The 112386-nt window shown below is 71.6% G+C and carries 106 protein-coding genes, 2 tRNA genes and 2 pseudogenes (2 of these 110 running past the window's edge); 45 read left to right on the top strand and 65 right to left on the bottom strand.

From position 1 onward, the window contains the following. Together BJ999_RS01955 and BJ999_RS43385 are read left to right on the top strand one after the other, a co-directional pair. On the top strand, positions 1–982 hold the 3' portion of the coding sequence (locus BJ999_RS01955) for a DUF4062 domain-containing protein (RefSeq protein ID WP_229810180.1). It extends 200 nt beyond the left edge of the window; the window shows 982 of its 1182 coding nt (coding positions 201–1182); the start codon falls outside the window, past its left edge; the stop codon is at positions 980–982. A 96-nt stretch (positions 983–1078) separates the two neighbouring features. Then, positions 1079–1384 (top strand): DUF397 domain-containing protein, encoded by a 306-nt coding sequence (locus BJ999_RS43385; protein WP_338070758.1) that lies wholly within the window; start codon positions 1079–1081, stop codon positions 1382–1384. Here the strand turns inward: BJ999_RS43385 and BJ999_RS01945 are convergent. Together BJ999_RS01945 and BJ999_RS43380 are read right to left on the bottom strand one after the other, a co-directional pair. Next, positions 1371–2051, bottom strand: coding sequence for a RibD family protein (locus tag BJ999_RS01945; RefSeq protein ID WP_179831652.1), 681 nt, complete (start codon positions 2049–2051; stop codon positions 1371–1373). The genes BJ999_RS43385 and BJ999_RS01945 overlap by 14 nt on opposite strands. Then, positions 2044–2931 (bottom strand): SLOG cluster 4 domain-containing protein, encoded by an 888-nt coding sequence (locus BJ999_RS43380; protein ID WP_179831651.1) that lies wholly within the window; start codon positions 2929–2931, stop codon positions 2044–2046. The genes BJ999_RS01945 and BJ999_RS43380 overlap by 8 nt, the downstream gene beginning before the upstream one ends. Positions 2932–3139: 208 nt before the next feature. Here BJ999_RS43380 and BJ999_RS42785 point away from each other — a divergent pair, with 208 nt between their 5' ends. The 5 genes and pseudogenes from BJ999_RS42785 to BJ999_RS43950 form a co-directional block, all read left to right on the top strand. Then, a complete protein-coding gene (locus BJ999_RS42785; RefSeq protein WP_268247788.1) occupies positions 3140–3262 on the top strand; it encodes a hypothetical protein in 123 nt (40 codons plus the stop codon). A 9-nt stretch (positions 3263–3271) separates the two neighbouring features. Beyond that, a complete protein-coding gene (locus tag BJ999_RS01935) occupies positions 3272–4459 on the top strand; it encodes a cupin domain-containing protein (protein WP_218934899.1) in 1188 nt (395 codons plus the stop codon). Beyond that, the gene (locus tag BJ999_RS01930; protein WP_179831650.1) at positions 4459–5364 is read left to right on the top strand and encodes an aldo/keto reductase; all 906 of its coding nucleotides are present in this window, start codon (positions 4459–4461) and stop codon (positions 5362–5364) included. The genes BJ999_RS01935 and BJ999_RS01930 overlap by 1 nt, the downstream gene beginning before the upstream one ends. Then, entirely contained in the window at positions 5348–6214 is an 867-nt protein-coding gene (locus BJ999_RS01925) for a hypothetical protein (RefSeq protein WP_179831649.1), read from the top strand. The genes BJ999_RS01930 and BJ999_RS01925 overlap by 17 nt, the downstream gene beginning before the upstream one ends. An 84-nt stretch (positions 6215–6298) precedes the next feature. Then, positions 6299–6481: pseudogene (locus tag BJ999_RS43950) on the top strand (hypothetical protein); the annotation flags it as partial. Positions 6482–6722: 241 nt separating this feature from the next. On the opposite strand, the gene BJ999_RS01915 reads toward BJ999_RS43950, so the two are convergent. Beyond that, positions 6723–6998 carry an NIPSNAP family protein gene (locus tag BJ999_RS01915; protein WP_218935489.1) on the bottom strand — a complete coding sequence of 92 codons (276 nt, stop codon included), beginning with the start codon at positions 6996–6998 and terminating at the stop codon, positions 6723–6725. Positions 6999–7269: 271 nt separating this feature from the next. On the opposite strand from BJ999_RS01915, the gene BJ999_RS01910 reads away from it, so the two are divergent. After that, positions 7270–7509 (top strand): hypothetical protein, encoded by a 240-nt coding sequence (locus tag BJ999_RS01910; protein WP_179831647.1) that lies wholly within the window; start codon positions 7270–7272, stop codon positions 7507–7509. A 455-nt stretch (positions 7510–7964) separates the two neighbouring features. Here the strand turns inward: BJ999_RS01910 and BJ999_RS01905 are convergent, their stop codons facing one another. Beyond that, positions 7965–9164, bottom strand: coding sequence for a hypothetical protein (locus BJ999_RS01905; RefSeq protein WP_218934898.1), 1200 nt, complete (start codon positions 9162–9164; stop codon positions 7965–7967). Between the two features lie 16 nt (positions 9165–9180). Continuing rightward, positions 9181–9597, bottom strand: a complete 417-nt coding sequence (locus tag BJ999_RS01900) for a hypothetical protein (RefSeq protein WP_179831646.1) — start codon at positions 9595–9597, stop codon at positions 9181–9183. On the opposite strand from BJ999_RS01900, the gene BJ999_RS01895 reads away from it, so the two are divergent. The 3 genes from BJ999_RS01895 to BJ999_RS43945 all read left to right on the top strand — a co-directional run bounded on the left by BJ999_RS01895 (position 9578) and on the right by BJ999_RS43945 (position 11021). Further along, positions 9578–10111: a hypothetical protein gene (locus BJ999_RS01895; RefSeq protein WP_179831645.1), complete on the top strand. Its 534-nt coding sequence runs from the start codon at positions 9578–9580 to the stop codon at positions 10109–10111. The two genes, BJ999_RS01900 and BJ999_RS01895, sit on opposite strands and share 20 nt — an antisense overlap. Positions 10112–10350: 239 nt before the next feature. Then, positions 10351–10463 (top strand) — tRNA-OTHER (locus BJ999_RS01890). Between the two features lie 159 nt (positions 10464–10622). Continuing rightward, positions 10623–11021, top strand: coding sequence for a Tn3 family transposase (locus BJ999_RS43945; RefSeq protein WP_179831644.1), 399 nt, complete (start codon positions 10623–10625; stop codon positions 11019–11021). Here the strand turns inward: BJ999_RS43945 and BJ999_RS01880 are convergent. Continuing rightward, a complete protein-coding gene (locus BJ999_RS01880; RefSeq protein ID WP_179831643.1) occupies positions 10946–11305 on the bottom strand; it encodes a nuclear transport factor 2 family protein in 360 nt (119 codons plus the stop codon). The genes BJ999_RS43945 and BJ999_RS01880 overlap by 76 nt on opposite strands. 144 nt (positions 11306–11449) lie before the next feature. Here BJ999_RS01880 and BJ999_RS43375 point away from each other — a divergent pair, with 144 nt between their 5' ends. From BJ999_RS43375 to BJ999_RS01865, 3 genes are all read left to right on the top strand, one after another. Then, positions 11450–11926: a DUF397 domain-containing protein gene (locus BJ999_RS43375; RefSeq protein ID WP_308427237.1), complete on the top strand. Its 477-nt coding sequence runs from the start codon at positions 11450–11452 to the stop codon at positions 11924–11926. Beyond that, positions 11856–12503, top strand: coding sequence for a class I SAM-dependent DNA methyltransferase (locus BJ999_RS01870; protein WP_179831642.1), 648 nt, complete (start codon positions 11856–11858; stop codon positions 12501–12503). Before BJ999_RS43375 ends, BJ999_RS01870 begins: the two co-directional genes overlap by 71 nt. 88 nt (positions 12504–12591) lie before the next feature. Beyond that, complete coding sequence (locus BJ999_RS01865) at positions 12592–13185, top strand: ASCH domain-containing protein (RefSeq protein WP_179831641.1); 594 nt, start codon at positions 12592–12594, stop codon at positions 13183–13185. Positions 13186–13371: 186 nt separating this feature from the next. Here the strand turns inward: BJ999_RS01865 and BJ999_RS01860 are convergent, their stop codons facing one another. The 3 genes from BJ999_RS01860 to BJ999_RS01850 form a co-directional block, all read right to left on the bottom strand. Beyond that, on the bottom strand, positions 13372–14136 hold the full coding sequence (locus tag BJ999_RS01860; protein WP_179831640.1) for an alpha/beta fold hydrolase: 765 nt from the start codon (positions 14134–14136) through the stop codon (positions 13372–13374). A 3-nt stretch (positions 14137–14139) separates the two neighbouring features. Continuing rightward, positions 14140–15078 (bottom strand): sigma-70 family RNA polymerase sigma factor, encoded by a 939-nt coding sequence (locus BJ999_RS01855; RefSeq protein ID WP_229810179.1) that lies wholly within the window; start codon positions 15076–15078, stop codon positions 14140–14142. 82 nt (positions 15079–15160) lie between these two features. Continuing rightward, entirely contained in the window at positions 15161–16138 is a 978-nt protein-coding gene (locus BJ999_RS01850; RefSeq protein ID WP_179831638.1) for a helix-turn-helix transcriptional regulator, read from the bottom strand. Between the two features lie 241 nt (positions 16139–16379). Here BJ999_RS01850 and BJ999_RS01845 point away from each other — a divergent pair, with 241 nt between their 5' ends. Next, positions 16380–17594: a cytochrome P450 family protein gene (locus BJ999_RS01845; protein WP_179831637.1), complete on the top strand. Its 1215-nt coding sequence runs from the start codon at positions 16380–16382 to the stop codon at positions 17592–17594. 118 nt (positions 17595–17712) lie between these two features. Continuing rightward, the gene (locus BJ999_RS01840; RefSeq protein ID WP_179831636.1) at positions 17713–18738 is read left to right on the top strand and encodes a uroporphyrinogen decarboxylase/cobalamine-independent methonine synthase family protein; all 1026 of its coding nucleotides are present in this window, start codon (positions 17713–17715) and stop codon (positions 18736–18738) included. Between the two features lie 47 nt (positions 18739–18785). Here the strand turns inward: BJ999_RS01840 and BJ999_RS01835 are convergent, their stop codons facing one another. Beyond that, the gene (locus tag BJ999_RS01835) at positions 18786–20516 is read right to left on the bottom strand and encodes an ABC transporter ATP-binding protein (protein WP_229810178.1); all 1731 of its coding nucleotides are present in this window, start codon (positions 20514–20516) and stop codon (positions 18786–18788) included. A gap of 490 nt (positions 20517–21006) precedes the next feature. Here BJ999_RS01835 and BJ999_RS01830 point away from each other — a divergent pair, with 490 nt between their 5' ends. Then, positions 21007–21186, top strand: a complete 180-nt coding sequence (locus BJ999_RS01830) for a hypothetical protein (protein ID WP_179831634.1) — start codon at positions 21007–21009, stop codon at positions 21184–21186. Positions 21187–21300: 114 nt separating this feature from the next. Here BJ999_RS01830 and BJ999_RS01825 read toward each other — a convergent pair whose 3' ends face one another. Beyond that, complete coding sequence (locus BJ999_RS01825) at positions 21301–22131, bottom strand: maleylpyruvate isomerase family mycothiol-dependent enzyme (RefSeq protein ID WP_179831633.1); 831 nt, start codon at positions 22129–22131, stop codon at positions 21301–21303. A gap of 158 nt (positions 22132–22289) precedes the next feature. On the opposite strand from BJ999_RS01825, the gene BJ999_RS01820 reads away from it, so the two are divergent. Further along, entirely contained in the window at positions 22290–22982 is a 693-nt protein-coding gene (locus BJ999_RS01820; protein WP_179831632.1) for a M15 family metallopeptidase, read from the top strand. A 99-nt stretch (positions 22983–23081) separates the two neighbouring features. Continuing rightward, positions 23082–23417, top strand: a complete 336-nt coding sequence (locus tag BJ999_RS01815) for an MmcQ/YjbR family DNA-binding protein (RefSeq protein ID WP_179831631.1) — start codon at positions 23082–23084, stop codon at positions 23415–23417. A gap of 407 nt (positions 23418–23824) precedes the next feature. Here the strand turns inward: BJ999_RS01815 and hydA are convergent, their stop codons facing one another. From hydA to BJ999_RS01745, 14 genes are all read right to left on the bottom strand, one after another. Continuing rightward, positions 23825–25195, bottom strand: coding sequence for a dihydropyrimidinase (gene hydA / locus BJ999_RS01810; RefSeq protein ID WP_179831630.1), 1371 nt, complete (start codon positions 25193–25195; stop codon positions 23825–23827). Continuing rightward, positions 25192–25575, bottom strand: coding sequence for an allophanate hydrolase-related protein (locus BJ999_RS01805; protein ID WP_179831629.1), 384 nt, complete (start codon positions 25573–25575; stop codon positions 25192–25194). Before BJ999_RS01805 ends, hydA begins: the two co-directional genes overlap by 4 nt. Before the next feature lie 11 nt (positions 25576–25586). Beyond that, on the bottom strand, positions 25587–26372 hold the full coding sequence (locus BJ999_RS41685) for an ATP-binding cassette domain-containing protein (RefSeq protein WP_179831628.1): 786 nt from the start codon (positions 26370–26372) through the stop codon (positions 25587–25589). Further along, positions 26369–27220 (bottom strand): ABC transporter ATP-binding protein, encoded by an 852-nt coding sequence (locus tag BJ999_RS41680; protein WP_179831627.1) that lies wholly within the window; start codon positions 27218–27220, stop codon positions 26369–26371. Before BJ999_RS41680 ends, BJ999_RS41685 begins: the two co-directional genes overlap by 4 nt. Further along, entirely contained in the window at positions 27217–28029 is an 813-nt protein-coding gene (locus tag BJ999_RS01790; protein WP_179831626.1) for an ABC transporter permease, read from the bottom strand. Before BJ999_RS01790 ends, BJ999_RS41680 begins: the two co-directional genes overlap by 4 nt. Positions 28030–28121: 92 nt before the next feature. Further along, positions 28122–29198: an ABC transporter permease gene (locus tag BJ999_RS01785; protein ID WP_179831625.1), complete on the bottom strand. Its 1077-nt coding sequence runs from the start codon at positions 29196–29198 to the stop codon at positions 28122–28124. Between the two features lie 91 nt (positions 29199–29289). Next, positions 29290–30915, bottom strand: a complete 1626-nt coding sequence (locus BJ999_RS01780) for an ABC transporter substrate-binding protein (RefSeq protein ID WP_179831624.1) — start codon at positions 30913–30915, stop codon at positions 29290–29292. Positions 30916–30954: 39 nt separating this feature from the next. Continuing rightward, positions 30955–32727, bottom strand: a complete 1773-nt coding sequence (locus BJ999_RS01775) for a hydantoinase B/oxoprolinase family protein (protein ID WP_179831623.1) — start codon at positions 32725–32727, stop codon at positions 30955–30957. Positions 32728–32747: 20 nt separating this feature from the next. After that, a complete protein-coding gene (locus BJ999_RS41670) occupies positions 32748–34802 on the bottom strand; it encodes a hydantoinase/oxoprolinase family protein (RefSeq protein WP_179831622.1) in 2055 nt (684 codons plus the stop codon). Further along, the gene (locus BJ999_RS01765; RefSeq protein WP_179831621.1) at positions 34799–36127 is read right to left on the bottom strand and encodes a metal-dependent hydrolase family protein; all 1329 of its coding nucleotides are present in this window, start codon (positions 36125–36127) and stop codon (positions 34799–34801) included. Before BJ999_RS01765 ends, BJ999_RS41670 begins: the two co-directional genes overlap by 4 nt. Beyond that, positions 36124–37302 (bottom strand): NAD(P)/FAD-dependent oxidoreductase, encoded by a 1179-nt coding sequence (locus BJ999_RS01760; protein ID WP_179831620.1) that lies wholly within the window; start codon positions 37300–37302, stop codon positions 36124–36126. Before BJ999_RS01760 ends, BJ999_RS01765 begins: the two co-directional genes overlap by 4 nt. Then, a complete protein-coding gene (locus BJ999_RS01755; protein WP_179831619.1) occupies positions 37299–38726 on the bottom strand; it encodes an FAD-dependent oxidoreductase in 1428 nt (475 codons plus the stop codon). Before BJ999_RS01755 ends, BJ999_RS01760 begins: the two co-directional genes overlap by 4 nt. After that, a complete protein-coding gene (locus BJ999_RS01750; RefSeq protein ID WP_179831618.1) occupies positions 38723–38980 on the bottom strand; it encodes a (2Fe-2S)-binding protein in 258 nt (85 codons plus the stop codon). Before BJ999_RS01750 ends, BJ999_RS01755 begins: the two co-directional genes overlap by 4 nt. Beyond that, positions 38977–39942 (bottom strand): dihydrodipicolinate synthase family protein, encoded by a 966-nt coding sequence (locus BJ999_RS01745; RefSeq protein ID WP_179831617.1) that lies wholly within the window; start codon positions 39940–39942, stop codon positions 38977–38979. Before BJ999_RS01745 ends, BJ999_RS01750 begins: the two co-directional genes overlap by 4 nt. Positions 39943–40115: 173 nt before the next feature. Here BJ999_RS01745 and BJ999_RS01740 point away from each other — a divergent pair, with 173 nt between their 5' ends. The 7 genes from BJ999_RS01740 (at position 40116) to BJ999_RS01710 (ending at position 49826) form a co-directional block, all read left to right on the top strand. Then, positions 40116–41144, top strand: coding sequence for a LacI family DNA-binding transcriptional regulator (locus tag BJ999_RS01740; RefSeq protein ID WP_179831616.1), 1029 nt, complete (start codon positions 40116–40118; stop codon positions 41142–41144). A gap of 242 nt (positions 41145–41386) precedes the next feature. After that, entirely contained in the window at positions 41387–42241 is an 855-nt protein-coding gene (locus BJ999_RS01735) for an SGNH/GDSL hydrolase family protein (protein ID WP_179831615.1), read from the top strand. A gap of 88 nt (positions 42242–42329) precedes the next feature. Next, positions 42330–43058 (top strand): TetR/AcrR family transcriptional regulator, encoded by a 729-nt coding sequence (locus tag BJ999_RS01730; protein WP_179831614.1) that lies wholly within the window; start codon positions 42330–42332, stop codon positions 43056–43058. A gap of 161 nt (positions 43059–43219) precedes the next feature. Further along, positions 43220–45109 carry an AfsR/SARP family transcriptional regulator gene (locus BJ999_RS01725; RefSeq protein WP_218934897.1) on the top strand — a complete coding sequence of 630 codons (1890 nt, stop codon included), beginning with the start codon at positions 43220–43222 and terminating at the stop codon, positions 45107–45109. 194 nt (positions 45110–45303) lie between these two features. Then, positions 45304–46473 carry a serine hydrolase domain-containing protein gene (locus BJ999_RS01720; protein ID WP_179831613.1) on the top strand — a complete coding sequence of 390 codons (1170 nt, stop codon included), beginning with the start codon at positions 45304–45306 and terminating at the stop codon, positions 46471–46473. Then, on the top strand, positions 46473–48359 hold the full coding sequence (locus tag BJ999_RS01715) for a cutinase family protein (RefSeq protein ID WP_179831612.1): 1887 nt from the start codon (positions 46473–46475) through the stop codon (positions 48357–48359). Before BJ999_RS01720 ends, BJ999_RS01715 begins: the two co-directional genes overlap by 1 nt. Positions 48360–48659: 300 nt before the next feature. Beyond that, positions 48660–49826: a DUF4185 domain-containing protein gene (locus BJ999_RS01710; protein WP_179831611.1), complete on the top strand. Its 1167-nt coding sequence runs from the start codon at positions 48660–48662 to the stop codon at positions 49824–49826. A gap of 181 nt (positions 49827–50007) precedes the next feature. On the opposite strand, the gene BJ999_RS01705 is transcribed toward BJ999_RS01710, so the two are convergent. Beyond that, entirely contained in the window at positions 50008–50961 is a 954-nt protein-coding gene (locus tag BJ999_RS01705; RefSeq protein WP_218934896.1) for a hypothetical protein, read from the bottom strand. 183 nt (positions 50962–51144) lie between these two features. Here BJ999_RS01705 and BJ999_RS01700 point away from each other — a divergent pair, with 183 nt between their 5' ends. Continuing rightward, the gene (locus BJ999_RS01700; RefSeq protein WP_179831609.1) at positions 51145–51735 is read left to right on the top strand and encodes a TetR/AcrR family transcriptional regulator; all 591 of its coding nucleotides are present in this window, start codon (positions 51145–51147) and stop codon (positions 51733–51735) included. A gap of 36 nt (positions 51736–51771) precedes the next feature. Here BJ999_RS01700 and BJ999_RS01695 read toward each other — a convergent pair whose 3' ends face one another. Then, positions 51772–52773 carry an ATP-dependent DNA ligase gene (locus tag BJ999_RS01695; RefSeq protein WP_179831608.1) on the bottom strand — a complete coding sequence of 334 codons (1002 nt, stop codon included), beginning with the start codon at positions 52771–52773 and terminating at the stop codon, positions 51772–51774. A gap of 201 nt (positions 52774–52974) precedes the next feature. Between BJ999_RS01695 and BJ999_RS01690 the strand changes: the two genes are divergently transcribed. The 6 genes from BJ999_RS01690 to BJ999_RS01665 all read left to right on the top strand — a co-directional run bounded on the left by BJ999_RS01690 (position 52975) and on the right by BJ999_RS01665 (position 58958). Further along, positions 52975–55065, top strand: a complete 2091-nt coding sequence (locus tag BJ999_RS01690) for a peptidoglycan recognition protein family protein (RefSeq protein WP_179831607.1) — start codon at positions 52975–52977, stop codon at positions 55063–55065. A gap of 40 nt (positions 55066–55105) precedes the next feature. Then, positions 55106–55465 carry an MmcQ/YjbR family DNA-binding protein gene (locus BJ999_RS01685; RefSeq protein WP_229810177.1) on the top strand — a complete coding sequence of 120 codons (360 nt, stop codon included), beginning with the start codon at positions 55106–55108 and terminating at the stop codon, positions 55463–55465. Between the two features lie 194 nt (positions 55466–55659). After that, positions 55660–56901, top strand: a complete 1242-nt coding sequence (locus BJ999_RS01680; protein WP_179831606.1) for an amidohydrolase — start codon at positions 55660–55662, stop codon at positions 56899–56901. A 168-nt stretch (positions 56902–57069) separates the two neighbouring features. After that, the gene (locus BJ999_RS01675) at positions 57070–57453 is read left to right on the top strand and encodes an SgcJ/EcaC family oxidoreductase (RefSeq protein ID WP_179831605.1); all 384 of its coding nucleotides are present in this window, start codon (positions 57070–57072) and stop codon (positions 57451–57453) included. 13 nt (positions 57454–57466) lie between these two features. Next, positions 57467–58402 (top strand): sigma-70 family RNA polymerase sigma factor, encoded by a 936-nt coding sequence (locus tag BJ999_RS01670; protein WP_179831604.1) that lies wholly within the window; start codon positions 57467–57469, stop codon positions 58400–58402. A 58-nt stretch (positions 58403–58460) separates the two neighbouring features. Beyond that, entirely contained in the window at positions 58461–58958 is a 498-nt protein-coding gene (locus BJ999_RS01665; RefSeq protein ID WP_179831603.1) for a DUF6069 family protein, read from the top strand. Positions 58959–59254: 296 nt separating this feature from the next. On the opposite strand, the gene BJ999_RS01660 is transcribed toward BJ999_RS01665, so the two are convergent. The 7 genes from BJ999_RS01660 to BJ999_RS01630 all read right to left on the bottom strand — a co-directional run bounded on the left by BJ999_RS01660 (position 59255) and on the right by BJ999_RS01630 (position 66231). Continuing rightward, positions 59255–59638 (bottom strand): RidA family protein, encoded by a 384-nt coding sequence (locus BJ999_RS01660; RefSeq protein ID WP_179831602.1) that lies wholly within the window; start codon positions 59636–59638, stop codon positions 59255–59257. A gap of 27 nt (positions 59639–59665) precedes the next feature. Then, a complete protein-coding gene (locus BJ999_RS01655) occupies positions 59666–60616 on the bottom strand; it encodes a sugar kinase (RefSeq protein ID WP_179831601.1) in 951 nt (316 codons plus the stop codon). Beyond that, positions 60613–61278, bottom strand: a complete 666-nt coding sequence (locus BJ999_RS01650) for a bifunctional 4-hydroxy-2-oxoglutarate aldolase/2-dehydro-3-deoxy-phosphogluconate aldolase (protein ID WP_179831600.1) — start codon at positions 61276–61278, stop codon at positions 60613–60615. Before BJ999_RS01650 ends, BJ999_RS01655 begins: the two co-directional genes overlap by 4 nt. Before the next feature lie 27 nt (positions 61279–61305). Next, positions 61306–62520: an alanine racemase gene (locus BJ999_RS01645; RefSeq protein WP_179831599.1), complete on the bottom strand. Its 1215-nt coding sequence runs from the start codon at positions 62518–62520 to the stop codon at positions 61306–61308. After that, positions 62517–63374: an IclR family transcriptional regulator gene (locus BJ999_RS01640; RefSeq protein ID WP_179831598.1), complete on the bottom strand. Its 858-nt coding sequence runs from the start codon at positions 63372–63374 to the stop codon at positions 62517–62519. Before BJ999_RS01640 ends, BJ999_RS01645 begins: the two co-directional genes overlap by 4 nt. 127 nt (positions 63375–63501) lie before the next feature. Beyond that, positions 63502–65064, bottom strand: a complete 1563-nt coding sequence (locus BJ999_RS01635; RefSeq protein WP_179831597.1) for an N-acyl-D-amino-acid deacylase family protein — start codon at positions 65062–65064, stop codon at positions 63502–63504. A 186-nt stretch (positions 65065–65250) separates the two neighbouring features. After that, positions 65251–66231 carry an adenylate/guanylate cyclase domain-containing protein gene (locus tag BJ999_RS01630; protein ID WP_179831596.1) on the bottom strand — a complete coding sequence of 327 codons (981 nt, stop codon included), beginning with the start codon at positions 66229–66231 and terminating at the stop codon, positions 65251–65253. Positions 66232–66319: 88 nt separating this feature from the next. Here BJ999_RS01630 and BJ999_RS01625 point away from each other — a divergent pair, with 88 nt between their 5' ends. Beyond that, the gene (locus tag BJ999_RS01625; RefSeq protein ID WP_179831595.1) at positions 66320–67090 is read left to right on the top strand and encodes a MerR family transcriptional regulator; all 771 of its coding nucleotides are present in this window, start codon (positions 66320–66322) and stop codon (positions 67088–67090) included. 4 nt (positions 67091–67094) lie between these two features. On the opposite strand, the gene BJ999_RS01620 is transcribed toward BJ999_RS01625, so the two are convergent. From BJ999_RS01620 to BJ999_RS01610, 3 genes are all read right to left on the bottom strand, one after another. Then, a complete protein-coding gene (locus BJ999_RS01620) occupies positions 67095–68696 on the bottom strand; it encodes an RNA polymerase sigma factor (RefSeq protein ID WP_179831594.1) in 1602 nt (533 codons plus the stop codon). Between the two features lie 407 nt (positions 68697–69103). Then, entirely contained in the window at positions 69104–70714 is a 1611-nt protein-coding gene (locus BJ999_RS01615; RefSeq protein ID WP_218934895.1) for a long-chain fatty acid--CoA ligase, read from the bottom strand. A 408-nt stretch (positions 70715–71122) separates the two neighbouring features. Further along, on the bottom strand, positions 71123–71611 hold the full coding sequence (locus BJ999_RS01610) for a SigE family RNA polymerase sigma factor (protein WP_373292709.1): 489 nt from the start codon (positions 71609–71611) through the stop codon (positions 71123–71125). A 254-nt stretch (positions 71612–71865) separates the two neighbouring features. Between BJ999_RS01610 and BJ999_RS01605 the strand changes: the two genes are divergently transcribed. After that, positions 71866–72822: a hypothetical protein gene (locus BJ999_RS01605; protein WP_229810175.1), complete on the top strand. Its 957-nt coding sequence runs from the start codon at positions 71866–71868 to the stop codon at positions 72820–72822. Then, positions 72816–73721, top strand: coding sequence for a MauE/DoxX family redox-associated membrane protein (locus tag BJ999_RS01600; protein WP_179831591.1), 906 nt, complete (start codon positions 72816–72818; stop codon positions 73719–73721). The genes BJ999_RS01605 and BJ999_RS01600 overlap by 7 nt, the downstream gene beginning before the upstream one ends. Before the next feature lie 23 nt (positions 73722–73744). Here BJ999_RS01600 and BJ999_RS01595 read toward each other — a convergent pair whose 3' ends face one another. The 4 genes from BJ999_RS01595 to BJ999_RS01580 all read right to left on the bottom strand — a co-directional run bounded on the left by BJ999_RS01595 (position 73745) and on the right by BJ999_RS01580 (position 77116). Then, positions 73745–73984, bottom strand: coding sequence for a hypothetical protein (locus BJ999_RS01595; RefSeq protein ID WP_179831590.1), 240 nt, complete (start codon positions 73982–73984; stop codon positions 73745–73747). A gap of 110 nt (positions 73985–74094) precedes the next feature. Next, positions 74095–74337 (bottom strand): hypothetical protein, encoded by a 243-nt coding sequence (locus BJ999_RS01590; protein ID WP_179831589.1) that lies wholly within the window; start codon positions 74335–74337, stop codon positions 74095–74097. A gap of 278 nt (positions 74338–74615) precedes the next feature. Beyond that, positions 74616–75800: an ATP-binding protein gene (locus BJ999_RS01585; RefSeq protein WP_444541849.1), complete on the bottom strand. Its 1185-nt coding sequence runs from the start codon at positions 75798–75800 to the stop codon at positions 74616–74618. A 305-nt stretch (positions 75801–76105) separates the two neighbouring features. Next, positions 76106–77116 (bottom strand): pirin family protein, encoded by a 1011-nt coding sequence (locus BJ999_RS01580; protein WP_179831587.1) that lies wholly within the window; start codon positions 77114–77116, stop codon positions 76106–76108. A 163-nt stretch (positions 77117–77279) separates the two neighbouring features. Here BJ999_RS01580 and BJ999_RS01575 point away from each other — a divergent pair, with 163 nt between their 5' ends. Next, a complete protein-coding gene (locus tag BJ999_RS01575) occupies positions 77280–77741 on the top strand; it encodes a MarR family winged helix-turn-helix transcriptional regulator (RefSeq protein ID WP_179831586.1) in 462 nt (153 codons plus the stop codon). On the opposite strand, the gene BJ999_RS01570 is transcribed toward BJ999_RS01575, so the two are convergent. Next, positions 77738–78160, bottom strand: coding sequence for a hypothetical protein (locus BJ999_RS01570; protein ID WP_179831585.1), 423 nt, complete (start codon positions 78158–78160; stop codon positions 77738–77740). The genes BJ999_RS01575 and BJ999_RS01570 overlap by 4 nt on opposite strands. 163 nt (positions 78161–78323) lie before the next feature. On the opposite strand from BJ999_RS01570, the gene BJ999_RS01565 reads away from it, so the two are divergent. Then, positions 78324–79070, top strand: coding sequence for a M15 family metallopeptidase (locus tag BJ999_RS01565; RefSeq protein WP_179831584.1), 747 nt, complete (start codon positions 78324–78326; stop codon positions 79068–79070). A 3-nt stretch (positions 79071–79073) separates the two neighbouring features. Here the strand turns inward: BJ999_RS01565 and BJ999_RS01560 are convergent, their stop codons facing one another. The 5 genes from BJ999_RS01560 to BJ999_RS41665 all read right to left on the bottom strand — a co-directional run bounded on the left by BJ999_RS01560 (position 79074) and on the right by BJ999_RS41665 (position 84705). Next, entirely contained in the window at positions 79074–79238 is a 165-nt protein-coding gene (locus BJ999_RS01560) for a hypothetical protein (RefSeq protein WP_179831583.1), read from the bottom strand. A gap of 42 nt (positions 79239–79280) precedes the next feature. Continuing rightward, positions 79281–81506, bottom strand: coding sequence for a hypothetical protein (locus BJ999_RS01555; protein ID WP_179831582.1), 2226 nt, complete (start codon positions 81504–81506; stop codon positions 79281–79283). Between the two features lie 229 nt (positions 81507–81735). Beyond that, positions 81736–81824: transfer RNA gene (locus tag BJ999_RS01550), tRNA-Ser, on the bottom strand. Between the two features lie 79 nt (positions 81825–81903). Further along, the gene (locus BJ999_RS01545; RefSeq protein WP_179831581.1) at positions 81904–82272 is read right to left on the bottom strand and encodes a cupin domain-containing protein; all 369 of its coding nucleotides are present in this window, start codon (positions 82270–82272) and stop codon (positions 81904–81906) included. Positions 82273–82293: 21 nt separating this feature from the next. Then, positions 82294–84705: a MinD/ParA family ATP-binding protein gene (locus BJ999_RS41665; RefSeq protein WP_229810174.1), complete on the bottom strand. Its 2412-nt coding sequence runs from the start codon at positions 84703–84705 to the stop codon at positions 82294–82296. Positions 84706–84877: 172 nt separating this feature from the next. Here BJ999_RS41665 and BJ999_RS01535 point away from each other — a divergent pair, with 172 nt between their 5' ends. Together BJ999_RS01535 and BJ999_RS01530 are read left to right on the top strand one after the other, a co-directional pair. Further along, a complete protein-coding gene (locus BJ999_RS01535) occupies positions 84878–85834 on the top strand; it encodes an NAD(P)H-quinone oxidoreductase (protein ID WP_179831580.1) in 957 nt (318 codons plus the stop codon). Positions 85835–85847: 13 nt separating this feature from the next. Continuing rightward, on the top strand, positions 85848–86387 hold the full coding sequence (locus BJ999_RS01530) for a bacterial proteasome activator family protein (RefSeq protein WP_179831579.1): 540 nt from the start codon (positions 85848–85850) through the stop codon (positions 86385–86387). A gap of 42 nt (positions 86388–86429) precedes the next feature. On the opposite strand, the gene BJ999_RS01525 is transcribed toward BJ999_RS01530, so the two are convergent. The 9 genes from BJ999_RS01525 to BJ999_RS01485 all read right to left on the bottom strand — a co-directional run bounded on the left by BJ999_RS01525 (position 86430) and on the right by BJ999_RS01485 (position 96616). After that, a complete protein-coding gene (locus tag BJ999_RS01525; protein WP_179831578.1) occupies positions 86430–87233 on the bottom strand; it encodes a Cof-type HAD-IIB family hydrolase in 804 nt (267 codons plus the stop codon). Between the two features lie 133 nt (positions 87234–87366). Continuing rightward, positions 87367–88626 (bottom strand): serine--tRNA ligase, encoded by a 1260-nt coding sequence (gene serS / locus BJ999_RS01520; protein WP_179831577.1) that lies wholly within the window; start codon positions 88624–88626, stop codon positions 87367–87369. Between the two features lie 86 nt (positions 88627–88712). Beyond that, positions 88713–89519, bottom strand: a complete 807-nt coding sequence (locus BJ999_RS01515; RefSeq protein WP_179831576.1) for a class I SAM-dependent methyltransferase — start codon at positions 89517–89519, stop codon at positions 88713–88715. Positions 89520–89534: 15 nt separating this feature from the next. Continuing rightward, complete coding sequence (locus tag BJ999_RS01510; RefSeq protein ID WP_179831575.1) at positions 89535–91151, bottom strand: hypothetical protein; 1617 nt, start codon at positions 91149–91151, stop codon at positions 89535–89537. Between the two features lie 143 nt (positions 91152–91294). Further along, positions 91295–92935, bottom strand: coding sequence for a hypothetical protein (locus BJ999_RS01505; protein WP_179831574.1), 1641 nt, complete (start codon positions 92933–92935; stop codon positions 91295–91297). 116 nt (positions 92936–93051) lie between these two features. Then, positions 93052–93693, bottom strand: coding sequence for a DsbA family oxidoreductase (locus BJ999_RS01500; RefSeq protein ID WP_179831573.1), 642 nt, complete (start codon positions 93691–93693; stop codon positions 93052–93054). A gap of 70 nt (positions 93694–93763) precedes the next feature. After that, entirely contained in the window at positions 93764–94702 is a 939-nt protein-coding gene (gene pheA, locus BJ999_RS01495; RefSeq protein WP_179831572.1) for a prephenate dehydratase, read from the bottom strand. 124 nt (positions 94703–94826) lie between these two features. Beyond that, positions 94827–95285, bottom strand: a complete 459-nt coding sequence (locus BJ999_RS01490) for a DUF4446 family protein (protein ID WP_179838269.1) — start codon at positions 95283–95285, stop codon at positions 94827–94829. Then, on the bottom strand, positions 95285–96616 hold the full coding sequence (locus BJ999_RS01485) for a glycosyltransferase 87 family protein (protein WP_229810173.1): 1332 nt from the start codon (positions 96614–96616) through the stop codon (positions 95285–95287). The genes BJ999_RS01490 and BJ999_RS01485 overlap by 1 nt, the downstream gene beginning before the upstream one ends. A gap of 54 nt (positions 96617–96670) precedes the next feature. On the opposite strand from BJ999_RS01485, the gene BJ999_RS41660 reads away from it, so the two are divergent. Continuing rightward, on the top strand, positions 96671–98911 hold the full coding sequence (locus tag BJ999_RS41660; protein ID WP_229810172.1) for a hypothetical protein: 2241 nt from the start codon (positions 96671–96673) through the stop codon (positions 98909–98911). A 538-nt stretch (positions 98912–99449) separates the two neighbouring features. On the opposite strand, the pseudogene mptB reads toward BJ999_RS41660, so the two are convergent. The 3 genes and pseudogenes from mptB to BJ999_RS01470 all read right to left on the bottom strand — a co-directional run. After that, positions 99450–100193 (bottom strand): annotated as a pseudogene (gene mptB / locus BJ999_RS44160) (polyprenol phosphomannose-dependent alpha 1,6 mannosyltransferase MptB); the annotation flags it as partial. An 80-nt stretch (positions 100194–100273) separates the two neighbouring features. Then, a complete protein-coding gene (locus tag BJ999_RS01475; protein ID WP_179831570.1) occupies positions 100274–101005 on the bottom strand; it encodes a glycosyltransferase family 2 protein in 732 nt (243 codons plus the stop codon). Positions 101006–101143: 138 nt separating this feature from the next. Then, entirely contained in the window at positions 101144–101479 is a 336-nt protein-coding gene (locus BJ999_RS01470) for an STAS domain-containing protein (protein WP_179831569.1), read from the bottom strand. A 220-nt stretch (positions 101480–101699) separates the two neighbouring features. On the opposite strand from BJ999_RS01470, the gene BJ999_RS01465 reads away from it, so the two are divergent. After that, positions 101700–102056 (top strand): hypothetical protein, encoded by a 357-nt coding sequence (locus BJ999_RS01465; RefSeq protein WP_179831568.1) that lies wholly within the window; start codon positions 101700–101702, stop codon positions 102054–102056. Between the two features lie 214 nt (positions 102057–102270). Here the strand turns inward: BJ999_RS01465 and BJ999_RS01460 are convergent, their stop codons facing one another. Continuing rightward, positions 102271–103380, bottom strand: coding sequence for a sensor histidine kinase (locus tag BJ999_RS01460; protein WP_179831567.1), 1110 nt, complete (start codon positions 103378–103380; stop codon positions 102271–102273). Continuing rightward, a complete protein-coding gene (locus BJ999_RS01455) occupies positions 103377–104093 on the bottom strand; it encodes a response regulator transcription factor (protein ID WP_179831566.1) in 717 nt (238 codons plus the stop codon). The genes BJ999_RS01460 and BJ999_RS01455 overlap by 4 nt, the downstream gene beginning before the upstream one ends. A gap of 209 nt (positions 104094–104302) precedes the next feature. Here BJ999_RS01455 and BJ999_RS01450 point away from each other — a divergent pair, with 209 nt between their 5' ends. Further along, positions 104303–104473, top strand: coding sequence for a hypothetical protein (locus tag BJ999_RS01450; RefSeq protein WP_179278736.1), 171 nt, complete (start codon positions 104303–104305; stop codon positions 104471–104473). 87 nt (positions 104474–104560) lie between these two features. Continuing rightward, positions 104561–106132 carry a long-chain-fatty-acid--CoA ligase gene (locus tag BJ999_RS01445; protein ID WP_179831565.1) on the top strand — a complete coding sequence of 524 codons (1572 nt, stop codon included), beginning with the start codon at positions 104561–104563 and terminating at the stop codon, positions 106130–106132. A gap of 177 nt (positions 106133–106309) precedes the next feature. Here BJ999_RS01445 and BJ999_RS01440 read toward each other — a convergent pair whose 3' ends face one another. The 3 genes from BJ999_RS01440 to BJ999_RS42780 all read right to left on the bottom strand — a co-directional run bounded on the left by BJ999_RS01440 (position 106310) and on the right by BJ999_RS42780 (position 110458). Continuing rightward, positions 106310–107182 carry an endonuclease/exonuclease/phosphatase family protein gene (locus BJ999_RS01440; protein ID WP_179831564.1) on the bottom strand — a complete coding sequence of 291 codons (873 nt, stop codon included), beginning with the start codon at positions 107180–107182 and terminating at the stop codon, positions 106310–106312. Between the two features lie 157 nt (positions 107183–107339). After that, positions 107340–108521 (bottom strand): elongation factor Tu, encoded by a 1182-nt coding sequence (gene tuf, locus BJ999_RS01435; protein ID WP_179831563.1) that lies wholly within the window; start codon positions 108519–108521, stop codon positions 107340–107342. Positions 108522–109144: 623 nt separating this feature from the next. Next, a complete protein-coding gene (locus BJ999_RS42780; protein ID WP_179831562.1) occupies positions 109145–110458 on the bottom strand; it encodes an MFS transporter in 1314 nt (437 codons plus the stop codon). A gap of 42 nt (positions 110459–110500) precedes the next feature. Here BJ999_RS42780 and BJ999_RS01425 point away from each other — a divergent pair, with 42 nt between their 5' ends. Then, positions 110501–111709, top strand: coding sequence for an arginine deiminase (locus BJ999_RS01425; RefSeq protein WP_179831561.1), 1209 nt, complete (start codon positions 110501–110503; stop codon positions 111707–111709). Between the two features lie 182 nt (positions 111710–111891). Here BJ999_RS01425 and BJ999_RS01420 read toward each other — a convergent pair whose 3' ends face one another. Continuing rightward, on the bottom strand, positions 111892–112386 hold the 3' portion of the coding sequence (locus tag BJ999_RS01420) for an ATP-binding protein (protein ID WP_229810171.1). It continues 51 nt past the right edge of the window; the window shows 495 of its 546 coding nt (coding positions 52–546); the start codon falls outside the window, past its right edge; its stop codon occupies positions 111892–111894.

Below are 112386 nucleotides of genomic sequence, written 5' to 3'. Positions count from 1 at the left end.
TCTGGCCGCTCTAGAGTCCGCAGATGTCTATCTACTTCTTCTGGGACCCATCTACGGTCATGTGTTCCCGGAAACTGGACAGTCGGCTACACATGACGAATGGGTGCGTGCACAACAGTTGGGGAAGCCGCGCCTGGTCTATCGCAAAGTCGGGGTGAGATTCGCCCCCGAGCAGCAGGACTTCAGCCGTATCGTGGAGGCGTATGCGACGGGTGTATTTCGGGACTCCTTCTCCGACAGCGCGGAACTCCAGACAAAAGTTGCCCAGGCCTTGCGTGAGCTGGAATCAAAACCATCTCCCCTGGATTACAAGAGGTTGACTCAGCAGCCAGCCCTCACCTGGATCGCGGAAGATAATCGAATACATCCATTCAATAACAGCCAAGAATTCCTACTCGAACTGCACGTCCTACCAATGGACAGCCCCGGATATTCGGCTCGCGAAATGAGTCAATTTTCTGATTCGCTGGTGAAGCGGGTCCGCAGCACCGAGTACTTCGAGAGTGGACGATCCCTCGATCTTTCCAAATCCCAAGATTGTGCGGTAGTCAGAATCGGGAGCGGTCGGCGTAGCGCATGGGACAAACCCCAGAGCTGGGAGATCAGGGAAGTTCTGCTTCATAAGACGGGCCAGATCTCAACTCGGGCAACGCTCCCGGTGGACGGGCTGGGCTCGATTCTGGACGCCGAGGCGCTGCCAAGGCAGATCGCGGAGATGCTGCGCCTGACGGGGGCGTTGGGCATCTTCCAGCAGGGGCGTGTGGTCGTCGCAGTCGGTGTGCCGTCGAAGATGTCCCTCAGCGTCGACACCTTTGATCCGCATCGCTCGCGTACCCGTGCTCAACCGTTGGGCTTTGGCAGCTCGGTTGGAGTTTATCGTACTGAACCGGACGAGTCCGTCAGCCTGGCGGCTTTGGAGGCTGGAGCTGACGAAGTGGGCAGGGACCTTTCCCGAGCTCTGTTCGCTCAGCTTCCGGTGTAATCCACTCTGATCTCCTCGCTCAAGAGGCTGCAATGCCACCTGGCACAAGGCAAGTCGAAGTGGCGAAACGGCCGCAACTGCGTCGAGCTGGCGGACGTGGCCGATGCGGTGGCGGTGCGGGACAGCAAGAACCCGGACGGTCTCGTCCTCCTGCTGACTGACCCGTGCGGCCCTGCGCACCGCCGTCCAGTCCGCCGCCGGCACGCACTGACCGTCCGGCACCGACCACCCCGGCAACCCCCGCCGTGCCGAGTAGTGACGAGCATCTCTGCCCCCGACCCGGCCAGCCCGCCCCACCAACTCCCTCGGCTACAGCCTGCGCCCGGCACCTACTACATAGGCGACCCCGGCCAAGCGGATGCGCCCGCTGACAAGCTCAACCACGCGGTCAGGAGCGTGTGAGGCGGTAGCGGGCGAGGATGACGTCGCCGATGGGACGGGTCTCTTCGAGCGTCATCCGGTTGCCGGGGTGGTGCGGGAACTGCCCCGTTCCGACGAAGCGCGGGGCGGCGGAGTCACCGACGAAGAAGGGGGCGATCACGAGTTGTAGCTCGTCGGCCAGCCCGGCGGTGAGGAACTGGGTGTGGACGGTGCCGCCGCCTTCGACCATCAATCGCTGAACTCCTCGGTCGGCAAGGTCGGCAAGCATGGTGTTGAGGTCGACCGGGTCGCCGGCGTCCACGACGGTGGCGACGTCGCCGAGGCGCTCACGGCAGCTGTCGGCCGCGCTACTGGAGCAGTACACGATCTTCTCGACGCCGCCGGTGGTGAAGAACTTGGCCCCAGGGTCAAGGTCGCCGCGGGCTGTGAAGGTGACCTTGATCGGGCTCTCGGGTAGGCCGCGGGCGACGCGGGCTTTGCGTCGCCCCTCTGTACGGACGAGCAGGCGCGGGTTGTCTCGGCGGATGGTGTTGGCACCGACGAGAATGGCGTCGCAGCCAGCCCGGACTTCGTCGACTCGATCGAAGTCCTCATCGTTGGACAGCAGAAGCCGCTCGGCAGTGGTGTCGTCGATGTAGCCGTCGATCGAGGCCGCGCAGGACAAGAGCACGTAGGGGCGTTCAGTCATTAGCTGCTCCAGAGTCGTTGCTGATCAGTTGCTCGACGATACGTACGAAGTCTTCACCGGGGTCGGCGCAAGCGTTGAGGGCGGCGAACCGCTCCTCGTCCAGCGAGGCGCGGAGGCGATGGTCGCGGGCCGCTTGGTGGTAGAAGCGGCGGGCGGTGCCTCCGCTGGCCGGGAGCGCGATAACCGGTTTGCCCATCGACAGAGCTAGATCGATTTCTGTCTGGGTCCCGGTCCCGCCGCCGAGGACGATGACGAACTGCGCGTCCTGAATGACGTTGCGGTGACCGAAGAGCCCGAGGGCCCGGGAGATATCGGGAGGACGGTACTGGTCGGCGATGTAGGTCATGACCTCGATGCCCACGCCGACGGGGCCGTGACTGACCTTGTAGCCACGACTCATGACGAGACGGGCCAGGCACCGGACAGCGGCGTCGATCACGCCAGCGTCGGTGTCGGGGGCTCTGCTGCCGCAGATGGCCACGTGCACGGGTGCTGTGGTGGCCGTCGGCTTTTCGGCGTCACGTAACTGCGCACGTTGCCGGGGAACAGTTGGATTCGGGCTGAAGGTGAAGGAACCGGCTGGGGCGAGGCCGAGCAGGAGCCGAGCTTGATCGGGGAGTTGCAGGCCGTCTGCGATACGGGTGAGCACCTCGATGTCGGAGACGCGGCCCTGGCGAGTACCCCGCACCCAGTTGGAGATGTCAGAGCGATCATGCTGGGTGAGCAAGGCCAATTGAGTCTGTGTGCACTCGGCGAACTGATCGAGGAAGAGCCGGAAAAACCGACCGACATCACGGCGGGTGAGGGCGTGCGCGACGTCTTCTCGACACCAGAACCCCACGGGGACCGATCCGGGGTCGAAGTACCTACGCCTGGTCACGTCGCTATTCGTCCTTGACTCGCCGAAGACCCCCTGTCAGAGGGTAGCGGCGCGCAAGCCGCAAGCCATGGCGATCAGCGAGACGCGTCCGTGGGTCGGTTCCACGGGTGCAATCCACGGCTTCGTTCACTGTTCCAAGCTCGCCTGGGGACGCAAGGTGAAGCCCGACAGCTCCGCCGATCGGAGCGGAGCGGGAAGGGAGATTCCAGTGGACAGCAACAAGGCAGGCGGCCTGGTGGTGGCCGTGGAGAAGATCGTCGCGGCGCGTGGCCGCGCCACCCAGCCGTCCGATGGCGGGTCCACCGGCAAGTCCGACCTCAACGACGGCTGATCGACGATCATGATCGACTTGATCGTCGAGGTTCTGGGCGGGGACCGGTTCCTCGCCCAGGACCTGGGCCGCACCCACCGGGTCTATCCCGCATCGTCCGCCGGCCGAGAGCGGTTCGCCGGTCTGCTGGCTTGGGCGGCACTGAACCAACTCCTTGACACTCATCGGCTGGAGCCGCCGCGTCTTCGGCTGTCCGCCGATGGTGCCACCATCCCGGCGGCGGAGTACTGCCAGCGCCGGACGTACCGGCGTATGCCGCCGTGGGAAGCTCCGCAGCCGCATCTCGTCGCTGAGCAGCTCCGCAACGGCGCGACGCTGGTCCTGGATGCGATCGAGGAAATGCATCCGCCGATCGGTGCCATGGTGAGCACGCTCGAGCGCCATCTCCGTACGGGCGTGCAGGTCAACGCCTATGCTTCCTGGACGGCGAGAGAAGGCTTCGGCGTCCACTGGGACGACCACGACGTCATCGTCCTCCAGGTATCGGGGGCCAAACGCTGGCGGATCTACGGCCCCACCCGTCCCGCTCCGCTGTATCGAGACATCGAGTTCGACGACGCATCACCCGAGCACCCGATCGACGAGTTCGTCCTCCAGGCCGGGGACGCCTTGCATGTCCCGCGCGGCTGGTGGCACGCCGCTGCTGCGTCTACCGGACAGCACTCGCTTCACCTGACCTGCGGGCTGGCCACGCACACCGGGGTCGACCTGCTGTCGTGGGTGGTGGACGAGCTACGTGCACAGCCATCCGTCCGCGCCGACCTCCCGCGCCGGGCGGGCCCGGACGCCCAGGCGGTCTGGTGCCATGAGATGAGCAAACTGCTGGTCGAACGCCTCAACGACCCTTCGGTGATCGATGCATACTTGGCCGCGCGTGATGCCGCCTCCGGGGCTCGCGGCGGTTTCTCGTTGCCAGACACGGTGCACGAGCGGCTCAAGGACGACCCCGATCTACTCGTCCGGCTCGTGACGCCCCGGGCCGTCCTGCACCGCACCGAGCAGTCCCTGATCTTGGAGGCCGCCGGCCAACGCTGGACACTCGCCTCCCAAGCGACCCCGCTCCTGGAGGCGCTCGTCTCCGGTCAGCCGGCCAGGCTCAGCACTCTGGCCCAGGTCGCGAACGTCACCACCGACCAAGCCGTCGACCTACTCGACCACTTGTTGCGCAGCGGGATCATCGCCGTAGGCGAAGCATGATGGCGGTTCTCGGCCTGGGCACCTATCGATGCCGCGACGTGACCGCCGCCGCCCGTGCCGCCATCGCGGCGGGGGTCACCGTCATCGACACCGCGCCTGTCTACGCGCGAGGCAGCGCACATGCTCAATTGGCCGGTCTGCTACCCGACCGACCCGGGCTGCGCATCTCCACCAAGGCGGGCCACATGACCCGACACCAAGCCCGGGCCGCTCGACAGGCGGGCCTCATCACCTCCGAAGAGGCTGCCGCCTGCCACTCCATAGCGCCCGCCTACCTTCGACATCGCATCACCGCCAACATCACCGAGTTGGGCCGCGGCCGACTCGACCTGCTGTACCTGCACAACCCCGAACACGGCGCCCATGGAGACCGAAGCCGACTACTCAAGCGGATCACCCAAGCCTTCACGATCTTCGAGGAAGCCGCCCACCAAGGCGACATCGCGGGCTACGGCATCGCCACCTGGAGCGGCTTCACCAGCGGCGCCTTCACCGTTCAGGACCTCGTCACCGCAGCGCGACGAGCAGCGGGAAGCACCCGAACCCATCTGCGGGCGATCCAACTACCCGTCAACCTCATCGAACTCACACCCGTTGCCCAAGCCCTCCACGGCGCCGGTCCCGTGGTGGAGGCCGCCGGGGCCGGTCTGGAGGTGTGGGCCTCCGCGCCATTGAACGGCGGCGAGCTCATCGACCTGGTCACTTCCGACCTGGCCGAGTTCATCAGGCCCGGATCCTCACAGGTCGCCGCGACGCTCGCGGTAGTGGCCTCCACGCCTGGACTCACCGGAGCCCTGCTTTCGGCGTCGACTGCGGCACACTGGCGAGAAGCACTCAACGCCTTCCAGCGTCCAGCCATTCAACTCCCGCATCTCCAGGACATCTGCCGTGTTCTTCGAGCCTGACGATCTCGACGTCCGCGAACGGATGCACGCCGCCTTCGCCGGCGCGACGATTCAGCTCGGCTGCGCGCCCGCCAGCGACGCAACCGAAACCTGGGGCCATAGCGGAAGAACCATCGGCGCCCCCGTCACGACGTCCTCCGGAAACGCCTGGCTCCGAGTGCTGGAAGCACCAGTCGGCAAGGAGGGTGGAAAGCTGTGGACCGGCACTCAAGAAGCCGCTGCCACTCTTCCGATGGAGATCCCACGTCCCCGGCTGCTGGCTTCAGCCGACTGGGTTGACGAGGGATATGCCTACCGAGCCGAGCTCAGCACCTACGTGACGGCGCCCGTCTGCTCCCCGACTCCGGACCTCACCGAACACATCACCCTGCCCGACGCATGGTGGTCCCGATTGCACCGAGCTGCGAGCACAGTCGCGGCCACGCCGGTTCCGGACGACCGCCCACGCGTCATCAGCCAGGACTACGTACACCGCACCATCCCTCGCTACCTCGGCGAAGCGGGCATCGACACCACCGTCCACCACTGGACCCTCGCCCACGGCGACCTGCACTGGGCCAACCTCACCAGTCCGGAACTGACCATCCTCGACTGGGAAGGATTCGGCCCCGCCCCCCACGGATTCGACGCCGCCCATATCTACGCCTACACCCTTCCCGTCCCAGAACTGGCAGCCCGCATCCGCGACACCTTCGCCGACGTCCTGGCAACCCGCGATGGGCGGCTCGCCGAACTCACGGTCGCGGCCATCCTCCTTCAGGCCGCCGACCGCGACCCCGTCCACGCCCGGCTCGCCCCGCATGTCCGAGCACATACGCAGCGGCTGCTGGAGCACCATCGCGATTCCTGAGTTCCCTGAACCCAGCAGCGCGAGCGAGAACGAGCGACGCGTCCTCACCGCGTTCGTGAAGGCCCGGCTGCGGGTCACCGACGTATGGGGGAACACCCATCACGCAGGTCGCGCATGAGGCGCTGTTTCGCCAGTGGGCGGCGCTGCGTCTGGGACACCGCCACCGGCGAGCAACTGACAGTCCTCGACGCCCACGAGGCCCGCGTCGCCGGCGCGGCCTGGTCGCCCGACGGCTTCATGATCGCCGCTGCGTCCTACGACCGCACCGTCCGTCTCTGGGCGGGCAGAACCTACGCCGAGATCGGCGTCATCGGTGTCCATCGGTCCCGGTCGTCTCCGTCACCTGGACTCCGGACAGCCAGGCCGTCATCTCCGCCTCCTCCGCCGACGCCGCCAGGCTCTGGCCCTCCGACGTCGACCTCGACGCCCCTGAAATCCAAGGCCGGGTTCCGCGTGTTCCGCCCCTGGCACAAGAAGTACGCCTCGCCCGCCTGCTCCCCGAGCCCGATCAGTAGACCTGCTCGACCACCCGCACGTCCCGATCGACCAGGTACTCGGACGGGTCCAGCCCCATCGCCTCCCGCTCCGGCGACGCCCAGTACCGCTGGTTCGCCTCCTCGAACGTCTCCTCCCCCTCGTACCAGATCACCCACACGAACCGGCTGCGCTCGTGATCAAGCCAGGCACCTCCGATCCCGAATCCCAGCTTCAACCGCAGCGGCACCACCGACTCTCGCCATCTGGCCGCCCACTCCTCAAGTAGGCCTTGTCTGATCGTGTACATCCTCAACTGGACGGTCTTCGGCACGATGCCCCCTCTTCCACCTGAACTCCGCAGCGTCGGCTAACACCCATCGGAAAACTCACACAACCATGGGCCCAACCCGTCTGGCACCTCAACCTGCGGCCCTTGCGGGCGTCCTCCCGCGCCGGCCCCGGACGCCGCCCGGACGGTGGTGGCTGAGGGCCGCAGGCAAGGTGGGAGTCGCGGCCGTGACCGCACCGGCGGCGAGACCCTCACCATTCGGATCTCACCGAAAGTGCCGATTGGCCGGTTGCTCTTCTTGCTCGGCTACGCGCTCGACGCCGAGGGCTGGCGGGAGGAGAATGTGTCCCTCGACGCGGAACCCGAACTCCTGCCCGCGCTGGCGAGTCTTTTCGAGTGGCAGGCCGACCGGCCCCTCCGCCAGCACACCCTCGACCTGGACCAGCCACCAGCCACCTTGCTCGCCGCCGTGCGACGCCTCACCGAGCGCCTCGAACCACAAACATTCGGGGCGACGCAAAGTGGATGATCAGCAATGTGTCATCGGATGCGTACTGCGAGCGAGGCCACGTCCCGCAGCACCCGATCGACCAGCTCCTTCAGCAGCCGGCTCTCGTCAGGGTCAAACGCCCGCTCCTGCCAATGACCGGACGTTGCGCCCCGTGCGTTGGTGCTTCGCGGCAGACCGAGAGTCGGCTCCATCATGAGCACACCGATCCGGTCGTCGTGACGGGGAGCGGCGCGATCGATGTCTCGACTGCGCGGGCAGGTGGCCGCGCCACTCAGTGACGGCGCCTCTCACCTCATGTGGATCTCACCGAAGCGGCTTACCTGGACTCCAGCGGGCTCGCTGTGTACCGCGTTGCCGGCCTCATTCCCTACGGCCATCCCGTCCTCAACCGCCCCCCCAACCTCCGGTTACTTTCGACCCCGGCCGACTCCGGCTCTACTTGGCTTGTTACTTCCGGGCTTCGTGGTGCGTGGCTACAGGATGCGGGTCAGTCTGTCGGGGGCCGTGGCCTCGTGGATTACGCGGCTGATGTCTGCATAGAGTTCGCCGGAATCCGAGGTCACCAGGTAATGGGGCATGTCCCCTCGCTCGATGTGGCCCTTGCCGGGGCGCGTATTGAAGAAGTACGGGGAGTAGAGGATGAAACCATCATCGTCCAGGTCAGTGCAGAGTGCGGCCATGCCAGGGAAATAATCTACCTGGTAGACGTGTAGGCCATCGGTGTACGCGCTGTGCTTCTCCTTGAACAGGCGGAAGCTTGCGACCGAAGTCTTGATCTTCGTGTCTAGATCCTCCTGGCGGAGCGCTGAGAAGAGGGCCGTCGCATCACTCTCCGGATTAAGGAGAACGCACCGGTAGACTCCGCCTCTGCGCAAGAAGTCCAAGACCGCGTCGCGGTAAACCGCCGGCCGTTCTGTGGTCACCAGGTAGCCAGCGCACGTGTTCAATGCCGAACCAAAATCGACCACCTCGCTGACGGCCACGTCCACCAGTCGTGCCTTCTCGCGCTGGCTTGGACGCTGTGCATAGGCATGAATCGGAAGCCTGTCGTTCAGCCCCGCCGTCCTCAACCAGGCGCGCTTGCCGTCGCCCGCGCGGCCGTCGGACATCATGACGTACACCTTCTTACCCTCATGAGTGCCGACCGGCTCGAAGAGTTGGGACAAATGGCCGGACACTTGATAGACGTCCTCGGAGATCGATAGGCAATCGCGGGGAGTGACCTCCTCAAGATGCGCGACGAAGTTGATGTCAGGCGAATGGATGGCACCCGTATCCTCCACTGCTGAGACATGAATGGGACCTTTGTGGACGGCCATCCGCAGATGCAGCACGCCCCGCAGCCCGGTTCCGGCGAGTTCCTCGCGCAGCTGCGGCAGGTCTTCGGTCAGCACCGCGCGGGCCGCCTCCAGCGCCACGGTGAGAGCCGTGCTCTCCCGCTCGTCGTGGATCGCGAAGATCCCGCCGTCGCCCCGCCAGCTCCAAAGAGCCGCCCTGGCGCAGCCGTGCTCGTCAGCGAGCAGGCTCACCCGGGCCGCAACTGTCTTTTGCAGCCGGTCGAACGCGTGTGCCGCCAGATTCCGCGGATTGCCGCTGACGATGCTGGAGTAACCGGACGCGTCGGCCAAGAACAGGTAGACGTTGTCGTACGTGCCTGCGCTCTCGAAAGTCACATGCAGTCCTTTCCGATCAGTGCTGGAGATCGGCGTACAGGACGATCTGCACACCGAGGGCCAGCAGAGCTGCGAGTTCGGCGACCGAGATCAGCACAGGCAGCGGCTCGTCGCCGACCGAGAACCAGAAGGCGCATAGAGCACTCGCCGGGATCAGGCAGAAAGTGAGAAGGTCGATCATCAACTGCCCGTACTTGCGGGTGACGCGGCGTCGGTCGGAGCGGTGGGCGGTCTCCCAGCCGAACGCCTGGGGGTCCTCGCCGGTCAGGGCGGACAGGCGAGGCCCGAGATCCGCGCGGACGTAGCGGCCGATGGCCGAGATCTTCTCGTCGTTCACCAGGTAGGTCCAGCCGAGGATGAGCGACACGGGAGGCAGGAGGAGAAGGAAGGCGCAGTCGTCCGCACTGGCCGTGGTGGCGATGACGGCGGCCATAGACACGAGGGTCGCGTACAGGAGATTGTCCCGGAAACCGATCCTCGACCTTTGTTCCTGGGCGGCAGACCTCGACGCTTTCACGCGCTGCCTCGCCGAAGCGGCAAGGCTTCCTGACAGGCTCTCCGACCACGGCACTCTCAGGGAACTGGTACTCGAGGTCGCCCGCCGCAACCATCGCCTGCAACCGGTCGGAACGCGCTGGCGGCGTGATGCCGCGCAAGCCTGGCACCGAGCCATCGTCGACTCCGTGGCCGAGTCCACGGAGGGGGAATTGGAGTCGCTGATCGAGGAACTGCTGGCGAACGACCGGCAGATGGCCCGGCTCGCGGTCGCCGCCTGCGTCGACTGCGTGCGGCCGCTGCCCCGCTGGCTTCCGGAGTTGGCCCAAACAACGCCTCCCGAAGTACACAAACGCATGCACGCCGCGATGACCCGCATCGCCCGTGAAGGCGGCTCGTCCGCGCTGCCGGCACTGTACGAAGCTGCGATCAGGGTCGCCACACCGACCTAACCTCGGGCTTTCATCGGGCGGCGGAGCAACACACGCACATGCCGCCGAGCCGACACTCTCCCGGACCTCCCGCGGTGGATCAGATCTCGATCGGTGACAGGAACTGCACTGGCGATTACAGTGAGTGCCCATATGTTGGGGGCCACCCTGGACACCGTTGACGGTTGGTGAGCACACGGTGCGCACGAACTGTAATGAATCACGGTGGATGAGAGTGCGCCTGATGGACGCTGACCTGTGGAGATGCGGATTTGCCTGGACCGCGAATCATTCCATAGCACGCCTTAAAAGGAACTGCTAATGCGGTTTGGGTGCAAGCCCATCCGGGGTTCAAATCCCCGATCCTCCGCCACTCTGACCAGGGACTTCGTCCAAGATTACGATCTTGAACGAAGTCCCTGTCGCGTTCCAGATGTCCGTTTCTCCTGGCCTGGTGTGCACGGGAGGTCGGCGGAGTGCTTTCGTCCCCGGACGATGCGGGCGCTGACCGGACCGGCTGTGGTTACCCTGCGTGTTGACCGCGCCGGTTGCGGTGACCACATGCTCCCGGCACACCGTCCACCTCGACCGCATTCGCGCGTACTGGGACGACATGCTCCGCGTCGCCGGGTCCCTCACCTCCGGGAAGGTGGGCGCCTACGACCTGATCCGGATGCTGTCCCGCGACGGCCGCCCCACCGGCCTGGGGGACGCGTTCGCCCACTACGGGCGAATCTTCAAGACCCTGCACCTTTTGCAGTTCATCTCCGACGGCTACCGCCGCGTGGTTCGAAAGCAGCTTCTTAGCGCCGTCTACCGTTGTGCGGTGGTTCGCCCTACAACGTGTCGGCTATGTCAATCGGTCGTGCTGGCGTGCACGGCGATGATTCGCCAGCCGTGCGTCTCGTCGTGTAGCCAAGTACGGGTGTAGCGCATCCTGGCCGCGAACGGCGCCCCGGAGACGGTCCCTTCGATGGTGCCGAGAAACCACGTCACCCCGGTGCGCCCATCGGCGAGCACGGTCAACTCCTCCTCAGCCACCCTCGTCACCACCTGCGCCCGAGTGCGGTGCACCTCCAGGTCGTCCGCCTTGGTCTGAACGTTCGCACCGAAGGTGAAGATCAGCCGATCGTCCAGCAGCCGATCCAGCGCCTCGACGTCTCCAGCGAGCTGCGCGGTCTGAAGTCGGCGCTCGGCGTCCCGCAAGTCTTCCATGAGGCCCACCCTCTCAGCCGGCGCCGTATCCGAGCCAGGACGTTCACGCTCGGCTGATCTTCGCAGGCCCGATCCCGGGACTCCGATCGCCGGTGGTTTCCCGACACCCCGCCGACCTGCGCCCGCGCCACCCGGAAACCGGTTATTGGGGAGAGAAACGCCCCTCCAGAAGAGCGATTCCGGGCCCGGATCGACACGCCGAAGGCGTCCTGCTGTTCGAGGACCCGGCGACCACCTCCAGACGCCCGCGCTGGAGCGGCCCGCGTTCGCCCATATCGCCGCGGCCGCGCACCTGGGCGACGTACAGACGGTCTCGGAGTTGTTCCGGCTCTGCCGCGACCTCATCGACATCCGCGTAGCCACAGTGGTGGGGACGTCGTCGAACTGGCGGGCGCGACCGGGGTGGTGGCGGTGCGGGACGGCAAGGACCCGGACGGGCCCGTCCTCCTGCTGAGCCGCGCGGCCCTGCGCGCCGCCGAAACGAGGCGGTTCGGCGGTCGAGGAGGCGCGCGCCCTGCGAACGGTCGGTTGGAGGGGCTACGGTCCTTTGATGACCTGGTTGACCGATACCCGGAACTCCTACGACGCCCTCGCGGCCAGCTACGCCGACGAGACCCGTGACCTGCTCGACAGGCTGCTGCACGTCCGCGCGGGGGTTGTGCTGTTCGCCGACCTGGTCCGCGCGATCGGCGGTGGGCCCGTCGCCGACGTGGGCTGCGGGCCGGGGCACACCACCGCCCTGCTGCGGGAGCTGGGCGCGGACGCGTTCGGCATCGACCTGTCACCCGCGATGATCGAGAACGCCCGCCGCGAGCACCCCGACGCGCGGTTCGAGGTCGGTTCGATGACCGACCTGGAACTCGCCGACGACTCTCTCGCCGGTGTGCTCGCGTGGTGGTCGCTGATCTACATCCCGGACGAGGCGGTGCCGGGCGTGCTCGGACAGTTCCACCGGGTGCTACGGCCGGGTGGGGTGCTGGCCGTGGGATTCCACGTCGGTGACGAGACGAAGATCGAGACGACCGGTGACGGCGACCGGGCAGTGCAGGCGCATGTGCACCACCGCCAACCGTCCCGCGTGGCCGACTGGCTCCGCGAGGCGGGCTTTACCGTGGAGGCGCAGCATCTACTGAATCCGGACGAGCCGAAGCCGGGTGCGATCCTGTTCGCCCGCCGGCCCGCGGCACCGCCTCGGTAACCTCCGGCCGCGGGGCCGGGCAGGTGGCCTTCTGAGGTGCTTCCGACGAAGATTGCAGGAGGAGAGGCGTATCACCCCGGGGGGAACGATGCTGTTCAGGCGGGAGGTTCTTGAGGGGATCGCGGGTGGGCGGATCGACCGGGTGTTCCGGGTGTGGGCCGAGCCCCGGGTCCGCGCGGGGAGCACCCAGCGCACCTGGGCGGGGATCATCGTCATCGACTCGGTCACGGCCGTCACCCCCGAGGAGATCACCGAGGAGGACGCGCTGCGTTCGGGCTTCGACGACCGCGCGGCGCTGCTCACCGCGCTGTCCAAGAGCACCAAGGAGGGCGGATACCACCGCGTCATGCTCCATCTGGGCGGCCCCGACCCCCGATCGGAACTGGCCGGGAACGCCGACCTGACCGATCAGGAACTGGCCGACCTCAAAGCCTCCCTGGACGCCATCGACACCCGCAGCCGCCGCGGCCCCTGGACTCGCGAGGTCCTTCGCGTCATCGAGGAACACCCCGGCCTGCGCGCCCTGGACCTGGCCGAACACCTGGACCGCGACAAACTCCCCTTCAAGGCCGACGTCCGCCGTCTCAAAGCCCTCGGCCTCACCGAAAGCCTGGAGACCGGATACCGCCTCTCCCCGCGCGGCAAGGCCGTCATGGCGTACCTACGGTCCCTGACCGAATGATCCATCCCGGGTGGTTCTGCTGGGGCGGGGCTCGGGGCTCGGAGGTGTCACGGCTTCGGACCGGGCGAGGCTCCATGTGGAGGGCTTGCGGCTGACCGGTCTGGTTGGTGGCGAGACATGTGTCCTACGACGCCATGGGAAGGCGCATCACCCGATCCTGACCAGTAGGTTTCCTTGATCTCGTAGCTACCCCGCTTCGGGGGTGCCTCGGTGGGCGCGTGCGATGGGCATGTACGTCGGGGCCGCGTCGGTGGTGAGGAACGCCAGGACCATGGCGCGCACCGCTTCGGCGTGCTCCATCAGCAGCAGGTGGCTGGCGTTGGGCAGCACGGCCAGTTCGGCGGTGGGCAGCGCCCGGTAGAGCGCCACCGTGTGGTCGAGCGTGACCAGATCGTCGTCGCCGGCCAGGACGAGGGTCCGGGGTGTCACCGCGCGCAGCTCGGTGGGGTCCAGGCTCGGCTCGGTTGCCGCCGCGTGCGCGATCTTGCCGATGACGACCGCGAAGTGGTCACGGCCGTCGGGCGACACCTCGGCGTAGGCGTCAGCGAGCGCGGCGGGCATCTCGCCGTCCGCGGACGGCTTGAAGATCAGTCCGTCCAGGTCGTAGGCCGCACTGATGAGGACCAGGCGCTCGACCAGGTCAGGGCGACGCATCGCCACCCAGAGCGCTACCGTCCCGCCGGCGCTGTAGCCCACGAGCCGGGCCGGACCGCCGACCACCTGCTCCAAGAACGCGATCGTGTCCTGCGCCATGAGCTCCATGGTGATCGGGCCGGGGGCGTCGGGCGTGCGGCCGTGGCCGCGGCGGTCGGGCAGGTAGATCGTGAACGTGTCGGCGAGGCCGTCGAGGTTGCCGGTGAAGCAGCGGCCGTCGGTCAGCCCGCCGTGCAGGAGCACCACCGGGTCGCCCTCGCCGCGCTGGTCATGCCACATGTGAACGATGTCGGTCATGCACTACATACGGGACGGCGGCTCCGGAGTCATCGGCAGTCCGAACAACGCGAACAGGGAGGGGTCGAGGTAGGTCGTCGTGTTCGCGATCAGTCCGTCGCGGAAGTCGATGATGGTCAGGCCGAACGCCTTCCCGTCGCGGTACTGCGCGAATGCGGGCGATCCGTTGGCCGCCGTGCGGACCAGCCGGTCATCGGCACACGCGCCGGCCGCACCCAGCAGGGCGGCCCGGATCGCCTCCCGGCCGCCGAGCCACCAGGCGAACGGCGGCATCGACATGGTGGCGTCCTGGTGGAGCAGCGACACCAGGCCGTCGACGTCGTAGGCGGTGAACGCCTCGACGTACCGCCCGAGCAGGTCCTCGTCGACCTCGCCGCTCCCGCCCGGTGTGCGACGTGCGGAGATGGTGGCACGTGCTCGTTGCAGGGCACTGTTGATCGCGGCCGGGCTGCTGTCGAGCAGCCCGGCCACCTCCTCCGCCGACCAGCAGAGCACCTCGCGCAGGATGAGGACGGCCCGCTGGCGCGGCGGCAGGGCTTGCAGGGCGGCGACGAACGCCAACCGGATCGTTTCGCGCCCGGCGGCCAGCTCGGCCGGATCGCCGTCGGCGGGCAGCACATGCCGGTCGGGGACCGGTTGCACGAAGGCGGCGGCTCCCAACGGCGCGCCGAGGGAGGCGCCGGCGGGGGAGGACGGGCCGAGGTCCATCGCGAGCGCGCGCCGCTGGACGCTGCGGGTCATGTCGAGGCAGACGTTGGTGGCGATCCTGTGCAGCCATGTGCGCAGACCGGCTTTGCGCTCGTCGAAGCGATCGGCGTTCTTCCAGGCGCGCAACAGGGTCTCCTGAACGGCGTCCTCAGCCTCGGCGGCGCAGGCGAGCATGCGGTAGCAATGGCCGGTCAGGTCGACCCGATGCGCTTCCAACCGTTCCTCGAAGGCCACGCGTCCACAATATGCAGGGTCGCCGGCCGAGAGGCTGGTGACCGGGCGCTGAAGCTCACGGCTGTGATGGGTGCGCTCTTGGTCAGTGGTCGTTGCCCTCGGCGCCCTGGGCATCGCCGAGCTTTTCCCCGGTGGGGATTTCGGCGAGTCTGCGGCGGCGGAATTCTCTGGGGGTTTCGCCGTAGCGGCTTTTGAAGGCTGAGGAGAACCAGGTGGAGGTGAGGCCGGCGCGGGAGGCGATGTCACTGATGCTGAGGTCGCTGCGGGCCGGGTCCTGGAGGACGTCCCGGGCGTCTCGCAGCGTTTCCTCATGGCGCAGGTCGCGGTAGGTGGTGCCGGTTTGGTGAAGGGCGTTGCGAAGGTGGCGTGGCGACCAGCCGAGCGCGTCGGCCACGGCTGCGAGCGGGACCTTGCCGGTGCCGAGATGCCGCCGTACGTACTCGCGGACGAGTCGGGCGACGTCGGTGAGGTGGGCGTCCGGCGGTCGCGTGTCCCTGAGAGCGATCATGCAGAACAGTTCGGTGATCCGATCGCATACCGCGTGGAACTCGTGGTCGGAGAGATCGTCCTGTTCGGCATGGGTGCTTCCCAGCAGGTTGCTGAGGATGCGGCCGAGACCGGTGTTCAGGTCGAGGACGAGACGCAGTGGTGTGGGCGAGCCGATGTGGTTGTCGAGTTCGGGGCGCGGGACCTGGAAGGCGTATGCCGCGGACTGCGGGACGGTGAGCCAGCAGGATTCGTCCATGCCCATCACTGAGGCGTGCCCCGGCGGGGTCCGTGTTTCGTCTTGGCCGTGCCTGACGGTGTAGACGCCGTGTTGCGGAACGACGATCCAGTAGTGCTCGTCGCCTGGGACTCTGCGGACGTGCGACGGTGTCCTGGCGGCGATCCGGTCCCCGCGCTGGTCCCAGTGCATCAGCCTGTAGCTGCCGCTTTCCTGGGCGGTGAGGTCCGCACGCCAGCTCCCCGGATTCCGGAAGCGGTGGTCCATCGGCAGGATGCTGTTGCTGAGATCGCGCCAGGCGTCGGTGTCGTCGGTGGTCCAGGAGTGGTACAGCATGGGGCCTACCTCCGCTGTGAGCCCGCACATCGCCCGGTAACCCAACGTCTCCGCGCGGTCGCTGTCAAGTGTTCCCCCCTCGTCGGCCCGCCGGTCCTCTGTTTTCGTGACGTCCTACTTCTGGTTCGGGGCAGGATCCGTCTGCGGACGTGGCCGGTGGGTCCGCCCCCGGCGATACTCGGGCCCAGCCCCCGGCAGAAGAGGCCCCGGCGGGTGTGAGACCGAGGGGAATCCGTTGACGATGAGCCTGCCCGCGTTTCCCGCCCTCGACGAGAGCCCGCTCGACACCTGCATCCGGCTCCGGGAGATCGCGCCCGTGGTCGAGGTGGAGTTCCCCGGCGGCGTGCCGGCCTACCTGGCACTGACCCACAGAGCCGCACGCGAGATCCTCGCCGGGGACAACAGGACCTTCGCCCGCGACCCGAAGCACTGGCCGGCCCTGCACGACGGATCGATCCCCGAGGACTGGCCGCTGCGCGCCATCGTCCAGGGCGACCACCTGTCCACCAAGGACGGTGACGATCACCGGCGGCTGCGGAGCCTGGTCGGCAGGGCGTTCACCCCGGGCCGGGTGCAGGGGCTGGAACCGCGGATCCAGGAGATCATCGACCGGCTGCTGGACGACGTGGTGGCGGCCGGCGACGGCGTCGACCTGGTGCCCTCCTTCACCGAGGCGCTGCCGATGGCGGTGATCTGCGAACTGTTCGGTGTGCCTGAGCCGGAACGGGCCCGGCTGCGGAGGTGGACGGCCGCTCTGCTGGCGCACACCACCCCTCCAGAGGAGGCGTTCGAGACCCAGAGGGCGCTCATGGCGTACCTGTACGCACTGGCGGAGCGCAAGAGGCTGGACCCCGGCGACGACCTCACCTCTGGCCTGGTCCAGTCCCGTGACCGGGACGACAGGCTCACCACCGACGAACTGGTCGCCGTTCTGTGGCTGATGCTCGTCGCGGGACACGAGACCACGGTCCACTTGCTGGGGCACGCCATCACCGCGCTGTCGGAGCATCCCGACCAGCTGGCGTTGGCCATGGCCGAGGACCGCTGGGGCGACGTGATCGAGGAGACTCTGCGGTACCGCCACTCGGTGATGATGACCAGCTTCCGCTTCACGCTCACCGACGTGACGATCTCGGACGTGCTGATCCCCAAGGGCAGAGCGGTCGGTGTGGTGTACCAGGCGAGCGGCCTCGATCCGGAGCGGTACGGGGACACCGCGGACCGGTTCGACATCACCCGCGAGCAGAGGGACGGTCTCGGCTTCGGCCATGGTCCCCGGTACTGCATCGGCGCCCCGCTGGCCCGCCTGGAAAGCAGGCTCGCGCTCACCTCCCTGTACCGGCGGCTGCCGGGCCTCTCCCTCGCGATCGACCCGGACGACATCCCCTACTCGCCGTCCTTCTTCACCGTGGGCCCGCTGTCACTCCCCATCCGCCTCGGCGCCGAGCGCCGCTGACCTCCCCGCCGCGACAGAACGTCCGGCGGCGCCGTGCCGGAACCGGCCGAGCCGGCGGACCTGCCGTCGCACCCCCCACCACGCACCACATGCAACTTGTAGATCTGGAGTGACCTCCGTGGAACCGACCGTGCACCTGTGCGGCAGCGTGCCGCTCGCCGATTCCGAGACCGTGTTCTGCACGGTCGCGAACACGCTCAACGGCCGTGTGCGGCGTATCCCGGACGGCGAGCCGGGTGAGCGGGACAACTGGGTCGTCTGGCAGTTGCCGAAGCTCGCGGCGCACCCGGACCTGGAGACGGTGCCGCCGCCCGGCCGGGAGTACGGGCCCACGATGCGGGTACGGCCGCGACCCGGCGTCGACCCGGCGTCGGTGACCTTCGGGCCGCTCGGGTATGCGGCGGCCGCACTCGACTCCTGGCAGGTGTTCAGGCGCCTGCGCGCGGACGGCGTCATCCCACCGGACGTGCGGTTCCAGGTCAGCCTGCCGACACCGGTCGCCGTGGTCGCCGCGTTCGTCGGTGCGCATCAGGCGGAGCTCGAGGCCGCGTACGAGGCCCGGCTGCTGGCCGAGCTGGAGGAGATCCTGGCCGTGATCCCGGCCGGGGACCTGGCCGTCCAGTGGGACACCGCGGTCGAGTTCGCCGTCTTCGAAGGGGTCTATCCGGCCTGGTTCGGCACCGACCACCCGTCCCGCCTGGCCGAGATCGTGACGCGACTGGTACGGCTCGGCACCGCGGTACCGGACGAGGCCGAGCTGGGATACCACCTGTGCTACGGCGACTTCGAGCACAGGCATTTCGTCGAGCCTCCCGACACGTCCAAACTCGCGGCCGTTACCAGGGGCGTGGCCGATGGGCTCGGGCGGCGCTTGGACTGGGTGCACATGCCCGTCCCGCGCGACCGTGCCGACGAGGCGTACTTCGCGCCGCTGGCGACCTTGTCGCTACCGGCGGAGACCACCCTGTTCCTTGGACTCGTGCATGCCACGGACGGGCTCGAAGGCGCCGCAGCGAGGATCGAGGCGGCACGCGGGGCGGTGAAGACGTTCGGCGTGGCCACCGAATGCGGCATGGGCAGACGTCCGCCCGAACAGATCCCCGCCCTTCTCGCCTTGCATGCGTCGGTGGCCGACCTGCTCTGACGGCTCGGGATGATCGCCGCGGCCCGGTCGAAGAGGTGGCCTGGACGTCAGCCCGTCACCGACTGGGTGTTGTGGGCGGTGGGCGAGGTGTCCGGGGCGGCCTCCTCGGTGAGGAAGCCGCCGGACTGGTGGTGCCAGAGGCGGGCATAAGGGCCCTCGGACTGGAGGAGCTCCCGGTGGGAGCCCTCCTCAAGGACGCGGCCGCGGTCGAGAACGACCAGTCGGTCCATGCGGACGACCGTGCTCAGACGGTGCGCGACGACCAGTGCGGTGCGGTCGCGCATCAGGTGCCACAGAGCCTCCTGGACGAGGAGTTCGCTCTCGGAGTCCAGCGCGCTGGTCGCCTCGTCCAGGAGGAGGATCGGGGTGTCTCGCAGGATGGCGCGGGCCAGGGCGACGCGCTGCCGCTGACCTCCGGAGAGCTTGACGCCTCGCTCGCCGACCAGCGTGTCGAACCCCTCCGGCAGGCTCTCGACGAACTCGGTGACGTGTGCCGCGCGCGCGGCTCGGAGGATCTCGGTCTCGGTGGCACCCGGACGGGCGAAGGCGATGTTGTCGCGCACCGACCGATGGAACATCGCGGGTTCCTGCGGGACGTACGCGATCAGGTTGCGCAGGTCGCTCTGGCGCAGCCGCGCGATGTCCTGTCCGCCGATGAGGATCCGGCCGCCGTCGACGTCCATGAGACGCAGCAGCAGCCGGGAGAGGGTGGTCTTGCCACCGCCGGACCGGCCCACCAAGCCGATCTTGGCCCCGCTGGGGATCTCCAGATCCAGCCCTTCGAACAGGGGTGGGCCGTCGCCGTGCGCGAAGAGCACCCGCTCGAAGCGGACCGAGGCGTCGACCGGACGCAACGGCTGCGGGTCGGGCGGGTCCACGACCGTCGGCGGCATCAGGAGCAACTCGGTGAACTGCGCGCTCTCGGTGAGCGTGCTCTCCATCCGCCGGTAGATCTGGTTGAACTCGAACATGATCCGTGTCGCGTTGGTGTAGTAGGAGAACGTCACCACGATGGCCTCCACCCCGAGTCCGCCGCGAAGCGCCACCGCGACGAGCAGACCCAGGGCGCTGGTGAGGATCGACATCGGAGCGACGATCGTGTCGACCCGCAGGTTGGCGTAGTCCCAGGAGCGCAGGGACAGGCGGTGCTGCTCGACGACCCGGCCACGGAACTCGGCGGCCTCCCGCTCCTCGGCCGCGAACGCGCGGACCGTCTCCATGTTGGTCAGCACGTCGGCGACGTGGCCCGACACTCGCACCTTGGCCGCCTCGCGCCGGTCCACCAGCACCTGCCTGCGGCGGATGAACGGGGTGACGAGGAAGCCGGTGACGACGATCAGCCCCACGAGGACGACGACCAGGAGCGGGTGGTACCGCCACAGGATCACCGATGCGAAGGACAACGGGATCACGTTGGCCACGACCGAGAAGGTGAGAGTGTCGGCGAAGTTTTCGAAGCCGCCGGAGTAGCTCAGTATCCGTTTGGTCAGTGAACCGGCGAAGTTGTCATGGAAGAACGCGGTGTCTTTGGCGAGCAACTCGTCCATGCCGGCGATGCCGAGATATTCGATGCCGCGGCCGTTCAACCGGTTGAGGAAGTGCAGTCCCACTCGCCACAGCGCCTCGCCCGCCAGCAGCATCCCGGCGAACCCGAGAACGTAGGGCAGGAGAGCGGCGAGATCGCTTTCCCCGCCTTCGGCCAGGTGCCCTACCAGGGCGGCGACCAGCAGCGGGGTCAGGTAGAACAGGCAGGTATTCCCGAGCGCCGGTAAAGCCATCGCCGGAAGCGAGATACGCCACTGGCGGCGCAGTACACCGCGGTAATGGCGCAGGGCCAGCAGAACCGCTCGCTGCCGGGCCGACTGTACGCCCCTGGAACCACCCCGTATTTTCAGCACCGCCACCCGCCCTCCGCGCCCGCCGCTCTCCCATGCTGCCTCAGACCGTCCAGGCATGGCGAACGCATTTCGCAGACGCTTAGATGATCATCAGGCGACCGAGAAACAACGGCCCTTGCAGGTGGAACACGCTCAGGCCACGCGAAGTCGGACACCTGCTTCTTCCGCCTCCGAAGGCAGTCGACCTCGACAGGCCGCCGGTGGCCGCTCGCTTCAGCGCTGGCCGGCTGCGGCGGCACCGTCTCGTGAGTCCCCTTGCGTCCGCCCGCCCGGCTCGGACGGTCGACCCCGAAGCGCGCCCGGCACATCGGCAAGGGCGCCACTGAAAACCAGATGGAGGGATGGAAGGCATATGCCGAAACGAATCGACGTGCCCACTGACTCGCAAGTGCACCTCGACGATGTCGCGTACGACGCGATCGAAGAGGCCAACGCGTCCGACGAGCCCGTGACGGTGGTCTACGGGAGCGCGGAGACCGTCGTCGAGCCCGGAACCAAGGACGGCCCGGCGGCGATCACCGCCCGTCTGCTCGACGCGGCCGGGCACTGACACGCCGTCAACAGCGATGGTCCAGTCCGGTGGGCTGGACCATCGCGTGCACGTTTGATCTTGCAGTTCACGGTGGACCCCGCCTGATTAGGAACGGACCCCCACGGTGCCGGGCTAGGCGACGACCGCGAGGAGAGCCGTGATGGACGAGGTGAGGTCCGCGTCGCCGGTCGTCGTCGATCGTTGACGGGCCTGCTCCACGGTGATGCCTCTGGTCGCCAGCCGCCAGAAGGTGTCCTGGTCCATCGAGACGCGTGCGGTCGGCTCCCCCAGGGGCTGGGTGATCTGCCATCGTGCGTCCTGCCGGACCACGCCCCACAGCCCGCCTGCCGGGCCGCGCACCTCCAGATGAGCCGTGGCGCCTTCGGGGCGGCCGTGCATCCGCAGGGCGTGCGGCAGGCCGCGCGCGAAGACGTCCAGCACCGGAGCCATGAGATCGGGTTCGACGGCGCCCGGAACGGAGACGGCGTCGCGTACCTGCTGCTGGTGGACCCAGAACTCGGTGTAGTCGCGGCCGATGTCCAGCCAGGTCGGGCTGGCGATGTCGGTGGAGGCCCAGGAGACGTTCAGGTCGGCGGCGGCCTGGAGGTCTCGTGTCGCCCACACGGCGTCGAGTCGTGGTCCCAGGTGGTCCAGCAGTTCGATCATCAGTTGGGGGCTGAGCTGGCGGGACGCCCGGACGAACTCGTCGTTGGTGCGCGCCAGATAGGCGGGAAGCGTCTCGTCATCGGCGAATATCGCGCCGCCGTACCCGTCGCGGCTGCCGGACAAGCGCCGCATGTAGTCGTTGAGCACATGGGCGACGACGTCGTGCACGTCCCAGCCGGGGCAGACCGTGGGCATGGCCCACTCGGCGGGGCCCAGGGCGCCGAGCAGGTCGAGCATGGCCTGCCGTTCGCGTGGGAACAGGGGACGAACGTCGACGGCCGGGCCAAAGATCATCATCACGTGACCCTAACGGGACCGCCGTCCTGCCCCTCACGGATCGGGTTCGTCTCGACGATCGGCACGCGCATACGGGCGATGCTACGAACCGGACATTATCGTCGGCATATGGAAAACCCCATACGTCCCGGCAACACCCCACTGCCTTCACTGGCAGCATGCCAGAAATACCGCCAACGACGCGAAAGTCGTCCCGCAAGATCTACTGGTTCATCGGCACCGGCCTGATGGTCACCATAGCGCTGATCGTCTCAGCTCTCGGCCACCAGTCGCATTCTTCACCTCCCTCGATTTCGTCATGGCCTTCCTCTGCCGCATCACCGTCGAATGGTCCTCGTGAAGAGCAGCGCGCCGCGCCCGGCAAGCACCCTCCTCGTCGCGTGCCTCGTGGTCCGGTGGGCGAGAGCGACGGTGTCGTCCCCGACGATGTGACCGTCTTCGACGACGCGTTTCCAGCCGTGGCCAACCTCGATCCGCGTCTCCTCACGGCCCTCCGGCAAGCCGCGTCGGAAGCCGCGGACGACGGAACCAAGTTCTACGTCAACAGCGGCTGGCGCTCCCCGGCGTACCAGAATCAGCTTCTTCGCGAGGCGGTTTCCAAGTACGGCTCTGAAAAGGAAGCCGCTCGTTGGGTGGCCACTGCGGCGACCTCGCTGCACGTAAAAGGGAAGGCGGTCGACATCGGACGTCCCGATGCCGCGGAATGGCTGTCGAAGCAAGGGGCCGAGTACGGTCTGTGCCAGATCTACAGGAATGAACCCTGGCACTATGAACTGCGCACCAACGCGATCGCTCAAGGCTGTCCGCGCATGTATGCCAACCCCACCCAGGACCCGAGGACGCAACAGTGACAGGCAGCGCCCGGCGTGGCGACTGCGTCCGTCCAGTGGGAGCCGGGCACGGACCGCAGGCGCGGCGAAGTGTCCGATCCGGCTGGTAGACCTTGAGGCATGGGTCCTGAGGAGTTCCTGCAGATCGTGCTCGGCTTGCCGGAGGTCACCGAGCGCGAGTCCTACGGGAACATGATCGGCTTTCGAGTCCGCGACAAGGGATTCTGCTACCTCGACGAGGCCGAAGGCGTCGTCATGCTCAAAGCCACCCGGGAGGAGCAGGTCGCCCTCGTCGCCGAAGACCCGGACACCTTCGCCCCGTCCTGGGCCAGCGGACGCTTCGCATGGCTGAAGATCAAGCTGGCCGCCGTCGACCCCGGCGAACTGAACGAACTGGTCACCGAGGCCTGGCGGCTCTCAGCCCCCAAGCGCCTCGCCGCGACCCTTCGCGCGTGAGCGGCGGGCGTGGTTCCGGCAACCCCAGGCCGGCGCGTTAACACGTAGCCCCCGCCGAACATCGCCGTCACCGGGCCGAGCGCCGACACCATCGCCCTCACGACCGTCGTCGCCCTGGCCGTGGCGGGCCTCACCACCCTCGGTCCGACCGTGCGGGCCTTGCGTACCCAAACCGTCAGCGCACTCACCGACAGCGCCCGCCGACCCGGCCGCGCCAGCCTGCACGCCTGCACGCCTGCAACACGGCGACCACACTGACCATGGTCACGGGCCTGCTGGTGATCTTCGCCCAACCCGTGAAGGGGTGCCCGGGGTCCCTCGATGGCGAACGTTCTGCGGGACGCTCAAGAACGCCACGTGATCCTGGGAACCCCGGCCCGCGATCTGCTGACCACCGACTCTTCTGGTCAGATCGGGGTGGCCTTGAGGTGGCGGCCTTGGGGGGTGGGGTCTGTGAGGGTGCCGTCGTCGATGATGATTCGGCCTCCTACCAGGACCGTTCTTGGGCGGCCTGTGAGGGTCATGCCCTCGTAGGGGGTGTAGTCGGTGGCCATGTGGAGGGAGGCGGCGGTGACCTGCCATTTGGCGGACGGGTCCCAGATGGCGATGTCCGCGTCCGCGCCGGGGAGCAGGGTTCCCTTGCGGGGGTAGAGGCCGTTCGTGCGGGCCGGGTTCGCGGAGGTGAGTTCGACGAAGCGCGTGGCCGGCAGGCCGCGGCGGGCCACGTAGTCGGAGAAGATGACCGGGAGGCGGGTCTCGACGCCGGGGAGGCCGTTGGGCATGGCGCGGACGTCGGTGCTGCGCGACTCCTTCTGTGCGGTGTCGTAGCAGCAGTGGTCGCTGCCGATGGTGGTGACCTCGCCGGTGAACAGGTGCCGTCCGAGTGCCCTCACCTGGTCGGCGGAACGCAGGGGCGGGCAGCACACGAAGCGTTCGGGGTGGTCGCCCCGGTAGGCGGAGTCGTCCAGGACGAGGTGGTGCGCGACCGTCTCGCTGAACGCGCGGACGCCGCGGCGGCGGGCGGCGGCCACGAGTTCGACGGCCTCGGCGGTGGACTGGTGGACGAAGTAGACGGGCGCGTCCACCGACTCGGCGATCGCGAGGATCTCGGCGACCGAGGCGGTCTCGGCGAGGCCGGGACGGGTGGCGGCCATGTGGGGCGCGCCGATGCGGCCGGCGTCGGCGCCGCGTTGCTGGGCGTCGCCGATGATGTGGTCGGCCTCGCAGTGGACGACGACCATGCCGCCCAGGGCGGCGAGCGTTTTCATGGTGCGTAGGACGGTGTCCTCGTCGGCCATGGTCTCGCCGCGGTAGGTGGTGAACATCTTGACGGTGGGCATGCCGTCCGCGACGAGCGAGGCGAGCTGGTCGGGGACGGTGTCGTCCCACTGGACGACGCAGGCGTGCAGTGCGCTGTCGCACAGGCCCTCGGCGGCCTTGGCGCGCTGGGCGTAGGCGACGTCGGCGGGGTTCTCGCCGGGGCGCGGTATCGCGAAGTCCACGATCGTGGTGGTGCCGCCGTGCACGGCCGCGGTGGTGCAGCGGCGGTAGTCGTCCAGCGAGGTGAAGTCGCCGGAGGTGAAGCCGACGTGGCAGTGCGGGTCGACGCCGCCGGGCATGACGAGGTGCCCGCTCGCGTCGATCACGGTCGCGGCGGGGGGCGCCGTGCCGGGGGCGGCGAGCGCGGTGACGCGGCCGCCGGCGATGACGACGTCGGCGGGGCCCGACCAGTTCGCCTCGACCACGGTGCCGCCGCGGACCACCACGTCGGCCTTCACCGGGCGGCCAGGTGGGCGCGCCAGCCGCCGGCGTCGCTGATGTCCGCGACTCCGGGCAGGGTCAGCGACTCGGCGCGCATGCGCATGCACAGGGAGCCGGAGCCGTCGGCGAGTTCGATCGCTCCGAGTTCCAGTTCGGGCGGCTCGCCGGGCAGCAGGTGGTCCCGCAGGATCGCGTAGGTGACGGCGTACAACTCGCCGGGCACGGCGCGGCCGCCGGACGGGACGGGGTGGAGGCCGGGGAACTCGTCGCGGACGGAGTAGAAGCGGTAGCGGGGCGCCGTCTCGGCCGGTCCGAGGAAGTGGGCGCCCTCCAGCGCCGCGTTCAGCGAGCCGCCGGACATGGCCTGTCCGTTGACGAACATCCGCAGGGTTTCCATGGGGGCCTTCCTCAGGTGGTCTGGCGGGCTCGTTCGGCGGCCGGGTCCGGGACGGGCACGGCGTCCAGCAGCGAACGGGTGTAGGGGTGCCGGGGGCGGCGGTAGATCTCCTCGCGGGTGCCGGTCTCCACCAGGACGCCCTGGTCGAGCACCGCGACGCGGTCGCACAGGTAGTGCACGACGGCGAGGTCGTGGGCGATGAAGAGGATCGACAGGTCGAGCCGTTCCCTCAGGTCGCGGAAGAGGTTGAGCACCTGCGCCTGGACGGAGACGTCGAGGGAGGAGACGACCTCGTCGCAGATCAGCACCTTCGGTTCGACGGCGAGGGCGCGGGCGATCGCGATGCGCTGCCGCTGGCCGCCGGAGAAGGAGCGCGGATGGCGGCCCGCGTCGGCGGCGGAGAGCCCGACGGTCTCCAGCAGCGCGGCGGCCCGTGCGGCGCGTGCCCGGGGGTCCGGTTCCAGGCCGTGGACGAGCAGCCCTTCCCCGACCAGCGCGCCGGCGGTCATCCGCGGGTTGAGGGACGAGTAGGGGTCCTGGAAGACCATCTGGACGTCCCGGCGGAGCGCGCGCATCTCGCGGTGGGACGCGCCGAGCACGTCGCGGCCCCCGAGCAGGACCTGGCCGGAGTCCGGCCTGGTCAGCCGGGCGACGCAGCGGGCCACCGTGGACTTGCCGGAACCCGACTCCCCGACGAGGCCGAGCACTTCGCCGGGCGCGAGGTCGAACGAGACGTCCTTCACCACCGGACGTCCGCCGAAGCTCTTCACCAGGTTCCGCACGCTGAGGGCGGTCATCGGGCCCCTCCTTCCAGGGCCGCCGGGACGTCCGCGGCGTCGACGGTGCTCAGCCGGCGGGACGGGTCGTCGTCGATGCGCGGCACCGAGGCCAGCAGTCCGCGCGTGTAGGGGTGCTCGGGCTCGGCGTAGATCTCGTCGACCGGGCCCTCCTCGACGGGCGCGCCGTGCCGCATGACCACGACGCGGTCGGCGAAGCCCGCCACGATGCCGAGGTCGTGGGTGATGAGCAGTACGGCCATGGAGCGTTCGTCGGCGAGTTCCCGCAGCAGGGTCAGGACCTGCGCCTGCACCCGGACGTCGAGCGCGGTCGTCGGTTCGTCCGCGATGAGCAGCGCGGGTTCGGCGATCACCGCGATGGCGATGACGACGCGCTGGCGCATGCCGCCGGAGAACTGGTGCGGGTAGTCGTCGAAGCGGCGGGCGGCGTCGCGGACGCCGAGCCGGCCGAGCAGGTCGATGCCGCGCCGCCGGGCCTCCTTCTTGCGGACGCCCCGGATGAGGAGCGGCTGCGTGATCTGCCAGCCGATCGTCATCACCGGGTTGAGGGAGGCGAGCGGGTCCTGGAAGACCAGCCCGATCCGGGCGCCCCGGACGTCGCGCATCTCCCGTTCGGACAGGGCGAGCAGGTCGGCGCCGTCCAGGGTGGCGCGGCCCGTGAGGTCGGCGTCGTGGTCCAGGCGCAGGACGGCCCGCGCCGTGACCGACTTGCCGGAGCCCGACTCGCCGACCAGCGCGACCTTCTCGCCCGCCGCGATGTCCAGGTCCACTCCGCGCAGGACCTCGACGGGCCCGTCCGGCCCGGGGAAGGCGGCGCGCAGGTCCCGCAGTGCCAGCAGTGGCTTCATGGCCGCCTCCCGCGGAGAGTCGGGTCGTTGCGGACGCGCAGCCAGTCGCCCACGAGGTTGAAGGAGATCGCCGTCAGCATGATCGCGAGGCCGGGGAGGGCGACGGCCCACCAGCCGTTGGTCAGGTTCCCGGCGGCTCCGGCGATCGTCGCGCCCCATTCGGCCGAGGGGACCTGGGCGCCGACCCCGACGAACGACAGGCCGGAGATGACGAGCATGACCGCCGAGACGTCCAGGGTCGTCTGCACGTAGAGGGTGTCGAGGGAGTTCGGCAGGACGTGCCGGAACACCAGCCGCGGCGTGGAGACGCCCAGCGTGCGGGCCGCCTCGACGTACTCGGCGTCCCGGACGTCGCGCACCAGGGTGCGGACGAGGCGGGCGTACCCGGGCCACCAGGTGAGGCAGAGGGCGATCACGGCGGAGCGCAGGCCGGGGCCGAGCGCGGCGGCCAGCCCGAGCGCCAGGATGATCGCCGGGAGGGACAGGCCGATGTCGCAGATCCGCATGAGGACCTCGTCGACGACCCGCCCGCCGAGTGCGGCGAGCGTGCCGATCAGCGTGCCGATCAGCGTGGCGACGGCGATCACGATCACGGTCGCCAGGAGCGACACCCGCGCGCCGTACAGGACGCGGCTGAAGACGTCGCGGCCGTTGGCGTCGGTGCCGAACCAGTGCGCGCCCGAGGGGGCGTGCAGCGCCTGCGCGAGGTCGACCGCGTAGGGGTCGTGGGGCGCCAGGAAGGGGCCGACCAACGCGATGAGGACCATCAGCGCCGCGACCGCCAGGGCGGCCCGGTCCACGATGGACATGCGTCCCGACCCTGCGCGCCTCCGGCGCAGGACGGACCTGCCGCGTCCGGGGGCCGCGGAATCCTGCTTCGTCGCGGGGACGGCGGCGGTCTTCACAGTGCCGCCCCTTCCATGGCGCCCTTCTCCAGCGGTTCTCCACCGGGGACGGCCGACGGGCGCGCCCGCGCGGGTTGGCGCAGGCGCGGGTTGAGCCAGAGCTGGACGAGGTCGACGACGATGTTGGCCAGCACGAACACCACTCCGATCACGAGCACGCTGCCGATCACCGCGTACAGGTCGTTCTGCAGGACGGCGTTGACCGCGTAGGCGCCGATCCCCTTGCGCCCGAACACCGACTCGACCAGCACCGTGGAGCCGAGCATCCAGCCGAGCTGCATGCCGAGGATGGTGCTGACCGGGACGAGCGCGTTGCGCAGGCCGTGCCGGATCACCACCCGGCGCTCGGAGGCCCCGGTCGCGCGGGCCAGCGTGATGTAGTCCGAGTCCAGCACGCTGATCATGGAGGAGCGGACGGTGCGCGCGACCACCGCGACGAACGCGGCCGCGAGCGTGACGGCGGGCAGCAGCAGGTGGGACGCCGCGTCGCCGAACGCGGCCGGGTCCCCGGCGAGCAGCGCGTCCAGCGAGGTCATGCCGGTGATCTCGGGCACCTCGCGGCCGAAGCCGAGCTGCCCGGTCAGCGGCAGCAGGCCGAGCCGGTCGGCGAACACGAGCTGGAGCATCAGCCCCAGCCAGAACACCGGGACGCCGGCGCCGAACAGCACGATGAGCCGGGCCGCGACGTCGGCGGCGCGCCCCCGGCGGTAGGCGGCGTACACGCCGAGCGGCACCGCGACCGCCACGTTGATCAGCATCGCGGCGAGGACGAGCTCGATCGACGACGGCAGCGCGCCGGCGATGTCGTCCAGGACGGGGCGCTGGGTGAACACCGATGTGCCGAGGTCGCCTTGCAGGAGGTTCCCGAGGTAGCGCGGGAACTGCTCCCAGATCGGCCGGTCGAGTCCGAGCCGCGCGGACACCGCGGCGACCTGCTCGGCGGTGGCGTTGCGGCCGGCGGCCGCCCGCGCGGGGTCGCCGGGCAGCACCTGGGTCATCAGGAACGTGACGACGCCCAGGCCGAACAGCACGACGACGCTGGTGACGAGCCGCCTCAGCAGGAAACGCGCCATGCCGTGCCTCCCCTCGCTGGAGATCTCATGGATGGTGTGCGCCGGGCCCGCGGCGTCCCCCGCGGGGGGCCGGGGGCCCGGCGCGGGCGGGTCAGCCGACCTTGACGCCGTAGACGTCGACGGTCTGGTGGTGCGACGCCTGGTAGGCGTAGCCCTCGACGCCCTTGCGCAGGACGGTCACGGTCTGCGGGTTGGACATGTTGACCGACGGGACGTCGGCCGCGATGAGCTGCTGCGCCTGCTTGTAGAGGCCGCAGCGCTCGTTCTCGTCGGTGAGGGCCTGGGCCTTCTCGACCAGCGAGTCGACCTTCGGGTTGTCGTAGCCGCCGGTGTTCTGCCCGTTGTTGATGAACTTGGAGTCGAAGAGCTGGTACAGGACCGAGTCGGGGTCGGGGTTGGGCGGGAAGGCGTAGATCATGGCCAGGTCGGGCGTGGTCTTGTTGCTCTTCAGCCGTTCCACGTGCTCGGGGTAGGTGATCGCCTCCAGCTTCAGCTTGATCCCGACCTTGGCCAGGTCGGACTGGAGCAGCGTGGCGGCCTGTTCCATCTCGGCGGTCGCCTTGAGGTAGGTCATCGTGAGGGAGGCGCCGGAGAGCCCGGCGGACTTCAGCGCCGCCTGCGCCTTGGCGACGTCGTACGCCGGCTGGGGGGCGGACGAGTCGAAGCAGGCCATCGTGGACGGCAGCACGCCCACCGCCTTCTTGCCGGCGCCCTTGAGGATCGAGCCGATGTGCTGGTCGTACTGGTAGGCGGACGCGATCGCCTCGCGCAGCGGCCTGCTCGACACCGGCGAGTCCTTCATCTTGAAGAACACGTAGAGCTGGACGTTGGTGTCGGCCTTGTCGACCTTGTAGCCGCCGTTGCCCTCGAAGGACTTCCAGTCGTTGGGGTCGATGTCCATCGCGATGTCGATGTCACCGGCCAGCAGCGAGCTCTTCTGCGTCGCGGCCTGCGGCAGGTACCGGAACACGACGTTCTTGGCCTGGCCGGAGAAGCCGCCCCAGTACTTGGCGTACTGGGTGTACTTCGCCTCCTGGTTGGCGGTGTAGCCGGTCAGCCTGTAGGGGCCCGAGCCGGCGTCGGCGGTGGCGAGCCACTTCTGCCCCTGGTCGTCGCCCTCGTGCGCGCCGACCAGCTTGGCGTTGAGCACGTACACGCGGGTCAGCGCGGGGATCATCGGGGCGTAGGGCCGGGCCAGCTTGATCGTCAGATGGGTGTCGTCGGCGACCGTGGTGGACTCGTAGGGCGTCAGCAGCGACGCGACCCCCACCTTCAGCTTCTTGATCCGGTCCAGGCTGTACCGGACGTCGGCCGCGGTGAGCTTCGCGCCGTCGTGGAAGGTGACGTCCCCGCGCAGGGTGACGTCGATGGAGCGGCCGTCCCCGGAGACCTTCCACTCGGTGGCCACGCTCGGAACGATCTTGTTGTTCGCGTCGTACCTGACGAGGGTGTCGTAGGCGGGACGGGCCACCTCGTCGACCGTGGAGTTGTCGGCCTGGACGGGGTCGAACGTCGCGGGCGGCTCGTTCTCGGCGATGATCAGCGTCTGGGTGCGGGCGGAGGTCCCGCCGGCGGAGCCGCCGCACGCGGCGGCGGCGAGCGCCCCCGCCGCGAGGACGGCCGTCAGCCGCAGCCCGGCGCGTCCGCGGGTGCGGAGCGGACCGGGGAACCACCTGGTCCTCGACGGCTCACCGGCCGTGACAGTTGTGTGGAGCACTGGTGTCTCCCCTTCGTGGACGTGTCCGGGCGGACGGTGTCAGGTGTCGTGCCGATCGGCGGGGGGCTGCGTCCGGCGCCGTTCGGCGCGGGCCGGGGTCTCGGTGTGGGAGCCGTCGGGGGCGATGACCAGGCCGTAGTCGCGCTCGGCGGCCTGGGCGGTGACGTAGCCGTCCAGGACGTCCGCGACGACGGCGGCGGGGTCGCGGTCGAGGGGGTCGCCGTGGCCGCCCCCGCCCGCGGTGCGGTTGACGAACCGGTCGCCGGCCCGCATCGCGGCGCGGTACATGCCGACCCGCTTCTCGCGGTCGGTTCCGGGCCACAGCGTCATCCCGCTGGGCTCGGGCTCCAGCCCGCCGTGCAGCGCCCACGGCCGCGTCTTGCTCTTCTTCTTCATCGACAGCACCTCGCCGTCGGCGAGGTAGCGGACCTCGCGCAGGACGCCGACGCCGCCGCGGTAGCGGCCCGCGCCGCCGGAGTCGGGGATCAGCTCCAGCCGCTCGTGGAAGACCGTCGACTTGTGCTCCAGCACCTCGATCGGGGTGTTGCGGACCACGCTCTGCGACGGGTGCTGCTGCGCGTTGGCGCCGTCGTGGTCCCGCCGCGCGCCCCAGCCGATGCCCTCGTTGTTGCTGATGACGAAGTCGTCGCCGGTGCGCGGGTCGTGGCCGAGGGCCATGAATCCGGGCTCGTCGCCCCCGGAGGAGGCCGGGATCGAGTCGAGGACGCCCGCGAGCGCCTTGTGGATCAGCTCGAAGGCGACGATGCCGCTCCACTGGGTGAAGGTCGCGGACGGGTAGACGGCGTGGAAGAAGTTCCCCGGGTCCGCCTTGACGGTCAGGGCCCGGTAGTGGCCGGCGTTGGACGGCTCGTCCGGCGTGGTCAGCTCCTTGAAGGTGGACTTGGCGAGGCTCTCGGTGGCCCCGATCGGAAGGTTCACCGGGCCGAGCACGGCGCCGTCCGAGCCGTTGAAGTCGACCTCCATCCGGTCGCCGTCGATGGTGACCCTGACCTCCATGCGGATCAGGTCGTCGGTGATGCCGTCGTCGTCGCAGTAGTCGGCGGCGGTCCAGGTGCCGTCCGGCAGGGCGGCGACCGCCGTGCGCGCGACGCGCTCACCGTGCTCGATGATCTGCTTGACGGCCCGGTCCACGACCTCGCCGCCGAACTTGTCCCACACCTGCGCGAGCCGGTTCTCCCCGGTGCGCAGGGCGGCGAGTTGGGCGTGGAAGTCGCCGACGGTGAGGTCCGGCAGCCGCGAGTTGAAGCGGATCAGCTCGACGACGTCGCGGACGACCTCGCCCCCGTGCACGATCCTCGTGCCGGGGAAGATCAGCCCTTCCTGGTGCATGTCGGTGGAGTCGAGGACGTAGCCCGGGGCCTTCGCGCCGAGGTCCATCCAGTGGGCGCGGACGGCGAGGTAGGCGGACGGCTCGTCGCGGCCCTCCCGGAACACCGGCGCGAACAGCATCGCGTCGTAGGAGTGCGCGCCGCTCCAGTACGGGTAGTTGAGCAGGTAGACGTCGCCGGGCGCGAGGTTCTCCCGGCCCACGTACTCGACGCCCTTGACGATCGCGTGGTCGTTGGCGCCGAGGAACGAGGTGATCCCGGCGGCCTCGGCCATCAGCTCCAGGTCCCCGTCGTAGATCGAGATGCCGAAGTCGAGGACCTCGTAGATCACGGGGTTGAACGCGGCCCGCACCAGCGTGCGGCGCATCTGCTCGCCGACGGAGACCAGGTAGTTGCGGATCACCTCGACGGTCGCGCCGTCCAGCGCGGCCGCCGCCTCTCCGCCGGGCCGGGTCGTGCTCATCGGACCATCTCCTGTCTGGCTCACTGGGCCGTCTCCGGGCTGCTCACCAGCAGGTGGCCGTGGACGTCCACGGTGAGCCGCTGGTCACTGAAGATCACGGTGGTGGAGGTGCCCTCCTCGACGATCGCGGGCCCCGGCACCACGTGGCCGGGCGCGAGGGCCTGCCGCTCGTAGACGGGGAACGGCACGGTCTCGCCGGTGGCGACGTCGAAGGCGGGGCGGCTCCCGGCGGGGTCGGGCGTGCCGGAGCCGCTGCCGGAGAGCCTGCGCAGGCCGGGCTTCGGCAGGACGCCGACCGCCCGTACCCGCAGCGTGAGGATCTGCCCGCCGTCCGGCATGGCGTGCCCGTAGCGGGCGCGGTGCAGCTCGTGGAACCGGTCGAGGATCGCGGCGGCGTCGTCCCCGGGCCGCAGGTCGATGGCCAGCGTGTGCTCCTGGCCGTGGTAGCGGACGTCCAGGCGGCGGACGAGGGTGCGGTCCTCCGGCTTGACGCCCTGGAGCGACAGCACCTCCTCGCCCTGGTTCTCCAGATCGGCGAAGGCCGGTTCCAGCTCGGCGAGGGTGGCGTCGCTGAGCGGCTTGAGCACGGTGGTGGCGAACTCGTACTCCAGGTCCGACATGAGCATCCCGAACGCCGAGAACGCCGCCGGGACCTGCGGGACGACGGTCTCGGTGATGCCCATCTCGCGGGCCAGCATCGGGCCGAGCAGCGGGCCGGCGCCGCCGAACGCCAGCAGCGCGAACTCGCGGGGGTCCAGGGCCCGCTCGACCGTGATCTCGCGGAGCGCGCCGACCGTCCGGGCGAGCAGGACGCGCAGGACGCTCGCGGCGGCCTCGGTCACCCCGACGCCGAGCGGGCGGGCGAGCCTGTCCGCCACGGCGGCGCGGGCCGCGTCCGCGTCGATGCTCATGTCGCCGCCGAGGAACGCGGCCGGATCGAGGTAGCCGAGCACCAGCGCGGCGTCGGTCACGGTCGGTTCGGTGCCGCCGGCCCCGTAGGCGACGGGGCCGGGCACCGCGCCGGCGCTCTGCGGCCCGACCTTGAGCAGCCCGTGGTCCATCCAGGCGATGGAGCCGCCGCCCGCGCCGACCGTGCGGATGTCGAAGATCGGGATGAGCAGCGGGAAGCCGTCGATCGCGGCCTCGTGCACCTCGCCGGGGGAGCCGTCCTCGATCACGCAGCAGTCCACGCTGGTGCCGCCGACGTCGAAGGAGATCAGCTTGTCCCGGCCGAGCTCGCGGGCCAGGAACGAGGCGCCGACCACGCCGCCCGCCGGACCCGACAGGACCGTCATCAGCGGGGCGCGGCGGGCCAGCTCGGCGGTCATCGCGCCGCCGCCCGACCGCATGATGTGCAGCGGGCGGGTGAGCCCGGCGTCGCCGAGGCGTCCCTCCAGGGCCCCGATGTAGTCGCTGAGGACGGGCCGGATGTAGGCGTCCAGGGTCGCGGTGCTCGTCCGCTCGTACTCCCGGTACTCCCGGCTGATGTCGGTCGACACCGAGATCGACACGTCCGGGTGGGCGTCGCGCAGGATCTGCGCCGCGCGCCGCTCGTGCGCGGGCTCGGCGTAGGAGTGCAGGAAGCAGACGGCGAGGGAGCGCAGCCCGTGCTCCTCGACCAGGATCCGGCCCGCCTCGCGGACGGCGTCCTCGTCGAGCGGCTCCACCTCGGCGCCCTGGGCGTCGATCCGGCCGGGCACTCCCGTCCGGTGCCGGCGCGGGACGAGCGGCGGCGGGGGCGCGTAGGCGAAGTCGTACATGTGCTGGCCGGGCACATTGGCGCGGGCGATCTCCAGCAGGTCCCGGAACCCGGCGTTGGTGATGATCCCGACGTCGGCGCCGCGGCGCTGCAGGATGGCGTTGAGCCCGAGCGTGGTGCCGTGCACGAACGCCTCGACGTCGTCCAGCCGGCCGGCGAGCCCGCCGACGGCGTCCAGGACACCCCGCGCGGGGGCGTCCGGGGTGGTCGGGGCCTTGTGCAGCCGCAGCTCGCCGGTCCCCTCGTCGTAGGCGATGGCGTCGACGAACGTGCCGCCGATGTCGACCGCGAGCCGGGTACGGGGCGAGGACGTCACAGGGTGCCTCCGGGGGCGTCGGCGGCGGCCCGTCCGGCCGGCGCGGCGGGCAGGTCGTCGCGGACGACGCGTCCGCCCTGCATGACGAAGGGGATGCGGCGCAGCGCGGACAGGTCCGACAGCGGGTCGCGGTCGGTGACGATCAGGTCGGCGAGCAGGCCCTCCTCGACCGCCCCGGCCTTGCCGTGCAGGCCGACGAGCCGGGCGGCGTCGCTGGTGCCGGCGCGCAGCGCCTGTTCCGGGCTCAGCCCGGCCTCGGTGAGGAACTCCATCTCGCGGACGGCGACGACGGTGTCCTCGATGGGCTCGCCCGGCGGGTAGTCCGTGCCGGCGAGCATGGTGATCCCGGGTGCGCCCGGGTCCCGCGGGTCGGCGATGCCCGCGGCGACCGCCCGGCGGATGCTGGCGAGGTGGCCGGGGCCGACCTCCAGGGCGCGCTGGATCTGCCACTCGCTGAAGGAGTGCTCGGCCATCCAGTCGGGGCAGCGGGTGACGCACAGGGTGGGGGTGAGGAAGACGCGCCGCTCGGCCATCTCCTTCGCGGTGGCGTCGTCCAGCTCGTAGGCGTGCTCGTAGCCGCGGACCCCGGCGGCGAGCGCCTCCCGGATCGCCGACCCCGACCCCGCGTGCGCGGTGACGTAGGTGCCGTGCTCCTGCGCGGCCCGCACCACCCCGCGCATCTCGTCCAGCGTCATCTGGGCGCCGGTGAACGACTCGCCCTCGTGCGCGATGCCGCCGGTGATGAACACCTTGATCAGGTCCGCGCCCGCGGCCAGCTCCGTGCGCGCCGCGCGCAGGAAGCCGTCGTGGCCGTCGGCGTAGGAGCAGGCGGAGCCGTGGCCGTGGCCGCCGGTGGTGGAGACGGCGCGGCCCGCGCCGATGATGCGGGGCGCGTCCACCCAGCCCTGCTCGACGCCGGTGCGGACGAGCAGGTCGGCGCGGTTCTGCTCGTGGACGCAGCGGATCGACGTGACGCCCGCGTGCAGCGCGTCCTGCGCCCGTGACAGGGCTCGCATCGCGGTCAGGCCGGGACTCTCGGCCTCGTCGGTGGCGGAGAACGGGTACACGACCGACAGGTGCGTGTGCACCGAGATCAGGCCGGGCAGCAGGTACCGGCCGCCGAGATCGACGCGCTGGGCGCCCGGCTCCGGCGCCTCGGTGGTGATCTTCTCGATCCGGCCCGCCGCGACCGCGACGTTGGCGTTGCGGCGGACCGTCCCGCCGAGCACGTCGACGACGTGCCCGCCGGTCAGCCAGAGGGTCCCCTCCCGCGGCACGGGCCGCCGCGCGGTGGTCGTTGTCGGCACCGCTGTCTCCTCTCTCATCGGGCCTCCTCATAAGGCGCGGCGGGCGCGGCGGGCTCCAGGAGCCGGTCCGGCCCGAGGTCGCGGACGTCGACCGGGGCCGGCTTCCCCTCGACCAGGCAGCGCAGGGTCTCGCCCCACAGCGGGGCGAACGTGAAGGCGTAGGTTCCGCCCGCGACCAGGAAGCCGGGCGCGCCCGGCACCTCCCCGATCACCGGCATCTCGTCCGGGGTGGCGGCCAGGGGGCCGGCCCACGTCCGCAGCAGGCGCAGGTCCCGCACGAACGGCAGGACACGGGCGGCCTGGGCGACGTTGCCGAGGACGCTGGACAGGCTGACCGGGCTCCGGCCGTCGGGGTCCAGCCGCAGGGCGGGCCAGCCGCCTCCGATCAGCAGGTTCCCCGCGGTGACCTGCTTGACCGACAGGCCCTCGCCGATGTGCTGGACGAGGTACCGCAGCGTCTCGGGCAGCCGCACGGTCACGTGCATCTGGATGGCGACGGGCGTCATCCGCAGGCCGATCCCCGCCAGCGCGGCGATCTCCCCGAGCCAGGGCCCGGCCACGTCGACCACGTGCGGGGCCTCGACGGTGAGGTCCCCGGCGGTGACCCGCCAGCCCGATCCGGAACGTTCCACGGCGCGGACGGGGCAGAACGGGTGCAGCCGGGCTCCGTGCCGCACCGCCGCCGCCAGGTAGGCGGGGGTGGTCAGCAGCGGGTTGGCGTACCCGTCCAGCGGACACCAGGTGGCCGCGGTGACGGTGGGGCCGAGCAGCGGCAGCGCGGCGCGGGCCCCGTCGCCGTCCAGGACCTCGGTGCGGATCCCGGCCCGTTCCTCCCACGCGTGCTTGGCGATCAGCTCGGCACGCTGCTCGGGCGTCTCGGCGATGGTGAAACCGCCGCTGCGGCGCAGTTCCACCGAGGCCTCCAGCTCCGCCTCGACCGAGTTCCACCGGTCGCTCGCGGCACGCTGGAGAGGCAGGAACCGGGCGCTGTCGAGCGGGACCTCCTGCCCCGGCCGCCGGGTGTGGACGGCCTGGACGTGCAGGTTACCCGCTGTTGTGCCCGATCCCTCCCGGCCCGGAGCGCCGCGGTCCAGGACGATCACCCGGTGCCCGCCCAGGGCGAGATGGAAGGCGGCCGCGCCGCCCAGCACCCCGGCGCCGATCACGACCACGTCGGCGGTCTGCGCGCTCATCCGTCGCCCCCGTCCTGCTCGCCGAGCGCGAGCAGCGTCTCGACGGGCACGGGGCGGACGGGCTGGCGCGCCGGGAAGACCGGTACGCCGCACCGCGCCCCGCCCGCGGGCGGGGCCTCCGCGGCGTCGCGGACGAGACCGGCGACGGCGAACCCGCAGAAGCGGCCCTGGCAGGGCCCCATCCCGGCGCGCGACCAGGACTTCGCGGCGTTCAGATCGCCACCGGCCCGCTCCGCGGCGGCGGAGCGCACGGCGGCGGCGGTCACCGCCTCGCAGCGGCACACGATCGTGTCGTCGTCCAGGGTGGCCGCGAGCACCTCCTGCAACCGGGCAGGGCTCGGGTACAGGGCGTCGCTCATCGCCGTGAACCGGGTGAGCGCGCGGCCCTGCGCGGCGAGCCGGGCGATCTCCCGGGGGCCCGGGGCGGCGGGGCTCCCCTCTCGGAGGAGGATGTGCGCGGCGGCCATCGCCCCGCGGACGCGGGCCCGGTGGACGCCGCCGACGCCCGCCGCCTCACCGACCACGTACACGCCGGGGCGGCTCGTGCGGCCGAAGGCGTCGGTGACGGGTTCGGCGTCGCCGGTCACGGCGTCGGCGCTGATCTCGCAGCCGAGCAGGCGGGCCAGCTCGGTCTGCGGCCGGAAGCCGTAGCCGACGCAGAGGGCGTCGACGTCCAGCGTCCGCAACGGCCGTCCCGGATCAACGGTGGCGGCGAGCGTGACCGACGTGACGCGGTCACCGCCCGCGGCCCCGTTCACCACGCGCCCCTGCCAGAGCGGAACGCGCGCACGGGCCAGGCGCGCCACGTATCCCGCCAGCTCGCGGAGCCGGGCGGGATGCCGCAGCGCCGGGGCGGCCCGCAGCGACGGCCGGTAGGGGTGCCCGGCCTCCGCCACGCCGACCACGTCGGCGCCGGCGGCCAGCAGCGAGCAGGCGACGGGCAGCAGGAAGGGGCCCGACCCGGCGACCAGCACCCGCCTGCCCGGCGGGGTGCCGTCGGCGGCGGCCAGGTGCTGGGCGAACCCGGGCGTCGTGACGCCGGGAAGCTGCCAGCCGGGGAACGGGTGGGTCCGTTCGTAGGCGCCGGTGGCCACGATCACGTGGCGTGCGCGCAGCCGGACCGGGGTCCCGTCCGGGCCGGTGGCGAGGAGCGTCCGTCCGTCGTCGTCGACTCCCCAGACCAGGTGGCCCGTCAGGCAGTCGACGCCGAGGCTCCGCACGTGCGCGATCAGCCGCCCGCCCTCCGGGCGGTGATCGCCGTGCTCGCGCAGCACGGCGGGCGACGGGCGGCGGTAGTACTGGCCGCCGAGCTCGGGCTGCTCGTCGACGAGGGTCACGCCGAGCCCGGCGGCGGCCAGCCGGGCCGCGGCCGACAGCCCCGCCGGGCCGCCGCCCACGACCAGCACGTCGCGCGAGGCGGTCATCGGACCGTCCCCGTCTCGATCGCCATGCCGGGCAGGACCCTGGTCAGGCACGCCCGCACACCGGGCCGTCCGTCGACGGTGACCTCGCACTCGAAGCACACGCCCATCCCGCAGAACGGCCCGCGCGGCTCCCCGCTGACCGGGTTGTCGCGCAGCCGCCAGCGCCCGGCGGCGACGAACACGGCCGTCAGGGACGCGCCCGCGGCGGCGTCCACGGGTTCCCCGTCGATGGTGATCCGGGTGCCGGTGGTCACGGCCGCGCCCCGGCCGCGTCCCGCTCCCGAGCGAGGGCCTTCGTCAGGCCGGACTCCTCCAGGACCGCGCCGATCGCCTCCAGCGCGACGCCGGTGACCGGCCGCAGCGGGGGGCGGACGTGCCCGCCCGGCTGCCCGAGCAGGGACATGGCCCCCTTGAGCTGCGCGATCGGCGAGCCGAACACGCCGCTGTAGTCGGGGCGGATGAGCCGTCCCGACAGGCCGGTGTAGCGGTCCGCCCAGGTGCGGGCGGCGGCGCCGTCGCGGCGCGCGACCGCTTCGTAGTACGGGACGGCGAACGGGGCGCCGAGCCCGCCCCCGTCGATGTTGCCGTCGCCGCCGAGCTCCAGCAGGACGGCCAGGCCGCGGCGGTGCAGGAAGCTGCCGAAGACGCGGACCCGGTCGGCGACCGCCTCGACCGTCGCGAGCATCCGCAGCCAGTCGCCGGTGCTGTCCTTGATCGCGGCGACGTGGGGCAGGTCCGCCAGCCGCCGGACCAGGTCCGGGTGGTCGCCGATGTCGACGGCGACGCCGCGCGGCCAGTTGTAGACCATGAACGGCAGGTCCGTGGCCGCACTGACCTCGGCGAAGAAGGCGAGAAGCTCCTCCGGCCCCGGGTGGACGTAGGGCGGCGGGGTGGCGAGCACGCCGTCGGCCCCCGCGTCGGCGGCGTGCCTGGCCAGCCCGATCGCCTCGGCCGGGGTGTAGGCGGTGACGCCGACGACCACCGGAACCCGGCCGGCCACCTCGGCGACGGCGATCTCGGCGACCCGCCGGCGCTCGGCCGGGCTCTGGCCGAACCACTCGCCGGTGCTGCCGTTGACCAGCACGCCGTGCACGCCCTGCCGCAGGTACAGCCGCAGCAGCGCACGCCAGGCGTCCTCGTCCAGCGCGCCATCCGCGGCGAACGGCGTGGGCGCCGCCGGCCAGTAGCCGTGCCATGAGACGTCGTCGCGATCCAAGATCTTTCCCCGAGTCTGTAGAGCTCATCCCGCTGGGATCGGTTGCACAAGGTTGCGGCAGAGCCAACTCGGGTGTCAAGAGTCGTCTTCTTCCTTTTTGTTGCCCTGCCCTCCCCCGTCGTCCTGTGGCATGATTGGCCCGCCAGTGGGATCGATTGCAGAAGCGGAGCACGATGAGCGTCACCCTGAAGGACGTCGCCGCCGCCGCCGGCGTGTCCCGCAGCACCGCCTCCCGGGCGCTGAGCGGCTCGTCCTTGATCGCCGCCGAGACGCGCGCCCTCGTCGAGGACGCCGCCCGGCGGCTGGGCTACCGGCCGAACCGCGCGGCCAGTTCGCTGCGGTCCCGGCAGTCGCACCTGATCGGGCTCGTCGTCGGCAACCTGGTGAACGCCTCGTTCCACACCGTCGCCGAGGTCGTCCAGCGCCGCGCCGCGGCCGAGGACTACCAGATGATGCTCTACATCACCGACGCCGACCCGCGCCGCGAGGAGACCATCCTCAAGACGCTCGGCGAGCACGGCGTGGACGGCCTCATCCTGATCGGCACCGGTTCCAACGCCGCCGCCTCCAACGCCCTGCTGGCGAGCGGCACCGCCGTGGTCAACCTCATCCGCGGCGCGCCCGAGAGCGCCGCCCCGACCGTGCTCGCGGCCGACCGCGACGGCGCCCACGAGGCGACCCGGCACCTGCTGGACCTCGGCCACCGCCACATCGGCTACATCGGCGGGCCGTCGGACACCAACTCCGGGCAGGAGCGCTTCGCGGGATACGAGCAGGCCCTGCGCGAGCGCGGCCTGGAGGTCGACGAGCGGCTGGTCGAGCGCGGCCCGTTCGAGCCGGCGTTCGGCTCCGACGCGACCGACCGGCTGCTGCGCCGCGCCCCGGAGACGACCGCCCTGCTGGCGGCCAACCACGAGGCCGTCTTCGGGGTCCTGCCCGCCCTCGTGGCCGCCGGGGTCAGCGTCCCCGACGACCTCTCCCTCGTCTGCTACGAGGACATCAGCTGGCTGCGCTGGTGGCACCCACCCGTGACCGTCGTCGACAACGGCGCCCGGGAACTGGGCGAACTCGCCATGGACCTGCTCCTCCAGCAGCTGGAACGCGGCCGGGGCAACGTGCCCCCCGCCCGAAACGGCCGCACCTACCGCGTAGGAGCCCAGCTCGTCCAGCGAGGCTCCTGCGCCCCACCCCGAGCTCGCTGACCCGCCAGACAGCCCGCGCGACGTGACACGCGGGGCCCGGCGTCAGTCGAAATGGATGCGCCTGGTGTCGGAATTCGTCCCGGGCATTCGGACGGAGCCCCGGTGGGCTCTCATGTCGACCCCGCCGGCTCGGCACCGACGATGCCGGGGCCCTTTAAATAGACAGCGATGTTTGTTAGCTTGGCCGTCTGTTGCGTGCGTGCCGGGTGGGGTGCGCTTGTGCCGAGGTCGCTGGAGCGGGGATGGGGCTGGTCAGATCGATCGCCGTCGTGGTCGCCGCCGTGGCGGGGCTGGGGCTGGTGGGGCCGGTCGCCTCGGCGAGCGGCCCGGAGTACTACCTGGCGCTCGGCGACTCGTTGTCCGTGGGCGTGCAGGCCGGTGCGGGGAGGACCGATCAGGGTTACACCGACCGGCTCCATGCCGCGTTGAAGGCGCGGAATCCCCGGTTGAGACTGGTGAAGCTCGGCTGCCCCGGGGAGACCACCACGACGATGCTCAAGGGCGGCATCTGCCGGTACGCGGCCGGCTCCCAGACGGGCGCCGCCGAAGCCTTCCTGAAGGCGCACGCGGGCCACGTCCGGTACGTGACTCTGGACATCGGGGCCAACGACACCAACGGGTGCCTGCCCGGCGGTGGCGTCGACGCGGGCTGCGCGCTCCAGGGCGTGGGCTCGCTGATCGTCAATCTGCCCCAGATCACCGCGCGGCTGCGGCTGGCGGGAGGCGGCTCCCCCGTCTACGCCGCCATGAACTACTACAACCCCGGCCTGGCGTCCTGGGTGTCGGGCGGCAGGGCCGCCGCCCTCGCCTCGATTCCGGTCATCGACACCTTCAACGCCTACGAGCACGGCGTCTACCTGGCCGCCGGGTTCAGGGTCGCGGACGTCAACGGCGCCTTTGCCGGGCACGACCTCACCGAGGTGCCGGCCCCTCCGTACGGCACCGTCCCCCGGGCCGTGGCACGGATCTGCGCGTGGACGTACCAGTGCAGCGACGACGACGGCCACGCGACGGCGGCGGGGTACCAGGAGATCGCCGATGCCTTCCTCAAGGTCGTGCCGACCATGTCCACCGAGCGGGCCCCCGGTACCGCCTGACCCCGCGGAGGGCGTCGCCACCGTCGCAACAGAAAGACATGGCCGTTCAGGTGATAGCGGACCCTTCTGGGCGCGCTATAACATTGTCATGTCCAAGACGTCGGCGGGGTCCCGCGAGAAGCTGATCGAAGCCGGGATGCGGCTGCTGGAGGAACGGGGTCCCGAGGCGCTGAACGCGCGGGGGCTCGCCGCCGAGATCGGGGCGTCCACCATGGCCGTCTACACCCACTTCGGCGGGATGGCCGGGCTGTACGAGGCGATCGGGCGGGAGGCGTTCGCGCGCTTCGAGCGGCACCTGCGGCAGGTGCCCGACACCGAGGACCCGGTGACCGACCTGCTGGTCCTGGGGCTGGCCTACCGGGAGTTCGCGATGGCCAGCCCGCAGCGCTACCGGCTGATGTTCGGGATCGCCTCGCCGGGGGCGCTTCCATCGTTCGGGCACGACCTCACCGCCGAGGGCACGCCGGCGACCGCCGCCGAGGTGAACGACGCCTTCGCGCTGCTGCCGCGGCTGGTGCGGCGCGCCATGAACGCCGGGCGGATCCGCCGGGACGACCCGGTCCTGGTGGCCGGGCAGATCTGGTGCATGATCCACGGCTACGTGCTGCTGGAGAGCACGGGGGTGTTCGGCCAGGAGGGCCGCGGCGTCCTGCACATCCTGGGCCCGCACGTGATCAATCTGCTGGTGGGGCTCGGGGACGACCGCGCGGCCGCCGAGCACTCCGCCGGGCAGTCGCTGCTGAACGTCGAGGCGGCCGCGGCCGTCGCACCCGAGCCCGCGCCCCGCCGGGGCCGGCGGCCGCGCCCCGCACAGTGACGTGACGATCGCCACGCCGATGGTCCGAACCAATCGCCGCACCGGGCCATCACATAGTAATAACCTACCCATTACAAAGTTATGCCAAGGTCCGTTGCGCTCCCCTGTACGCGCGGATCGTCCTTGATCAGCAGTTCGAAGAGATCGGTCTGATGATGGCGATGGCGATGACCTCGGACACGACGCCGGACCCGGCCCCCCGCCTGCTCGACTTCACCGTGCTGGGCCCGGTCCGGGCGTGGCGCGGGGCGACCCGGCTCGACCTCGGCCCCCTCAGGCAGCAGGCCCTCCTGGCCGCCCTGCTGCTGCGCCCGGACATGACCGTCAGCCAGCGGGAGCTGCTCGACGGCGTCTGGGGCGTCGAACCGCCGGGCTCGGGAAGCAAGATCGTGCCGGTGTACGTCCACCGGCTGCGCCGCTGCCTGGGCACGCTCGGCGAGCACGCGCAGGAGTCGGTGATCGCCCGGGAGCGGGGCGGCTACCGCTTCGTCAGCCGGGGGACGGCGGTCGACCTGATGCGGCTCGACGAGACCGCGGACGAGGCGGCCGCCGCCAGGAGGTCCGGCGATCTGGCGGCCGCGGCGAGCGCCTGCCTCGATGCCCTCGCGCTGTTCCAGGGCGAGCCGCTGGCCGGGCTTCCGGGGCCGTTCGCGGAGGCGGAACGTCTGCGGCTGGAGGAGCGCAGGCTCTCCCTCCTGCAGGAGAAGATCGAATGCCAGTTCCAGCTCGGCAGGTTCGTGGACGCCGTCGGTGAGCTGCACGCCCTGATGCCCAAGCACCCGCACAGCGAGTCCCTGACCTCGCTGCTCATGCGCGCGCTGTACGGGAGCGGCCGCCAGGCCGACGCGCTGGCCGCGTACTCGCACCTGCGCCACCGACTGGTGGAGGATCTCGGGGTGGAGCCGGGCGAGCGGCTGCGGCGGGTGCATCAGGCGGTTCTGCGCGGTGACGACGCGGCCTTGGACCTCGTTCCGCGAGACGAGGCGGGACGGGGGGCGGGCACGCCGGTTCCGCCCGCGCGGCGCGTCCCCGACGAACTGCCCGCGGAGGTCGGTGAGCTGGTCGGACGGCAGGACGAGCTGGCGCTGCTCACCGGCGGGGGCGGGCCCGCGGTGGTGGCGGTGGACGGGGTGGCGGGCGCCGGCAAGACCGCGCTCGCGGTGTGCGCCGCGCGTGCGCTGCGCCGCGACCACCCGGACGGCTGCCTGTTCGTCGAGCTGCACGGGCACGACGAGCGGCGGGACGCGGTGCCGCCGGAACGCGCGCTGCGGCGGCTGCTGCGGGCGGTCGGCGCCGGGAACGCGTCCGGCGACCTGGACGAGCTCGCGGCGTCCTGGCGGAGCGCGACCGCCGGGCTGCGCCTGCTGCTGGTCCTCGACGACGCGTCCGGCGCCGACCAGGTGCGCCCGCTGCTCCCCGCGGGGGCGGGCAGCCGGGTGCTGGTCACCGGCCGCCGGCGGCTGGTCGGGCTGGACGTGGACCGCCGGGTCTCGCTGGGGGGACTCACCCGGCAGGCGGCGGAGGCGCTGCTCACCCGGATCGTGGGCGCCGAGCGCGCCGCCGCCGAGCCGGTCGCCGTGCGGGAGCTGGCGGCCATGTGCGACCGGTTGCCTCTGGCGCTGTGCATCGCGGGCGCGCGCCTCCAGAGCCGCCCGTCCTGGGCGATCGGCCATCTGGTGCACCGGATGGCCGACGCCCGGGGCCGCCTGGCCGAGCTCACGGCGGAGGACCGGAGCGTGGAAGGGGCGTTCCGGCTCTCCTACGACCGGCTTCCGGCCGCCGAGCGGCGAGCGTTCCGCGCGCTGGGGACGGCCCCGGACGGGCGATCCGGCCATCGGGCGCTGGCGGCCGCCCTCGGCTGGGCCGCGCAGGGGGCCGAGCGGGCGCTCGAGAACCTGGTGGACGCGAACCTCGTGCAGCAGCCGTCCGTCCACCAGTACCGGCTGAACGGACTGCTCGCACTGTTCGCGCAAGAACTCGCCGCGGAGGAGTCACAGACCCCGGGCAGGGCGGGCCTGGTCGCCGTCGCAGGCACGCCTTCCGGCCTTTAGCCGCCGTTCATCGTCCATTTCTCCGGCAGCACGCGCCGAACGATTCCCAGAAGCGTTCGGCGCGTTATCGGCATGTCCATGGAATGCCAGGCCGATACGACGGGCAAGGCGGGCTCGATATTCGCTTGTCATCGTAATGTCAACGGGTCTCACTAGCGTCGCGGACACGATCGTCGAATTGTCTGGGAGACCGAATGCGAAGTCGGAAGTTCCTTGTCCGCGCCGGCGCGACGCTGGTGGCGGCGGCCGCCACCGTGACGGCGGTGACGGTGGGCGTGCAGGACCGGGAGGCCACGGTCGGCTCGGTCGGCGCGAAGACCGGGACCGGTAACGAAGTGCGGGCCGGCGCCGTCCTCCAGGAGCGCGTGGCGAAGGTCCAGGCGGAGCAGAAGCTGCCCGGCATGATCGGGATGGTCCGCAGCGGCACCAATACCCAGTACGCCGCGTCCGGTTACGGCGACATGTTCCGGCGCGTGCCGGCCGACCCGAAGGCGAAGTTCCGCATCGCCAGCAACACCAAGGCGTTCGTGGCCACGGTCCTGCTGCAGTTGGAGGCCGAGGGCAAGCTGTCCATGAACGACACCGTGGACCGGTGGCTGCCCGGCCTGGTCGAGGCGAACGGCAACGACGGCCGCAAGATCACGATCCGGCAGCTGCTCAACCACACCAGCGGGCTCCCCGACTACCTCAACGACCTGTGGATCTCGGGGTCCTACGTCGTCGACATCAACCCCCACAAGCGGTGGGATCCGCGCGCTCTGGTGAAGGTCGCCACGTCCAAGAAGTCGCTGTCGGCGCCCGGCACCAAGTTCAACTACGCCAACACCAACTACATCCTCGGCGGGTTGATCATCCAGGCCGCGACCGGGCACCACCCGGCGGCCGAGGTGAGCAGCCGGATCATCAAGCCGCTCGGCCTCACCGACACCACCTTCCCCGAGGCCGACCCCAAGCTGTACGGGAACTGGCTGCACGGCTACTTCACCATCCGGGACATCTCGTTCTCGAACGTCCAGGTGCTCGGTGCGGCGGGCGCCATCGTGTCCACCCAGGAGGACCTCGCCGACTTCACCCGCGCGCTCGCGTCCGGCCGCCTGCTTCCCCCCGCGCAGCAGCGGGAGTTGCAGCAGGTCGCGTCCGACAAGCCCTACGGCCTCGGCGTGATCATGGCGAAGACGCCGTGCGGCACCGCGTGGTCGCACAACGGCGCCGCGCTCGGCTACTTCAGCCAGTGGTTCACGAGCCCGGACGGCAAGACCCAGGCCGTCGTGGCCACCAACCGCTACAACATGATCCCCGGCAAGGCCGAGTCTGCGGTCGTCAAGGCGGCCCAGGACTCCTACTGCGCGCTGAAGGGCCAGTGATGAGCTCCGGACTGCATGCCAGAAAGCCGATGAGGCAGCGCTACCGCAGGTCGGCCATCGCGGTCGCGGTGGCCGGAGCGGTCGCGGCCGCCGCCGCGGTGCCGCTGCTGAACACCGACGGGACGGTCAACGCGGCGCGGACGTCCGAGGCCATGTCCTGCACACCGATCAAGCTGATCGTCGTGCCCGGCACCTGGGAGACCACGTCGGCCGCCGACCCCGACACGCCCGTCGGCATGCTCCGCGGCGTCACCGAACCGCTGGAACAACGGTTCGGTGACCGGATATCCGCGTACTGGGTCGGCTACAACGCGACCGCGTTCGACCAGGGCAAGACCTACAACGACTCCAAGCAGACCGGGATCGACGCCGCCCGCAAGGCGATGACGGACATCGCCCGTGACTGCCCCGGCACCCGGTTCGTCGGCCTCGGCTTCAGCCAGGGCGCGGACGTCAACGGCGACATCGCCGCCCAGATCGGGGCGGGACAGGGACCGGTCCCCGCCGCCTCCTACATCGCGGGCGGAGGCGCGGCCGACCCCGGCAGGGGGACCAAGGGCGAGGTGAACCTCGGCGATCCGCTCCCCGGCACCAGGGGCCTCGCCGGGCCGCGGCCGCAGGGATTCGGCGAGCTGTCCGGCCGGGTCGCGAACGTGTGCCTCAAGGGCGACCTGTACTGCGCCCTGCCGGAGGAGAACGAGCTCACCGCCACCCTCGGCACCGTGCTGAGCCGTGTCGGCCTCGCCAACCTCCAGGGCTCGGCCGAGCGCGAGCTCTCCACCGACCTCGGCACCGCCAACGGCAAGCCGGCCGACCTCACCGCCGTCCCCACCGGCCTGAAGACGCTGACCGGCCAGGCGCGCGGCAAGGACACCACCGGGGCGGCCGGCACCGCCGGCGAGCTGGCGAAACTCGTCGGCCCGCTGCAGGCGCTCACCCGCCTGGTCGCCAACCCCGTCCTGGTGAACACGCTGCTGAACTCCCCGCCCGGCTCGCAGAACCACATGGCGGGCCAGGTGCTCCAGGCGCTGTCCAACACCGACCTGGTGGGACTCGCCACCGACCTCGACGCGGTGCAGGCCGCCGCGAAGGCGGGGGACACGGCCGCGCTGGCGCGGGCGGCACTGGCCGCCGCCGCCAAGGCCGCGCCGCTGACCGGGCTGCCGTCCGACCAGGTGGCCAAGGTCACCAAGGTCATCCAGGGGCTCCAGCCCGTCGCGCTGCTGGCCCAGGCGAGCAACGTCATCGGCGGGATCAGCAGGATCGACTACCGCGGCATCCAGCGCGCCGCGCGGGCCGTCCCCGCGTACGCCCAGCGGGGCGACACGCGAGGCGTCTACCGTTCCCTGGTCGCGATCGAGGACCGGCTGATGCCGCTGGCCGAGACGGCCAACCGGGTCGACCTCACCCCCCTCGCCGCGCTGCTGGCCATGTGGCCCCCCGGCTCCCCGGAGCGCGCCGTCGGGGAGGCCCTCGCCGTCCTCGACCGCGTCGACTGGGTCCGGATCACCCGCGACCTGCGCGCCATCCAGAACAAGCTGGACGACTTCGACCCGAAGCGTCCTCCGGCCATCGACCCGGCCGACCCGGTCAAGTCGCTCAACGCCTTCTACGGCGTCGATCTCCTCTCCCTGGTCCCCCAGGTCACCGATCTGACCGAACACGGCCTGAACGTCGCCGGCGTGCCGCTGCCCAAGGGCACGCTCAACGGGCTGCTGAAGACCCGGCTCAACCCGAGCAACCTGGTCAAGGAAGGCCTCGACGCCGCGGTCTTCTACGGCACGCAGCGGCACGTGATGTACGGCACCGCCCCGGTCGACGGCAGCGGGCGCCCCGCGCTGGAGGTCCTTGAGAACTGGCTCGCCCAGCGCATCGAGACCGCCTGATCCCCATCGTCCGTCCAGGAGGACTCGTCACCGGCAGGCCGGGGAACGCCCGGCCTGCCGGGGAACGCCCGGCCTGCCGGGGAACGCCCGGGCTCCTGGAGGCGTGCGCGCGTGCCGCGGTGCGGAGAAACGGATCACTGAACGTGATTCCCTGGCGACTCTCCCCCGCTCCACGGTAAAACAGACACTAATGTTCTTATGAACTTGTCGCCGGACGACCGGGATCCACCGATCCCCGCCAGGGCTGCGGCGCCAAGGGCATTTCCAGTACACGAGAGTCGACCTGAAAGGCATCGCCAGATGACACCTCCATCGGACGACAGGGGCACGGCCACCAGCGGTCTCTCCCGCCGCAAGCTCCTCAGGATGGGTGCCGGCGTCGCCCTCGGCGCGGGGGCCGTCGGTGCGGGATGGGTCGGATTCAGCCAGGACGGGCGGCAGGCGACGGTGAGGACGGCCGGCGGACCGGGCGACCCGTCCAGCCCGACCCTCGCGACCAAGATCAAGAACCTGAGCGGCCCGATCGAGACCGGCCCGTTCGCCTCGCCCTGGACCGACCTCGGCATCCCCGTGCGGTGCCCGGACGGCACCATGCTGTTCGTCTGCGGCGACACCTTCAACGGCGACCACGTGCCGAACCCGGGCGAGCCCGCCGACGACTGGCGCGCCCCGGTGGGCCTGCGATCCAGCAACGGCGACGTGAACAACCTGCACATCGACGGAAGCGTCGGCGGGGGCCGTGCCAGGGCCCTCGTCGACGAGCCGCACAACCCGGTCGGCGACAAGGCCACGACCGCGATCCCGTCCGACGCGTTCGTCGTGGACGGCGTCATGTACATGCACCTCATGCGCGGCGTCATCTACGACACCCACCACACCGACTTCTGGCGCTCCACCGACAACGGCGAGACCTGGGAGTACCTGTGCCAGTGGCCGGGTGACCTGCACGGCGGCCAGTTCCAGCAGAAGACCTACGCGGTGGCCGACGACGGGTGGTGCTACGTCCTGTCGACGGTCTTCAACCGCGAGCGGGACTCGGGGATGCTGCTCCACCGGGTCCGCAAGGAGAGGCTCGGCGACCCGGGCGCCTACGAGCCGTGGGGGTACGCGGACGGCGACTGGCGTTGGGGGGCGCCTCCGACGACGGTGTTCGGCGTCCGCAAGTGGGGCGAGATCTGCTTCCGCGCCATGGACGGCAAGTACGTCCTCACCTGGCTGAACATGAACGCGCTGTCGATCCGGGCGATGGTCTTCCCGCTCCCGACCTCGGACCTGACCCGGACGCTGGAGCAGACGATGATCCTGCCGTCCGCTCCCGGCGCGGAGGCGGCCAACCTCGTCGCCAGCCCCTACGGCGGCTTCGTCGTCCCCGGCTCGACGTTCGGCAACTTCCACATCATCGTCAGCCAGTGGTTCGACCCGAAGAACTACCGGATCATGCAGTACAAGATCAACATGGTCTCCTGAGCCGGGACCGGGCGCCGTCCCCGGACGGCGCCCGGCTCCGCCCGACCGCCCACAGCCCGGGCGCCTGCCCCTCCACCGGCTGTCCCCGTTCCTCACCGGCACCGAGCAGGGATCCGCGCCAGGACGGCGGCCGGGCTCATCGGCCGCCTACCTGACCGGAGATCGGAGTTCCCCGTCCCGGTCACCGGTGGATGCGGAAGGTGTGCGCGACGTGCGGGGTATCGACCAGGGTGTGGGGCGCCAGGGCGTGGTAGGCCCAGACGTGCACCCACGCGTTGCCGGTGCGCACGGTCAGCCATGCCTTCACCATGCCGGGACCGAAGTAGGTGAGCAGCAGGAAGGCGATCGAGATGACCGCCTCCCGGAGGGAGCCGTACTCCGCCCAGGAGTCCCACACGTGCAGCGCCGCGTAGGCCAGTCCGCCGAAGATCACGGTGGTCGCGATCGAGCCGGTCAGCTTGACGAAGCGGGGCATCAGGATCGCATAGACGAAGACCATCGTCGGCAGGACCGTGCCCGCCATGTAGAGGACGAAGGTGAGCGGCGCGCCCAGTAGCAGCTGCCTGGCGCCGAGGCCGAGGATCTCCGGTCGCAGCGCGGCGGTCTGCACGGCCGCCTCGACCAGGAGCACGACGACGATCAGGCGGAGGTCGCCGCGCCGGTCGGCGGAGACCAGGTTGAGCGCCCGGGCGGAATAGCGCCGCCGGAAGTACACCAGCGGGACGATCGCGAACACCACCAGGTTGTAACCGGCCCAGGTGATCGCCTCGGCCCGCGTGACGTGGTCGTTCGTCTCGTTCATCGAGCCGGCCAAGTGCAGGCCGAACGGGTGCCAGCCGAACGCCCGTCCCACCGCGAACCCGAGGGCGAGCCCGCCCGCACCGTAGGCGATGAGCAGCCAGGTCTCACGGAGCGCGGTGGCGCGCTCGGGGGCGCGGGCCGCCAGGTCGGGCCTGGAGCGGCGCCGGGTGAGGAGGAAGACCAAGGCCATGACGGCGAAGACCTCGGCGAGCCGGAGGTTGAGGTCCACCAGATGGGCGGACGTGGTGCGCTCCGCGGCGTCGTGCAGGTCGAGCGGGAGCCTTCGATCAGCCAGGACCAGGATCAGCACGTTCGCCGACACCCATCCCAGCACGGCCGCCCCTACGGCGCGACGGCGGAAGAGCGATCGGACCGTGCCGACGCCTGACTGCGGGCCGGTGCGGGACGGACGTTGCAAGGGGGGGTCGAGGCGCATCGGCAGGTCTCCGTTCGAGGCGTACTAGTACAACTGTGCTACTTCCGGCGGATAGTAGCACGACTGTGCTACTAATGGGGGATGCCTCGATTGGTGGACGGTGAGCAACGGCGCCGGGACGTGTCGGCGGCGGTGTGGCGGGTGATCCTGCGCGACGGACTGGACCGGGCCTCGGTCCGCAACGTGGCGAGCGAGGCCGGGCTGTCGATGGGTTCGCTGAGGCACTACTTCGCCACGCAGTCCGAGCTGCTGGCGTTCACCCTGCGCGCGATCATCGAGCGGATCGAGCAGCGGATGGCGGCACTTCCCCCCGAGCCCGACCAGCGTCGCCGCGCCGAGTTGGTGCTGGCCGAACTGCTGCCGATGGACGAGGAGCGAGCCGTGGAGAACCGGGTATGGCTGGCCTTCACCGCCCGCGCGATGGTGGATCCGAAGCTGCGGGCCCTGCAAGGCGAAGGGTACGACCTCCTGCGCGAGGGCTGCCGCTCCCTCGCACGCTCCCTGGGCGTCCCCGAACCCGCCGTGGAGCACGAGACCGATCGGCTGCACGCGCTTGTCGACGGCCTGGCCGTCCACGCCGCCACCCATCCCCACGTGACCACCCCGGCGCGGATGCGCGAGATCATCGCCTTCCATCTCGCCGAACTCGGCCGTCCCGCCGGGACCGCCTGACCGGGCCGGCAGCACGGCCGTCGAGCGTTTCGGGGGTCAGGCCAGGTTCAGGTCTTGGGGGACGTCGTCAGGGGTCAGCTCGGGTCTCAGGCGGACGAAGCGGGCGGCGTGGCGCCAGCGGCCGTGTTCCACTGCGGCGTCCACGCTGATCTCCGCGACGGTGTTCGGGGTGACGCGGGTGTAGTGGATCGGATCCCTGGTGGCGGGGAGGCCGCCCGCCCAGCCTGCGGGCAGGGGCTCTGGCCAGGGGTGGTCCGCGCCCGCCTGGGACAGGGCGCCGGTCAGTGCCGTGCGGGCTCGGGGGTCGAGTGGTGTGGTGCGCGCGACCACTCGGAATGTTCCGGCGGTCGTGGGTCTGCCGAGAAGCAGGGCCTCCGGCTGTTCAAGGGTGCCGGTCACTCCGCCGATGATCGCCTCGGTCGTGGTGCGGTGCTTCACCTTCCACCAGCCGCGCTTGCCCTCCTGGTAGGGGTCGCCCGCGGCCTTCACGACCAGGCCCTCGACGCCCTGCGCGACGAGGATCTCGAACCACAGGCGGGCTTCGCCCACGTCGCGGAGTTGCGGGCAGAGGACGATGCGGGACGTGCCGGGGAGGTCGTTCAGGAGGCGCTCCAGCTCGGTGCGGCGGGAGGCGAGGGGGGCGGAGCGGTGGTCGGTTCCGCCGGCTTCCAGGACGTCGAAGACGACGTAGTGGCATGGCTCGGTGATCGGGGAGCCGGTGCGGCGTGTGACGTGACGGCGCTGGAGGGCGGAGAAGTCCAGGCGGCCGTCGCGTCCCCAGCGGACGATCTCGCCGTCCACGACCGTGCCGGGCGGGAGGGTTCCGGAGACGGCCGAGACGATCTCGGGGAAGGCCGCGTCGAGGCGCTTGAGGCGGCGCGACCAGAGCTGGACGTCGCCTTCCTCGCTCACACGCGCGACGCAGCGGAACCCGTCGAACTTCGGCTCGTAGCGGCAGCCGCCCGAGCAGGCCCTTTCCTGCGGGACGTGGTCGAGGGCGGTCGCGGCCATGGGGGCGACGGGCCCTTGGATGCGCACCGCCTCCACCCCCGATCGCGGCTCGTGTGCGAGGTACCCGCCGGTGGCGCGGCAAGTGCCCTTCGATACGGGTTTGGGCAGGTCATTGCCTCCCGCCGACCCTGCCGGGGGCACCAGGCAGACGGACGCGGGCGAGCTGTGACGTTCTGGATGATCTCGGCGCTGAATGATCACCGGGGTCGGCCTTGTGAACGGGGAAGAATGCTCAAGCGCACAGTGATCGGGACCTCGCTCGCCGCCATGGCGGTGGCGGGGACGGTGGTCTGGACGGTCTCCTCGACCTCCACGGCGACGACGGCCTCCGCGACCCGGCCGGGGCCGGGACGGGTCCAGGCCCGCCCGCTGGCGGACATGGCCACCGCGGCCGCCGCGGACAAGAGGGTCAAGGGGCTGCCGGCCGTGGAGACCGAGCCGTTCAGCCTCGTCGGCGTCACCTGGGACAAGCCCCGCGAGGAGCTCAGGGGAACCGTCCGGCTCCGCACGCGGGACGCCAAGACCGGCCGCTGGTCGGGGTGGCGCACGCTGGAGCCGGAGCTGGCCGATGCCCCTGACCAGGGTGGACGCGGCGGGACGAACGGGCTGTGGGTCGGCCCGTCCAACGGTGTCGACGTGCGCGTGACCGGGCAGGGCCGCACGCTGCCGGAGGGCCTGCGCGTCGACCTGATCGACCCGGGCGCCTCCGCGGCGGCGCCGACGCCGCGGGCGGCGGGACCGGCCGGTGGGACCGGGATGAAGCTCGTAGCGGCGACCACGCCCCTCGCCGGGCCCGTCACCGCGCCGAAGCCGGCGATCGTGGCGCGGGCCGGGTGGGGCGCGGACGAGTCCATCGTCCGGAACCCGCCGGCCTATGACACCTCGGTCAAGGCCGCGTTCGTCCACCACACCGACACGGGCAACGGCTACTCCTGCACCGAGTCGGCGTCGGTGATCCGGTCGGTGTTCCTGTACCACGTGCAGAGCCAGGGCTGGGACGACATCGGCTACAACTTCCTGGTCGACAAGTGCGGCACGGTCTTCGAGGGACGGGGCGGGGGCGTCGACCGTCCCGTCCACGGCGCCCACACCTACGGGTTCAACACCGACACCACCGGGATCGCCGTCCTCGGCACCTACACCGCCGCGAACGACCCGGACGTTCCCGGCGTCGCGCCCACCAAGGCCGCCCTGGACGGCGTCGCGAGGATCGCCGCGTGGAAGCTCGGCCTGACCGGGGTCGATCCGACGGCGAAGACGACGCTGACGTCGGCCGCGCCCAACGGGACGGGCGGGAAGTACCCCTTCGGGCAGGAGGTCGAGTTCAACACGATCTCCGGCCACCGCGACGGGTTCGCGACCGCGTGCCCCGGCGCGCAGCTCTACTCCGCGCTTCCCGCCGTCCGGACGGCCGCCAAGCAGATCACCGTCCCGGCCCTGGCCGCCACCGTGACCGGCGCGAACGCCGCCGGGGGCCGTTACTACACCAAGAGCACGGCCACCCTGAACTGGACGCCGGCGGACGGCGCGACCTACACCGTCAGCGTGGACGGCGCGACGGCCGCGACACCGGCCGCGGGCGCCGCCTCCGCCACGGTGACCCTCGCGCCGGGGACGCACGCGGTCCAGTTGAACGCCGCCTTCGCCGACGGGACGGCCTCGGCGTCCCCCGTCTTCACGGTCGTCGCGGACACGACGCGCCCCGTCATCTCGTCCGAGGCGCTCTCGCTGCGCAAGGCGACGGTCAACAGCGGCGCGTGGCCCGTCTGGCTCACCTGGAAGGCCGGCGACAACGCCCTCCTCGGCTCGCTGAAGGCCACGTCCCCTGCGGCCAAGACGTTCTCCACCACCACGACGCAGTGGGCCGCGGTCGCCAAGCCGTCCACGACCCAGACCTGGACGCTGGCCGCCACGGACGCCGCGGGCAACGCCGGCACCTCCAGCCTGAGCCGCTACACCGGCGGCCAGAGCGAGGGCGCCGCGCGCCGCACCGGCACCTGGGGTCTCAGCACGACCAGTTCCTACCTGGGCGGACGCGGCCTCTACAGCAAGTACCGGGGCGCGAGCGCGAGCTGGACGTTCACCGGGCGCACCGCGGGCCTCATCTTCAAGCGCGCCTCCTACCTGGGCGCCGTGTACGTCTACGTGGACGGCGCCAAGATCGGCACGCTGGACACCCGGGCGTCGACCACGGCCTACCGCCAGCTGATGTGGACGCGCACCTGGAGCAGCAGCGGCAGGCACACCATCAAGATCGTCGTGGCGGGCACCTCGGGCCGTCCCATGGTCGGCATCGACGGCCTCGTCTACCTCCGCTGAGACCCGGGCCGCGCCGGGACCGGGCTCTAGGGTGTGAAGGGTGACGGACGGGTCGTGGCGTGATCGGGTGATCGCGGAGTGCGTGGCCAAGCCGGGCGCGGTGGAGGACTACCCGTTCGGCGACGACGTGGCCGTGTTCAAGGTCGCCGGGCGGATGTTCGCCCTGGTTCCGCTGGGCGCGTCGCCGCCGAGCGTCAGCCTCAAGTGCGACCCGGGCCTGGCCGAGGAGCTGCGCGCCCGCCATGCCGCGGTCACGCCCGGCTACCACCTCGACAAGCGGCACTGGAACACCGTCGTCCTCGACGGCTCGGTGCCCGCCGAGGAGGTGTGGGAGCTGGTCGACCACTCCTACGATCTCGTGGTCGCCAAGCTCACGCGCGCCGAGCGAGCCCGTCTCTGACCCGCTTCTCTGCGCCGGGATACAGTTACCTTCTTCCCCTTTCCGACCATTTTTCCTTTTTCCCGGGTTTGGTCGATTCCTAAGGCCCGCTTACCGCAGTCGGCACGTGTTGCAAAATCGCACTATCCGTGTACGTTGTTCCCCGTGGCGATCATCAGACGCCACACGACAAACAAGACACGTAAGGGAAAGCCATGTCCGAAATCTGGACTCCGGGCGCGGGCGCGTCCGGTTTCGACCTCGGCGGCCTGAGGCGCCGGGTCGACGAATACCTCTCCCGGTGCGAGCAGCAGCTGATCGGCTTCCGCCGTGACCTGCACGCGCACCCGGAGGTCGCATTCACGGAGCACCGCACGACCACGGCCATCGTCGGGTTCCTGACCGCGATCGGCCTCGAGTCGCGGGTCCTGCCCGGCGGTACCGGCGTCATCTGCGACATCCGCGGGGGCGACGGTCCGATGATCGCGCTGCGCGCGGACATCGACGCGCTGCCGCAGCACGACACCAAGGACGTCCCGTACCGCTCGACGGTGCCGGGCGTCGCGCACAACTGCGGCCACGACGTCCACACCACCATGGTGCTGGGCACGGGGCGCTTCCTGGCGATGCTGGCCGAGGCCGGCCTGCTTCCCGGAACGGTGCGGCTGATCTTCCAGCCCGCCGAGGAGCTGCCCGGCGGCGCGCGGAACGTGATCGCCGCCGGCGGTCTGGACGGGGTGGAGCGCATCTTCGCGCTGCACTGCGATCCGGCGCAGGAGGTCGGATACCTCGGTCTGCGGACCGGGGCGATCACGGCCTCCTACGACAAGATCCGGGTGGAGGTCACCGGGCCGGGCGGGCACACCGCACGGCCGCACCTGACCGCCGACCTGATCACGGCCTTGGGGGCCATCCAGGTCGGCCTGCCGGCGGTGCTGTCGCGCGGGATCGACGCGCGTTCCGCCCACGTGCTGGGCTGGGGCCGCATCGAGGCGGGTTCGGCGGCGAACGCGATCCCCACCGAGGGATTCCTCGAGGGGACGCTCCGCTGCCTGGACCCGCAGAACCGGCGGTTCGCCCTGGCCGAGCTGCGGAGGCTGCTCGGTCATCTGGCGGAGTTCTACGGGATCCAGGCGGAGCTGATCACCTCGATCGGCCTGCCGCCCACGATCAACGAGGCGACGAGCGTGCAGATCTTCCGGGACTCCGGTCGTCTGGCGCTCGGCGAGGACAAGATCAACCCCACCGGTCAGAGCATCGGCGGGGAGGACTTCGCCCTGTACCTCGAACTGACCAAGGGCGCCCTCGGACGCTTCGGCGTGCGCAGGCCCGGCACGCCGAAGTACGACCTGCACCAGGGCGGTTTCGACGTCGACGAGAGCTGCATCGCGCTCGGCGTCCAGCTGCTGGTGCACACGGCGCTGAAGGCTCTGGACCGGTCACGGTCTGAGGTCTGACGCACCGACCGACCGCGATCGACCCCTCATCGATCACGGCCGAGGGGCCCGGTTCACGCCGGGCCCCTTGTCGTTTCCGCCGCGAGATTTCTTGCGGCGGAGCGATGAATCGGTGAGCTCCCCGCAGTACACACCTCGACCGATCCGGTTCGAGAAGGGACTCAAGCGATGAACAGCGACGAGACGGCCGTCCGCGAAGTCTTCGAGCGGCTGTACAAGGCGTGGGGCGACGGCGACGCCGACGCGTTCGCCGACCACTACGTCGAGGACGCGACCGTGGTGATGCCCGGTGTGTTCAACCAGGGCCGCGAGGCGGTGCGCGGCTACATGGCCGCCGCGTTCGCCGGGCCGCTCAAGGGCTCCCGGGGCGTGGACGAGCCGCAGGACGTCCGCGTGCACGGCGACACCGCGATCGTCGTCAGCAGGGCGGGCATCATCATGGCGGGGGAGCAGGAGTTCCCGCCCGAACGCGAGCGGCTCGCCACCTGGGTGCTGTCGCGGCGGGACGGGCGGTGGCTCGTCGCCGCCTACGCCAACGCGCCCGCCCGCTGACCGGAGGACCACCGTGGACGAGGATCTCGACTCCTACCGGCGCGAGCTGCTGGTGCACTGCTACCGGATGGTCGGCTCGGTGCACGAGGCGGAGGACCTCGTCCAGGAGACGATGCTGCGCGCGTGGCGGGCCCGGGACCGCTACGAGCCGCGCCTGGCGTCCGTCCGTACCTGGCTCTACAAGATCGCGACGAACGTGTGCCTGACGGCGCTGCGGGGGCGGGCCCGGCGCCCGCTCCCGTCCGGGCTCGGCGGGCCGAGCGACGACCCGGACGCGCCGCTGACCCCGTCGCTGGAGGTGCCGTGGTTGCAGCCGTTCCCGGACGCGCTGCTGGACGACCCGGCGGCGCGGGTCGTGCGGCGCGGCAGCCTGCGGTTGGCGCTGGTGGCGGCGATGCAGGTGTTGCCGCCCCGGCAGCGGGCCGTGCTGATTCTGCGGGACGTCCTGGAGTTCGGCGCGGCCGAGACGGCGGAACTGCTGGAGACCTCTCCGGCCGCGGTGAACAGCGCCCTGCAACGCGCCCGGGCGGGCCTGTCGGGCATCGCGGCGGAGGAGGAGATCGCCGAGCCGGACGACGCGGAGATCGCCGCGGTCCTCGACCGGTACGTGAGGTCGTTCGAGGCGGCCGACGTCGACGGCCTGGTGGCGCTGCTGACCGACGACGCCGTCATGGAGATGCCGCCCGTGCCGCTCTGGTACCGCGGGCGGCGCGACTACGGGCGGTTCATGGCGCGGGTGTTCGCGATGGCGGGCGCCGACTGGCGGATGGCGCGGACGTCCGCCAACGGGCAGCCGGCCCTTGTCGCGTACCGGCGGTCCGAGGGCGCGTACCGGCTGCACACGCTGCAGGTCTTCACCGTGACCCCGCGGGGTGTGGCGCGCAACGTCGTCTTCCAGGACGCCCGGGTGTTCGCCGCGTTCGATCTGCCGGAGATATTCGGCGGATGATGTCGATTCCGGCGCCGCGGCTTCGACTTCCTTTCAGAAGCCCTGAAAGGAGCACATCATGGACATCGCTCAGACGTTCACCGGCAGCGGCCGCCCGATCTGGCTGACCGGCGCGGCCGCGGCGCTGGCCGGGTCCGTCGCCACCGAACTGTTCGGCCTGGCCGCCCGCGCGGCAGGCGTCCCGATGGAGGCCGGCGGCGTCGGCGCCGACGCCACCGAGCCGATCATGGTCGGCATGTTCGCGATGGGGACCGTCATCTGCACGTTCTGGGGGACGGTCCTCGCGATGCTCCTCGCGCGGTTCGCCGGGAGGCCGTCCCGGACGTTCGTGTGGGCGGCGGTCGCGCTGACGGTGCTGTCGTTCACGACGCCCGTCGCCGCGGGGGCCACGGCGACCTCGACGAAGGTGATGCTGTGCGCCGCGCACGTCCTGGCCGCGGCGATCATCATCCCGATGTTCGCCCGCCGCCTCTCGGCCGCGGACGACCGAGTCACCGCGAGCGCGCCCCGCGCTCCGCGGCGGCGTGCCACCACGCCGGGGGCGAGGGACCGGTGACCCGGGACGTCGGCTGGTCGGGATGCAGACCGAGGTGCCGGAGGGCCTCGGCCCGCACCTGGACGCTGTACCAGCCGCGTGCGCGCCCGTCGTCGTCGCGCCCGCAGGCGAGCCCTATCGTGACCTCGTCGTCCTGGAAGGGCATCCAGTCGATGCCGCGGTCACGCAGTCAACCCCGCAGCGCGGCCGCGGGGCCCGGGCAGCCCCGGACGTTCTCGTACGTGACGACGGTGATCCACGCGTTCATGCGACCATCCTCGCAGTTCCTCCTCCCCTGGCGAAGAGGGACGAGTCCGTCAGCTCTTCTTGTAGGCGACGAAGTCGATCTCGACGAGGATGTTCATCAGCTCCGAGCCCACGGTGGTGCGCACCGGGTAGGGCTTGGTGAAGTGCTCCCGGTAGACCTCGTCGTAGGCGGCGAAGTCGCGGTGGAGGTCCTGGAGGTGGACGGTCGACTTCACCACGTCGTCCAGCCCGAGCCCGTGCTCGCGCAGGATCGCGGCCAGGTTGGCGAGGGTCTGCCGGGTCTGTGCGGCGACGTCCGTGCCGACGATCTCGCCGGTCTTCGGGTCCAACGGCCCCATGCCGGACGTGTACACGAAGTCGCCGACCACGAGCCCCTGCGAGTAGGTGCCGACGGGCGGGGCGGAGTCCGCGCTGCGAAGTTCGCGCTTGCTCATGTCTGTCTCCTCATCTGGTGACGCCGGTCATCGGGTGACGTCGTTTTCCGTGGTTCTCAAGAGTTCCAGATCGGCGCGGCCGGGCAGGCCCTCCCAGTCGCCGCGGACGGTGACGGCGTAGGCGCCCGTGGCCGTGGCCGTGGCCAGGCGGGCGGCGACGGGCAGGCCGCGGACGAACTCGGCGAGGTAGCCGGCGGCGAACGCGTCCCCGGCGCCGACCGGGTCCACGACGGGGACCCGGTGGGCGGGCCGGACGTGCAGCCGGCCCTCGCAGAACGCGACCACCCCGGCGGCGCCCCGCTTGACGAGGACGTCGCGGGGGCCCAGCGCGGCCAGAGCGGTGGCGAGCGCGCCCGGGTCGTCGCCGGGCACGACGAGGCGGGCCTCCTGCTCGGTCGCGAACACCAGGTCGGCGCGCTTGACCAGGGTGTGCAGGCATGCGCCGGCCTCGGAGGGCGTCCACAGCGCCGACCGGTAGTTGAGGTCGAGAGAGACGGGGACGCCCGCGTCCCGCGCGGTCTCGACGGCGTCGTCCAGCGCCTGGCGGGCGGTGTCGCTGATCGCGGCGGTGATGCCGGTGACGTGCAGGACGCGCGCGGTCCGGATCAGGTCGTGCGGGACGTCGGACGGGCGCAGGCGGGAGCCCGCGCTGCCCGTACGGTAGTACTGGACGCGGGTGAGCGTGCCCGAGCGGCGCTCCTTGAACAGCAGCGCGGTGGGCGCGGTGCCGTCCACCACCGTGTGGCCGAGCCGGACGCCCTCCCCGGCGAGCACCGTGGTGATCAGCCGGCCGAACTCGTCGTCGCCGACGCGGCCGAACCAGGCCGCGCTGCCGCCGAGCCGCGACAGCCCGATCGCCGTGTTCGACTCGGCGCCGCCGATGCCGAGGTCGAGCGAGCGGGCGTGCCGCATCGGCCCGACGGCGGGGTTCTCCAGCCGCGCCATGGTCTCGCCGAACGTGACGAGGTCGAGGCTCATCGGACGGCCTCCCGCGGGGCGCGCTCCCGCGGGGCCGCCGCGGCGAGCAGCGCCCGCGCCCGGTCGGACAGGGCGGTGAGGGAGCCGCCGTCGAGGGCGTCGCCGATGAGGGAGCCCCCGGCGCCGACCGCGATCGCCCCGGCGGCGATGTAGCCGGCGGCGGTGTCCGGGCCGATGCCGCCCGTCGGCAGCAGCCGGACGTCCCGGAACGGCTCGGCGAGGTCGCGCAGGTAGCGCGGCCCGAACGCGTTCGCCGGGAAGATCTTCACGGCGGTGGCGCCGAGGTCCCAGGCGCGGGCCACCTCGTTCGGGGTGAGGGCGCCCGGGTAGTAGCCGAGGCCCTGGGCTCGGGCCACCTCGGCGACCTCGTCGCGGGTGTCGGGGGCGACGAGGAAGGACGCGCCGGCGTCCACCGCGGCCTCCGCGTCCGCGCGGGTGCGGACCGTTCCGGCGCCGAGCTCGACGCCCGCGGGCAGCCGGTCGCGGGCCGCGCGCAGGCCGTCCAGCGCGCCCGGGGTGTTCAGGGTGACCTCCAGGCAGCGGACGCCGGCGGCGACCAGCGCGTCCAGGACGTCGGCGACGCGGTCGGCGCGGCGGCCGCGCACGACCGCGACCACTGCGGTCGCGGTCAGCGCGGGTCCCGGCGCCAGTCGGGGGATCATGGGATGCCCTTCTCGGAGGTACCGGTCTCAGAAGTACGTGCGGATCAGGTCGACCACCGTGTGGTCGTCGTCCACGACGGGGATGACCTGCCACTTGTCGAAGGCCGTGCAGGGGTGGGAGATGCCGAAGCAGATCAGGTCCCCCGGACGCGGGGAGGCGTCCCCCGTCGCGACGTAGGCGTGGTGGTCGTTGGTGTCGGTGACGCGCATGCCGTCCGCGGGGGCGATCGTCCCGTCCGCCCCGCGGATCCGCAGCGGGACGGGCAGGCCCGCGTCGTAGGGGGCCTCCCGCTTGCCCATCCCGACGATCGCAAGGCCGGGTTCCGGGACGGACGTGACCTGCGCCCAGATCTCCAGCGCGGCGTCCAGCGAGCCGGGGACGCGGTTGAACGGCGTCCGCTCGGTGTAGATGCCGTCGTCGTGGGAGACGTAGGCGCCGCTGCGCAGCACCACGGTGAGGTCGTGGCCGGGCAGCCAGTCGCCCGCGAGCTTCTCGGCGACCTGGTCGAAGTAGGCGCTGCCGCCGGCGGTGACGACGACGTCGCGGGGGAGCAGCGGCGACAGCTCGGCGGTCGCGTCGCGCAGCGCGCCGAGATAGGCGCCGGCCGCCGCGACGTCCGGCAGTCCGCCCTCGTACCCGGCGACGCCGGCGAGTTCCGTGCCGGGCGCGTCGGCGACGGCGCGGGCGACGGCGGTCAGTTCCGCCACGGTGCGGCAGCCGGTGCGGCCGTTGCCGTGGCCGAGCTCGACGAGCACCCGGAACGGGCGCTCGCCGGCCGCCGCGGAGATCGCCGCGACGCCCTCGGCGGAGTCGGCGTACAGCAGGAACTCCAGGCCGCGGTCGATCTCGCCGCCGAGCCAGCGCAGCGCGGTCGGGTCGAGCAGTTCGTTGGCCAGCAGGATGCGGGGGACGCCGAACGTCCGGTAGGCGAGCACCTGGTTGGCGGTCGCGGCGGTGATGCCCCAGGCGCCCGCGTCCAGCTGGGCCTGGAACAGCGTCGGCGCCATGGACGTCTTGCCGTGCGGCGCGAACGCGAGCCCGTGCTCCCGGCCGAACGCGGCGAGGGCCGCGATGTTGTGGTCCATCGCCGACCGCCGCGCCACCATCACCGGCCAGGTGAACGGGCCGCCGAACAGCGGGTGCCGGGCGGCGGCGAACTCCTCCAGGGGGACGGGCGGACCGGGCACCCAGAGGCCCTTGGTCCGCCAGTCGACGTGCTCGCCGGGAATGGTGAGGCTCACGGCTGGTTCCCTTCCTGCGGGTCGTGACGGGACGTGTCGTGGCGGGGCCGGTCGGGGCGGCGGCGGAACGGCCGGGACGAGCCGAGCACGCGGGAGATCTCCAGGCCCGCCCGCTCGACCATCGGCCCGACCTCCCGGACCCGCGCCGGCGTCATCCGGGACGTCAGCCCGGACACGCTGAGCGCCCCGACGGGCCGGTCGGTGTGGTCGAAGATCGGCGCGGCGACGCAGCGGACCTCGGGCTCGTTCTCCCGGTCGTCCACGGCGTACCCGGTGAGGCGCACCCGCTCCAGCTCGGCGGCCAGCCGCGCCGGGTCGATGATCGTCCGCTCGGTGCGCGCCGGCATCCCGGCGGCGACGACCCTCTGGAGGTCGTCCTCGCCGAGCCAGGCGAGGACGGCCTTGCCGACGGCCGTCCGGTAGGCGGGCATCCGCAGCCCGACGCGGGACGCCATCCGGACGTTGTGCTCGTTCTCCACCTTGTCGATGTAGACGACGTCGGGGGCCTCGTAGACGACGAGGTGGCACGTCTCCCCCGCGAGGTGCTGGAGGCGGCGCAGCGGGTCGGCGGCGACCGACCGCATGTCCAGCGTCGACAGGTACGCCTGGCCGAGCCGCAGCGCGCCGTGCCCGAGCCGGAACCAGCCGGTCTCGCGGTCGCGGGCGAGCAGGTCGCCGTCGATGAGCGGCTGCGCGAGCCGCAGCACGGTGCTCTTGCTGACGTCGAGGTCGTCGGCGATGCGGGTCAGCGACACCCCGCGCGCCCCGGCGTGGTCGCGGACGTGGTCGAGGACGGCGAGCGCGCGGCGCAGCGACGACGACTGGTTCCTCGGTTTCGCCTGGTCGGTCGTCATCTGGTGCCCCCCGCAAGCAGGCCGCGGCGCAGCACGTCCCGCGCAGCGCGCCTGAACCTACCGATCACGGATGACTCCTTGTGCTGGTCTGGGGCCCTGGCGGCTCGGACGAACCGGGCAGGCTCGGTCAGGCTGGTGCGAGGGCCCGTCCCGGCGGGGTCGCGGTCTCGGCGAGAACGCCGCCGGACAGGACGGGAACGCCGTTGACCACGACGTGCTCGACGCCCTCGGCGGGCACCCTGGGTCTGTCGTAGGTGGCGAGGTCGGTGACGGCGGCCGGGTCGACGACGGCGAGGTCGGCGGCGCGCCCGGTCTCGACGCGGCCCCGGTCGGCGAGCCGGAACCGGTCGGCGGCGCGTCCGGCCAGGTGCACGGCGGCCTGCTCCCACGTCCAGTCGCCGAGCTCCCGGACGTGCCGCCCGAGCATCCGGGCGAACGCGCCCCAGCCGCGCGGATGCGGGTGCCCGCCCTGGTAGATGGCGTCCGATCCGGTCGTCTGGGCCGGGTGCCGCAGCAGCGCCCGCACCGACTCCTCGCTGTTGGTCGGCGGCTGCCCGAACACGCACCCGGCCTCCAGCCGGGTCGCGACGAGCAGGTCGCAGCAGAACGCCCCGGGGCCCGAACCGGCCTGTTCCGCCGCGTCCGGCAGGGTCATGCCCTCGGCCCACCGGAACCCGTCGGCGGGCACGTGCGAGAGCGTGATGCGGGGCCACACCTCGGGGCGGTGCGCGAACCAGTCGCGCTCCAGCCTCTCCCGGACGGACGGGTCGGCGAGCGCGTCCAGCGTGGCGTCCAGGTCGGCGAGGGGGAGCCAGTCCGGCAGCGTGACCAGCGTCAGCGTGCTGGATCCCCGCAGGTAGGGGTAGTTGTCGAAGGTCAGGTCGATACCCTCCGCGCGTGCGCCGTCCACGAGCGCGGCGAGCTCGCCGCCGGGGCCGTGGTAGTGCGAGACGTGCGGAGCGACGTTCCCGGCCCGCGCGATCTCCAGCACCTCCGCCATCGCCGCGCCGGCGGCGGACTCGTACCCGCGCATGTGCGTGACGTAGGGCAGCCCGGCCGAGCCGACCGGCGCGCACAGCGCCGCGATCTCGGCGGCGCCGGCGTAGGCGCCGGGCACGTACTCCAGCCCCGTGGACAGCCCGGCCGCCCCTTCGGAGAGGCCGCGCTCGACGTGCGCCAGCATGGCCGCCAGCTCGCCGGGCTCCGGTGCCCGCCGCGCGGTCCCCATGACGCCGTGCCGGATCGTCCCGTGCGGCAGCAGGTAGACGGTGTTGAGGGGGGTGCGGCGGTCGTAGGCGGCGAGCAGTTCCGCGACGGTCACCGGCCCGCCGTCCAGCCCGGGGTGCGCGCCGTTGATCGGCGCGAAGTACCGGCTCACATAGCGGAGCGTCTCCGCGCCGGCCGGTGCGTAGGAGATCCCGTCCTGGCCGAGGACGAACGTGGTGACGCCCTGCCGCAGCGCGGCGAGCTGCACGTCGGGGTCGAACACGGCCGCGTCGCCGTGGACGTGGGTGTCGATGAAGCCCGGCATGACGTACCTGCCGGTCGCGTCGATCTCCGCGGACGCCCGCGCGCCGTCCAGGACGCCGACCGCGGCGATCCGCCCGGCGGTGACGGCCACGTCCGCGCGGCGCCCCGGGACCCCGGTGCCGTCCAGCACCGTCCCCCCGCGAAGCAGCAGATCGTACATCTGACCTCATTCACCCCTACGAGCGCGCAACCGGAGCCGTGTCGGTACTCGTGGAGGTTATGGGCCGCACCAAGCATGGCGCCAGATTTGCAACACATGATTTTGCACTGCACAACCAGCTCTTGACCTGCGACGTTACCCGACACCGGTGGGACCGGCGGCGGGGAAGGGGAGGCGCGGGTCGCCCTACGCCTTGGGGCGGCGCAGCAGGAACGGCCGCACGCGGCCCAGCCCCTGCAACGGCCGGGGACGCAGGCCGGAGGCGTCGTAGACCCCGGACGGGAGCGCCGAGACCAGGCCGGCGTCGGCCAGCACCGTCCCCGGGTAGGCGGTGGACGTCAGGCGCGCGGCCATGTTGACGGGCGTGCCGAACACGTCGCCCAGCCGCTGGATGACCTCGCCGTAGGCGAGCCCGACGCGGACCTTGGGGAAGTCGGGGTCCTCGTTGAACCGCTCCGCGACGCGCAGCCCGATCTCCGCGGCGGCGCCGGCGGCGGGCGCGACGAACAGGACCTCGTCGCCGAGCGTCTTGACCACGCGGCCCCCGCACTCGGCGACGATGTGCGTGACGGCCCACTCGAAGCGCTCGACGAAGCCGGCCAGGGCGTCACCGTCGAGGCTGCGGCTCAGCCGGGTGAACGAGACGACGTCGGCGAACCCGACGGCGAGGAGCGCGACGCCCGCGGCCGGGTCGGCCTGCGCGGTGGCGGTGGACGCGGCGGCGCGCATGCCGGCGGCGGTGAGCTGGCGGCGCCAGCCGTGCAGCAGCAGCCGCTCGAACGAGGGCCGCAGCTCCTCGGTGGCGACCAGGGCCGCGGTGACCAGGTCGGACGTCACCGGCTCGTCGGACGGCAGGGCGCTCAGGCGCTGGAGCCACACGTCGCCGAGCCAGCTGGCGAGCCGTCCCATCGTCTGGCCGACGGCGCGGACGAGCTGGAGCACGGTGTCCTCGTCCACCAGCTCGTGGGACAGGACCTCGCGGATCTCCTGGAGCGCGGCCACGTCGCCGTCGGTGAAGGCGACCTCGTCGTCCGGCGGGACCGGGAAGCCGAGCGCCTGCCAGATGCGCCGCGCGAAGTCGTCCGAGACGCCCGCCCGGGCCTCGACCTCACTGCGCGTGTAGCGCAGGGGGCCGCCGAGGAGGGTCTCCTCGATGTCGTCCGCCATGCGGCAACCCTATGTGCCATCGATCGATGTAACAATGAGGTGGGGGTAAGATCACGGCGGTCAGACGACACGAGCCGGCGGACGGGGCATGGCCGAGTACCGAATCGACGAGCTGGCGCGGCTGGCGGGCAGCACGGTGCGCAACATCCGCGCCTACCAGGACCGCGGCCTGCTGCCGCCGCCCCGCCTCGAAGGCCGGGTCGGCCTCTACGACGACACGCACCTGGCGCGACTGCGGCTGATCGGCAAGCTGCTCGGCCGCGGCTACACGTTCGCGATCATCAAGGACCTGCTGGGCGCCTGGGAGACCGGCAAGGACGTCGCCGAGGTCCTCGGACTGGAGAAGGTCCTCACCGACCCGTGGTCGGACGAGATCCCCGGCACCGTCACCTACGAGGAGCTGGTGGCGAAGTTCGGCACCGGCCTCGACGAGGACCAGGTCGCCCGGACCCTGGAGCGGACGGTCGAACTCGGCCTGATCGAGCCGGACGGGGACAAGTACCGCGTACCGAGCCCGCGGCTGCTGCACGTCGGCGCCGAGCTCGTCGCCGCCGGCATCCCGCTGGACTCCGTCCTCGACATCGCCGGGCAGATCCGCGCCGACTGCGACGTGATCGCCGGACGGTTCGTGAACCTCGTCCAGGAGCACGTGTTCACGCGGCTGGAGCGCCAGCCCGTCCCGGACGGCGACGAGGTGGGCGAGGTCGCCGCCGTGGTCCGCCGGATGCGGCCGCTGGTGAAGATGGTCGTCGACCCCTTCATCGCGCGGGCCATGGAGACCCGCGTCCAGGCGGCGCTCGGCGACCACCTCGAAATGATCAGAGACCACCTCGGGGAGCGCCCCGCCGCCGGCGGCTGAGCCGCTACAGCAGCGTCGCGCCCCAGACGACCTTCACCTCGTGCGGAGCGCCCTCGGAGTCGGTGAAGGTCAGCGTGCCCTGCCCCGGCAGGCCGATGAGCGCCGTCCGCAGCGTGATCGTCAGGCTCGTCGTGCCGTCCTCGGGCATGCCGCCCTGCATCTGCGACAGGATCAGCTGGTTCGACGACGTCATCGCCGTCCAGGACACCGGGCCGCTCTTCGCCGCAAGGCTGACCTGGGCGGTCTTCGTCCCGTACATCTCGACCTTGGCGGGGTTCACCACGAGGACGCCGGGCGGCTTGGGCAGGTTGGACGAGGGCGGCGGGCGCTGCGGCGTCTGCGCCGGATCCTCCGGGCGCTCCTGGTTCTTCTCGTGGGTCTGCGGGTCGGGCGGCGGCTGGCCGGGACGGGCCTGAGCGCCACCGCCGGGCCCGTGCGGCGCCCCCCTGCCGTGTCCCTGGCCCTCCGGCCTCTCCTGCGTGATCGACGGCTGCGGGTGCGTGCGGAACGGCGGCCACGACAGCGTCCCGTCGCCGATCCCGGGCCCCATCACGAACACGACGACGAGGGCCGCGGCCAGCGCGCCCACCATGCCGCCCCCGGTGAACAGCCACCGGCGCGTGAACGGCGACGGCACGTCCGGCTGGCTCGGCAGTCCGGACGGGGTCAGCGTCCCGCCGCGCGCCGCGATGTCGGCGCGGTAGCCCGCCAGCTCGGGGTCCGTCGCGGTGTGCATGACGCGGTGCCGCAGCGCCGCGGGCAGCACCGGCGCGGGCGCCCGTCCCAGCAGCGCGGCCGCGGTCACCCGGGCCCGGGCGCGGCAGTCGTCGCAGCCGGCGGCGTGCAGCTCGATCGCGGGGTCGACCGGGGAGACCTCGCCGCGGCGCTGGAAACGCCACCACGGCCCCCTGCTCGGCTCCGCCGGAGGGGCCTCCTCCGGGGGGGCCGGGGCGCGTGCGGCCAGGACGGGGATCGCCGCGGACCGGGACTCCTCGGCCGTGCGCGCGGCGGCGGCGCACTCCCGTCCCGCGCGGCCGATCTCCCGCTGCACGGCGGCGTCGAGCTGGGCGCGCGTCCTGCGCACCCGCGCGGCGGCCCGCCGCGCCGACAGGCCGAGCGTCGCCCCGAGGCGGGCCGCACGCAGGCCGTGCCGGTGCGTCAGGAGCATGACCTCCTGGTCGACGGGCTCCAGCCGGGACAGGCTCGCGCGCAGCAGGTCGTGCAGCTCGTCCGACTGCGGGCGGTCCGGCGCGTCGCCGTCGTCGGCACGGTCCAGAAACGGCGCGTCGGAGAACTCGCCCTCCCGGTCCCAGAACAGCACCTTGGGACGGCCGCGGCGGATGCAGCGGCGCCGCGCGGCGCCGTACAGCCAGGAACTCAGATACAGGTGGTCGCGCATTCGGGGGGCGCGGCGGCAGGCGTCGATGAAAGCGTCATGGACGATGTCGGCGGCCGCTTTCTCGTCCCCCGACATGGACAGCACGTAATCGTAAAGGCGCTCACCGTATTCGTCGTAGAGCGCGGCCAGGGCCGCCTCGTCACCCTCGTTCAGGCCCTTGACAAGCTTGCGATCGGCTGTGGGGGCGGAGGTGGTCAACCTGGGCATTCACGCTCCCGGCAGCGGAGTGTGGAAGTTGCCCCCATGGGGGCCATCCGGACATTCAGCCCACCTTGCATACACCCCCGAACCCCGCCCGCACCACTTGATCCACTGAAATCGCAACGAGAGTGACCGACGGTGAGTCAAGTACGTCTCTGAGTGACCACCCGATCAATGACTCGGCGTCAGAATCCAGTAATCGAAGCGGTGTCAATCGGCCTGCCGCCCTTCCGAATCACCACCCGCGCACCGGCGCCAGAACACCTTTCCGTCGAATCCGGCTCCCGCGGCGCGCACCGACCGCGAACCGGCGCACAGGGGCGGACCCGGCTCGCGGTCGGCCCGCACGGGGGCACGAGCACGCGGGCGACGAGCACCTCATGTGACGGCGAGGAAACCGGGGGGCCGGGTCGTCAGATGATCTTCTGCACCGTGAGGTCGCCGTCCCGGTACATCTGCCGAAGCGTCTTCTTGGAGAACTTGCCGACGCTGGTCTTCGGGATCTCCGCGACGAACGTCCAGCGCTCGGGAAGCTGCCACTTCGCGACCCGCCCGGCGAGGAACTCACGCAACTGCGCCGCCGTGACCTCCGCCCCGTCCCGCACGACGACGGACGCGAGCGGGCGCTCCTGCCAGCGGTCGTCGGGCACGCCCACCACGGCCGCCTCCACGACGTCCGGATGGGCCATGAGGTGGTTCTCCAGCTCCACCGACGAGATCCACTCCCCGCCCGACTTGATGACGTCCTTCGCCCGGTCGGTGAGGACGAGGTACCCGTCCGGCGACAGCGTCCCCACGTCCCCGGTGCGCAGCCAGCCGTCGTGGAACCTCCCGGGGTCCTCGTCCAGGTGGTAGGCGCCGGTGATCCACGGCCCGCGGATCTCGACCTCCCCGACGGCCTCCCCGTCGCGCGGCAGCACCACGTCGCCGTCCCCCACGATCCGCATCTCCAGCCCGGCGAGGACGCGGCCCTGGCTCGCCCGCGCCCGCCACACGTCCTCGCCCGCCGCCCCGGGCGGCGGGTGCGCGACCGACGCGACCGGCGAGGTCTCCGTCATCCCCCACGCCTGCACGATCCGGACGCCGATCTCCTCGAACCCGCGCATCAGCGACTCCGGGACCGCCGACCCTCCGCACGGGACGAGCCGCAGCGAGGTCAGGTCCGATCCGTGCTCCTTCGCGTGCCGCAGCACGTCCGACCAGATCGTCGGCACCGCGCCCGCGACCGTCGGCCGCTCGGCCTCGATGAGCCGGACGAGCGGCTCCGCCTGCAGGAACCGGTCAGGCATCACCAGCGACGCGCCCGCCATCACCGCCGCGTAGGGCAGCCCCCAGGCGTTCGCGTGGAACATCGGCACCACCGGCAGGACCACGTCGGACGCGCTCAGCCCCATCGCGTTCCCCGTGCACGTCGACATCGAGTGCAGGTACGCCGACCGGTGCGAGTAGACCACGCCCTTCGGGTTGCCCGTCGTCCCGCTCGTGTAGCACATCGCGGCGGCCGACCGCTCGTCTATCTCCGGCCACGCGAACGTCGCCGGAGCCGCCGCGAGCAGTTCCTCGTAGTCGTGCAGTTCCTTGCCGGCGCCCTCCAGCGGCGCGGTGTCGCCCTCCCCCACGAGCACCACGTGCCGGACGGTCTCGAGCCGCGCCAGCACCGGCGCGAGCAGCGGGATCAGCGACGCGTCCGCGATGACGACCCGGTCCTCGGCGTGGTTGGCGATGTAGACGAGCTGGTCGGGGAACAGCCGCAGGTTGAGCGTGTGCAGCACGGCCCCCATGGACGGCACCGCCAGGTACGCCTCCAGATGCTCGGTGTTGTTCCACGCGAACGTGGCGACCCGCTGGTCCCCGTCCACGCCGAGCCCCCGCAGCGCCCCCGCCAGCCGCGCGGCGCGCTCACCCACCTCCGCGTACGTGCGGCGCCGCGTCCCGTCCCCCGTCCACGTGGAGACCGAGGCCTCCCCGAAGACCCCGGCCCCGCAGCGCATGATCGTCGTAATGGTCAACGGAAAGTCCTGCATCGTGCTCCACACGGCGAGCCTCTCTTTCTCCCAGGGGGCGACCCCCTGAAACCCCCCGTCACGAGCCGGGCGATCCTCACGCCACGGCTGAGGTGGTTCGTGCCCGTGCGGGTTTGTGTCGTGTCGCTGCGGCCGCCCGGCCCTCACTGGGGCTCGGGTCCTCCTCGTGAGTGGAAACAAGTGTCCTCATCCAAGAGCGCTGGATGGGGACAAATCAACCCTCTCGGCTAAAGCGCGCCCCTGCTCCAAGAGGGTGCGAATCATCCAGGCCGCACGTTCCCCGGACATGCCGAGCTGCGCCCCTCCTGGAGTTGACCTGAGCCAGAGCACGGGCCGTCGGCACCGCGGCGTGAGTTTCGGCCGGCTCGCAACGGGGGTTCCAGGGGGTCGCCCCCTGGGAGGACACAGCTAGTACAACTCGCGGAGGCGGGCCATGGCTCGGGAGACGGTGGACTTGACCGTGCCGATGCTGACGCCCAGGACTTCGGCGATCTCGCGTTCGGACATGTCCTCGTAGTAGCGGAGCATGACGGCCAGGCGCTGGCGTTCGGGGAGGCGGCTGAGGGCGCGGCCCAGGGCGTCGCGCATCTCGCTGCGGTCGGTGTGGTCCTCGACGGGGCGTTCGGGGAGCTGGTCGGTGGGGTAGACGTCCAGCTTGCGGCGGCGCCACCAGGAGATCTGGGTGTTGACCATGGCGCGGCGGACGTAGCCGTCCAGGGCGGAGCGGTCCTCGATGCGGTCCCAGGCGAGGTAGGTCTTGGCGAGGGCGGCCTGGAGGAGGTCCTCGGCCTCGGCGCGGTCGCTGGTGAGCTGGGTGGCGGCCCTGAGCAGGACGGGGCCGCGTTCCAGCACGTACGCGCGGAACTCCTCGTGCCGCGTCGCGTTCACACCCACCACCCGACCAGGGGTTGGGGAGCCGCGCCGACTCCCGGTATGACGACGATCGCAGGTCCGGCGTCATTTCGGGCCTACTGGAACAACATATCCGGGTCAACCAGTTTATATTCTTCAACCTAGGTAGATCAAACTTCCTCCGCTCATTGACTTATCGCGACAAATCCGTCGACAGCCGGGTCACGGCGCGTGACTCTTGACTCACGGCCCTAACAGCTGTTGCCGTACGTCACGACGATCGATGCCGGAGTGCCGCGATGCCGACGACCCACCTCCGCCGGGCGGCGCACCGCCGGGCGTTGTTCGCGGCCCCCGAAGGTCCGGAGGCCGATCGCCGCACGCGCGGGGTGAGCGGGATCGTCCTGGACGCGAGCCCGCATCTGCTGGTCGTGGGCGAGGCGGGGGCGCGGGGGGCCGAGACCCGCATCACGATGAGCGAGGACACCGAGATCTGGCACGGCGGGCGCGGGGGCCCCGCCGCGCTGCGGCCGGGCCGGCCCGTGGTCGTCCGGCGGACCGGCGCCGGCCGCGCCGAGCGGATCTGGGTGGGCATCGGCCGGGTCAGCGGGACGATCCTCGCGTGCGGGCGCGGCTCCGTGGAGGTGGACATGGGGCCGCACCGCGGGCGCGCCCATGTGGTGGTCCCGCCGTCCGTCCTCGGCCCGGTGCTGGTCCGGCATCCGCGCCTGGAGCCCGGCTACCTGATCGACGTGATCTGCGTGGGGTCCCCCGGCGGCCCGCAGGCGGTGCGTCCGGGCACGTCGCAGCCCGGGTACCGGGTGGCCGACCTCGCCGCGCCGGCGGCGGCCGCGCCGGTTCCGCGGGAGTCGAGCGGGACCGCGACCTGGTTCGGCGGCGTGGAGGGGGAGTGGCGGGACGGGGCGTCCTACCCGGCGGTCGACTCCGAGGGGGACGCCGGGGGCTGCGCGGACGCCCCGTCCGGATGCGCGCCGATGCCGTACCTGTCGATCGGCAGTGAGATCACCGTCCGCAACGAGTGCGGGGGGCGGTCGGCGCCGGTACCGGTGATCGAGTGCGGCTGCACGGCGGCCCGGTTCTGCGACCGGTGCGTGGAGTGCGACGCCTCGCCGCGGGGGCGGATCGTCGAACTGACCCCGGCCGTCTTCGCCGGGCTCGGCGGCGACCTCGCGGCCGGCTGCTTCAACGCGAGCGTCCGGCCGGGCGCGCCGCAGGGGGTGGAGGGGCGATGGTGACGGCGATCCAGAACACGCAGGTCCTGCTGCTGGCGGCGGTGCTGCTGGTGGCGTGCCTGGCGAAGCTGACGATGCGGGAGCGGACGGCAGGCGCGCCGGACCACGTGCACGGAGTCCCGGTGCCGGCCGGGCTCGCGCGGCTGTCGGCGCTGCGCCGCAGCCGTGGCATGACGGTCGGGCTCGGCATCGGCGAGGGCATGCTCGGCCTCGCGCTGCTGGTGACCTCGCACCTGTCGGTGCGGCTGGCGACGACGGTGGCGTTCGCCGCCGCGACCTGGGTCGTCGGCGAGCTGCGGGTGCACAGGCCGGACGCGGGTTGCGGCTGTTTCGGCGCGCTCAGCGCCAAGAAGGTGGACCGGCGCAGCGTGCTGCGGGCGATGCTGTTCACCTGCGCGGCGGTCGTCTCGCTCGGCGCGCCGCACGCGGGCGTGGAGGTGCTGCGGGACGTCCACACGCAGGTCGGGCTCATGTTCGCGGTCGAGGTCGCGCTGTTCTTGGCGCTGTCCCCCGAACTGGCGGAGCTGGCCGGGCGGCACCGGCTGCCGCGCGCCGTCCCGTGCGAGCGGCGCCGCAGCCCGATGCCGGAGACCTACGCGCGGCTGTACGACAGCTCGGCGTGGACCGACCACGAGAACGCGATCAAGAGCGCCGTACCGCTGGACGTCTGGCGGGAGGGCTGCTGGAGGTTCGTGGCCTTCCCCGGACGGGTGCGCGAGCGGGACGTGGAGATCGTGTTCGCGGTGTCGACGTCGGAGCGGGACCGGGCCGTCCGGTCGGTGGTGGTGGCGTCCGAGGTGGTCGCGTCCGAGGTCGCCGCGTCCGAGGTGGTCGCGTCCGAGGTGGTCGCGTCCGAGGTCGCCGCGCCCGTCCAGCCGAATCTCGTGTCCGAAGGCCGGTGAGAGACCGCTCGGCCGGGGCGCCGTCAGAACTGCTGGGCGGTGCCCCCGCGCGAGCGCCGGAAGAGGAGGCGCCGGGTTCGGGCGTGCAGCGTCTCGCGCAGCCGGACCATGTACCGGTTCTCCGACCCGGTATCCGGCGGACGGCCGCCCTGGTCCTGCCGCATCGCGGAGTCGTCGTAGCCCAGGATCGAGGCGGAGATCTCGTCCTCGTCCACGAGCTCGTCGTCGGTTTCGTGGCCTCGGGGCCGGCGTCGCACTGTCATGTGTTCCCCTGGCATCGCCCAGATGCCCGCCGCGGATCGCCACCCGTCTCCTACCCGCCGACCTGGCATGGCAACACACGGGACCGCCGCCGGTGGGTCGGCTGCGCGGTTCACGGGCTGCCTTCGGGGTCCTCCTCTGCCACGTCGAACGAGACGTCGGCCGAGGCGGGGTAGTCGCCGTCCGCGCCCGGGGGCAGGCCTCCCTGCTCCTGCTGCATCGCCTCCTCGTCGTGCAGGGACATGTCGCTCTGGTCGCCGTATTCCTCCTCGACGGCGAACTCGTCCTCGACGGCGTCCTCGTCCAGACCGCCGTGCTGGTGGTCCGGGTCCTGGCCTCGGAATCGGTCTGCCATGTCTCTCCCGACGTCGGCTTCCGTGCCCGTTCGCGGGCACGCGCCGTGGCTCCTACCCACGTCGCGCGGACGACACCTGATCGCCTCTCTGCGACTCTCTAGCACTCTCTAAGAAAAGATCTAGAAAGGCTTAGAGGGCGCCAGAGGAGGGACCAGCAAAATCTACGGCTCTCTAGCACTGTCGCTAGGGAGCCGGATACTCGCCGCGACAGGGCGGCTCGATGCGGCCTTCTACCGCTCTCTAGCGCTGTCGCTAGAGAGCCCGATAGACGGATAGGTCAGGCGGGCTGGGAGCGGAGGAACTTGCCGAAGTGCGGGACGGTGAACGCGACCATGCCGCGCTCGGCGCTGTAGATGAGGCCCTTCTTGATGAGCCCGTCGCGGGCGGGCGACAGGCTGGACGGTTTGCGGCCCAGCTCGTCGGCGACGGACGCGGTGGGCACCGGGTCGTCGCCGAGCATGGCCATGGCGCGCATGTAGTCGCGCTCGGCGGGGGTGGCGCGCTCGTAGCGGCTGCCGAAGAAGCCGACGGCGAGCTCGCTCTCCGCCTCCGGCGCGGCGACCTTGATGTCGTCGGCGGTGATGGGGCTGTCGGGGGCGACGTCCCAGACGACCTTGGCGTACGCCTGGACGAAGTAGGGGTAGCCGTCGGCCGCGCCGTACAGCGCGTCGAGGGCGTCCTGGGTGAAGGTGACGTCCTCGCGCTCGGCGGGGGCCAGCAGCGCGACGTCGGCCGACTCGCGGTCGAGCCGGTCGATGCGCGCGTACCGGAAGAGCCGCTCGGAGTAGGACTTGCTCGCCGACAGGACGGCCGGCAGGTGCGGCAGGCCCGCGCCCACCACGATCAGCGGGCCGCCGACCTGCGCCAGCTCGTGGCACGCGGCGCACAGCGCGGACACGTCGTCGGCCGGGATGTCCTGCATTTCGTCGACGAACAGGGCGATGCCGACGCCGACGTCGGTCGCGACGGAGGCGGCGTCGACGAACAGCTCGGTGAGGTCGATCTCCAGATCGCCGGAGTCGGCGCGGCCGCGCGCGGCGGGCACGTCGATGCCGGGCTGCCACCGGTGCGCCCGCGCCTTGGCCTTGCCGGACGGCTCGGGCCCCGCCTGCGCGAACGACTTGAGCACGCCGAGGAACTCCTCGATGCGGTCGGGCGCGCGGTGCCGGGGCGCCAGCTCCCGGACCGCCCGGTGCAGCGCGGACGCGACCGGACGGCGGATCGACTGGTCGGGACGGGCCTCGATCTTCCCCGTCCCCCACAGCCGCTGGATCGCCTGCGACCGGAAGGCGTTGAGCAGCACGGTCTTGCCCACCCCGCGCAGCCCGGTGACGATCATGCTGCGCTCGGGGCGGCCGCGGGCCACGCGTTCGAGCACCACCTCGAACTGCCGGAGCTCGCGGTCGCGGCCGGCCAGCTCGGGCGGGCGCTGCCCGGCGCCGGGGGCATAGGGGTTCCGCACGGGGTCCACGCTCTCGGACTCTATGAGGCGATATAGCTGCGGCCGTAGATTTGCGTAGAGAACGCTGCGGCGTGTCGCGTGGTCACGCCGCCGCCCGCAGCGCGCGGAGCCCTCGGGCCCCCGTGTGGCCATGGTCGCCACCATGTCGCCTCCCGGGCGAGCGCGTTCGAACAAGGTGGTCGAACTTCTGTTCGACTGTTCGAACACAGTAGCGCACGCCGTCTTCCTCCGTCACGCGAACACGGAAGACCCCGGCCGCGGGCACCACCCCCGCGGCCGGGGAGCTCGACGTCCCGACCCGAGGGTCAGGCCAGGGGCTCGTCCGCGTCGGACCGGTGAGGGACCTTCTCGGCGGGGACGGTGCCCATGCGCCCGGCCTGGAAGTCCTCGAACGCCTGGACGATCTCGTCGCGGGTGTTCATCACGAAGGGGCCGTACCGGGCGATCGGCTCCCGGATGGGCAGGCCACCGAGAACGAGGATCTCCCAGCCCGCGGCACTGGCGGTCGGCTGGCTGTCGGCGGCGCGGACGACGAGACCGTCCCCCTCGCCCTTGTGGTGCGAGCCGGCGAACACGGCGAGCTGCCCCTCGTCCAGCGCCGCCTCCTCGACGCCGGCCGTCCCGCGGCCCGCCAGGACGTACACCAGCGCGTTGAAGTCGCGCGGCCAGGGCAGCGCCAGGCGCGCCCCGGGCGCGACGGTCGCGTGCAGGTAGTTGATCGGCGTGTAGGTGACGCCGGGGCCGTCGTATCCGGCGAGCGACCCGGCGATGACGCGCACGAGGGACGAGCCGTCGTCGGCGGCGAGCAGCTTGACGTCGCGGGCCTCGATGTCCTGGTAGCGCGGCGGGACCCACTTCTGGGCGCGCGGCAGGTTGACCCAGAGCTGGATGCCGTGGAAGAGGCCGCCCTTGGCCACCAGCTCGGGCGGCGGCTGCTCGATGTGCTGGAGCCCGGACGCGGCCGTCATCCACTGCGTGGCGCCGTCGGCGATGAGGCCGCCGCCACCGGTGGTGTCCTGGTGCTGGAACGCCCCGTCGATGATGTAGGTGACGGTCTCGAAACCCCGGTGCGGATGCCACGGGGTGCCTTTCGCCTCGCCCGGCGCGTACTCGACGGCGCCCATGTGGTCCAGGAGCAGGAACGGGTCGGCCAGGGACAGGTCGATGCCCGGGAAGGGGCGCCTGACCTGGAAGCCCTCGCCCTCCAGGTGGCGCTTGGCGGTCACGACCTTCGCGACGCGGCGCCAGTCGGTGCCCTCCTGCGGCAGCAGCGGCAGGCGGGGCAGGGTCAGCGGGTCGGCCATCACGGCAGGCATCGGGTTCTCCCTCGTCCGGGTGTCCGTCCGCGGTCGGGCGGTGCACTGGTCCCTGCAACATAGTTGATGCTTCAACTATTTCCTCGGACGGAGGCACCCGTCCTGCTAGGCTGAAGATAGCGCGAGTTAGTTGAATCTTCAACATATGGTCTATACTCGGGACATGACCGAACCTCGCTGGCTCGATGCCACCCAGCAGCGCGATTGGCGGGCATACGTGGACGGCAGCGTCCGGCTCACCGAGGTCATGGACCGCGATCTCAAGACCAAGCACGGCCTGTCGAACTCCGAGTACGAGATCCTCGTCCGGCTGTCGGAGGCGCCCGACCGGCGGCTGCGGATGGCGGAGCTCGCCGACAACGCCAGCCAGTCGCGCAGCCGTCTCTCCCACACCTGCTCCCGCCTGGAGACCAAGGGCCTGGTCAAGCGGGACAGCTGCCCGAACGACAAGCGCGGCGTCTACGCGCACCTGACCGACGAGGGCTTCGCCGCGCTGGAGCGCGCCGCCCGCGACCACGTCGAGGTCGTCCGGACGTTCTTCATCGACGTGGTCGAGCCCCAGGATCTGGAGGCCATCGGGCGCGCGTTCAGCGTCGTCCTCAAGCGCCTCGGCGGCCCGTCCTAGAGCGGGGCGGTCACGCCGGTCAGGAACCCGACGGACAGCAGGGTCAGCAGGCCCCAGGCGAGCATCATCCCGATGCCGAACGTCCGCCACCGCCCGCCGACCTTCCAGGCGAGCAGGCCTCCGAGCCCGAACGCCAGCACCAGCAGCGTCACGAACTGCGGCAGCAGGCTGGGCCTGCGGCTCATCATCAGCGGCGGGTACATCATCACGGCGTCGACGAAGACGAAGGCCGCAATGCCGGCCGCCAGCGCCTTCACGTCCCGGCCGAGGAACGCCCGCGCGCGCTCTGCGGCGACCTGCGCCCTCTCTGTCTGCAACAGAGGCTGCGCATGCGCCGCCTGCTCGACCTCCACGCTGTGCGCGACCGCGAAGATCTCGTCTTCGAGGCTGGGGAGGTCCCTCTCCTGAGGTTCCGCCATGCCGGCTCCCTGGGGCCGGACGCCACCGGGCGACATGCCCGGCGGATGGTTGGGGATCACGGCCCGTCCGTCCCGGCCCTTTTCCGGCGGGCGCGCCTTCAAACGCACCGTAGCGAATACCCGGCCCGCCGCGCGCACCCGGTGACCTGCGTATGCTGCAAAGATGCCAGGTAGAGGGGCTATTGGAACCGCGACTTTCCTCGCCACGCTGCTGACCGTGCCGCTCGCCGCGGCCGGATGTGGCCGCGGCGGCGACGACTCGGGCGAGTCGGCGCCTCCGGCGACCCCGCCGACCGCGTCCGCGCCCGGCTCCCCGTCGCCGTCCCCGTCGCCGAGCAAGCAGGGCTTCCAGTCCACGATCAAGAAGGTCACGGCCGGGGACCTCGACCACTCGTGGCGGCGCGGCTGCCCCGTGTCGCCGTCCGGGCTCCGGATGATCGAGATGACCTACTGGGGGATGGACGACAAGCCGCACACCGGTGGGCGGCTCGTCGTCAACGCCAAGGCGGCCGACGACCTGGTGAAGGTGTTCAGGAAGCTGTACGCCATGCGCTACCCGATCGAGCGCATGCAGCCGGTCGACAAGTACAAGGGCAGCGACTTCGACTCGATCGAGGCGAACAACACCTCGGCGTTCAACTGCCGCCAGGCGACCGGGTCGAGTTCGTTCTCCAACCACGCCTACGGTCTCGCGGTCGACATCAATCCGTGCCAGAACCCGTACGTCTACGCGGACGGGCGCGTCGCCCACAAGGACTGCGTCAAGTACAAGAATCGCAAGAACGACGACCCGGGCGTCATCCACGCCGGCGACAAGGTCGTCAAGGCGTTCGCCTCGATCGGCTGGAGCTGGGGCGGTACCTGGAGCGGTGCCCGCGACTACCAGCACTTCTCCAGCTCGGGCCGCTGAGCGTCACATCATCATCAGGGCGATCACGAGGACCGCGACGACGGCCACCACGGCGACGATGCCGACGATCAGGCCGATATTGGGTCCGGACTTCTCCGGCTGCGCCTGACTGGCGAAGTTCTGGAACTGGTGCGTCGTGCCTGCAGGATCCTGCGGTGTCTGCGACATGCCGAAGAGGGTAACGAACCCTTCCGCCCGAGTCGGACGATTTCACCACGAGAGCAACCCGAGTCGTCCGCGAGGACCATCAGATGGCGGGTGAGCCGAGGAGCCCGAGCCCTGGTCTTCGTCCGAGTCTTCGAGAAGCTCGCGCACCTCGATGACTTCGGTCGGGACGTCTTCCTCGGGCCAGCTCACGGCGAGGGCCTGGATCATCGAACGGTGCTCGTCGAACGTCTCGTCACGTGCGAGGACCAGGGCGGCGGCCGCCTGGATCTCCAGTTCGGGGCAGCGGGTCGCGCTCAAGAGGACGTCGACGGAGTTGTCGCTCCGAAACTCCCCCAGCAGATACATGGCCTGATTGCGCTCGCTCATCGGGACGGCTTCGTCGCACGCGATGTCCCCAAGGGCCTGGACGAGCCGGGGGTGGGAGTGGTCGACGGATCGGAGCACGTCCCTCACGGTGTCGAGGACCTGGCCGCGGAGCGAGTCGGCGCACTGGAGCGAGTCGGCGAGCACGGACAGGTCGTCCTTCGCCGCGACCCCCAGCGCGGACAGGGCGGTGAGGTGGGCTGCGAGGGGACCGTACTCGCGGCTGAGCTCGGGCGGGGACTGCGGCTGCCGCAAGATCTCCTGGATCAGCGTGTGGACGAGCGTCCTCGCCGGTCGCCGTGCCTCTTCACCACCTCGCGCGAGGGCGCCTTCCGAGTCCCACCAATGGTCCAGGGCGATGCCGACGGCGGCCACGTCACCGCTTTCCAGCATCGTGCGCATGGCGACGTGGTATGACTCGTCCGCCGTGGGGAGGCGCAGCCTTCTGTGCGCGCGACGCAGGTCCGGGTCCTGCAGCCGGTGCCCCTCCCAGTGAACGCTGTGGGGCTTCCCGAAGACCAGGTCGATGGGATTCTGGCCCCAGAAGCGCACCGGAGGACGCTCCTCCCAGCTTTCGGCCAGTTCTTCCATGACCGCACGGTGGCGGTCCAGGCCGCCGGTCTTCACCAGGTAGGAGACCGCGTGCACCTGCACGTCCGGCTCCCCCTCGCGGATCGCACGCAGAAGGACGTCGTCGGCGCCCGCGCCGAGCCCGTCGGCCAGGATCCGGATCGCCGCCTCCCTGGTGCCCTGGGAGGACGGGCCGAAGATCGCACCGCTCACCGCCTCGACGAGCCGGGCGTCCGCGGTCCCGGCCTCGTCGAAGAGCCCGTACGCCATCCAGACGGCCCTGTACCGGACGGTGTCGGAATCCGTCCGGCCGAGGATGTCCACCAGCAGGTCGGTGTCACCCGGTTCCGCGTGCTGCGCCCCGATCATGTTCAGCGCGCTCACCTCGGCGGGCGAGATCGGACGGCGGAGCACCTCGCGGGCGCGCTCCAGAACCTCCGGCAGGCAGGCGTCCGCCAGGTCGGAGTCGTCCAGGACGTGCCGCAGCCCCTCCCAGTGCTCGTAGTGGTCGAGCGCGATGCCCACGGCGACCGGGTCGTCGCTGCGCAGCAGCGTGGTGAACGCCTCCAGGCACGTCTCGTCGGTCAGCGGGAACCGCAGCTCGTCGTGAGCGTTCCGGAGGGCCGGATCGTCCAGGTGGGCGTCCTTCCAGTACGTGCTGTGGAAGCCCACCAGCGCATCACGAACGTCCCTCGAAAAGGGGCCCGCGTCCTCCGGCCAGGAGTCGACGAGCTGCTGGAGCAGCTCGCGGTGCACACGGATCTTCTTGGGCGATGTCAGCTGCCCGGCGGCACTGACCTGGACCTTGAGGTCGCCGGACCCGGTAAGGCGTATGAAGAGCGCGTCCACCTCGGGCATGTCGAGAGAGCCCAGGGCATGGATCGCGGAGCCGCGGTCCCGCGCGTCCAGGCCCTCGTCGAGGGCGATCGCGCGGACGGCCGCCAGGAGCCGAGGGTTCGGCTCCTCCGCGTCCTCGAGAGCAGTGGACGCGGCCATCAGCCCTTCCTCCCGCAGCCCGGGGTCCGAGGTGGTTTCCAGAATCTCGGCGATCCGGTCGGCGTCCTCGTCTTCACCGAGATGCCACACCGCGGTGAGCGACCAGGAGATCGCCCGTTGCCGGTTCTCGTCGTCGAGCGTGGACGACCGGTCCAGGAGGTCGCGGGCGACGAAGAGCACCTCGTTGTTCAGCGGCCGGTACGGGTTGTCCACTCCCCATCTGGTGTCGGCCTGCGCCTGCTGGTAGTCGCTCAACGCATCGCACACGACACCGAGGTCGCCACTGTGCAGCCGTTGACCGAACTCCCCGAGAAACGACGCTTCATCGCCCTCCGGCACAGGGCCTCCTCCATGATCGGCTCACCAGACTGGCAGACCGGTCAGCCCCATGTCCTCCGGTTTCAAGGCCCCCTTCGCCCAGCCGACCAGGCCGTCGTGCCCTGGGGTGAGCTTCGTCCGGCCGAACTCGGTGCGCCGCCGCCAGGGCGGTGCCCCGGTGGCTCGGCGAGCGGGAGCGAGCCGTCTACCCGGCTCACCAATGTGACCGTCAACGCTTCCGGAGCGTGAGCGGAGAGTGTGGGATTCGAACCCACGAGGACTGTCCCCAGCCCTGGGCGCTTTCAAGGCGCCTGCACTAGTCCACTATGCGAACTCTCCAGGTGACCGCCTCGCGGCGGTCATCCGCCCACGATAGCGGGCAGGGGCGGCTGCGTACGACCGCATAAGACGACCGCCTCTAAGGGACGCGGTAGCCGGGGATGGACGGCCAGCGCACCGTGAGCACCACCGACTCCTCCTCGGCCTCCCATGAGTGGTCGACGCCGCGCGCCCACACCACGTAGTCGCCCTGTTCGTCGAGGACGACGTCGCGGCCGGGGAACTCCAGCCGGAAGCGGCCGCTGATCAGCACGAGCAGGGCGGTGCGCTTCTCGCCGTCCGTCCACGCGGCGCGGCGCTCGCCCTTCGGGTGCACGCCCCACTTGATCTCGACCTCGGCGCTGTGCCGCAGGTCGCCGGGCGTCTTGAAGTGCCCGAGCAGCCAGCCGCGGTCGGCGGCCGCGTCAGGCGCCGCCTTTCCCACGTACACACCGTCGTCGTCCGTCACAGATGGCAACGGTAACCCAGGTCAGGACTGCGGGCGCTGGAAGGCGAAGCCGTCGCCCACCACGGCGGCGAGGGTCAGGTACGCCTCGCGCGTCGCGGGGGCGAGCTGCTCCAGCTCGACCTCGGCGCCCTCTTCCAGGTGGTCGTCGTAGGGGATGCGGACGACGGCGCGGCAGCGGCTCTCGAAGTGGGCCTGGAGCTTGTCCAGGTCGACCTGGCTGCGGGTGCGGTTGCGGACCATCGACAGGACGACGACGCCGTTGCGGACCAGGTGGCCGTGGTCGTGCGCCTCCAGCCAGTCGAGCGTCGCGCTCGCGGACCGGGCGCCGTCCACCGACGGGGAGCTGACCAGGACGAGCTGGTCGGCCAGGCTCAGCACGCCCGCCATCGCCGAGTGCAGCAGCCCGGTGCCGCAGTCGGTGATGCAGACCGAGTAGTACTGCTCCAGGACGACCGCGACGGCCGCGTAGTCCTCGGCGCTGAACGCCTCGCTGACCGCCGGGTCGCGGTCCGACGCGAGGATCTCCAGGCGCGCCTCGTTCTGCGAGGTGAACGCGCGGACGTCGGCGTACCGCTGGATCTGGTCGCGGTTGTTGAGCAGGTCGCGGACGGTCGCGGCGGTCTCCAGCCTGACCTTGTCCGACAGGGTGCCGCGGTCGGGGTTCGCGTCCACCGCGATGACGCGGTCGCCGCGCAGCGATCCCAGCATCGAGCCGAGGCCGGTGGTCGTGGTCGTCTTGCCGACGCCGCCCTTCAGCGACATGACGGCCACCCGGTGGTGGCCGCCCGCCACGGCGGTGCGCGCCCGCCCGATCAGGTCCTTGCGGCGCAGGTCGACCTGCGACTCGCCCGGGTGGATGCTGCCCGCGGTCGCCTTGTAGACCGCGCGCCGCCAGCCGGACGAGGGCGCGATGCGGCGCTCGCCGAGCAGGTTCTCGGAGCTGAGGCTGTCGGCGCTCTGCGGCTCCTGCTGCTGGGGCTGGGCGGGGTGGCCCGGCTGCATCATCTGGCCGAGCGCCGGCGGGTACTGCCCCTCCCCCTGCGGCGGCCCGGCCGGATACCCGTAGCCGGGTGGCGGGTAGGGCTGCCCGGTGTTCGGGTCCACCGGGGGATACGGCTGGCCGCCCGCATTCGGGTCCGGCGCGTAGGGCCGGCCCGTTGCGGGGTCCATCGGGGGGTACGGCAGGCCGGGCGCGGGCGGGCCCGGCTGGAACGGCTGACCGGTGTTCGGGTCGGCCGCCGGGAACTGCGGGCCCGCGGCGCTCGGGTCAGGCGCGTACGGCTGGCCCGTGTTCGGGTCGGCCGCCGGGAACTGCGGGCCCGCGGCGCTCGGGTCAGGCGCGTACGGCTGGCCCGTGTTCGGGTCGGCCGCCGGGAACTGCGGGCCTGCGGCGCTCGGGTCGGGCGCGTACGGCTGGCCGGTGTTCGGGTCCGCCGGAGGGAACTGCTGCCCCTCCGGGGCCGGGCCGAACAGGAAGGGCTGCGCCATGTTCGGGTCAGGCGCGTAAGGCTGGCCCGTGCCGGGGTCGACCGGCGGGTACGGCTGGCCGCCCGGCGCGTTCGGGCCCGGCTGGAACTGCTGGCCGATGTTCGGGTCGGCGGGCGGGAAGGGCTGCCCCTCCGCACTCGGGTCAGGCGCGAAGGGCAGGCCCATGGCAGGGTCCGCGGGCGGGTACGGCTGACCGCCCGGCGGGTTCGGACCGGGCTGGATCGGCTGACCGGTGGTGGGCTCGACCAGGGGGAACTGCTGGTCGCCCGCATTCGGGTCAGGCGCGTAAGGCTGACCCGTGCCGGGGTCCACCGGCGGGTAGGGCTGGGCACCCGCGTTGGCGTCGTACGGCTGGCCGGTGGTCGGATCCACGGGCGGGTAGGGCTGGCCGGACGCGTTGGGGTCGGTGGCGAGGGGGTGGCCCGTGGCCGGGTCGAGGGGGACGTACGGGCGGCCCGAGGCGTCCGTGTCCTGCGGGTAGGGCCGGCCCGTCGCGGGGTCGATCGGCTGGTAGACCTGGCCGGCCGCGTCCTGGCGGCCGAACTGGTCGGACGGGTAGGGCGGCAGCTGGTCGAGGGGCGGGGCCGCGTTGCCGTTGGCGTCGTACGGGGACGGCTGGGGCTGGTAGCCGCCCGTCGCGTACGGGGGCGGGAGCATCCCGCCGTCGAACGGCTGCGGCATCGGGCCGCCCTCGTAGGGCGCCGGCTGCGGCGGGCCGAAGTTCTCCGGAGGGTCCTGGTAGGCGGGGGGCGCCGCGAGCCAGGGCTCGGTGTTCGGCTCGGCCGGCTCGTCGGGGGCGGGCGGCGCGTTCTCCGGCTCCTCGGGCACCTGCGGCGGCTGCGCTCCCTCGGGGGCGGGGGACGGTCCCGTCGTGTCGCCGCTCATCGCGTCCAGAGAGGCCAGCCGCTCCTCCAGTGAGCGCCCGTCGTGCTCGTTCCTCGCCACCGTTTTCCCCCTCGGGCACGCCTCTGATGATCCACACGGTGCAGGCGGGCAAAAAGACCCCCACGCAGGATACCGGTGCGTCAATACCGGGCATCCCACGCGTAGATCGGCCTTGCCTCGACGGCACCCGGGGGCGGGGGACGCCTTGGAGGCGCCCGGTAGCGTGGCCGGTATGCATGCGATCGTGATTCGCGAGCCGGGCGACGCCGACGTCCTGGAATGGAAGCCGGTGCCGGATCCGGAGCCGAAGCCGGGCGAGGTGCTGATCGACGTGACGGCGAGCGCCGTCAACCGCGCCGACGTCATGCAGCGCATGGGCTTCTATCCGCCGCCGCAGGACGCTCCCCCGTACCCGGGCCTTGAGGTGTCCGGCCGGATCGCCGAGCTGGGCGAGGGCGTGACCGGGCCGAACGTCGGCGACGAGGTGTGCGCGCTGCTCGGCGGCGGAGGCTACGCCGAACGCGTCGCGGTCCCCGCCTCGCAGGTGCTGCCGGTGCCGCGCGGCGTGGACGTCGCGGAGGCGGCCGGGCTGCCGGAGGTCGCCTGCACGGTGTGGTCGAACGTGTTCATGCTGGCCGGCCTGCGCGAGGGCGAGACGCTGCTCGTCCACGGCGGCGGCAGCGGCATCGGGACGTTCGCCATCCAGCTCGCCAAGGCGCGCGGGGCGCGCGTGGTGACGACGGTGGGGAGCCCGGAGAAGGCCGAGAGGTGCCGGGAGCTGGGCGCGGACGTCACGGTCGACTACCGCGAGGACGACTTCGTCGACAGCGGCCCCTACGACGTGATCCTGGATCTCATCGGCGCCAAGTACCTGAAGCGCAACGTGGACGCCCTCGCCTCCGGCGGGCGGCTGATGGTGATCGGGCTCCAGGGCGGCGCGAAGGCGGAGCTGGACATCGGCGTGCTGCTGCGCAAGCGGGCGCTGGTGCACGCCACGACTTTGCGGGCCCGTCCGTTGGAGGAGAAGGCGGAGATCGTGGCCGGCGTCCGGGAGCAGGTGTGGCCGCTCCTGGAGTCGGGACGGATCCGGACGGTCGTCGACCGGCGGATCCCCATGGCGGAGGCGTCCCGCGCGCACGAGTTGATGGAAGAAGGCGGTCATGTCGGCAAGATCCTGCTGACCGTGTGAGGATGTGGAGTTTATGAGCGAGGCTTCGAAGAAGCAGTCGGAAGAGCCCCAGGTGCTCGTCCTGGGCCCGAACGGCATCGCCGTCGAGGGCGTCGGCGAAGGCGAGTCCGAGGGCAAGTCGGTGACCGAGATGGTCGAGCAGCCGGCGAAGGTCATGCGGATCGGCGGGATGATCCGGCAGCTGCTGGAGGAGGTCAAGGCCGCCCCGCTGGACGAGGCGAGCCGGGCCCGGCTGCGGGAGATCCACCAGTCGTCCATCAAGGAGCTGGAGGACGGACTCGCGCCCGAGCTGGTCGCGGAGCTGGAGCGCCTGTCGCTGCCGTTCACCGAGGGCACGGTGCCGAGCGAGTCGGAGCTGCGGATCGCGCAGGCGCAGCTCGTCGGCTGGCTGGAGGGCCTGTTCCACGGCATCCAGACGACCCTGTTCGCCCAGCAGATGGCGGCGCGCGCGCAGCTCGAGCAGATGCGGCGCGCCCTGCCCGCGGGAATGATGCCCTCCGGCGTCGAGGAGGACTCCCAGCCCGGGCCGCGCTCGTCCGGCCCCTACCTGTAGGACGCCCGACCCCGGCCGCACCCGGCAGCGGGTGCGGCCGCGCTAGGGGAAGAGGCGCTCCAGGACCTCGGCCACGCCGTCGTCGTCGTTGCGGGACGTCTTGTGCGACACGGCGGCCAGCACGAGCGGGTGCGCGTTCGCGACCCCGTAGGACGTGCCCGCCCAGGTCAGCATCGGCAGGTCGTTGGGCATGTCGCCGAACGCGGTGACGTCCCCCGCCGGGATGCCGAGCTCGGTGCACAGGGCCGCCAGGGCGCTGGCCTTGGTGACGCCGAGCGCGCTCATCTCCAGCAGCCCCCGTCCGGAGGAGTGCGTCACGGTCACGAGGTCGCCGACGGCCTGGACCGCCTTCGCCGAGAGCGCGTCGGGATCGGCGGCCGGGTGGAACGCGAGCAGCTTGGTTCCGCCCCGGCTGACCAGCTCGACGTCGTCGACGGGACGGCCGCCGAGCGCCGCCGCGTCCCACCGGCCGAGGTTGTAGCTGGTCTCGAACACGAAGCCTGTCGGGTACTCCACCGCGAAGCGCAGCTCGGGCACGACGCCGCGCAGACGCCCGATCACCTCGGCGAGCACGTCCGGCGCGATCTCGTTGGCCTGGAGCACCGTCTCGGTGTGCAGGTCGTAGAGGACGGCGCCGTTGGCGCAGATCGCGACGCCGCGGTGGTCGACGGCCGCGGCGATCTCCGTCATCCAGCGCGGCGGCCGCCCGGTGACCATGACGAGCATCGCCCCGGCCCGCTCGACCCGGGCGAGGGCGGCGACGGTCCGGGCGGAGATCGTGCCGTCCGAGCGCACGATCGTGCCGTCGAGGTCGGTGGCGATCACGCGCGGCGAGGACTCAGACATGTCACCTTCCTGGGCAGATGGGACACACCCTAGGCCAGGGGCATGACACGCCCGACTCCCGGCATCGCCCCAGGGCCCCGGGTGACGCGAGCGGGGCCCGTCCAAGCCAGGACGGGCCCCGCTCCACGGACGTTCAGCGCTTGACCGGCTCCAGGACCTCCAGGCCCAGGAACTTCTGCAGCGCCTTCGGGACGCGCACCGAACCGTCGGCCTGCTGGTGGTTCTCCAGGATCGCGACCATCCAGCGCGTGGTCGCCAGCGTCCCGTTCAGGGTCGCCACCGGCTGGTTCTTGCCGTCGGCGTCGCGGTGCCGCACCGCCAGGCGCCGCGCCTGGAACTCGGTGCAGTTCGACGTCGAGGTGACCTCGCGGTAGGTGTTCTGCGTCGGCACCCACGCCTCGCAGTCGTACTTGCGGGCCGCGCTGGCGCCGAGGTCGCCCGCCGCCACGTCGATCACCCGGTACGGGATCTCGACCTTGGCGAGCATCTCCTTCTCCCACTCCAGCAGCCGCAGGTGCTCGGCGTGGGAGTCGGCCGGGTCGCAGTAGGAGAACATCTCCACCTTGTCGAACTGGTGGACGCGGATGATGCCGCGCGTGTCCTTGCCGTAGGAGCCGGCCTCGCGGCGGAAGCAGGACGACCACGCCACGTACCGCCGCGGCAGCTCGTCGATGATCTCGTTCATGTGGAACGCGGCGAGCGGCACCTCCGACGTCCCGACGAGGTACAGCTCTTCCTGCGGGAGCTGGTACACCTCGGCGGCGTGGGCGCCGAGGAACCCGGTGCCCTCCATCGCCTCCGGCTTCACCAGGACGGGCGGGTACATCGGCACGAACCCGCTCGCGACGGCCTGCTCCATGGCGAGGTTGAGCAGCGCGTACTGGAGCCGCGCGCCCACGCCCGTCAGGTAGTAGAACCGCGCGCCCGACACCTTCGCGCCGCGCTCCATGTCGATGGCGCCGAGGCTCTCGCCGAGCTCCAGGTGGTCCTTCGGCTCGAAGTCGAACGCGGTCGGCTCGCCGACGTGCTCCAGGACGACGAAGTCCTGCTCGCCGCCGGGCGGGGCGCCCTCCTCGATGAGGTTCGGGACGCCCTTGAGCAGCGCGTCGAGCTCCTCGCCGAGGCGGTCGGCCTCCGCCTCGCGCTCCTTCACCTGCTGCGCCAGCTGCTTGGCGCGGGCCAGCAGCGCCTGCCGCTCGTCGCCCTGCGCCTTGGACACCGACTTGCCGAAACTCTTCTGCTCCGCCCTGAGCTGCTCGAACGAGGTCAGCGCCGAGCGGCGCCTCCCGTCCAGGTCGAGCAGCCGGTCGACGACGCCGTCATCCTCACCGCGGGCGCGCTGCGAGGCGCGCAGCCGCTCGGGATCCTCTCGAAGAGCTCGCAGGTCAATCACAGACCCGAGGCTACCGGCCCGGCGCCCTCGTCCGCGCGCGAGTATCGGCGTTCGCGCCCGTTCATGGACGCCGCTCGCGGACGCCGCTAGTGGACGCCGCTCGCCAGCAGCGCGTGCGCGGGCAGCGCGACCTTCCCGTCGCCGGCCGCGTAATCGGCGACGATCTCGTCGTAGGCGGCCTTGACCCGGGCGACGGTAGGCGCGTCCTGCCGTCCGACGACCACGCCGTTCGTGCCGACCCGGGCCAGCGCGCCCGTCTCCCACCACTCCTCGGGGTCGACGAGGTGCTCCCAGGTCACCTCCTCGACCGCGACGTCGGCGAACCCGGCCTCGGCGACCAGCCGCCGGAACGCCGCCGACTCGCCGTACTCCAGGAACGGCGGCGCGGGGATGTCGTCCGGCCACGGCACGCCCGCCGCCTCGATCGCCTCCCGGACGATCGCGAGGGCGCCGCTGCCCGGCATCACCCAGCAGGTCACCGCCAGCCGCCCGCCCTTGCGGAGCACGCGCCGCAGCCGGGCCAGCGCCACGTCGGGGGCGCCCACGTGGTTGATGACGAAGTTGCCGGCGACCGCGTCGAACGTCCCGTCCTCGAAGGGGACCTCGGGCAGGACGGCGACCCGCACGTCCAGCCCGGGGACGTTCCGGCGCGCCGTCTCGGCCATGCCCGGCTCGGCGTCCATGGCCGACACCCGCGCGCCGCGCCGCGCCGCCTCCCGCGAGACGAACCCGGGCCCGGTGCCGACGTCGAGCAGCCGCGTGCCGTCCGCCACCCCGGCCGCGTCGAGCAGCGGCTCGATCATGTACCGCGTGACGTGGGCGAACCCCCGCTCGTACGCGGGGGCCCGCCCGGCCCACAGCTCCCGCTCGTAAAGGTCGAAGTCCTGCGCCACGCCCCGCAGCCTACGTCAGCGCACGTCCACGGCGTCGCCCTGCGAGACAGAGCCCAGGTAGCCGGACGTCTCCTTGTAGACCGCCTTCCAGGTACCGTCCACGGACGCCTTGAAGGACTTGGTGAACCAGCCGTCGGCATCGGTCTTGGTGGCGGCGACCTGCTTGTACGTCGTCGTCCCGGCGGCCTTGAAGTAGACGTACACGGGCGCGTTCGGCCCCGGCCCCGCCGCGTCCCGGAACCGGTAGAGCCGCCCCTTGACCGTGATGGTCCCGCCCTTCTTCACGGGCTCGGGCGAGGCGTTGAAGTCGTACCACTGCGTCCGGTACTTGACGTCGACGTAGCGAAGGTCGCTGATGACCGGCATGTTCAGATCGCTGCCCGGATAACGGACGCGCCAGTACGCGTCCTTCGTCACCGGCCTCACATCGTCGAAGGAGAAGGGCCCCGGCCGCGCCAGGGTCCGGGTCGCCCAGACCTTCCACACATGGCCGTCCAGGGAGTACTCCAGGTGCACCGGCAGGTTCGCGGCGCCGGTGTCCCCGGGCCGGAGGTCCAGCCGCCCGTGCGCGGTGATCGGATCACGATAGGCGAGCGGTCCGGGGAAGGCGTCGAAGCCGGTGATCTCGGAGCTGTTCCGGATGCTCACCGTCCCGAGGCCTGCCTGGCCTCCGGTGAGGAACCCGGTCTCCCCGAGCCGCACCGTCACGGCTCCCGACCTCCCGACCTCCCGCGCGGCGAAGAAGGCGGCGCGGAAGGTGCCGTCCGCGGAGGTCGGGGTCGACGTGACGCCTCCGGCGTCATGGAGGCCGTCCGGCACGTCGAGCTGGATCTCGAGCCCGGCCACGGGCACTGGACCTGTGGAGCCCCGCCGGACGATCCTGCCGTACACGGACACCAGCGACTGCGGCGCCACCAAAGGCCCCGGCACCATGTTCGCGGTGATGACCGTGGTCTGCCTCTCGACGGTGACGGAAGCGGCGCGCGTCGTTCCGCAGAACCGCCCTTCCCGGGGGACGGAGGCGGCGGGGGACGCGTCGCCGCCGGAGGTCAGCGTGAACGAGCCGTCCTCGCCCGCCGTCGTCTCCGTGCTCGTCCCTGTCCTGACCTTCGCGCCCGACGCCGGCTCGGGCGCGGCCTCGCGGTACTTCTGGACCGTGACCCGGCCGCGCATCGTCACGTCGGAGTGCTCGATGTCGATGACGCCCGGCGAGTTCGAGAAGTCGGTGATGCTCGTCGTGTAGCAGTCGTCGAACTCGCTGTTGCGCGTGTACGTTGCGCCGTCGGCCGTGTTGATCAGCACCTCGACCCGCGTCACGCCGGGGCGGGTCTCGATGTCCGGGCGGAACTCGGCCTGCCAGACCCCGTCGTTGTCCGTCCCGCTGCTCCGGGTGAACTCGACGGTCGCATAGGGCTCCGCCTCGGGGGTCTGATACCGCATGTTCGCGCGGACCTTCGTGACCCCGCTCGCGGACTTGGCGCCCAGCGTCAGCTTGACCACGCGGTCCTTGGCGAGCCTGTCGTAGTCGAGGGTCAGGCTGACCCCGGTCGCGTCGGCGTGGGCGGCGCCGGGCACGAGGAAGAGGGACGACGTTAAGGCGGCGGTGGCGAGCAGTGCGGACGAGCGGCGCATGGGGAACCTCTCCACTGATTACTGGCATGGAGTTGACGCCCACGATCGGTCGGCGGTTGACCACCGCCGATCACGCTTGGATCACGGCCATCGCGGGCCCGCCGTCCCGGTGCCGCATCGGCATCCCGGCGGGCCCGCGCCCGTCAGCGCACGTCCACGTAGTCGTCCCGGTAGGTCTTGGCGTAGGTGGAGGTGGCACCGGAGTAGGCGCGCCAGGTGCCGTCCTTGGTCGCCTTGAAGCCCTTGCGGAACCGGCCGATCCTGTCGGTGGCCTGCTTGCCCATGTAGACCCACTTGGAGGATCCCTTGGGCAGGAAGTAGAAGACGACCGTCTTGCCGCCGTAGGTGTACCACTTCGAGGTCTGGCGGTAGACCGTGCCCATCACCGTGACGGTGCCGCCCTTCTTCACCGGCTCGGGCGCCGCGTTGAAGTCAAGGATCTTCGTCCGGTACCGGACCTCGACGTTGTCGTTACCGCTGACCGACTGCTCGGTGCTGTCGCTCTTGGGGACCAGGGCCCGCCAGTAGCCGGTCCGGTCGGCCCTGCCCTCGACGCTGAACGTGCCGTCCCGGAAGACGCCGACCGCGCCCTTGGTGCTCCACGTCTTGCGGTCGGTGGAGAACTGCAGTTGCACGGAGGCGTTGCCGGGGGCGCCGAGCCAGCGGCCGTCCGCGAGCCGGGTCAGGACGCGCCCGTACGCCGTCACGTTCTCGCCCCGGCCGACCGGCTCGGGCGCGGCGTTGAACCCGGTGACGGACGTCCGGTACGCGACGCTCCGGTAGCGCGGCTGCCCCTCGGACCTGAAGTAGCCGGGGTAGTCGGCGGGCCAGCCGAGGGCGTCCGTCGCGAAGGAGGCCGACCATGCGCCGCCCTCGCTCGGGTTGATCAGGAACGTGAAGGCGCCCCCGGCGCCGGTCGTGGCACGGCCCAGGGTCGTCCAGACCGGCTCGGGGGCCGACCCGGCGAACTTGATCTCGACCTGCTTGCCCGCGAGCGGCGCCCAGACGCCGTTGTGGTCCTCGCGTTCCAGCCGGCCCGTCACGTTGACCCGGTCGCCCGCGACGAGGTGCTCGGGCACGTCCACAGTGATCCGCGTGTTCAGCCGCCGCATGGCGACGGTGCCGAGCCCGCTCTCGGTGGGCCGGTACAGGAAAGAGCCGCGATAGACGAGGGACATCCGGGTGTAGCCGGAGAAGGAGGCCTGCCCCTCCACCCTGCCGTCCGCACCGGAGACCGCCGTCGCGAACTGGCCGATGTCCGGGATGAGGCGCAGCGTCTCACCCGCAACGGGCACCAGTTCGCCGTTCGCGGCCCGGCTCATCAGCCGCCCCCGGAAGGTGGCCGAGGGGTTCTCGATGTCGACCACGTCCGGGGTCACCGTGAAGTCGCTGATCATCGTGTCCGCGCCGTTGTCGACGGTGGCGCGGTGGCGGGCCAGGACGGTCTGCTCGGCGTTGGTCAGCTCGACGTTCACCCACCAGCGTCCCGGATCGACGGTGACGGCCGTCTTCGTCCGCCAGACGCCGTTCGTCGCGGTGCCCTCGACGAGTTCGAAGTCGTCCGCGGTGAGCGGCGTCGCGGATCCGCCCTCGTACGGTTCCGTGACGGCGCGCACCTTGGTGATGTCCAGTCCCGATTCCGCCGCCACCTCGATCTTCGTGGTGGCGCCGGGCGACAGCACGCGGGTGCTGATCACCCGCAGGATCGCCGCCGCGTCTGCGGGGACCGCGGCTAGGGAGAATGTCACGGCCAGGGCCGTGACGAGGGCGAGCAATCGGCGCACGGGACGACCTCTCCACTGTTCACTGGTGTGAAGAGGACGTTCAAGATCCACAACAGGTTGTCGCCGGGGCGGTCGTTGATGATCTCGGTTGCGTCACGCCCGGGAGGCGTGGCCGGTCACTTGTTCGCGTCCGCCCAGGCCTGGTCGAGGACCTGCGCGAACGTCTCGGAGGGCTGGGCGCCCGAGACTCCGTAGCGGCGGTCGATGACGAAGAAGGGCACGCCGGTCGCGCCGATGTCGCGCGCGGCGCTCTGCTCGGTGTCCACCTCTGAGGCGAACTTCCCGGACGCGAGCACGTCGCGTGCCTCGGCGGCGTCAAGGCCCGCTTCGGCGACGACGTCCACGAGGGTGTCCCGGTCGAACACCGGGCGCTCGTCGGTGAAGTAGGCCCTGAACAGAGCCTCCACGACCGCGCCCTGCACGCCGCGCTGGCCCGCGAGGTAGACGAGCCGGTGCGCGTCGGCGGTGTTGCCCGCCTGGCGGCCTTCGAGGTGGTACTCCAGACCGGCCGCGGCGGCGCGCTCCTCCATCTCCCGGTTCTTCTCGGCGGCCTCCTCGCGCGTCAGGCCGTACTTCTCCGCCAGCATCTGCGCCACGTCGATCGTCGCGCCCTGCGGGAACGAAGGATCGAGCTGGAAGGCGCGGTAGACCACCTCGACCTGGTCCCGGTGCGCGAACCCTTCCAGAGCGCGTTCGAAATGCCGCTTACCGAGATAGCACCAGGGGCATACGACGTCGGCCCAGATCTCAACACGCACGGGAAAACCCCTCTCAGGACGGTCTACCGTGCCAACGCGCCCCCGGTTGATTTGATTTCCGGGCGCGGGCTCAGGCGTAGCCGGTGCGGATGCCGGTGATCCAGGCGGCGGCCTCGGTGAAGTCGGCATCGTGGGTGCCGCGGCGGATCTCGGGGCGGACCTGGTCGGCGCGGGTGTAGGAGCCGACGAAGCGGACGTCGGCGCAGACGCGGCGCAGCCCCATCATGGCCTCGCCGACCCGGGCGTCGATGACGTGGCCCTCGAAGTCCATCCAGAACAGGTAGGAGCCGAGGCCGGCGCCGGTCGGGCGCGACTGGATCAGCGTGAGGTTGATGCCGCGGACCGAGAACTCGGTGAGGATCTCCAGCAGGGCGCCCGGGTGGTCCTCGCCGATGAACGCGACGACGGTCGTCTTGTCCATGCCGGTGGGCGGCGGCGGGGGGCACGGGCGGCTCAGGACGACGAAGCGGGTGACGGCGTCGGCCACGTCGTGGATGTCCTCCGCGAGGACCGACAGGCCGTAGCGGGCGGCCGCGAACGAGCCGGCGAGGGCGGCGTCGTAGTGGCCGTCGGCGACGTGCTGGGCGGCCTCGGCGTTGGAGGTGGCGGCGCGCCACTCGGCGTCCGGGACGTTCTCCATGAGCCAGCGGCGGCACTGCGGCTGCGCGATCGGATGGGACGCGACGGTCTTGATGTCGTCCAGCGCCGTGCCGGGACGGACGAGGAGCGCGAACGAGACCGGCAGGTGGATCTCGCCGACGATCTGGAGGGGCTCGCCGGTCGCCAGCTCGTCCAGCGTCGTGGGGACCGAGCCCTCGACCGAGTTCTCCAGGGCGACGACGGCGGTGTCGACCTCGCCGCGGCGCAGGGCTTCGAGGGCGGCCGGGACGGTCGCGTAGGGGATGTGCTCGGCCCCGGCGGCACCGGGGAGGGTGAGCAGCGCCGCCTCGGTGAAGGTGCCCCGCGGACCCAGGTAGGCGTAGCGCGCTGGCCTGTCGTCTGCGGTCACTAGGGTCCCCCGGTGGGTGTTTCGGCTGTGCGGAAGCCGTCTTGCGGCAAGGCGAGAAAGCCGAGTCTACCGTCCGGGACGCCACCCCCTCAGGCGCCGGTCGGGCGCCCGTTCGGGCATCGCCTCAGGCGCTGGCCGTGGGGGTGCGGGCGCCGTTGCCGAAGTCGGGCAGCGGGTCGTCCATCGAGACGACGGGGCCCTTGCCGAGCCGGGCGGCCCGCAGGGCCTGGTTCTCCTCGGGGGAGAGCGTCTCGACGGCGTGCCCGCCCTGGACGGCCTTGGCGTAGGTCCGCGTCTCGGTCCGCCCGTTGATGGAGCTGACCACCACGCCGTCCCCGACCGCGTTGATCAGCGCGAGGGAGAAGGACCGGTGCCCGGACATCTCCTTGAGAGCGTCGTAGTGGACGATCGCGAGGTCGCGCAGGGCGCGCTCGTCCACCTCGCCGCTCGCGACCTGGAGCTGGCGCCTCAGCATTTCCCCGCACTCGTCGACGACCTGGTTGACCCGGTTGTGCGCGACCACCGCGATGGAGAGCCCCGCAATCCCGGCGACCAGGCCGGCGACGGCCACCGCGACGAGCATCACGGGCCGAGCGTACCCATGCCGACCTGGTGTTGCGAAGGATCTCGGGGGTGGTTGTCCGGATCGAGCCGTTTCACCAGCCATGTTCCGAGGACCAAGATCGAGGCCAGGGCGGCGAGTCCGAACGAATCGCGCAGCACCTGCCCCGCGAAAACCGTTACGGGGGAATGATCCGGGCCGATCAAACCCCGCGCCCACCACGGGACCGGGAACAGGAACAGCAGCCACAGGCCGAACGCGACAAGACATCTTCGCGTGTCACGCCCATCACCCACCAAAGCCCCCACAACCGCGATCATCCACACCAGGTGATGGATCCACCCCACAGGGGACAGGACGACGGACAGCAGCCCGACGATCGCGACCCCGGCGAGCAGGAGGCTGGAGGCGTCGGCGCCGGACGCCGCGTCGGCGGCGAGCGTCGCCCGGCGCGCCCAGCCGAAGCCGAACCAGGCGACGACCAGGGCGAGGGCCAGCCACACCAGCGTCCGGGCCGGCCCCTCGTCCAGGACGCGGGCCACGATCCCCTGGATCGCCTGGTTGGTGGTGCCGTCGACCGCGCCGGTCCGGTCGCCGCCCTCCAGCAGCGCGCCGAACCAGTAGGCGGACGAGTCGAACGGCAGCAGCGCGAACCCGCCCAGCGTGGCGACGACGGCGGTCAGCACGGCGTTGACCAGCGCGTCCCGCCGTCCGGTGACCAGGAAGTAGATGAGGAAGACGCCCGGCACCAGCTTGATCGCCAGGGCGAGGCCGACGAGCATGCCGCGCGGCCAGCGGGCGGTGCGGGCGCAGCAGTCGGCCAGGCACATGGCCAGCAGGAACAGCCCGACCTGCCCGAACCTGACCTGGTCGCGGACGGGGTCGAGCCACGTCATCGCGGCGACCAGGACGCCCGCGGTGAGCGGCGCCCAGCGTCCCGTCCGGCGGATGAGGTCGCGGAAGGCGTAGCAGACGACGATCACGAGCGACAGGTAGATCAGCCCCGTCCACACCCACTGCGCCGCACGCCACGGCAGGAGCGTGAACGGGACCGCCAAGGCGGCGGCGATCGGCGGGTAGGTGAAGGGGAGCAGTTGCGGCGGCTGCGTGAGGAAGTCGTACAGGGGCGCACCGCGCAGGACCGCCAGCCCGCCCTCCCGGTAGACCTCCAGATCGACGAGCCGCTGGTCGGGCTGGTTGCCGAGCCACTGGTGGACGACCGGCGCGGCGGCGGCCACGGCGACGGCGATCCCGGCGAGCAGGACCAGCAGGTCGCGGACGCCCCGCCGGGCGGGGGCGCCGGAAGCCTCGCCGGGGGAGTCGCGGGCATCCCGCGCCATCAGACCGTCCACAGCCCGCAGGATATGGCCCCTGCCCGGTGGTGGGGCTCTTGTAACCTGAACGCCATGACGTCCCGGGGAACGAAGATCGCCATGTTCCTCGCGACCCTCGCGGCGGCGCTCGCGGCCGTTCTCGGCCCCGCGGCGGCGCACGCCTCGCCCTCGGCCCCCGCCGAGCGGGCCGTCACCGGCCGCGTGGTGGTCATCGGGGTACCGGCGCTGATGTGGAGCGACGTCAACCGCGAGAACACCCCGGCGCTGTGGGGGCTGACCTCGCAGGGCTCGGCCGCGGGCCTCAGCGTCCGCACCACCCGCGTCATCACCTGCCCGACCGACGGCTGGCTGACCTTGTCGGCGGGGCAGCGGTCGCGGCTGGCGCACGGCGACTGCGCGCTGCCGTCCACGCCGGTCCTGCCCGGCCAGGCCTCCCCCTCCGGCCCGCCGCCCGCCGGCGGCGCCGTCGCCGCCGGCTGGCCCGCGATCAAGAGCGACAACGCGGGCACCAACTACCACGCGCGCATCGGTCTGCTCGGCGACGAGGTCCACCGGGCGGGCGGCTGCACGATGGCGGTCGGCCCCGGCGCGGTGTTCGGCGCCGCCGACGGCGCCGGCCGGGTCGACCGCTACGTCGCCTCGCCCGACAAGGTCACCGCCGCCGACTGGGCGCGCTGCCCGCTCGCCGCGGTCGACGTGGACGACCTCTTCCGCGCCTACATCAACGCGGGCGTCGACCCGCACGGCGACCAGGTCCCGCTGTCGGACGAGGTCCGCGCCGCCGCCGCGAAGGCCGCCGACCGGCGGGTCGCGCAGGTCGTGACCGGGCTCCCGGAGGGGACGACCGTGCTGGTCGCGGGCCTGTCCGACACCGGCGTCAACCCGCACCTGCGCGTGGCCGTGGCCAAGGGCGCCGCCTACGGGCCCGGCTACATGACCTCCAGCGCCACCCGCCAGGACGGGCTGGTCACGCTGACCGACCTCACCGCGACGACGCTGAAGCTGCTCGGGGTGAAGCAGCCCAAGCAGGCCGTCGGGTCGGCGTGGCGGTCGCAGCCGTCCACGTCGTCCACGCACGACCGGGTCGACGCGCTCATGGACGAGGACGTCGCGGCGCAGGCGATCCGGGCCGTCCAGACGTCGTTCTACTGGGTGCTGTTCGCGGTGCAGCTCGTCCTGTACGGGATCGCCGTGGTCGCGCTGCGGCGCCTCGGCGGCGACCGCCGCTCGCGGGCGCGGATCCTCGGCGGCACCCGGGTGATAGCGCTGCTCGGCGGCGCGGCGCCCGGCGCGTCCTTCCTCGCCGGGCTGCTGCCGTGGTGGCGGGCCGAGCACCCGACGCCCGTCCTGATCTGCACCGTGCTGGGCTTCGCCGGGCTGCTGACGGGCGTGGCTCTCGCCGGGCCGTGGCGCCGCTCCACCGTCGTCCCCGGCCTGGTGATCACCGGCGTGACGGCGCTCGTCCTCGCACTGGACGTGATGACGGGCTCCTCCCTCCAGCTCAACACGCTGATGGGCTACACCGCCCTCGTCGCCGGACGGTTCTACGGCTTCGGCAACCAGGCGTTCTCGCTGTTCGCGGTGGCCGCGATCCTGACGGCGGCGTGGCTGACGGAGTACCCGCTGCGCAGGGGCGGCAAGGCCGTCGCCGTCGCGATCGTGGCGGTGATCGGCGCGTTCACGGTCGCGGTGGACGGCCTGCCCGCGTTCGGCAGCGACTTCGGCGGCGTGCTGGCGATCGTCCCGGCGTTCGCGATGCTCGGCCTGATGGTCGCGGGCAAGCGCATGTCGCCGCTCAAGCTCGGCCTGTTCTTCCTGGCCGGCCTGGTGCTCGTGCTGTTCATCTCGTACCTGAACGCCCGGTCGGCCAACCCGACGCATCTCGGCCGGTTCTGGCAGGACCTCATGGCCGGGGACGCGTGGGACGTCGTCACCCGCAAGTTCAACGCGATGCTGAACAGCCTCGGGTACTGGCCCTACACGCTCGCGCTCGCCGCCGCCGTCGTGTTCCTGTTCTTCGTCCTGGCGCGGCCCACGCGGTGGCGGGTGTCGCTGCTTCAGGGCGCCTACGAGAAGAACATGACGATGCGCCCGGCGGTGATCTGCGCGCTGGCGGTCGGCGTCATCGGCACGCTGGTGAACGACTCGGGCGTGGTGATCCTGTCGGTGGCGTTCAGCCTGGCGACCCCGCTGATGCTCGCCGCGGGGCTCCGGTCGCTGGAGATCGACCTGAGGAACGCAGACACGCCGCCACCAGCGCCGTCAGGATCGCCAGAAGCGTCCACGGGACCACGGTCGGCCGAACGACGGTGAACAGCCACTCCAGATCGTCCGGCAGCCGGATGCGGGCGGGCGCGCGGGCCGGCAGGTAGGCGAGGCTGAGGGCGGTGGTGTGGGCGAGCAGGATCCAGTCGATCCGCGTCCAGGGCAGCAGCGCCAGCAGCGCCCACCCGAACCCGTCGTACCAGGGCAGCGCGTAGGGCGCGGCGAGGAGCCACGCGAGGGCGATCGCGGCGGCGACGCGCCGCTCCTCCGCGCCGGGCACGAGGGCGTCCTCCTTGGGCAGGGCCCGGACGAGCAGCAGGAGCAGCACCAGGCCGAGCAGCATCGCGCCCAGCTTGATGACGTCGCGCTGGGAGCCGCGGCCGAGCGACTCGTCCAGCAGGTGCCAGGGGGTCGCGAAGGAGACCATGTTGCTGGCCTCGCGGACCTGGTCGAGCGCGTGCGGCCCGGCGAGCGCGTAGGACAGCGCCGTGACGGCCGCTCCCCCGGCGAACAGCGCGATCAGGTGACCGACCGGCCATTTCCGGCGTTCCGTCCAGGTCCGGCGCAGCAGGCCCCAGGCGGGGCCCCCGGCCACGAGCGCGGCGGGCAGCTTGATCGCCGTCCCGAGCCCGGCCAGCGCCCCGGCCGCCAGGGAGCGCGCCCAGCCCGCCCGGCCCGCGGCCCCGCCGCCGAAGACGGCCAGCGCGGCCACCATCGGGGCGATCGCGAGGACGTCGTTGTGCGCCCCCGCCACCAGGTGGAACAGCACGAGCGGGTTGCACGTCCACAGCAGCGCCGTGCGGAGCCGCCGCTCCTCCGTCCCGGCCATCCGGTAGAGGATCAGGGCCGTCACCGCGAACGCGAGCACGTTCAGCACCGACAGGACGAAGACGGTCAGCCGCACCGAGCCGCTGCCGATCCACGCGGCGAACGCCTGCCCGCCCGTGGCGACCGGCCCGTACACCGACGGCGTCGTCCGCCACTCCTCGGGCGCCCCGGCGACCGGGTCCTTCGGCAGGTCGACGGCGCTCGTGCGGTACGGATCGTGGCCGGTCGCCGCCATCCGCCCGTAGGAGGCGTAGTTCAGGTGGTCGGTGGACCCGACCGGCGGCATGAGCATGAACGCGGCCGCCGCCAGCAGTCCCGCGGCCACCAGCGGCAGGGCCCGCACGCGCCAGCCCCTGCGGACGGCGGCGAAGCACAACCCGAGCCCCAGCGCGCTCGCGGCGATCCCCGCGACGACGAGGCCGATCACCAGGTACGGCGACGGATGGACGTCCAGCGCGTACGGCGGCTCGGTGCGCGGGCCCTCCAGCTCCGGCTCGAACACCGACGGCCCGAGGAGAGCGGTGGCGACGAAGCAGGCGACGCCGGCCCCGATCCCCCACAGCCCGCCCGTGCCGAGACGGGTCACGGGCGGCTGCCGCGCAGGCGGTCCAGCCCTCTGGTCACCGCCGGTTCGCGCACGGCGAGCGCCCTTGCCACGTCCCGGAACTGCCGGGCCCGGTGCAGCTGGGAGCGCCAGTCCGTGCCGGTGGCGCGGTGTGAGAGCGGCACCTCCACCTCCGCCACCCGGAACCCGGCGCGCAGCAGGTCGACGGTGAGCGCGGTCTCCACCCCGAACCCGGCGGCGAGCGGGAGCGCGGCGTCGAACGCGGCCCGGGTCAGGCAGCGCTGCCCGTTCAGCGGCGCGGTGGCCTCCCAGCCGGTGGCGCGGCGGATCCCGTCGCGCGACAGCCGGACGACGAACCCGTGCCCGCCGAGCTTCACGGTCGTGGTGAACACGGCGATCGTCATGTCGGCCTCACCGGACCTGACCGGCTCGACCAGCGGCGCGGCCTCGCGCGCGGTCTCGGCGAGGTCGGCGTCCAGGAACAGCAGGTGGCGGGGCCGGTCGCGGCCCTCGTCCAGCAGCCGGACGGCCTCGGCCCCGCTCTCCATCGCGGCGCCCTTGCCCCGGTTGCGGCTGTGCCGCACGACCCGCGCCCCGGCCTCGCGGGCCACCCGCCCGGTGCCGTCGGACGAGCCGTCGTCGATCACCACGACCAGGTCGGCGCCGGGAAGCTCCTGCGCGGCCTTGACCGTGGCCGCGATGCGGTCGGCTTCGTCCTTGGCTGGGATGCATACCGCTACGTCCTGCATATCCGCGATCGTAGTCGGGGACGGGCGCGCGATGCCGCAGGGCACCGGGGAACGGCCCAAGCCGTTACCCGTGCGACCGGACGGCGACCCGCGGGGTTCACCCGCGGCGCCGGCGGTAGGGACGAGTGGTCGGAAAGGTCAGCCGGCGTCCAGAACCGGCGCCGCCTCCGTCACGGTGAAGACGGTGTCGAGCCCGGTCACCTGCAGGATCCGCTTCACGGCCGGGCGCGGCGCCGCCAGTTCCAGCGCGCCGCCCTGCTCCTTCAGCCGCTTCATGGCCGAGAGCAGCACGTTCATGCCCGTCGAGTCGCAGAACTCGACGCCGCTCATGTCGACCACGATGTGGTCGGCCTGGTCGCGCAGGAGGCCCGCGAGGGCCGCCTGCAGCCGTGGCGCGGTGTACAGGTCGAGCTCACCGGTCGCCGTGACAACGGCGTGACCTCCCTGAGACGCGGTCGAGACATTTAGCTCCACGTCCGGCACACTATCTCGCGAACGGCCCGGGAGCCAGGCGGTTCGCCAAGTCCCCTGCGCCGTGGGCGTTTCCGGGGCGTGTCGCCGCCTTGCCAGTCCCGCACGCTTTGAGAACTACGCACCGTAATGTGATGATTTCAGTGACCTGAGGCGCTGATCCGGTCCGCCGATATCGCGGGTTCGCCCCGCACGATCGCTCGCAGTAGGAGAACCTGAACGGGTGCAACAGCGGCATGGTCGACTGCGCGAGCGCCTGGAGACCGTCCGGGCGCGGGCGGCGAAGTCCAGCACGTGGCGGACGTCCACCCAGATCCTGTTCCGCCTGGTGAACAAGGACGGCTTCGTCCCCGTCCGAACGCGTCTTTCCCGCGAGGACCTCGCCTTCCTCGCCGGCGCCCGCGAAGAGGTCATCGCCTTCGCCGACCTCACCCTGCGCCTCGTCGACCTGCACCGCCCGCAGGAGGCCGGCGGCGGCATCACCAGCGACCCCGACCGCCCCATCCGCCGCTGCCGCGCCTGCATGTCCCGCTGGCCCTGCCCCACCTACCGCACCATCACCGAAGCCCTGGACCCCTGACCCGCTCCCCCCACGCCCGGACGCGCAGACCCCGACCACGACAGCAACCACGCAACAACCCGGGGCCTCGCGATCGCGTCCAAAGGCAGATACGAGCGAAGCAGGAATCTGATCGCGCAGCGAGCCGCAAGGCGAGCCGAAGCGATGCCAGCGATCGCCCGCGTTTCTCGACGATGGAGGGCCGCCAGGCCCGAAGGAGGAGAAAAACGCAGAGCTAGCACGGGAGACGGACCTCGAAGCGGCAGCCGGGGCCGGTGTTGGCGACGCCGATCTCGCCCGCGTGGGCCTCGACGATGCCGCGGGCGATGGCGAGGCCGAGGCCGGCGCCGCCGCCCGGGGTGCGGGCCGCCTCGCCGCGGAACGCGACGTCGAACACGCGGGGCAGGTCGCCCTCCGGGATGCCGCCGCAGGCGTCGGCCACCGTCACCCGGGCCTCGCCGCCGCGGACCTCGCCGGTGATCTCGACCGCGCCGTCGCTCGGCGTGTGCCGGATCGCGTTCACGACGAGGTTGCGCAGCGCGCGGCCCAGCTCGCCCGCGTCGACCTGGACGGGCAGGCCCTCCCGGACGTCTCCGCGCAGCCGGACGCCCTTGGCGCGGGCCAGGGCCTCCGCGCCGGCGACCGCCTCGGCGACCAGGTCCGCGAGGCCGACGCGCTCGCGGGACAGGCGCAGGGCGCCCGCGTGGATGCGGGACAGCTCGAACAGGTCGTCCACCATCTCGGTCAGCCGCTCCACCTCGACGCGGATGCGGGCGTGGTAGCGGCGGGTCGTCTCCTCGTCGGCGACGACCTCGTCCTCCAGTGCCTCGGCCATCGCGCGGAGCCCGGCCAGCGGGGTGCGCAGGTCGTGGCTCACCCAGGCGACCAGCTCGCGGCGGCTCGCCTCCAGGGCCTGCTCGCGCTCGTGCGCGGCGGCCAGCCGGTCGTAGGCGGCCTCCAGTTCGCGGGAGAGCTCCGCCAGCTCGGCCGGAAGGTGCGCCGACGGGGGACGGAACCGGTCCGCGCGCACGGCCTCGACCAGGGTCCGGTTCGCGGCCACCAGACGCCGGCCGAGCAGGACCGACACCGCCATCGCGACCAGCCCGGCCGACGTCACGACGGCGAGCACCACGGAGCGGTCGTGGTCGTTCAGCAGCATCAGGAACGAGATCACCAGGATGCCGGAGATGGTCGCCAGCACCGTGGCGGCGCCGACGACGACCAGCTGGGTGCCGACCGAGCGGCCGCGCAGCGCGTGCAGGACGGCGAGGGCGACCGCCGCGACGGCGAACGCGGCCAGCGCCGCGTAGAAGACCACCCACAGCAGATCCTCGAAGGGGATCATGGGCCGGTCTCCGCGGGCTCGTAGCGGTAGCCGACGCCCCACACGGTGACGATGCGGCGCGGCGCGGTCGGGTCGTCCTCGATCTTCTCGCGCAGCCGCCGGACGTGGACGGTCACCGTGGAGGAGTCGCCGAACGTCCAGTCCCAGACGCGTTCGAGCAGTTCCTCGCGGGTGAAGGCCCGCCGCGGATGGCGCAGCAGGAACGCCAGCAGGTCGAACTCGCGGGAGGTGAGCGCGAGCCGCGCGCCGCCCAGCTCCGCCTCGTGCGCGCTGACGTCCACGAGGAGGCCGCCGTCGCGCAGCGGGCCGGACGGGCCGGTCGGGACGAGCGCGCCCCGCGCCCGCCGCAGCACCGACCGGACGCGCAGCGCCAGCTCGCGCGGGCTGAACGGCTTCGTCACGTAGTCGTCGGCGCCGGTCTCCAACCCGACGAGCCGGTCGGTCTCCGCGCCGAGCGCCGTCAGCATCACGATCGGGACGGTCGAGGTCTCGCGGAGCCGGCGGCACACCTCCAGGCCGTCCATCCCGGGCAGCATGAGGTCGAGGACGACCAGGTCAGGGGGTTCGTCGAGCGCCCGGCGCAGGGCGGTCCGGCCGTCGGCGACGCACACGACCTCGTGCCCGTCGCGGGCCAGGTAGCGGGCGACGACCTCGGCGACCGTCGGGTCGTCGTCGACCACCAGGACGCGCCCGGCGTGGGGGAGGGTGTTCACCCCTCAAAGCTAGGCCCCGTCCGCCGGACCCACACCGGATGTCACCACCCCGTAAGGAGTCGATCATGCAGCCCCACCGGCGGCGCCGCCCTGGTCCGGGTCAGGGTCCCGTCCCCGGGGGTCCTCAGGGTGCGCCTCCGCCGCACGGCGGTGCCCAGGTCGTCCCGCAGGCTGATGACCCCTGGGAGGCGAGCGCATACGGTGGAGTCATGGGTAAGACGATTCTGACCATCCTCGGTGTGCTTCTCGCGGTGTGGCTGGTGGTCACCGTCATCGGCGCGATCTTCTCGATGCTGAAGTTCTTCTTCTTCATCGGACTCGTCGCCGTCGTGGTGGTACTCGCCGTGACCGCGGTCTCCAAGATGTCGAAAAGCCGCTAGGCGAGCGGCCCGATCCCCTTGCCGCGATGTCACCGGTGACCGCATGATGCCGGAATAACCAGGCGGTCATCGGCGAAGGGGCCCAACGTGCCAGGTCTTGACGGAGTGCTGCGCGAACGAGCGCTCGCCTATCCCGATCGTGTCGCGTACATCGCCGGCGACACCGAGATCTCCTACCGCGACTTCGACCGGCGCGTCGACCGGGTGGCCGCGGCCCTCGCCGCCGCCGGGCTGGGCCCCGGCGACCGGGTCGCCGTCCTCGACAAGAACTCCCTCGAATACGCCGAGCTGCTCTTCGGCGCGACCCGGATCGGCGCCGCGCAGGTCCCGGTGAACTACCGGCTGGCACCCGACGAGGTCGCCTACATCGTCAACAACGCGCAGGCGAAGGTCTTCGTCGTCGGCCCCGAGTTCCTCCCCGTCCTGGACGCGATCGCGGGCAAGCTGGAGCACACCGACCTGACGGTCGTCATCGCCGGCGCCGACCCCGCCCACCAGGACCCCGCCCACCAGGACTATGCCGCCTGGATCGACGCCGCCCCCGCCGAGATCCCGGCATACGAGCCCGACAGCGGGGACGTGTTCGTCCAGCTCTACTCGTCCGGCACGACGGGGCTGCCCAAGGGCGTCATGCTGACGCACGACAACTTCCTCGCGGCGCTCGCGGCGACCAACGACGTGTGGAACATCGACGAGTCGTCCGTGCTGATGATCGCGATGCCGATGTACCACGTGGCCGGCAACGTGCTCACCGTCTCCGCGGTCTACAACGGCCTCACCGGGGTGATCACGCGCGAGCCCGACCCGACCGCGATCGCGCGGGGCATCGAGCGGAACCGCGTCACGCACATCTTCCTCGTCCCGGTGCTGCTGCAGTTCATGCCGCTGATCCCCGAGGTCACCGCGTCCGACATGTCCAGCCTGCGGCTCATGCTGTACGGCGCGTCCCCGATCAGCGAGGACGTCCTGCGCACCGCCATGGCGATGCTGCCGACCACCGAGTTCCGGCAGGTGTACGGCCTGACGGAGGTCACCGGTGCGATCACCTCGCTGCCCCCCGAGGACCACGACCCGGACGGTCCGAACGCGCACCGGCTCCGCAGCGCCGGCCTTCCGAACGACACCACCGAGCTCAGGATCGTGGACCCGGCCACCGAGGAGGAGCTGCCGTCCGGCCGGGTGGGCGAGATCATCTGCCGGACGCCGCAGAACATGAAGGGCTACTGGGGCATGCCGGACGCGACCGCGAGCGCGCTGTCCGAGGACAACTGGTTCCGGACGGGCGACGCCGGCTACCTCGACGAGGACGGCTACCTCTACATCCACGACCGCGTCAAGGACATGATCATCTCGGGCGGAGAGAACATCTACCCCGCCGAGGTGGAGAACGTCCTGATGGGCCACCCCGCCGTCGGCGACTGCGCGGTCATCGGCGTCCCGGACGAGCGCTGGGGCGAGACGCCGAAGGCGATCGTCGTGACGACCGAGGACGTCTCCGACCAGGAGATCATCGACTACTGCCGCGACCGCCTGGCCCACTTCAAGTGCCCCACCTCGGTCGAGCGCCGCGAGGCGATCCCGCGCAACCCCACCGGAAAGATCCTCAAGCGCGACCTCCGCGCCCCCTACTGGCACGGCACGGACCGAGGGGTTAATTGAAACCCCCCTCACCCGCGACGACCTGAAGTGCCGCGATCGCGTCCGAAGGCAGGTTCGAGCGAAGCGAGAACCTGATCGCGCAGCGAGCCGCAAGGCGAGTCGAAGCGATGCCAGCGATCGCTTGCGTTTATCGACGATGGAGGGCCGCCAGGCCCGAAGGAGGAGAAAAACGCGGGATTACTGGTAGCGGACTACCGCTGAGAGGGGGCGGTGGTCGGAGGTCTTGACGGGGGCCGCCGGGACGCTGCAGGAGACGGCGGCCGACTTGCCGATGAACAGGTAGTCGGTCTTGGTGAGCGCGGTGCCCTGCCAGTTCTGCCGGGTGTTCGCCCCCGTCCGGGAGGAGCCGGACTGGTCGCACTCGTCGTAGGCGGCGTAGAGGGGGTCGAGCGCCGGGCTCTCCGGGGCGTCGGCGAGGTCGCCGCCGACGAGGACGCGGTCCGTGCCCGCGAGGGTGGTGAGGGCTCCGGCCTCCTTGCGGCGCCACTGGGCGCTCTCGGTCTCGCTGAGCTGGGCGACGCAGACGCGCGTCGTCCAGGACGGGACCTCGCCGCACAGGGCGATCCGGGTGCTCCCGGAGGGGGCGGGCAGCCTGGCCTGCCGGTGCGCGGTGAGCGGGGCGTCGGTGCCGATGGCGACGCCCGCGCGCCCCTGCCCGGCCGCGCACGCCTCGTCGCCGGGCGCGAACGCCCAGCTCCACTTGGGCAGGGACGTCTTGAACGTGCGGATCTGACCCTCGCAGACCTCCTGGAGGAGGGCGGCGTTCGGCCGCACCGTGCGCCCGCCGACCTCGGTCGCCCGCATCCGCTGGACGACCTCCTTGGTGAGCTTGGCGGGCGCAGCGCCGGAGGGGCAGTCGGAGCCGCCGCAGACGTTCCAGCTCACCGCGTTGATCGTCACGGCGGCGGGGCGGGGGGCCGCCCCGTCGGCGTGGGCGGGACCTCCGCCGCCCGGCAGGCCCTCGATGCTGGCTCCGGTGGCGGCCGCGGCCACGACCGCGGCGGCCGCACAGACCGAGAGCAGGGGAATCAGGGCGCGGGGGGATCGCACACGTGCTCCAGACGGGGAATGCTGCGGGGGTGATGTCGGAATCTCACCACATCAAGATCGCATCCGCCAGCCGTTCGCGACCACTCGGTCACCGGAGGGCGGGGGTCTACCCGATCAAGGCTAAGGGGCCCCGGCGGATGCCGGAGCCCCTCTGCCGCTAGTCGAGCAACGCGGTCACGGTGCCCGCGCCGACCGTCCGGCCGCCCTCACGGATGGCGAAACCGAGCCCCTCGGTCATCGCGACCGGCTTGCCCAGCTCGACGGCCATCTCGACCGAGTCGCCGGGCAGCGCCATGCCGCCCTCGCCGAGGTCGACGCCGCCGACCACGTCCGTGGTGCGGAAGTGGAACTGCGGCCGGTAGCCGTGGAGGAAGGGCCTGCTCCGCCCGCCCTCGTCGGCGGTCAGCACCCGGACCTGCGCCCGGAACCGCAGGTGCGGCCGGATCGCGCCCGGTGCGCTGACCACCTGGCCGCGCCGCACCTGGTCCCGCTTGACGCCGCGCAGCAGCATGGCGGTGTTGTCGCCCGCCTCGGCGTGGTCCATCGTCCGCCCGAACGTCTCCAGCCCCGTCGCGACGGAGCCGAACGTCGCGCCGAGCCCGACGACCTCCACGGCGTCCCCGACCCGTATCGCGCCCTGCGCCACGACGCCGGTCACGACGGTGCCGCGCCCGGTGATCGTGAGGACGCTCTCGACCGGCATCAGGAACGGCCTGTCGAGCACCCTGCGCGGCACGGGCACGTAGGCGTCGATCGCGTCGAGCAGGTCGACGATCCGGGCCGTCCAGTACGGGTCGCCCTCCAGCGCCCGGAGGCCGGACACGCGCACGATCGGGACCTCCTCGCCGGGGAACCCGTACTCGGTGAGCAGCTCCCTGACCTCCAGCTCGACGAGGTCGAGGAGCTCGTTGTCCTCGACCATGTCGGCCTTGTTCAGCGCCACCACGACGTGCCCGACGCCGACCTGCCGCGCCAGCACGATGTGCTCGCGCGTCTGCGGCATGGCGCCGTCCTGGGCGGACACGACCAGCACGGCCCCGTCCACCTGGGCGGCACCAGAGATCATGTTCTTGACGTAGTCGGCGTGGCCCGGCATGTCGACATGGGCGTAGTGCCGCGTCGCGGTCGCGTACTCGACGTGCGCGACGTTGATCGTGATGCCTCGGTCGCGCTCCTCGGGCGCGCGGTCGATGCGCTCGAACGGCACCGGGGACGCCAGCCCGCGGTCGGCGAGCACCTTGGTGATCGCCGCGGTCAGCGTCGTCTTGCCGTGGTCGACGTGCCCCATCGTGCCGATGTTCAGATGCGGCTTGTCGCGCTCGTAGAGCTGCTTGGCCATGGTCTCGTCCTCACTGGTGGATCCGGTGAGAACCGACTGCGCGCACACAGGCGCCCAGTCCTGGACCACCCCCCTCCGCTGGTTCTCCGGAGACGGGACGGAGAGGGGTCAGCTTCGGACTGCCGCGCCCGCTGCCACTGCCGAGAAGGCAGCCGGCACCGCGCTCAGCAGGGCGATGCCTGCGAGCGTCCGGGTGCCGGCTGCGAAGAACATGCCTCGGACATTACGGCCGCCCCCGGCGGAAGTCGACCGATTATTCAGCCGCCCGCGGCGACCGGCCCTGCCCTTGGCGCAGGGCCGGTCATTGTCCTTCCGGGTTCAGCAGCCGGACGGGGTCGCGGCAGGCCCGGGACGCGGGGCCCGGTCCACGATCGCTGTGTTCAGAAGGGCACTGGACTGGGTCGTCGTGCCCGGCGGCCCGAACGGATGGCCCTTGCCCGCGATGCGCCGCGTCGTAGTGGCGGCGGCGGTCGAAGGCGATGAGGAAGGTCTCGGCGGCGACGTCTTCGGCGGCGGGCCCGGCCGCGGTGGCGAGGAGCGGCTCGTTGTCGGCATGCGCGGCCTCTCGGTCGTGGACGTTTCACCCCCTCTTGTCCGTGCGGCCGTGGGCGGGTCCCTCCGGTTCAGGCACCGTCCTCGACGACGCCGGCCTCGCGTTCGGGAGTGCGCAGGAGGAGGTAGCCGAGGAGGGCGCCCGCGAGCTGGAATCCGGCGATCGCGAGGACCAGGCCGACCGGGCCGATCGCGTCGGCGGACGCGGCGGTCAGCGCGGCGCCGACCGCGGATGCGCCGATCTTGAGGCTGCCGCCCGTGGTGTTGACCTGACCGAGCCGGTCCGGGGGCGACTCGCGCTGGCGCAGCATGAGCGTGGCCGCGAACACCGGTCCCTCCGCGATCCCCGCGGCGACGAACGCCGCCGTCGCCCATGGCATGGACGGCGTGACGGCGAGGGCGGCGAGCGACGCCCCGAACGCGACGAGCCCGGCGATCATGACGGGTTCGGCGTGCTTGGGCGTCAGCCACCGGCTGGCCGCCAGAGAGCCGATCAGCGAGCCGACCGCCATGGCCACCAGGAGCCGTCCGCCCGCGCTGGGCGGCGCGCCGATGTGCTCGGCGAGCAGCACCGCCGTGACGGCGACGCCGCCGAAGCCCATCCACGCGAGCGTCGTCGCGACGGTCAGCGCCCGCAGCACCCGGCCCTGCGCCAGCACCACCAGCCCGCCCGTGATCACCGAGACCACTCCGGCCGGCACCGGACGCGCCTCGGCGCCCGTCGCCGTCTCGATGGCCGCCGCCCGCCCGCCGACCGCGCCCGTGTCGGCGGCGGCCTCCACCGCAGCCGAACCCGGCGCCGCGCCGTCCGCGCTCGCGGACGGGCCGGGAAAGGGCAGGAACGGGAGGGTCAGGAGGCCGAGGGCGCCGACCGCGACCACGGCGATCCCGGCGTACTGGCCGCCGGCCACGGCGGCCAGGCCGGCGGCGAGGCCGGGGCCGGCGATCCCGGCGACGTTGTAGCTGGAGGCCTCCAGGCCGTAGGCGCGCGAGAGCCGGCCGGCGGGGACGAACCGGGGCAGCAGGCTGGTCAGCGCGACGACGATGGGCTCGGTGCAGCCGATCACGGCGGCGACGACCAGCGCCAGGACGAGCGGCGAGCGCCCCGCGAGGACCAGCAGCAGCCCGGTCGCGGCGACGTAGCAGGCGGCGAGGGCGACGGCGCCGCGGCGGGGGCGCGCCACCCGGTCCAGCGCGTTCCCGATCACGGGCCCGCTCAGCACGTACGGCAGCGTCATCGCGGTCTGCAGGTACCCGGCGGTGGCGGCGTGGCCCGTCCGCGCCTGGACGGTCAGGACGAGCGCGGTCGCGACCCCCTCGGCGGACACGCGCAGCATCGTCGCCGACGTGAGGTGGAGGGGAAGCCCCGCGTTCCTGCCGATCACCCTCGAATGGTGGCATAGCGTCCGCCGCCTAGACTGCGGAGGGTGACGGCAGCGAAGACAGCGCACGAGCACCGGGTCACCAGCGAGGTCGGACGGCTGCGGACGGTGCTGCTGCACCGTCCCGGCGCGGAGCTCAAGCGGCTGACCCCGCGCAACAGCGACAAGCTCCTGTTCGACGCGATCCCGTGGGCGGGCCGCGCGCAGGAGGAGCACGACGCGTTCGCCGAGGCGCTGCGGTCGCGCGGCGTCGAGGTCCTTTACGTGACCGAGCTGCTGCAGGACGCCCTGGAGTACGAGGCCGCGCGCGAGCAGGCGATCGCCGACGCCATCGTCGACCTGCGCCTCGGCGACCAGCTCCGCCGCGTCGTCGAGGACCATCTGCGCGGGCTCGACCCGGAGAACCTCGCGCACACCCTGATCGCCGGGCTCGCTCACGAGGAGCTGAAGGCCGGGCACGGCCTCGTCTACCGGCTGATGGACGAGCAGGACTTCATCGTCGACCCGCTGCCGGGCCTGCTGTTCACCCGCGACAACAGCACCTGGATCGGCGACCGCGTCGCGGTGACGAGCCTCGCGATGGAGGCGCGGCGGCGCGAGTCGGCCCTCACCGGGCTGGTCTACGCGCACCATCCGCGGTTCGCCGGGGTGGAGCCGGTCTACACGCCGTCGCTGGAGCATCTGGAGGGCGGCGACGTCCTGCTCCTGCGCCCGGGTGTGATCGCCGTCGGCACCGGCGAGCGGACGACTCCGGCGGGGGTCGAGCGCCTGGCCCGCCAGGTGATCGGGGCCGGCCTGGCCCGTACGGTGCTGGCCGTGCCGATCGCGCAGGAGCGCGCCACCATGCACCTCGACACCGTCTGCACGATGGTCGACGTCGACACCGTCGTGATGTACCCGCCGGTGGCGCACTCGCTGACCGCCTACACGGTGACGCTGGACGACGGCCACCTGAACGTCGCCGAGCCGCGCCCGTTCCTCCAGGCCGCCGCCGACGCGATGGGCCTGGACCGCCTCAAGGTGATCGACACCGGCCTCGACCCGGTCACCGCCGAGCGCGAGCAGTGGGACGACGGGAACAACACCCTCGCCGTGGCCCCGCGCCTGTGCGTCGCCTACGAACGCAACATCGAGACCAACGCGCAGCTGGAGGCGTCCGGGATCGAGGTCATCCGGATCAGCGGGAGCGAGCTCGGGACGGGGCGGGGCGGTCCCCGCTGCATGTCGTGCCCGATCCTCCGCGAGGAGATCTGAGCCTCGCCCGAGCCGCACGGCTCAAGAGCGGATTTTGTGTTCTTCCCGGCGCCGGGGGCTCAGAGGCGCGCGGCGCCGGGAAGAACCATCAACGCTCGCGATGTCGACGGGGGCACGACATCGCCCGAGCGTTGGAGAGGACCATACAAGGTCGGGCGGGGTTCCTTCCAGGCAGGGTCGCTCTATGCCGGATATGCCCGGCTTCGAGCCACTTCACTCCTGCTTCCGTTGCAGAGGTCTTCGTCCGGCTCGTCGAGCAGGTCCGGAAATGCGGAGAGATCCGGTACGACGGCGTGCGCACCGGCAGGAGCGTCCATCCGGTCGTCGCCGGACGACCTGGGCGTCCGCAGAATGGCCCAGACCGTCGTGGTGCCGTCCTCGTGGCGCACTCCCCAGCCCTCGGACAGGGCCTCGACGATGCCGAGCCCGCGCCCGCCGAGCGAGGACAGCGTTCCCGGGCCGCGACGCGGCTCGGTCATGGCGCCGCCGTCGCTGACCTCCACTTCGAGGAGGTCGCCGCGGCACAGCCAGCAGACCTTCACCTGGCCGGACGGCAGCGGCCGCGCGTGCCGCAGAGCGTTGCTGAGCAGCTCGCTGACGATGACACTGGCGTCGTCCACGACCGAGTCGTAGACGCCGGAGTCGGTCAGCTCCGAGCTGAGGCGCCTGCGGGCGAC

Origin of the sequence: Actinomadura citrea, assembly GCF_013409045.1 — a bacterium.
Lineage (GTDB): Bacteria > Actinomycetota > Actinomycetes > Streptosporangiales > Streptosporangiaceae > Spirillospora > Spirillospora citrea.
Note: the sequence above shows the minus strand (reverse complement) of the source record. Positions and strands in the feature narration are given on the sequence as shown.

Excerpts from the sequence above, each read along its gene's own strand:
- BJ999_RS01825 (WP_179831633.1), bottom strand. The coding sequence starts at position 22,131 with ATGATGATCTTTGGCCCGGCCGTCGACGTTCGTCCCCTGTTCCCACGC.
- BJ999_RS01755 (WP_179831619.1), bottom strand. The coding sequence starts at position 38,726 with ATGACCGCCTCGCGCGACGTGCTGGTCGTGGGCGGCGGCCCGGCGGGG.
- BJ999_RS01930 (WP_179831650.1), top strand. The coding sequence starts at position 4,459 with ATGGCGGTTCTCGGCCTGGGCACCTATCGATGCCGCGACGTGACCGCC.
- BJ999_RS01640 (WP_179831598.1), bottom strand. The coding sequence starts at position 63,374 with ATGACGACCGACCAGGCGAAACCGAGGAACCAGTCGTCGTCGCTGCGC.
- BJ999_RS01490 (WP_179838269.1), bottom strand. The coding sequence starts at position 95,285 with ATGCTCGTCGCGGTGGCCGTCGCCGGCCTGGTCGCCGGGATTGCGGGG.
- BJ999_RS01530 (WP_179831579.1), top strand. The coding sequence starts at position 85,848 with ATGAGCGAGGCTTCGAAGAAGCAGTCGGAAGAGCCCCAGGTGCTCGTC.
- BJ999_RS01665 (WP_179831603.1), top strand. The coding sequence starts at position 58,461 with ATGGACATCGCTCAGACGTTCACCGGCAGCGGCCGCCCGATCTGGCTG.
- BJ999_RS01565 (WP_179831584.1), top strand. The coding sequence starts at position 78,324 with ATGCCAGGTAGAGGGGCTATTGGAACCGCGACTTTCCTCGCCACGCTG.
- BJ999_RS01575 (WP_179831586.1), top strand. The coding sequence starts at position 77,280 with ATGACCGAACCTCGCTGGCTCGATGCCACCCAGCAGCGCGATTGGCGG.
- BJ999_RS01560 (WP_179831583.1), bottom strand. The coding sequence starts at position 79,238 with ATGTCGCAGACACCGCAGGATCCTGCAGGCACGACGCACCAGTTCCAG.
- BJ999_RS01805 (WP_179831629.1), bottom strand. The coding sequence starts at position 25,575 with ATGGAAACCCTGCGGATGTTCGTCAACGGACAGGCCATGTCCGGCGGC.
- BJ999_RS01860 (WP_179831640.1), bottom strand. The coding sequence starts at position 14,136 with ATGACCGACATCGTTCACATGTGGCATGACCAGCGCGGCGAGGGCGAC.
- BJ999_RS41660 (WP_229810172.1), top strand. The coding sequence starts at position 96,671 with ATGACGTCCCGGGGAACGAAGATCGCCATGTTCCTCGCGACCCTCGCG.
- BJ999_RS01570 (WP_179831585.1), bottom strand. The coding sequence starts at position 78,160 with ATGGCGGAACCTCAGGAGAGGGACCTCCCCAGCCTCGAAGACGAGATC.
- BJ999_RS01460 (WP_179831567.1), bottom strand. The coding sequence starts at position 103,380 with ATGATCCCCTTCGAGGATCTGCTGTGGGTGGTCTTCTACGCGGCGCTG.
- BJ999_RS01900 (WP_179831646.1), bottom strand. The coding sequence starts at position 9,597 with ATGGCCGCCGTCATCGCCACCACGGCCAGTGCGGACGACTGCGCCTTC.
- BJ999_RS01700 (WP_179831609.1), top strand. The coding sequence starts at position 51,145 with ATGCCTCGATTGGTGGACGGTGAGCAACGGCGCCGGGACGTGTCGGCG.
- BJ999_RS01635 (WP_179831597.1), bottom strand. The coding sequence starts at position 65,064 with ATGTACGATCTGCTGCTTCGCGGGGGGACGGTGCTGGACGGCACCGGG.
- BJ999_RS01945 (WP_179831652.1), bottom strand. The coding sequence starts at position 2,051 with ATGACTGAACGCCCCTACGTGCTCTTGTCCTGCGCGGCCTCGATCGAC.
- BJ999_RS01725 (WP_218934897.1), top strand. The coding sequence starts at position 43,220 with ATGGCGATGACCTCGGACACGACGCCGGACCCGGCCCCCCGCCTGCTC.
- BJ999_RS01660 (WP_179831602.1), bottom strand. The coding sequence starts at position 59,638 with ATGAGCAAGCGCGAACTTCGCAGCGCGGACTCCGCCCCGCCCGTCGGC.
- BJ999_RS01625 (WP_179831595.1), top strand. The coding sequence starts at position 66,320 with ATGGCCGAGTACCGAATCGACGAGCTGGCGCGGCTGGCGGGCAGCACG.
- BJ999_RS01870 (WP_179831642.1), top strand. The coding sequence starts at position 11,856 with ATGACCTGGTTGACCGATACCCGGAACTCCTACGACGCCCTCGCGGCC.
- BJ999_RS01535 (WP_179831580.1), top strand. The coding sequence starts at position 84,878 with ATGCATGCGATCGTGATTCGCGAGCCGGGCGACGCCGACGTCCTGGAA.
- BJ999_RS01820 (WP_179831632.1), top strand. The coding sequence starts at position 22,290 with ATGCCAGAAATACCGCCAACGACGCGAAAGTCGTCCCGCAAGATCTAC.
- BJ999_RS01935 (WP_218934899.1), top strand. The coding sequence starts at position 3,272 with ATGATCGACTTGATCGTCGAGGTTCTGGGCGGGGACCGGTTCCTCGCC.
- BJ999_RS01620 (WP_179831594.1), bottom strand. The coding sequence starts at position 68,696 with ATGCCCAGGTTGACCACCTCCGCCCCCACAGCCGATCGCAAGCTTGTC.
- BJ999_RS01590 (WP_179831589.1), bottom strand. The coding sequence starts at position 74,337 with ATGGCAGACCGATTCCGAGGCCAGGACCCGGACCACCAGCACGGCGGT.
- BJ999_RS01605 (WP_229810175.1), top strand. The coding sequence starts at position 71,866 with ATGCCGACGACCCACCTCCGCCGGGCGGCGCACCGCCGGGCGTTGTTC.
- BJ999_RS01880 (WP_179831643.1), bottom strand. The coding sequence starts at position 11,305 with ATGGAAGACTTGCGGGACGCCGAGCGCCGACTTCAGACCGCGCAGCTC.
- BJ999_RS01775 (WP_179831623.1), bottom strand. The coding sequence starts at position 32,727 with ATGAGCACGACCCGGCCCGGCGGAGAGGCGGCGGCCGCGCTGGACGGC.
- BJ999_RS01680 (WP_179831606.1), top strand. The coding sequence starts at position 55,660 with ATGTCCGAAATCTGGACTCCGGGCGCGGGCGCGTCCGGTTTCGACCTC.
- BJ999_RS01720 (WP_179831613.1), top strand. The coding sequence starts at position 45,304 with ATGCGAAGTCGGAAGTTCCTTGTCCGCGCCGGCGCGACGCTGGTGGCG.
- BJ999_RS01790 (WP_179831626.1), bottom strand. The coding sequence starts at position 28,029 with ATGTCCATCGTGGACCGGGCCGCCCTGGCGGTCGCGGCGCTGATGGTC.
- BJ999_RS01450 (WP_179278736.1), top strand. The coding sequence starts at position 104,303 with ATGGGTAAGACGATTCTGACCATCCTCGGTGTGCTTCTCGCGGTGTGG.
- BJ999_RS01715 (WP_179831612.1), top strand. The coding sequence starts at position 46,473 with ATGAGCTCCGGACTGCATGCCAGAAAGCCGATGAGGCAGCGCTACCGC.
- BJ999_RS01690 (WP_179831607.1), top strand. The coding sequence starts at position 52,975 with ATGCTCAAGCGCACAGTGATCGGGACCTCGCTCGCCGCCATGGCGGTG.
- BJ999_RS01600 (WP_179831591.1), top strand. The coding sequence starts at position 72,816 with ATGGTGACGGCGATCCAGAACACGCAGGTCCTGCTGCTGGCGGCGGTG.
- BJ999_RS01760 (WP_179831620.1), bottom strand. The coding sequence starts at position 37,302 with ATGAGCGCGCAGACCGCCGACGTGGTCGTGATCGGCGCCGGGGTGCTG.
- BJ999_RS01735 (WP_179831615.1), top strand. The coding sequence starts at position 41,387 with ATGGGGCTGGTCAGATCGATCGCCGTCGTGGTCGCCGCCGTGGCGGGG.
- BJ999_RS01915 (WP_218935489.1), bottom strand. The coding sequence starts at position 6,998 with ATGTACACGATCAGACAAGGCCTACTTGAGGAGTGGGCGGCCAGATGG.
- BJ999_RS41685 (WP_179831628.1), bottom strand. The coding sequence starts at position 26,372 with ATGACCGCCCTCAGCGTGCGGAACCTGGTGAAGAGCTTCGGCGGACGT.
- BJ999_RS01785 (WP_179831625.1), bottom strand. The coding sequence starts at position 29,198 with ATGGCGCGTTTCCTGCTGAGGCGGCTCGTCACCAGCGTCGTCGTGCTG.
- BJ999_RS01525 (WP_179831578.1), bottom strand. The coding sequence starts at position 87,233 with ATGTCTGAGTCCTCGCCGCGCGTGATCGCCACCGACCTCGACGGCACG.
- BJ999_RS01595 (WP_179831590.1), bottom strand. The coding sequence starts at position 73,984 with ATGACAGTGCGACGCCGGCCCCGAGGCCACGAAACCGACGACGAGCTC.
- BJ999_RS01475 (WP_179831570.1), bottom strand. The coding sequence starts at position 101,005 with ATGCAGGACGTAGCGGTATGCATCCCAGCCAAGGACGAAGCCGACCGC.
- BJ999_RS01865 (WP_179831641.1), top strand. The coding sequence starts at position 12,592 with ATGCTGTTCAGGCGGGAGGTTCTTGAGGGGATCGCGGGTGGGCGGATC.
- BJ999_RS01845 (WP_179831637.1), top strand. The coding sequence starts at position 16,380 with ATGAGCCTGCCCGCGTTTCCCGCCCTCGACGAGAGCCCGCTCGACACC.
- BJ999_RS01765 (WP_179831621.1), bottom strand. The coding sequence starts at position 36,127 with ATGAGAGAGGAGACAGCGGTGCCGACAACGACCACCGCGCGGCGGCCC.
- BJ999_RS01650 (WP_179831600.1), bottom strand. The coding sequence starts at position 61,278 with ATGATCCCCCGACTGGCGCCGGGACCCGCGCTGACCGCGACCGCAGTG.
- BJ999_RS01815 (WP_179831631.1), top strand. The coding sequence starts at position 23,082 with ATGGGTCCTGAGGAGTTCCTGCAGATCGTGCTCGGCTTGCCGGAGGTC.
- BJ999_RS01615 (WP_218934895.1), bottom strand. The coding sequence starts at position 70,714 with ATGCAGGACTTTCCGTTGACCATTACGACGATCATGCGCTGCGGGGCC.
- BJ999_RS01580 (WP_179831587.1), bottom strand. The coding sequence starts at position 77,116 with ATGCCTGCCGTGATGGCCGACCCGCTGACCCTGCCCCGCCTGCCGCTG.
- BJ999_RS01835 (WP_229810178.1), bottom strand. The coding sequence starts at position 20,516 with ATGGCTTTACCGGCGCTCGGGAATACCTGCCTGTTCTACCTGACCCCG.
- BJ999_RS01730 (WP_179831614.1), top strand. The coding sequence starts at position 42,330 with ATGTCCAAGACGTCGGCGGGGTCCCGCGAGAAGCTGATCGAAGCCGGG.
- BJ999_RS01655 (WP_179831601.1), bottom strand. The coding sequence starts at position 60,616 with ATGAGCCTCGACCTCGTCACGTTCGGCGAGACCATGGCGCGGCTGGAG.
- tuf (WP_179831563.1), bottom strand. The coding sequence starts at position 108,521 with ATGGCCAAGCAGCTCTACGAGCGCGACAAGCCGCATCTGAACATCGGC.
- BJ999_RS01510 (WP_179831575.1), bottom strand. The coding sequence starts at position 91,151 with ATGCGCCGCTCGTCCGCACTGCTCGCCACCGCCGCCTTAACGTCGTCC.
- BJ999_RS01630 (WP_179831596.1), bottom strand. The coding sequence starts at position 66,231 with ATGGCGGACGACATCGAGGAGACCCTCCTCGGCGGCCCCCTGCGCTAC.
- BJ999_RS01710 (WP_179831611.1), top strand. The coding sequence starts at position 48,660 with ATGACACCTCCATCGGACGACAGGGGCACGGCCACCAGCGGTCTCTCC.
- BJ999_RS01675 (WP_179831605.1), top strand. The coding sequence starts at position 57,070 with ATGAACAGCGACGAGACGGCCGTCCGCGAAGTCTTCGAGCGGCTGTAC.
- BJ999_RS01850 (WP_179831638.1), bottom strand. The coding sequence starts at position 16,138 with ATGCTGTACCACTCCTGGACCACCGACGACACCGACGCCTGGCGCGAT.
- BJ999_RS41680 (WP_179831627.1), bottom strand. The coding sequence starts at position 27,220 with ATGAAGCCACTGCTGGCACTGCGGGACCTGCGCGCCGCCTTCCCCGGG.
- BJ999_RS01740 (WP_179831616.1), top strand. The coding sequence starts at position 40,116 with ATGAGCGTCACCCTGAAGGACGTCGCCGCCGCCGCCGGCGTGTCCCGC.